Raw genomic sequence first — 89,630 nt, forward strand, 5'->3', positions numbered from 1 at the left:
GATTTTGCCTCTTGACAATGTCCTGCTCATATTAAAAGGAACGTCCCTAAGTGCCGGCCGCAGCTACAGTAGCCAAAGTGCTTGGCGGCGTTGTAAATGCCGTCGTCGTCTACGGCGGTCGTCACGTAGGTCGCTGCGGCCTTCACGGTATCCTGCGCGTTGCCCATGGCCACACTTGTGCCCACGGCCGAGAACATCGACAGGTCGTTCTCGCCGTCGCCAAAGGCGATCGTCTCGCTCGCGTCGACACCCAGGCGCTCCAGCGTCGCTGCCACGCCCAGGTCCTTGCCGCCGTTAGCGGGAATAATGTCGCAGAACAGGTCGCACCAGCGCGTAGTGAGCGAATGCGACACCGCATCGGTCACGATATGCTCGTCGGCAGGATCCACAAAGGCGCAAAACTGGTAGACCGGCGCTTCAAAGGCGTGCTCAAACGGCTCCTCGTGGTAGACGATCCCCGCGTTGTTGCCGGCCGTCACCACGCGTTCGGACAGGCGGTTCACAAACGAGTTCTCGCCCTGCATGCACAGCGAGTCGTAGCGCCCCTCGGCCACCTGGTCCACAATCACCGCAACGTCGTCCGGATCGATCGGGCAGCTACGGTAAACGCCCTCGGCATCAAAACAGTGCTGGCCCGAAAGCGTAATGTACGCATCCCAACCAAGATCGAACAGCCAATCGGGCATCTGGTAGGTCGGGCGACCCGTGGCAATGACGCACGCAATCCCCTGCTCGTGAAAGCTGTCGAGCACCTGCTGCGCCGACGCCGGAATCCGGTGCGTCTCAAAGCTCAGCAGCGTGCCGTCGATATCAAAAAACGCGGCCTTGATCATCCTCGCCTACTCCTCGCCCTCGAGCTTTTCACTCGCCTCGAGCCACGCCATCTCCAGCTCGTCCATGGCGGCGTGGGCCTCGTCGATCTTTGCCTGCTGCTCGCCCAGCGCCGTGTAGTTGGTGGGATCGACCTGGGCCATGGCGGCCTCGGCCTCCTCCACGCGAGCGCGCTGCGTTTCCATCTTGCGCTCGAGCGAGCTCACCTCACGACGGAGCTTTTGGCGCTCGGCATTGGGAAGGCCGTTGGGCTGACCGCTCGACTTGGGCTTTTCGGCCGCAGCCGCCGCGGCACCGGTGTCGAACGTACCGGTCTTGGCGCTCGGTGCACCCACGGGCTCGCCCTCGGCGGTGGCGTTGCACAGGCGCAGGTACTGGTCGACGCCGCCGGGCATATGCGTCAGGTGGCCGTCGAGCAGCGCCCACTGCTGGTCGGTCACGCGCTCCATCAAAAAGCGGTCGTGCGTCACCAGAATCAGCGTGCCGGGCCAGCCGTCCAGCAAGTCCTCGACAATCGCCAGCATGTCGGTATCCAGGTCGTTGCCGGGCTCGTCCAGGATGAGCACGTTGGGCTCGTCCAGGATCGTCAGCAGCAGCGACAGGCGACGGCGCTGGCCGCCCGAAAGATCGCCGATGCGGCTCCAGAGCTGCTGCGTCGTAAAGCCCAGACGCTCGCAGAGCTTCTCGGGTGAAGTCTCCTTGCCGTCAATGACGTAGTACTTCTTATAGTGGCTGAGCACCTCGCGGATCGTGTCGCCCATGTAGGGTTCGAGCTCCTCGAGCTGCTGCGACAGCACGCCAAAGCGCACCGTCTGGCCGATCTTCACGCGGCCGCGCAGGGGCGCGATCTTGCCCTGGATCACGTCGAGCAAAGTCGACTTGCCGGCGCCGTTCTCGCCCAAAAGACCATAGCGGTCGCCCGCACCAATGAGCCAGGTCACGTCGTTGAGCACCTGCTTGGGCGCGCCATCGGTATCCGCATAGCCGGCGTCCACGTCGACCACATCGATAACCTGCTTGCCCAGGCGGCTCACGGCCAGGCGCTTGAGCTCCAGCTCGTCACGCACGGGCGGCACGTCGGCGATCAGCTCGCGAGCGGCATCCACGCGAAACTTGGGCTTGGTGGAGCGCGCCTGGGCACCGCGGCTCAGCCACGCGAGCTCCTTACGTGCCATGTTGCGACGGCGCTCCTCGGTAACCGCGGCCATGCGGTCGCGTTCCACGCGCTGCAGGATATATGCCGAATAGCCGCCCTCGAAGGGATCGACCTGGCCGTCGTGAACCTCCCACATGCTGGTGCAGACCTCGTCCAAGAACCAGCGATCGTGCGTGACCACGAGCATCGCGCCCTGACCGCGCTGCCAGCGGGCCTTTAAGTGACGCGCAAGCCAGTTGATGGTGCGCATGTCCAGATGGTTGGTGGGCTCATCGAGCACGAGCACGTCATAGTCGCCGATCAGCAGGCGCGCGAGGTCCACGCGGCGGCGCTGACCGCCCGAGAGCTCGCCTACCATGCCCTCCCAGGGCACATCGCTAATGAGGCCGGCGAGGATCTGGCGCGTACGGGGGCTCGACGCCCACTCGTACTCGGGGGCGTCACCCACAACGGCATGATGCACGGTATCGGTATCGACAAGCTGGTCCTTTTGGCCGAGTAGACCGATCGTGATGCCGCGACGGTGCGTCACGCGTCCGTCATCGGGCTCCAGCGTGCCGGCGAGCACGCTCAGCAGCGTCGACTTGCCGTCGCCGTTTTTACCGACAATACCAATGCGGTCGCCCTCGCCCACGCCGAGCGTCACGCTATGGAAAATATGCTTGGTGGGAAACTCTAGGCTGACGGAATCGCATCCCAAAAGAATCGCCATATGCCCTGCTCCTTCGTAGAAATTCAACGTTCTCCATGATAGCGAAAACCACCACAAAGGGGACGGGCGCCTTCGTGGTGGTTTTGGGCAAGCGCACCAGCACACGACACAAAAAGGCGGGCCATCTCCCGCAAGAGATGACCCGCCTCTCCAATCAGTCCCGCGGCAACCGTGGCCGCCGCGGGCCTCAAGCATGTCCCGGACTAGGAGAACATGCCGGTGAGGTAATCATTCAGCCGCTTATCCTTGGGCCGTTGGAAAATCTCGTCGGTCTCGTCGTACTCGACCATATCGCCCATGTAGAAAAACGCCGTGCGGTTGGACACGCGCGACGCCTGCTCCATGTTGTGCGTCACGATGACGATGGCGCGGTCGGCCACGATCGACGACATGAGGTCCTCGATCGCCAGCGTCGAGATGGGGTCGAGCGCCGAGCAGGGCTCGTCAAACAGGATTACGTCGGGGTTGAGCGCCAGCGTGCGCGCAATGCACAGACGCTGCTGCTGACCGCCCGAAAGCGCGTAGGCGCTCTTGTCGAGCTTGTCTTTGACCTCGTCCCACAGCGCGGCACCGCGCAGACTTTCCTCGACCATGCGGTCGAGCTCGTCACGGTCGGTGATGCCGTGGCGCTTGGGCGCAAAGGTGATGTTGTCGCGAATGGACTTGCGGAAGGGATTTGGCTGCTGGAACACCATGCCGATGGAGCGACGCAGCTCGTACGTGTTCTCGGTCTTGGTGTTCACGTTGCGCCCGCGGTAGTTGATCTCGCCCTCCACGCGACAGCGGCGAATCTCGCGATTCATCAGGTTGAGGCTACGCAAGAAGGTCGACTTGCCGCAGCCCGAAGGCCCGATGAGCGCCGTGATCTCACCCTTGTGGAAGTCGAGCGACGTATTGTGCAGCGCATGGTGGTCGCCATAGTACACGTTGACGTCCTTGGCGGAGAGCACGACCTCGTCGCTCACGGCCTTGCCGCTCACGCGCACGCGCCTCTCGCTCTCCCCCACGCTCGACAGAAAGTCCTGGGGGGTGTCGGACGTGGCCGCCTCGGTTGCGGGCGTTGCATTCATATCGCTCATTCGGCCGTCATCTTCCTTGCCAGTTGCTTGCCCACGATACGGGCGACAACGTTAAACAGCAGCACGCAAATCATCAGCAGTGCCGCGGTGCCCCAGACGATCTGCTGGGCCTCGGGGCTGCCCTCGCCATAGATCTTGTAGATGTGCACGGCCAGCGACTCGCCGGGACGGAACACGTTCCAGGCGCAGGTGGGGCTCGACAGGTAAAAGCTCAAGAAGTTGAGGCGGACCGGCGAGCTCATGCCCGAGGTAAAGAGCAGCGCCGCGGCCTCGCCAAACACGCGGCCGGCCGAAAGCACGATGCCGGTCACGATGGCGGGCATGGCCTCGGGAATCAGGATGTGCAGTGTGGCCTCCCAGCGAGTGAGGCCCATGGCCAGGCACGCATCGCGCTGGGCCTGCGGCACGTCCTCGAGCGCCTGCTGAATCACGCGCACCAGGATGGGGATGTTGAACATGGTGAGCGCGACGGCGCCGGAGATGATGGAGTACTTCCAGCCCAGCTGCACCGAGAACACCAGAAAGCCGAACATGCCGACGACGATGGAGGGCAGTGAAGACAACGTCTCGATGGCGGTCGAGGCGATGTCGCGAATGGGACCGTCGGGCGCGTATTCAACTAGGAAGACCGCGCCGCCCAGGCTGATGGGCACCGAGATGATCAGGGTAATCAGCAGCAGATAGAACGAGTCGAACAGCTGGTAGAGCACGCCGCCCTGCGTTCCGTTGGCGCGTGCGGGCTGCGTGAGAAAGCCCGGCTGGAACAGCGTCGAGATACCCTCGAACAGGATGTAGGCCACCATGGAGACGACGATAAGCATGACGATGGCGACAATCGCCGTCAGCACGCCCGTGGCGATACGGTCTTGCCTTTGGACACGCCCGAGTCTCGCCTCGTCGATGTGGATGCGCGTGCTAGCCACGAGCCTTCGCCCCCTTGCAGCCGATAAGGTGGATGATCAGGATAAAGATGAGGCTCATGCCCATCAGCAGCAGACCGAGCGCCCACAGAACGTCGTCCTGGGCCGAGCCCTCGGCATAGACCGCCATGGACGTGGTGAGCGTGGTGGTAATGGTCGAGGCAGGCGACAGCAGCGACGTCGGCATGGCCTCGATGCCGCCGATAACCATGCGCACGGCGAGCGTCTCGCCAAAGGCGCGGGTCATACCAAGGATGACCGCGGTCATGAGCGACGGCATGGCGGACTTGAGCACCACGTGCCAGATGGTCTGCCAGCGGGTATAGCCCAGCGCGAGCGAGCCCTGACGGTAGCTATCGGGCACGGCGCGCAGGCCGTCGACCGAAAGCGTAGTCATCGTCGGCAGAATCATGACCGCCAGTACGATGGCGCCGGGCAAGATGCCCAGACCCGTGCTTACGTGGAAAACGCTCTTCATAAGACCGACGACCACGTGAAAGCCAATCAGGCCAAAGACGACCGAGGGAATGCCGGTCAAAAGCTCAATAAGCGGCTGAAAGACCTTGGAGCCAAACTTAGGCTGGATCTCGACCGCAAAGATGGCAGAGCCGATGGCGATGGGCAGCGCGATGAGCGTGGAGAACACCATGACCGCAAACGAGGTGACGATCAGGGGCAGGGCGCCGGTGTAGGGCAGGCCGTTTTCGGCTGTGTTGGCCAGGTCCCACTTGGTGCCGGTGAAGAACTCGACGACCGAGACGCCGTCCTTGAGAAAAGCCGAGAGGCCCTTTTGGGCGACCATAAAGATGAGCGCGGCAACGACAAGCGTCACGAGCGCTACGCACGCGCCCGTGACGCCCAGGCCCACGTTCTCAAGGTCGCGCTTTGGCAGCTGTTTTGCCATTGCAAACCTTTCCGGGGGCGATTGCTTATTTAGCAGAGACCTTGCCGCTGGCGTCCTTGACGACCTTCATGGCAGAGACGGGGATAAAGCCCTGCTCCTCGACGAGCTTACCCTGGACGTCGTCGGAGAGCATGAACTCCAGGAAGGCCTTGGTGGCCTCGTCGGCGTCCTTCGCGCAGTACATGTGCTCGGTAGCCCAGATCTTAAAGGAGTCGTCGGTGACATTTGCGCTCTTGGGCTCGACGCCCTCGACCTTAATGGCGTTGAACTTGGAGTCGTCGAAGTGCGAGAAGTCGAGGTAGGAGATGGCGTTGTCGGTGCTGCCCATCTGAGTCTGGACGTCGCCGGACTTGTCGAGCTCGGCGTCGCCCTTAAAGTCGACGGCCTCGTCACCAAAGACGGCGGCCTCGAAAGTGGCGCGGGTACCGGAGCCGGCCTTGCGGTTGAGGACGACGATGGTGGCGTCGTCGCCGCCGACCTCCTTCCAGTTGGTGATCTGGCCGGAGAAGATGCCCTTGAGCTGCTCGAGGGACAGGTCGTCGACCTTGACGTTCTTGGAGACGACGGGGCCCATGCCCACGACGGCGACCTCATGGTCGACGAGGTTCTTGACCTGGTCGGCCTCGAGCTTGGTCTCGGCGAAGACATCGGAGTTGCCGATGGTGACGGTGCCGGCGGCGACAGCGGTCAGGCCCTTGCCCGAACCGTTGCCCGAACCGGAGACGGAGACGTCGGGGTTGGCGTCCATGAACTTCTCGGCAGCGGCCTCGACGAGAGCCTGGAACGAAGAGGCGCCGTCGTAGGTCACCTCGCCGGAGACGGACTCGGCAGCAGCGGCGCTGCCCTCAGCAGCGGTGTTGGCGGCGTTGGAGCCGCCGCAACCAACGAGACCGAGACCGACGATGCTGGCAAGACCACCAGCGAGGCCGAGGAACTGACGACGAGAATAAGCCTGATCGAGCATGATCTTCCTTTCATACATGCGACTCGCGGGCACCCTGCCCGCTTTGCTGTTTGGAAAGATACGGTCTCGATCGGGCGACAACCGCCTTATCTGCGGTTTCTTACGGACATTTGATAGACCCTTACCGCAAGCTCTGCCCAGCCTTTACAAACGGATAACAATCCAGCGCCAAGCATGGCGCGCCTTTTACACCAATAAAAACAAAGTTGCGGTGAAATAGTTCCTGCTTGGCCATCAAATGGCCCATTCTAGGAACTATTCCACCGCAACTTAAAAAGCCCGGACGAAAGGGGTGCTAAGTTGTTAAAACGCCGCAGCCTTAAAGCTCAAGCTCGTTCAAACGTAAGATCGCCACGATATAAATCTTGAGCGCCTGCTTGAGCTGTTCCTCGTTGGCGCACTCGTTGGGGCCGTGCATCTGGCCGCCCCATGCGGGCAGTTCCAGGCCAGTCTCCTCGGGACCAAACGAGACGGCGCGGGCAAAATTGCGCGCGTACGTGCCGCCGCCCATGGCAAAGGGCTCTGCATGCTTGCCCGTAAACTCGTTGTAGGTATCGATGAGCGCCTTCACGGCCGGGTCGTCGGCAGAGACCGAGAACGGCACCTTTGTACGACCCACGCGGCACGTCACGCCAAAACGGCCCACGAGCGGATCGAGCTGCTCGCGGATGGTATCGGCACTCGTGCTGTCGGGGAAGCGCACGTCGATGACCTGCTCAATATGGCCATCCACCACACGGATGACGCCGGGATTGCAGGTGAGCGGGCCAAACGCGGGGCTCGTCGCATCGATGCCCAAGCCGCGGCCATAGGCGTCCGCATGCACAAAAGCCAAAAACTTGACAAACTCGTGCTCCGCAGGTGTCAACAGGCGCTCGTCACGGGCGCCAAACGCATCCTCGGCCTCGCGCAGATACGCCACGATCAGCCCGACGGCGTTGATCGTTCCCTCTGGCATCGAGGCATGACCGCCAATGCCGTGGGCGAAAATCTGCGCATGCCCGTTATCGAGCGCCGTGATCTCCAGGCGGTCGCCGTTCTCGACCGGCGCCGGCAGCTCATCGGCGGCAATCGCAAGCTCGCAGATAGACTGCGACGGAATGGCGTTGCTCGCCTCGGCACCGCTCCAGGACACAATGCGCCCGCCGTCGATCTTGGAGCTCACAAATGTCGCCCCAAACTGGCCCTTTTCGGCATTACAGACCGGGAACTCGGCATCGGGCGTAAACAGAAAGTCGGGGTTCGCGTGGTTCTCCAGATAATGGTGAACGTCGGACATGCCCACTTCCTCATCGCAGCCCAGCAGCGCGCGGAAGGTATAGCGCGGGGTAATGCCGTGCTTGATAAGATAAGCGCCGGCGTAGAGCGACAGCACTGCCGGGCCCTTGTCGTCAATCACGCCGCGACCGAGCAGCCAGCCCTCGCGGCGCTCCATGGCGAACGGGTCGGTGTTCCAGCCAGGGCCGGCGGGAACCACGTCCACGTGGCAGATAGTCGCGAGCTGCTTGTCGCCGCGGCCCGGGATATCGGCGATTCCCACATAGCCCTCGTCGTCGCTCGTCTGATAGCCGAGCTTCTGCGCAATGCCGAGCGCGCAATCGAGCGCATCACGGACCGGGCGGCCAAACGGCGCGCCGGGCTCCGCATCGGCAGAAACTGCCACGGACGGATAACTCACCAGCTGCTCGATATCGGCGACGACATCATCCCAGACCTCGTCGACATACTCGGCGACGCTCTGCTCCACCTGATTCATGGACGACCTCCTTAGCAATGAGCGACGGGCACGCCCGTCCCTCACATTACGTCATTAGATAGCGAAAAGTTTAGCAAGCTCTGCCACCGAGTGCACCACCGCATCGGCACCCGCTGCCTCGTGCTCGCCCGGCGCCGCCGCGCCCGAATAGATGCCGATGCACGGCACGCCCATCGCGTGCGCGCCCTCCACGTCGTTAAAGCGGTCGCCGATCATCACGGCCTCGTCGGCAGTCGCGCCAAGCGCCGCCAGGGCGTCGCGGACCGAATCGGCCTTGGTCTCGCGTCCCTGCGGCGGATTCATGCCAATCACCGCCTCAAACTGAGAGAGCCCGAGCTCATGCACCATGTCGATGCACTTGGCCTCCATGCGCGACGTCGCCACGGCCATACGTTTGCCTTGGGCGACCAACCCATCCAGCAGCTCGGGGACCCCATTGAACACGGGATACTCCTCCGGTCCCAGTTCATCAAAAAAGGCGCGGTACTCATCGGCCACCACAAGCGACTCCTCGCGGGAAAAGCCGTAAAAGTCGTGAAAGCTCTTCCACAGGGGCGGCCCGATCATGCGGCGCAGATCACCCATCTGCGTCTCCGAAAACCCGCGCGCAGCCAGCGTCTTGCGCGTCGAGGTCATCACTGCCCGACCCGTATCGGCCACCGTGCCGTCAAAATCGAACAGCACAACCGGCCGCTCGCAAAGTTGCAATGCCGCCATCGGCACCCTTCTTCCCCAGTTGATGATTTCCACACCACCGCTTCAAACTGTTGACTATTCAACAATTGAACCTAGCAATGTAGAGCAACTCCACTATACTTGTCGCACTTTGCTTTCAGAAGGCGGCGCTGCCGCGCCCCAACGAAAGGTGCAATTATGTCTTTTGCCATCATAACCGACTCCACGTCGGACATCTCCCCCGCCCGTGCCCAAGAGCTCGGCATTTACGTGATTCCGCTGCATGTGATTATCGAGGGCGAGGACCTGCTCGACCAGGTGCAGATTACCGCCGAGGAATACGTCGCCCGCATGGCCGGCTCCGAGCAGCTGCCGCACACCTCGCAGCCGAGCGCCGGCGAGTTCAAGGCACTCTTTGACCGCGTGCTCGCCGACGGCCACAATAGCGCGATCTTTATCTCGCTGTGCAGCGAGTGGTCCGCCTGCTATGCCAACGCCAGCCTGGTGGCCGAGACCCACGAGCTCGACGTGCGCTGCATCGATTCGCGCACCGGCTCGGGCGCCGAGGGCCTGCTGGTGGAGTACGCGCTGGCCATGCGCGAGGACGGCCGCAGCCTGGACGAGACCGAGGCACAGATTCGCGCGACGCTGCCCGACGCCCACCTGCTACTGATTCCCCGCACGCTCGAGAACCTCGTTAAGAACGGCCGCGCGCCCAAGCTCGCCGGCCAGCTCACGCAGATGCTCAACATTCGCCTGGCCGTTTCGCCGGAGTGGCAGTCGGGCGAGATCAAGGCCGTCAAGAAGGGCCGCGGCGCCAAGCGCATCGTCGCCAACACCATGGCCGACTGCCTCGCGTTTTTGGCTGAACACCCGGGTTCGAGCGTGCGCGTGCTCACGACCGGCGCCGCCGAGGAGCAGGAGCTTGTCAATGAAGCACTCGCAGGCCAGGACTACGTAGACGCCGGCACCGGCCCCATCGGCTGCACCATCGCCACCCACGTAGGCGTCGACGCCATCGCCATCAGCTATTGCCCCCGCTACCAACCTGCCAATTAGGGACAGATTTATTTTGGCAGGTTTTATCTGGGCAAACGTTAAACGCTAACAGACCTGTCCGACAAGATCGGGCCTGTCGGGGCTGTCGAACAGCCATGGTGCAACCAGCCCCAGCAAAGCCGTCACGCCGGCGCGCCCCAACTCAAAGCGCACCGGCGTTGCTTTAAGAGTTGCGGCGGGACGGTGACCGCTTGAGCCGAAAAGCCGCGAACCGCTTCCCATTACGCCGCAACTTCATTGCCGCCCAACCAGCCAATCGAGAAATTGGCGGCGATCGATGCTTTGTCCAACCCCCTTGCGATACCCTCTGGGCAAAAAATGGCAAATATGAGTACTGTTACCAGTTTAGTAACAGCGAAATCTGGCTGAATATGCCGTCTTCCACCAATTCCGAGCGTCATAAAGTCCCGAATCGCCATGTCGAGAGGGTTGGTTATATCAAATTTCGGCCGATTGGTCTTAAATACGTTCAAGATGATATGATACTACCCCAACAACAGTACTCATATTTGCCATTTTTTGCCCACAGGGTCTATTCGAGGGCGACTCCCGGGGTCTCCAGCCCGCCTCATAGCCGCTCAAACCCATTCAGCAACAGCCGCCGCACATTTTGACACCAGTTGAACACCACTCACGGAGTCGCATTCCACTATCACCGAACCTAAATCGGAATCGAGCGCCCAAAAAACCAAAATAACGTACCCTCATCTCAATGGACCATGAGAAGAACGGCATTTACATGAGCACCGTCACGCATCAATACGCCCTCATCGGGGACGCGTTATTCCAATTCAAGGAAGCAGTCTCTCACGTATCGGAGCCGCACAGCCAAATCGTCATCTGCAGCAACGGCCCAGACATCCGCTACGCAACGCTCGAAGAATGGGAGAAAGCCGGAAAATCTTTCGGCAAGCGAGCGCAGGTTAAGGGCCTCGTCACCAGCACGAGTTCAGCGCGCGAAAAACTCGAGCTCTTTCGCAATCTCTTTACTGGCCGCAAAGATGTTTACGCCCATGGGTACCGCAGAAAAGACGGGGGTATCGGCTATACACCCGCCTGCGCAAATGAGTGGAAACCGGGCATTTGTCCCAAGGCAAGCCATCAGAGGGTCAAATGCGCGGAATGCGGTAGCCGCGTCTTCCCCGAGTTGAGCAATGCCGCGATCATTGACCATTTCAAAGGCAGCGACGACAGGCTCCGAGACGTCATAGGTCAGTATGTTCTCGACAGTGACAGCAACACAAAAGTTCTGGTCATTGATTTTGACGGAGCCGATTGGAAAGAAGCGGCAAACGCCATTCGGCTTGTCGCAAAAAGCCATGGAATCGATACTGCAGTTGAGCGATCGAGATCAGGCAACGGCGCACATGTCTGGTTTTTCTTCCTAGAGCTCACCGGCGCAAAGACCGCAAGAGATTTTGGAAGCAGCCTTATCGCCGAGGCGGCGATGCTCAACAAGACAATCACCTTCGAAGCTTTTGACCGAATGATGCCCGCGCAGTCCACCATTCCTGAGGGTGGCTTCGGAAATCTCATAGCGCTGCCCTTTCAAGGAAAAGCGCAGCGAGAAGGAAACAGCGTATTTGTTGACGAGCAATTTGAGCCCTTTCCCGATCAATGGCTTTATCTTTCGCAAATCCAGTTGATCCCGCGTACGATGGTGAAAAGTCTGCTCAAGAGCATCGACAATAGACCGCATGGATTATCAGCTGCAGTGGCGGCAAACACCGCCGCACCGCATTCCCAGAGGCCGCGAAAGCGGCTTCCGCTCACGCAGCGGGACTTCCCGCCATCGCTACCCGTCACGCAAGCTGATATGCTCTACATTACCGAAAAGTCCCTGAGTCCCGCAGCCCAAATGGAAGTCCGCAGGCTTGCAACATTTGCCAACCCGGAATTCTTCCGTGCGCAATCAATGCATCAATCAGTATTCGGCAAACCGCGGTACATAGACCTCAGCGAACTTAGAGATGGCTGCGTCGCGATCCCCAGAGGCTGCAAGGCTCAACTTGAGCGGCTGCTTCAAGAAGCCGGCGTTGCTGCCCACTATTCAGACAAGCGCGTATCGGGCAATCCAATTGGGATGGCATTTAAAGGGACGCTTCGCCCTGAACAGCAAATTGCCGCTGAACAGATGCTCGGCTATGAAGACGGAATCATGTCTGCGCCGACGGGTTTCGGGAAAACCGTCATTGGAGCCTATCTTATTGCTGCCATCGGTCTTCCAACGCTCGTCATCGTTCCCAAGACCGCGCTCATTGCCCAATGGAAATCCCAGCTCGAACGCTTTCTCGACATCACGGACAACCGAGAGCCAGTCCGGACCTCAAAAGGACGAATCAGTAAAAGGCAGCCTCCGCTCATTGGCCAAATCGGAGGAGGCAAAACCGCCATAAGCCGTCTCATCGACATTGCTTCATTCCAGTCTCTGTCCAGCAAGGACCCCCAGACTGGAGAACCAATAGCCAAGGAGCTCGTTCGCGATTACGGTCTCATCATCTGTGACGAATGTCACCATGCGGCCGCGCCACAGCTCGAGCTCGTCCTCAAGTCCGCTCCAGCCAAATATGTATACGGCCTTTCCGCGACGCCCAAGCGTTCGGACGGACTCACGCAGGCGCTCTCAATGCTATGCGGCCCGCTTCGCCATGTCATCGATCCAAAAACGCAGGCGATCCAACAGGGGATTCAGCGCGTTGTTAGACCGCGTTTTACCGGAGTTCGACTACCCGCCTACGAACCGGGAGCATCCTTTAATCAAGTTCTCGATCTCCTGTGTGCGCACACAGCGAGAAACAAAGCAATTGTCGACGATGCCCTCGAGACCGCGTCAAACGGTCGACATCCGCTTGTACTATCCAAAAGGAAAAAACATGCCGAAGAGCTATGTAGACTGCTTCAAAGCCGCGGACACGAACCTATACTCTTAACCGGAGAAATCGACGCCAAAGAAAGAAAGGCAATACTGAACAGCCTTCCCGGCTTCGAGCATGAGCATCGAATTATCATCGCAACCGAAGGCCTTCTGGGCGAGGGTTTCGACCTGTCTTACCTTGACACTCTGCTCATTGCCACACCGATATCTTGGGACGGCAGCATAACGCAGCAGGCAGGCAGACTACATAGAAGTCACGAGGGCAAGCAGCGGGTTGAGATATTCGACTATGTTGATTTGTCGATACCCATGCTCGCGCGCATGTACCAGAAGAGACTCAAGACCTACGCCAAGCTGGGGTATGAAGTCTTTGCAGCAAATGACAACAAACGGGCCGATCAAAACATCCTCGTTAGGCCGGCAAGGGCCATGGAGGCATTAGCGGATGACATCGCGCGCGCAATGAAAAGCATTTTTATTGCCGCGCCCTACGCATCCGCTGCATGCCTCGCAAAGCTCGCTGCCGTACTCACAGGCGCCGCCGCCCGTGGGATTGCCCTTGAGATTTCAATTGCCTCGACTCCGCACAATGACGTGAAAGCGATTTTTACCGAGATGAACGTCGACTATTCCATCAAAGCCGAAGGGCGCCTATGCGCGTCAGTAATTGACGAGGAAACCGTCTGGTACGGAACTATTCCATTACTGGCCTTTCCTAAGAAAGAGGACTGCAGCATCCGTTTCAAAAGCAGCGAAGTTGCAGCCGAGTTTTTAAGCGAAATCCAGCGAAGAGGAGAACCGGAGGTCGCAGCCACGAACGGGATGTCTCCAACAGTTACGGTGGAATAGGGGCCGTTTTTGGCCAATCGGCCGCGAATCAATCCCTATTCCCCCGCGAATCATAAGCGAGCAATCAGCCCTGCGGACCCTGGAACAGCTCCTCATGCGAGCCCATTCTGACCAGCCGGATCACAGGATTAGTCTTATGCGGCAAATAAAGAACGACCACATCGACCAAGCCATCGGATAGGTGGAAATCGATGTGGCCGTTGTAGTTTCCGCCCGGGTTTGAGAGCTCGTGGGCGCCATACTCCGCCGGAAGTGACCCATGAGCCACAAGCTCTGCAACCGCCGCTTTAAACTCACTTTTTAGCTGCGGATGCATGCGCATCGTTCGTTTGTAGTCCACCTTAAATTGAGCCTCGACTTTAATCTCGAACATCGCTATTCCTCATCGAGGAATGACATAAGCTCATCAGCGTTATTGAATGACAGGCTATCGTCCGGCAAAATCCCCAGCTCATGAGCCTCGGCGATCACCATGGCGCGCCTCGTCACCTCGTTGGGCACCTCCGCCCTTCCTACAATCTCAAAAGGAATCTTTCGCTGATTTACCAGCTGCCGAACGGCAAGATTGAGATAGGAATTGAGGCTGAGGCCGACCGAATCCAAGAACTCAGTCGCCTGCTCCTTGAGCCCCTCTTCGATTCGAACCGTCGTAGGCTTAACTGTTGCTGTAGACATTTGCGACCTCCTCGCCCTCGTCTTTTACACCAGTATACCCAATATAAATGGCAATCTGATGTTAGATAACATCAGATTGCCATGCGTATTCATGTCGCGTGGGCACGATTGATCTACATCAGCCCGCTGAGCGCAATGTCAACGGCCTCGTTGAGGTCGTCGGTAATGTGTACCAGATCCGGATCGAGCGGGCTAATCATACCGGTGCTCATCACCGGGCCGTTGAGCCAGTCGAATAGGCCCTGCCAGTACTCGGTGCCCACCAGCACGAGCGGCATGCGCTTGACCTTGTGCGTCTGCACCAGCGTGAGAACCTCGAACATCTCGTCGAGCGTGCCAAAGCCGCCGGGAAATACGATGGCGCCCGAGCTGTACTTAACGAACATGGTTTTGCGCACAAAGAAGTAGCGGAAGTCCATGCCGAGGTTCACGTATTTATTGAGCCCCTGCTCGTGCGGAAGCTCGATACCCAAGCCGACCGACTTGCCGTTGGCGCTCGCCGCTCCCCTGTTGGCCGCCTCCATGACGCCGGGACCACCGCCGGTGATAACCGCCACGCCGCGCTGGGCGATCTTGCGGCCAACGGCGCGTGCCGCCTTGTAGAGCGGATCGGTCTTGGGCGTGCGGGCACTGCCGAAGATGGTCACCGCAGGACCAAGCTCGGCAAGTGCGCCAAAACCATCAACGAACTCTGCCTGAATGCGCAGCACGCGCCAGGGGTCGGTGTGCAACCAGTCGGTCGAGTCCTCGGGCGCCAGCAGGTTGGCGTAGGTGTTGTCCTTGGGAATCATGGGGCCGCGCATGACCACGGGGCCGCGGCGGTACGTCTCGTCGTAGGCAGGCTCGCCCTCGACGTTCTCATTCTTAATCATGGGTACTCCTATCGAGAAAAAGAAAAGCGGGCGGGGTCGACGCCATGCGTCAAACACCCGCCCGAACATCAACTATTCGGTATGGTACCCACGATGCATCAAGTGCTTGCAAGCTATCGGTCATCGGTCGCGCAAGCGGTGTTAGCAAACGTGATGACCGGCCGGCGCTCGCCCCTTGCCGTTGCCCGCGCTCTGCAAGCGCCCGTGCTGCTCTTAGTAATCCACCGCCGCAGGGCTGTTCATCCAGTCGCTCACGAACGCGCCGTAGCGGCCCTCGATAATGGCCTGGCGGGCCCGCTGCATAAGGTTGAGCAGGTAGTAGATGTTGTGCATCGAAAGCAGAATGCCGCCGAGCATCTCCTTCTGCGTGACCATGTGACGGATGAGCGCACGGCTGTAACCGCCCGTGCACACCGGGCAGGTGCAGGTGGGATCGATGGGACCGTCGTCGTGCGCAAAGCGAGCGTTGCGGAAGTTGAGGCGACCCTCGCTGGAGAATGCCGTGCCCATACGGCCGGTGCGCGTCGGCAGCACGCAGTCAAACATGTCGATGCCCACGCCAACGCCGCGCACGAGCGTGGTCGGGTTGCCGACACCCATCAGGTAGCGCGGCTTATGCTTGGGCATGTACTCGCTCACGAGCGGCGCCAGGGTCTCGAACATGGTCTCGTGATCCTCGCCCACCGAATAGCCACCGATACCATAGCCCGGGAAGTCGCCGCACTCCTCCAGATGGCGCAGCGAACGCAGGCGCAGATCCAGGTGCATGCCGCCCTGAACGATGCCAAAGAGCGCCTGGTCATCGCGGGTATGCGCCTTATAGCAGCGCTCGGCCCACATGCTCGACAGCTCAACGGCGCGCTCAACGTAGGCGCGCGTGGCGGGATAGCCCGGGCACTGGTCGAGCTGCATGCAGATATCGGAGCCGAGTTTCATGGCGATTTCCATGTTGTCCTCGGGCGTCCAAAACACGTGGCGGCCGTCGTAATCGTTGACGATAAAGCGCACGCCCTCATCGGTGAGCTTGACGGCATCGTTGTGGCTGAAGACCTGGAAACCGCCCGAGTCGGTGAGGATGGGGCCGTGCCAGTTCATGAACTTGTGCAGGCCGCCCAGCTCGGCGATGGTGTCCTCGCCGGGACGCATGGACAGATGATAGGTATTGGCGAGCACGATCTGGGCGCCGAGCTTCTTGACAGTCTCGGTAGGAATGCCCTTGACGTTTGCCTTGGTGCCCACGGGCATAAAAATCGGCGTCTCGATGTCGCCGTGCGGGGTGTGCAGTACGCCGGCACGCGCGTGCGTCGTCGGGTCCTCGGCGATCAGGTCGAATTTAAAAAGGTTCTGGTCCATAAACTGGAACTCCTTGGTTGCGGTTCATACGCAAACCATTATACGGGCAACCCGCAAGAAGCACCGACTCGACAGAAACTGGTGCGAGGAGGATACGGCAGGGACACGGCAAATGAGCGTGGATTTTTGGACGCTTACCGGATGAGCGTGGACAATCTCCCACTTTTGCCCAAAGCACAGCCCAAAAACGGGAGATTATCCACTTTCATTCTGCGGGCACTCATTTAAGTACGTCCCCGATGAGTGGAGCTATTTACCAGCCACGGCAACGCCGATATTTTGGCAACGTCAGCGAGCGGGTCGCATTTGAGACAAGGTGCCGTGAAATGAAAGGGCGCTGACCTTCTGGTCGCGCCCTTGAAATTGAACGGCAGATTGTCCAAATGCGGCCCGCGCAGCGTCGGCCGGTCCGCCGTTCGGTAGAACGGCGGAACCCCTAAGGGCGCTGGCCCATGCCACCCTCGAGGGTGACGGTCTCGCCGTTCATATACTTAAAGTCGGGACCGCAGAGCTGAACGACAACGCGGCCGATTTCCTTCTCGACGTCGCCGTAGTGGCCAGCCGGCGGCATGTGGACGTTGGCCTTGAACGCCTCGGGATAGGCATCCTGGAAGTTCTCGAGCGCAGCGGTCCAAGCAAGCGGGCAAACGATATTGACGTTGATGCCGTCCTTGCCCCACTCGTTGGCAGCGACGCGGGTCAGTCCGCGGATGCCCTCCTTGGCAGCGGCGTAGCTGCACTGGCCATAGTTGCCAAACAGGCCGGCGCCCGAAGCAAAGTTGACCACGGAGCCCTTGGTCTCCTTCAGGTGCGGGTAGGCCTTCTGCATGTACAGGTAGGTGGCATACAGGCCAGAGTAAATGGCCAGGTTAAACTGATCCATGGTGTGATCGGCAATGGTCACGCCCGAGGCGCTGGCCTGAGCATTGTTGACGACGGCGTCGATGCGGCCGAACTCCTCAATAGCCTTGTCGATGACGTTCTGGACGACGGCCTCGTTGTCCTGACCAGCCGAGACATCGGCCTGAACAGGCAGAACCTTGACGCCGTACTCGGCCTCGAGGGATTCCTTGGCAGCCTCGAGCTTGGCAACGTTGCGGCCGGTAATGACGAGGTTTGCGCCCTCCTTGGCAAAAGCGATATCGATACCGTAGCCGATGGAGCCAGCGGAGCCGTCCTTGAGCGTGGCCTTGCCGCCGCCGGTGACGATCACGGTCTTACCAGTGAAAAGTCCCATATAAAGTCCTTTCAAATCGCGACGGGCCTGCCCGTCGACTGCGCGCATCCAACTTCACGCGCCAAAAGCTGAAATGCAACTTTAGCGGGTTCAAGTGAAAAATAAAGCCCCTGGCAGGCGAACGGCGCAACGTCTTTCGGCGAAGGGAATGTCAAGTACAAACTGGATAAAGTGGCCGAGTTTTTGCTATCGACGCGAGCCATCGAACACGTTTTGAAACTTTGCTGCAGCGCGCGGGATGTCGGCGCGAGACTTTATCATAGGGTGACAAACAACGATGAGGAGCACATGCCTATGACAGACGAGCTGGACCCCCAGACTCAACAGCATATTGATGATTCCGCAGACGTCACTGCAGATGCCGACGCTGTGACCTGCGATGATATTGACCTCGACGGCCCATTCTTGGACGAAAGCGCTACGGCGGAAACCCCTGGCGCCGAAGATGCAGACGAGCAAAACGACGATGCGCCCGCTCAGGACGACCGCCCCGTACAGGATGCTGCTCCGCAAGCTGCGGGCCCTATCGAGGTTTCTTCGGAAGAAGAGCTCGACGCCGTCATGGACTCCATGATGGATGCCGTCAAAGCGATGAAAGACGCCGTGGCCGACGCTGACGTTGACGCCGAGGAAGAGGAGGCCGCCGAGGCAGCCTCGACCTTCGTACCCGGCGAGACTCCGGTTGCCGACCAGGGCAGCACCATGCCCTCGTTTCTGCAGCTCGAGCATCCCACGATTGGCACCGATGCGGTCGACCCGCACGCAGCAGGCTTTTCTGTGATCGAAGGCGGTACCGGCAATATCGCCGTGCCGCAGACTGCCGATGCGGACGCTGCCGACACCGCTCGCCCGACTGCCCCGCACTCCCCCGCCGCGAGCCGCGATCTGGGGACCGCTGTCTCGAACACTGCGAACGCCGTGGGCACCTTTATCGCCCAGGGCGCCTCGGCCATGCGCGAGATGAACGCCGCGAAAAAGGCACTTGCCGATGCCCGCGCCCACCTGGCCGAACTTGAGCAGCGCATTGCCGATCAGGCCGAGGAACTCGAGACGCGCCAGGATATCGCAGGCCGCTACGACCAGATCGTCGCCGACCAGCGCCAGGCGATTGCCACGGCCCAAAAGACTGCAGCGGTCGCCGAGATTGACCGTGATGTCCACGCCTCCAAAGCGACAGAGCTCAAGGGTCAGCTCGAACAAATGAAGACAGAGGATGACGCGACTGAGCTCCGCCTGAAGGCCGCGCTCGACGCCGTGGAGGCCCGCGAGGCGAGCTCACGCGAGACCGGCAACCGCCTCGTTCGACGTCTTGAGGATTCCAAGCGCATCCGCGACAAGGTGAAGGCAGAGCGAGACGCCGGCATTGCCGCCGCACAACAAACCGTCGACGCCACGCGCGCCCAGCTCGAGACGCTGCGTCATGAGTATGCCGAGCTGCAACGCAATCCCTCGGCAAATCCCGCCAACTATACGGTGCGCACCAGCGAGCTCTCGATGCAGATTTCCGACACGGCAGATGCCCTGCGTAAAGCCGAAGAAGATGTCCCGCGCATCACCGCCGACCTTGAGCACTCGCTTGCCGCAGCCGAGCAGGCCGTCGAGCAGGCTCAAGCCCCTATCGCCGACGCAAAACGCGCGCACCAAGCCGTGACGACCGAAGCCGATGCCGCGCGCGACGAGCTGCAGACGGCGAAGACCGCCGCCGCGACTCGTCAGCGCGAACTGCGCGAGAAGATCGCTGCCGAGGACAAGGCGCGCCGCGACCAGGAGCAGACCATCGCCAACGCCCAAGCAGATGCCGCACATGCACAGTCGATCATCGAACAGGCGACCGAGGTGCACGACCACCCAGAGATCACCGAGTCGCTTGCAGGGTCCTTGGCCCGAGACAATGCCGAACACACCGAGACCGAGCGAGAAGTCGCCCAGCTCGAGGCCACCGAGGACGCGGTGCGCGAGCGTACCCGCGACTCACGCATCAAATTCACCGGCGCCATCGTCTGCATCGTCGCCGTAGTTCTAGTGATCATCTTGATCTGGCTGTTCGCGAGCAAGTAACCACTCCCCAACGATTACAAGGACTGTCCCCAGGTGCCGGCAAAAAAGGAACGTCCCCAAGTGCCACCTAATGAGAGTGGATAATCTCCCACTTTTGACGAAGAAACACGCCTAAAACGGGAGATTATCCACTCTCATTCTGCAGGCACTCATTTAAGTACGTCCCCAATGAGTACCTGCCGATGCTTTGGCGAAGTCAGCGAAAACGCCCCTAAGCGAGCAAGGTGACGTGAAAGAGGGGGGCATTGACCTTCTGGTCATGCCCGACGATTGAACGTCAGATTGCCGCTTAGGGGGGTTTGCAGCGTCGGCCGGTTACGGCGTTTGTAAAACGCCGTAACCTACAAAATGAGCATGGCGTCGCCAAAGCTGAAGAAGCGGTAGCGCTCCTCGATGGCGGCGGCATAGGCATCCATGATCTGGTCGCGGGTGGCAAGTGCGCTCACGAGCATCATGAGCGTGGAGCGCGGCACGTGGAAGTTCGTGATCAGCGCGTCGACCACGTGATAGGTCGAGCCGGGCATGAGGTAGAGCTGCGTCGTCGCGTTCTCGCGCACCACGATGTCGCCGCGGCCGAGCGTGTCGGCCCCATCCTCGCGGCCCTCAAAATAGCGCGCCGTCACGGCCGGATCAGACACCGGTGCCTCAGCGTCAAAGGCGCTCTCGAGCGAGCGTACTGCGGTGGTGCCGACGGCGATCACGCGGTGCCCCTCGGCCTTCGCCTTATGCACGGCGTCGACAACCTCCTGTGACACGTGGTAGCGCTCGGTGTGCATGACGTGCTGCGTGGGGTCGTCCTCCTCCACCAGACGGAAGGTATCAATACCCACCTCGAGCTCGACGGCGGCAAACTTCGCGCCCTTGGCCTCGATAGCGGCCATGAGCTCGGGGGTAAAGTGCAGACCCGCCGTAGGAGCGGCAGCCGAGTGCTCCTCCTTCATGGCGTAGACGGTCTGGTACTTCTCGGGATCGCCCTCGTAATCGGTAATGTAGGGCGGCAGCGGCACGTGACCGGCAGCATGAATGGCCTCGTCGAGCGTGCGCGGCTCGCCGGCGGCATTGCAGCCGGCCGGCTCAAAGCGCACCAGACGGCCTCCGCGGCTATCGGTGACAAAGTCGATGACCTCGGCCGTCAGCACCACGGGAGCCCCCTCGGGCGCATGGGCGCCACCGGCGCGATACTCAATCTGAGCACCGGGCTTCAGGCGCTTACCCGGCTTGACCAGGCACTCCCAAACGTGGCCCAGCGGGTCAACATCCTCACGGCGCTTGAGCAGCAGCGTCTCGACCACGCCACCCGAGCCGGCTTTGCGACCGATCAGGCGGGCCGGCATCACACGCGTCTTGTTGATGACGAGCACATCGCCCGGCTCGATATAGTCGATGATGTCGCGGAAGATGCGGTGCTCAACGGTACCGCCGTGCTCCAGCGGCTTCCCCGCCTGGGAGCCTTTGCGATCCACCACCAGCAGGCGGCAGGAGTCGCGCGGCTCGGCAGGAGCCTGGGCAATCAGTTCCTCAGGAAGGTTGTAGTCAAAATCATCGGTACGCATAGACACGTCGGATACTCCTTATATAGCTAAAGTCCGCTCTACATCCTAGCAGGCTGACGTCCCAAACGAACTACTTTTTGGCGGCTTTGCGCTCGTCGCGGATGCGGGCGCGGTCCATGGCCGCCTCGACAGCAGAAAAGCGGCAGCCGCAGTAGTTCTGTCGATACATGCCCAGTTCGCGCGAACGGCGCGTAGCCTCGGGATAATACGGGCGAAAATCGCGAATCACCGGGGTGAGCCCATGGGCGGCCGCCAAACGCTCAAGCACGTCATTGCAGGTGTCGAACAGCTGATACGGCGAGACGGCGAGCGTCGTACCCACATATTCAAACCTGCGCTCCTGGGCAACGCGGCATGCCTCGGCCAAGCGCAAGGCATAGCACGAGCGACAGCGACGGGGCCGATCGGCACCCAGCGGGGCCACGCCGGCCTCCCAGCGCTCGCGGTCCTCCCCCGCCTCGATGAGCTCGATGTCGCCATCGGCACACCACCGGCGCAGCTCGTCCAGACGCCGCCGCCATTCATCGCGCGGTTGAATATTGGGATTGGTCCAGCAAATCGTGGGCTCAAACCCCTCCTCGCGCAGCAGGCGAACCGGCTCAAGCGAGCATGGTGCACAGCACGCATGCAGCAACAACGACTTCATCGACATCCCCGTCCCAGAAAACTCACACCGACATCATGGCAGCTAAAATAGCCCCGTCCCAAAAAGACTACTTTGCGAAAAAGCGCACGCCAAAGGACGTATCCTCGCAGGCGACGATACGGCGGTCGCGCAGAATGGTCCGCACGTAATACCAATCACCCACACAGCCCGACAAGTGCAGACCAGCCGCCAGGTAGCACAGCAGCGGATAGTCCGAGAACGCAAACCCCAGGGCAAATGCTGTCGTCACAACAACCGTCGGCGCCAGGCAAACCGCCATGTACCGCCGGCGCGAATACACAACGCCCTCGGCGCAGGCATAGATCATCGCCGTCTCGCGATTCGCCCCAAAGGTCACCTGCGCGCCCGCAGGCGCCAGCAGCTTAAAAAACACCGCATGCACCAGCTCGTGCACGGCAAACGATGCCATTGAGACCGCAGCCAAGCCGACTATCCAGCCCACGACAGCCATCCAGCCGCCCGCCTCAGCCGCGTCCAAGTCCGCAGGCCCGCCCAACAGCATAAACACCGGCACCAGGCACACGGCAAACACCGCGATCACGGCCATCCCCCACACGAAGCAAGCGTGTAGAAAATCCTCGTCCTCAAACGCATGTATGTTGGAAATCTCATTCATAGCATCTTAGGATAGCGCCCCTGCCACGCACCCGCCCGCATGTGCGATAATGTCGAACGATATGCACGAATTGACCACCGCGCCGCCGAACCCCGTGCCCGGCCGCGCTCTTACCTATATGCGAAGGAGTCCCATGGCATCCAAATACTCCATGAACGACCGTCCCAGCTGGCCGCGCCGCGCCATCGTTACCGCCGGCGAGCCCTACGGCAACAAGGGTCTGCACTTTGGCCACGTCGGCGGCGTCTTTGTCCCGGCCGACTTCTTCGCCCGCTTCCTGCGCGACCGCCTGGGCCGCGAAAACGTCATCTTCACCTCGGGCACCGACTGCTACGGTTCGCCCATCATGGAGAGCTACCGCAAGCTCAAGGAGAACGAGGGCTACGACAAGTCCATCGGCGAGTATGTCGAGTCCAATCACTCCCGCCAGGCCGCGACCCTCAACAACTACAACATCAGCTGCGACATCTACGGCGGCTCGGGCCTTGAGCCGGCGGCCCAGATCCACAACGAGGTGACTGCCGAGATTATCGAGCGCCTGCACGAGCAGGGCACCATCTCCAAGCGCTCCACGCTGCAGTTCTACGATGCCAAGGCCGGCACGTTCCTCAACGGCCGCCAGGTCATCGGCCGCTGCCCCATCCAGGGCTGCAAGTCCGAGAAGGCTTATGCCGACGAGTGCGATCTGGGCCACCAGTTTGAGCCCGAGGAGCTCATCGCGCCCAAGAGCCAGCTCACCGGCGAGGTGCCCGAGCTGCGCCCGGTCGACAATCTCTACTTTGACCTGCCGGCCTACCTCGACTTTATGAAGACCTACACCGCCAAGCTCGCCCAGAACCCGCAGGTTCGCTCCGTGGTCTCCAAGACCATGGAGGAGTGGCTGCTGCCGGCTCAGCTCTACATCCAGAACAAGTTCCGCGAGGCCTTCGATGCCGTCGAGGACCAGCTCCCCGAGCACACCGTGCTGGAGCCCGAGGGCAACAAGAGCAGCTTTACCGTCACCTTCCCCAGCTGGAAGGAGCGCGACGACGCCCACGCGGTGCTCGCCAACGGTGGCGTGCGCTTCCGCAGCGGCAAGGCACTCGTGCCCTTCCGCATCACCGGCAACATCGACTGGGGCGTTCCGGTGCCCGAGGTCGACGGCGTGAACGACGTCACTTGCTGGTGCTGGCCCGAGAGCCTGTGGGCGCCCATCAGCTATACGCGTACCGTGCTCGCACGCGATGCCAAGGCAGCCGGCGTGACCGAGGGCGTCGCCGCCCAGGATGCCGCCCTCATGGGCGAGCCCGCCGCCGATTCCACGCAGGTCCCCGCGCCCACCTACCAGCACAGCTCGCTCGACTGGCGCGACTGGTGGTGCTCGGACGACGCGCAGATCTACCAGTTCATCGGTCAGGACAACATCTATTTCTACTGCATCGCGCAAACCGCCATGTGGGAGGCCCTGGGTTGGGACCTTACGCAGAGCACCGTCAGCGCCTGCTATCACCTGCTCTACATGGGCAAAAAGGCGAGCTCGTCCTCGCAGACCCCTCCCCCGCCGGCAGACGACCTGCTCAACCACTACACCTGCGAGCAGATGCGCGCGCACTGGCTGTCGCTCGGCCTATCCGAGAAGCCGGTGAGCTTTAGCCCCAAGGCATACGACACGCGTGTGACCGGCAAGGACAAGGACGGCAACGAGGTGCGTGCCTGCGACGACAAGCGCGTTATCGATCCGGCCCTTAAGGAGAGCGCCCTTTTGACCGGCGTCTTCAACCGCCTGGCCCGCAGCTGCTTCTACGGCGTCGCCATCAAGGAGGGCGACGAGAGCCCCTACCGCAACGGCTGCATCCCCGCCGGTGCCGCTTCTGACACCGTGGTCGAAGCCGCCGAGCAGGCAGCTCTCGCCTTTGAGCAAGCCATGTACAAGTTCGAGACGCACCGCGCGCTCGCCGTGTGCGACGACTACCTGCGTGCCGCCAACAAGCGCTGGAGCGACGCCTCTAAGGCCGCCAACAAGCTCGAGGGCGAGCCGGCAAACGCCGCAATGACGCAGGCCCTCGTCGACGCCTTTACCGAGCTGCGCGTGGCGACCGTGCTCATGCACGGCATCGTCCCTGCCGGCTGCGAGCTCATCTGCGAGTACTTCGACGTTGACCCGGTCGCCTTCTTTAGCTGGGATAACATCTTCGCCTCCACGGATGAGTTTGTGGAGAGCCTGGGCGAGAAGCCCGGCGAGCACCGCGTGAAGCCGCTACCCCCGCGCTTCGACTTCTTCAGCAAGCACGAGAGCCAGTACTAGGCAACAGCAACGCGCCCGGGAATGATTATTCTGGGACGGGGATTAAAAAATCATTCCCGGGCGACGCAAAGTAGTCTTTTTGGGACGGGGATCATTAAATGATTTTTTAATCCCCGTCCCAGAATAATCATTTAGGTGGAAGGAAAGACGGATGTCCAAGCCGCGTCGTCGTAAGCAGAAAAAGCAGGTCAAGGCCGAGCTCAAGCTCAGGCAGTTTGCCGCCACCGAGCTTTCCGACCAGCTTGCCGCCCTTCCCTGCGCCGCCGACCTGCCGCGCTTTATGGTCGACACGGTCGCCGGCGCCTATGCGCCCGCCGATGCCGAGCTTATGATCGAGGGCTTCGGCGCCGCGGCCACACGCCCGGTCACGCTGCGCGCCAACACGCTCAAGGCAACCGCCGAGGACATCGCCGCGGCGCTCGATGCCGCCGGCATCGCCCACCGCCCCGTCGCATGGTACCCGGACGCTTCCATCCTGCCCGAGGCCCAGGTTTCCGACCTGTGGGACCTCGACATCTACCGCGACGGCAAGATCTACTTGCAAAGTCTGTCGTCCATGATGCCGCCGTTGGTCTTGGGCGCCCAGGCCGGCGAGGACATCCTGGACATGTGCGCGGCCCCCGGCGGCAAGACGACGCAGATCGCCGCCCTCACCCAGGGCCAGGCACACCTCACCGCCTGCGAGATGAGCATTCCCCGCGCCGAGAAGCTCGAAGCCAACCTCCACCGCCAAGGCGCAAAAAACGTGCCCGTCATGCGCATCGACGCACGCGAGCTCGACGAGTTCTTCCGCTTTGACCGTATCCTGCTCGACGCTCCCTGCACCGGCACGGGCACAGTCGTCAGCGGCAACGAGAAGAGCCTGCGCGGCCTCACCGAGCAGTTGCTGAGCAGGTGCGCCCGCTCGCAGCGAGCACTTCTGGACCGCGCCATGGGAGCCCTCAAACCGGGCGGCACGCTCGTCTATTCGACTTGTTCGATCTTGCCGCAGGAAAACGAGGACGCCCTGCAAGAGGCCCTCGACAAGCACATGGACTGCGAGCTTATCCCCCTCGATGGCACGCCGAGCGAAAGTGAGGCACGCCGCGCCCAGGAAGCTGGTGAGGAGCCGCGCATCGAGTCCAACGCCCTGACCGAAGCCATTGCCGCGGGTCAGGTATCGGCCATCGCCAACGGCCTGCCCGGCACGCTCACCATTCCGCCCAGCCGCGACTTTGAGGGCTTCTACATTGCCCTGATCCGAAAACGCAGTTAGCGCACGGATCCAAAACTCAACAAGCTATCTCCGTGCGCGTTTGCCCTGCTGGTCGCGATGCTGTTTAGGCATCGTGCGCTCCTTGCGTTCGGCCCTTTTGCCCTTAATGGCCGTGACCACAAAGTAGATGACCGCGGCGGCAACAATTGCGCCCACACACAGGCCAATCGAGCCAAACATTGCTGTCAATTCCATACCGCGTCACCTCTCTTTTAAACGGGACTTTCAAGATAGCACCTCGATCCCCGCCACCACAGCTCCTTCACGTTCGCCGGCCCTTCGGTCTAACGAATTGCGTGGCGGGGAAAAATCAACTCGTCAAACGATTTAGCATTCGCAATTCCGGCTGCATCGCGCCGGCCGTCATCACATAGAATCGAGCTTCCATGGATACCCTCAACGATCTAAATGAGCGCGTCGACGCCTTCGTCGGCACCAGCTCTTTCGACACGCCTGCCGCGGCAAACGACCAAGCCCCCATCGATGTGCCCGCCGAGGTTCACGAGGACATTGTCGCCTCGGTCGATTTCTCCGAGGTCGAGCTCGCAGACGAGTTCACCGAGCCCCAGGTAGCCGTCACGCCCAACGGCCTGCTCCCTATGGAGCCCCTGCCCATCGACGGACGTCTGCGCAAGGCTGCCCTTCGCATGCCCGACGAGATCGAGGAGGCCAGCGGCTTCACGCTCTTCGGCCGCCGCATCAAGTCGCTCATTTACACCACCGATGTCGCGGTTATCCGCAACTCCAACGCCGATGCCGTCTTTGCCGTTTACCCCTTCACGCCGCAGCCCGCCATTACGCAGGCGCTGCTGACCGTCGCCGAGTGCCCGGTCTTTGTAGGTGTGGGCGGTGGCACCACCACCGGTAAGCGCTCCGTGCAGATGGCAGCCGTCTCCGAGATGCAGGGCGCGGCGGGATGCGTGGTCAACTCCCCCGCCACCGCCGAGATGGTCGAGCACATCACCAACATCGCCGACATCCCCGTCATCGCTACGGTCGTTCGCTGCGACGACGATGCCCACGCCAAGGTGCGCGCTGGAGCCAAGATTCTCAACATCGCCGCCGGCAAGAACACGCCCCAGGTCCTACGCGAGCTGCGCAAGCACTATCCCAACCTGCCGCTCATCGCGCCGGGCGGCAAGACGCCAGAGAGCATCCGTGAAACCATCGCCGCCGGCGCCAACGCCATCATCTGGACGCCGCCTTCGGCCCAGCAGCTACAGACCGACATGATGCAGCGTTATCGCAAGATGAAGGAAGACGCCACACCTGTCATCTCGCACGACGATGTGCCCATTATCGACCAGGTCTCCGCCGCCGAGGTCAGCCAGGTCGAGAACATGAATCCCGACGTGCCGATTCCCGACGAAGTCATCGAGCGCGTCGCTTCGATCCACGAGCGCGTCGAGGAGCATCGCGCCAACCGCGGCCTCAAGCCGTCACTGCACGGCTTCTTCTTCCGCGGAAAGAAACGCTAACCCCAACAGCAAGGCCCGCCCCACAAACGTGAGGCGGGCCGTTTTCGTTTGAGCAATCATGCAGCGATGTGATGGGGCAAACTAATCCACGCGCTTGTCGCCCATAAAGAAGAGCGCCACCGTACCAGGTCCGGTATGCGAGCCAATCAGAGTACCGATGTTATTGATCTCAATCTTGCCTTTAAGCTGCGGAATCTGTTCCTCGATCAGCGCCGCAACTGCCTCGGCATCCTCGCGGCACGCCGAGTGCGACATGACGCACTTACCCGAATAATCCGCACCGTCCTGCACGTGTGCCATCATGGTCTTGGCCATCTCGGAAATCGCGCGCTTCTTAGTGCGAATCTTCTCACGTGGCGACAGCTTGCCGTCGCAATCGACCGTCATAAGCGGGCAAATCTTAAGCGCCGTGCCGATGATCGCACTCGCAGCCGAAATGCGACCGCCGCGCAGGTAGCTCGACAGATCGGTCGAGAAGAACCAGTGGTGCAGGTTGAGCTTGTGCTCCTCGATCCAGGCAGCCGTCTCGTCGAGTGAAGCCCCGCTATCGCGCACATCGGCGGCATATTCCAGCAACAGGCCAAAGCCCGAAGACGCCCCCAGCGAATCGATGACGCGCACCTTGCCGCCCTGGGGATAGCGATCCGCGAGCATCTGCGCCGCAACGCAGGCCGATCCATACGTGCCCGAAATACCCGACGACAACGTCAGGTGCAGCACGTCTTTGCCCTCGGCAACAAGCGGCTCCCAAAACTCTTCGTACTCACCCACGCTCACCTGAGACGTCTTGGGCATGGCGCCCGCGGATATCTGGGCAAAAAACTCGTCCGGCGTAATCGACTGATACAGATCGTCCGTATAGACAACATCGTCGATCTCGTAATGAAAACACACGACAGGGATATTGCGCGATTCAAAGAACTCCCGAGTTCGATCGGCGGCGGATTCACAGGTCAGGACAAAATCACTCATATGAGGCTCCTTACGTATAGTTATAAAAATTATCGCACAGCAAGCATAAATACGGTACAAATGTCCACTATTTACCAAATAGAGCCAAAGGTGGTGAACATCTTTACCGTCATCATCTCTATCGATCCCGGAGGCATACGTCTGCAAAAACGACCCTACGTCTCCACTCAACCGCCATATCTACCTCAACTAAATCGATTTACCAAACCGTTCAGCCGACAATTCAGCCGCTGGCGCAAAATCGAAACAAAAGCGGCGCATACTGATAAACGTTTGACGCTGTTTATCAGTTTTACCAGCTCCATCGGAAGGTGTTTCATGGTCGCATTCGATCGCAATCCGCAAGACTTCAAGTATCTGCGTCTGCTGTCGAAACAATTTCCCACCGAGCAATCCGCGTTTACCGAGATCATCAATCTCTCGGCCATCCTCAACCTGCCCAAAGGCACCGAGCATTTTATGAGCGACGTGCATGGCGAGTACGAGGCCTTTATGCACATCCTCAACAACTGCTCGGGCGTCGTGCGCGAGCATGTCGACGAGATTTTTGGCGACACGCTCACCTTTGACGAAAAGGGCGAGCTGTGCACGCTCATCTACTACCCGCACGAGAAGATCGAGCTGGTCCGCAGCCAGCGCGAGGACTCGCCCACCTGGTACAAAACGATGCTTGACCAGCTCATCATGGTCGCTCGTTCGCTTTCAAGCCGCTACACCCGCTCCAAGGTTCGTAAGGCCATCCCACGCGATTACGCCTACATCATCGACGAGCTGCTACACACGCATCCGGATGAGAACAACTATCGTGTGCGCTATCATGAGCGCATCGTGGAGTCCATCCTGGAGACCGCAAGCGCCGACGACTTTATCGAGTCGCTCGCCTCGCTCATCAAGCGCCTGGCCGTCGACCACCTGCACCTGGTGGGCGACATCTTCGACCGCGGCGGCGGCGCGGCCAAGATTATGGACCGTCTGCTCACCTACCATTCACTCGACATCCAGTGGGGCAACCACGACCTGCTGTGGATGGGCGCTGCGGCCGGTGAGCCCGCCTGCATCGCCACGGTGCTGCGCAACAACCTACGCTACGACAACTACGAGATCCTGGAGAACGACTACGGCATCTCGCTGCGTGAGCTTGTCGCCTTTGCCGATGCCACCTACACCGCCGGTGAGTCCATCACCCCGCTGATCAAGGCCATCAACGTGCTGCTCTTTAAGCTCGAGGGCCAGATTATCCAGCGCCACCCCGAGTTCGATATGACCGACCGCCTGTTACTCGACAAAATCGATCACGACACCGGCACGGTCACGCTCGCCGACGGCAGCGTGTGGCCGCTCACGACCAATGACTTCCCCACCGTCGACCCGGCGGACCCCTATTCGCTCACGCCCCAAGAGCAGCACATCATCGACAAGCTCGTGTCCGAGTTTGTCACCGCCGATCACCTGCATCGCCATATCGATTTCCTCTATTCCCACGGCTCGATGTACAAGGTCGCCAACGGCAACCTGCTGTTCCATGGCTGCGTGCCGCTCAACGAAGACGGCACCTTTAGCAGCATGAACTGCCTGGGCACCTGGCACGCTGGCCGCGATTATCTCGATTTTTGCGACCACATCGCCCGCCGCGCCTGGCGCGTGGGCGACCGCGACGCTCTCGACTGGATGTGGTACCTGTGGATTGGCTTTAACTCACCCGCCAGCGGACGCCTGGTGCGTACCTTTGAGCGCGCCTATATCGCCGATAAGAGCACCTGGGTCGAGCCGATGGACCCGTACTTTACGCTTACCAAGTCGCCCTCGGTCTGCGACGACATCATGCGCGAGTTTGGCGTCGCGCCCATGGCATGCTCACCGACCGGTCACATCATCAACGGCCACACGCCCGTTAAAACCACCAAGGGCGAGCAGCCCATCCGCGCCGAGGGCAAGCTGCTGGTCATCGATGGCGGATTCTGCCGCGCTTACCATCCCAAGACGGGCATCGCCGGCTACACGCTTATCTCGAGCTCGCGAGGGTGCCGCCTCAAGTCGCACCAGGCCTTTACCACCGTTGCCGAGGCGCTCACCCGCAACATCGATATCGAAAGCGAGACCAACCGCTTTGACGAGGCCGACCGCCGCCGCATGGTGAGCGACACCGATACCGGCGCCAAGATCCGCAGCCAGATCCAGGACCTGCGCCAGCTGCTCGATGCATATAGAAACGGTGCTATCGAGGAGCGCGCCTAGCACCACCCGTGGGGATTGGCTAAACTTGCTGAGTTTGTCATCCCCGCGGCGCCCCGGCGCCACCATAAGGCAGGTACCATGCAAAAGCTCCTTGCGCAGATCATGAAGTTTGGCGTCGTCGGCGTCATTGCCACGGTCATCGACTTTGGCATTATGAATCTGCTCCACTACGGTCTGGGCCTCAACATCCTAATCGCCAACACCAGCGGCTTTATCATCTCACTCATCTTTAACTACCTCGCTAGCATGAAGTACGTGTTTGCGCACAAGGAGGGCATGAGCCGCCGCCGCGAGTTCATTATCTTTGTCGTGCTGTCTGTGATCGGTTTGGGACTCAACGACGGCATCGTGCTGGCGCTCAACGCCGGCCTGGGGCTCGAGGCCAATATCGCCAAGATTTGCGCCACCGCGCTTGTCATGGTCTACAACTTTGTGACCCGAAAGATCTTCCTGGAAGGCGACGAGACCAAGTAACTCGCAACCTTACAGCTTTACAATGCCCACAGATGACGCGCGTCGAGCGCTGTGTTGTTCGTGGGCATTGCTCGTTTACGGGCAAATTTTCAACGTTTGCGGATTAGCACTTGATAATTTGGCGAGTTCGTATAGTTCTTGGCAAAGACCTTACGTTTCCCTTGCAAAAGCTCTAAAGTATTCTCTGCTCGATTCATCAACGCATTGGATGTGATTACGTGCGCAAGGCACTGGCACAACCTCATACCAAGCAGTTCCTCAAGTTCGCTGTCGTGGGTCTTATCTCCTTTGGCATCGACTGGGGTATGCTCATTGCGCTCGTCGAGCTGTTTCACCTCGACTTTTTGATGAGCACCACGGTCTCGTTTACCACGTCCGTCGTGGTCAACTACTGGCTCAGCATGAAGTATGTGTTCGACCACCGCGAGGGCATGAGCCGCAAGCGCGAGTTCACGATCTTCACCATCCTGTCGGTGATCGGCCTGGGCCTCAACGACCTATACATGTTTGTGGGCGTCACGTTTTTGAGCATCGGCTACCAGGCCATGAAGGCCATCGCCACATTCCTCGTCACCTGGTACAACTACTTCAGCCGTCGCTTCTTCCTCGAGGGCGCACGGTCGTAGTCGATTCGCTATTTGCTTGAATGTATAACCGGTTGGAATTCCCATTCCAACCGGTTTTTTGTTTGCCGAGAGACCGGGCGGCCCGGTCCCATTCGCATGAAAACGGGCGGCCCGGATGTTTGTCCGAACCGCCCGTCTGGCGCGCTATGTCGAGGCCTCTAGCCTGTAACGTAATACCAGACCACGTTGTCGCCGTTGGAGAGAACGTAGTTGCTGCAGGCCGTCATGGGCGTTGTGCCGTTGACGGAGTACATCCAGCCGCTCGTACCGCCGTACTGTTTCTCCGCCAAACCACCAATCGCGGAGACATACGTGCCGTACGACGAGCCATGTGCGTTGACAGAAAGGCCCAGCGCGCACAGGGCATCGTAGACGGTAGCGCCTTCGTTAAAGGTAAAGGTGCCACCAGAAGACACAGGATTGCCCACAGCGCTCGATGTGACCGAAACCGTCACTGTTATGTAGCTGGACTCCTGCGAGCCGCTCTGGCCGCCCGAGGAGGCGTTTCCACCATTAGAGGATGAGGCTCCATCAGACGACTGGCCACCGCCAGACGCATTGGAAGTATCGCCGACTCCCGTATTTTGGGCAGCGGATTTATCGCCAGACTTCTTGCCGTCCTGACCATCGGACTTCTTGCTATCCGAGCTTTTATCCGATTCCTTGTCCGAAGACTCGGAATCGTCCTTGCCGTCGTTCGAACCCTTGGACTCGTCTTTTGCATCATTCGATGACTTGGAGTCCTCGGAACTGGCCTCGCCCGAAGCCATAGTCGAGCCAGACGCCTTGGTGTCCTTGGTGACGACGCTCTCCCCCGTCACGGCCTGAATGATCCAGTCGATGGACCAGGCGCCGCTCTCGGAAGGATGGACGAAGCCCAGCGAGACGACGATCAGAATGGTGCACGCGGCAGTCAAAACGCCAAGGAGCGCCTTGCGACGAGGGGCGGACGCCGCCGAAGCGGCGCCCTGTTGCTTTGTATCGTCGAACTGAATGAACGAGGAATCTGGTTGCTTGGGGTCAGCGTCCTTGGATTTATTGGACACAGCCCTCACCTACCGACGTTTGGTGAACACGAACACGCCGACGATGGCGAGACCGATGACGCCGGCGGCAACGCCAACAATGGCGAGCGGGTTGGTGCCAGCCTCCTGCTCGGAGGCACTAGAGGACTTCTTAGCAGTGGTCGTGGAAGCAGCACCCGTATCGGACTTGGAATCGGACTTCTTGTCGGACTTGCTGTCCTTCTTGTCAGACTTCTTGTCAGACTTCTTCTCGTCCTTCTTATCGGACTTATCGGAGTCCTTCTTGTCGGACTTGTTGTCCTTGGTCTCGGTCTTGGTCGACACCGTCGTCTTGGTCGCCGGCTTATGACCCGGGGCGACAACGCCGCCAGCCTGCTGGCCCTTCGTGCCAGAGCCGGAACCCGTGCCAGTGCCGGCACCAGCACCAGAACCGTTGCCAGCGCCACCGTTACCACCATTAGTGCCAGAACCGCCATTACCGCCAGGGTTAACAGCATTCTTGGTCCACTTGGCATACAGCGTCAGATCGGCCGTCACCGGCGTACTGAAGTCATACGCCTGCGTGCAAGCCTCATCGGTGAACCAACCGCCGAAAGTGTAGCCATCGCGCGTCGGATCGGCCGGCTTGACCAGCTTGCCGTCGGCCGTAGCAACGAACTTAGTGTCGCAAGCAGACCCGCCGTTGGAATTAAAGGCAACCGTCCAAGACTCGACAGCCCCCAGCTTGAACAGAGTACCCGAATCATTGATGTAGTAGAGGTTGCCAGAAGCATCGGCAATGACCGGAGAGTCACAGTACTGGTAATGGCCAGCCGCATCATAAATCTGCGTCGCCTCTGCGTCGCCAAGCGTATAGCGATACACGCCACCGCCAGCAGAGTAGTTGACGTAATCCTTGCTATCCGCGCTGTTCACGGTGAAGTACACATAGGTCTTGCCGCCCTGAACACTCACCAGCGGAGTAGCAGCAATACCGTTGAGGCCAGCCGGCAGCGCCTTGCCGTCGGCAGCAGCGACCATCGTGGTCTTACCCGTCTTCAGGTTATAGAGAACCAGAGCAGAGCCCGTAGCCGTCTGTCCGCCGACAATCAGATTGTCACCAGACACCGCTGGGGCGCTCAGATTATTCGTAAGGCCCAGATCAACCGTCTTCTGTTCACTCAGCACACCCTTCGCCGAAAGCGAAATCACATGGAGCTTTCCGTCGTGCGTCATCTGATAGAAGGTCGAACCATTGGACGGATCGGCAATGCAATCGGCATTTGCGACAGCGCCGAGCTTCATGGTCGAAACGACATCGCCCGTCGTCTTATCAATGCACTTAAGCGTGCCCGCGCTCGTAGGAACAATGGTGTACTTATCCGTCAGCGCAGCGCCAGTCCAATAATAGCCCTCGGAAAGGTCAATGTTCTGCCAAGAGACTTCGCCCGTGGCAATCTTGATACGCTTCAGGGAGCCGTTGCCGTAGGTCGCGTTGTAGTTCTCGTCATACGAAATATCGACCGTACCAACATAGACATACTCGCCGTCCGAAACGACGGTGCAGGAGCTCTGCGTCAAGTCCGTCAAACCAGGCGTCAGCCACTTGCAGATCAGCTTGTCTGCAGTAATCGCCTGGACCGCACCGCCGTTGAGCGGAACGATGATAAGGCCGTTGGTATAGATCGGACGAGAGGTATAGCTCACCTTGGAGGCAAGCGGCGCAGAGGCAACCTTTTTGCCCGTGGACGAATCGATCTTAATGAGCTCGTTCTCGGTCGCGATGTACACAAAGCCGTTAGCGATGACAGGTTCGCTGCAGTTGGCATACTGCTGACCAGACTCGGCCTTCCAATCGAAGGCCCACTTAAGACCGGCGGCCTGCGCAGGTGTCTTGGCATCCGTTACGGTCGAACCGTTGCCACCGTTGCCGTAGCCGGCCCACTCGGCATCCCAATCAGGAGTCGTTGCACTCGGGTCCACGACAATCTTGTCGGGATCGGGCATGGGCGATTTATCGGTGGTGTAGGCAAACGTAGCCTTGTCGCCGCTCTTGAGCGTGACCTGGTTGGCGCAGAGAGATGAGGGCTCTCCGTTGATAAACAGACGCCAATATTTCTTGGTCGCACCATCCCAGCCATACGGCTTGTGATCGAACGGCGAAGTAATGGAATTCAGGAACCAGTACTCACCACTCTGGGAGCCGTTGTACGTAACGCCCTTCGCCTTCAGAACCGTCTCAATAAGGTCCTGGGCCGTAGAGCCTTCGGGCAGGGAAACATTGCTTGCCGAGCCCCAGCGAGTATTGTTGCCGTTGACATCGGGACCGATAACATCGACGGACCCAAGAACCTGACCGGGGAGGGCATCGGCGTCAGCACCATACATAAAGGTGACGGCGTCACCCTCTTGGAGTTCGTAGTTGCCGGCCCCGACTTGGGCGAACTTGCCATTTACATAGAACTGCCAATAACTTTTGGTCGCAGGATCATACTCATAGGTCTTACCGTCAAGCGGCGAGGTAATGCCGCTGAGGTACCAACCCCAAGACTCTTCTTTAGCATCGAGGGTAAGACCAGTCTGCTCCAGCAAATCCTTAGCAGTGGAACCAGCCTTGAGACTCGTCTGGCCCGTCGAGGCCCAAACCTGCTGCTTGCCGTCCTTGTCCTTACCGAGGACCTGAACGGAGGCACGGACGGAATCAGAGGGCAACTGGTCGCCCCAGCCACCGTAGAACCACGTAACGGTATCGCCAGCATGAATGGTGACATTGTCTGCCGTGTAGTCGCTCGACTTGCCGTTGATGAACAGCTGCCAATAGGTCGAATAATCGAGCGGCGTACCCAGCTCAACGCCGTTGTACTTAAGGCTCAGAATGAAGGAGCCCGCAGCAACGGCGTCGATGTCATTCGCCTCGAGCGCGACCTTCGTAAGGTCAAGTGCGCTCGAGCCGGACGTCACCACATACTGCGCGTTATCGACCCAAGTCTGAGTCTTGCCCTGGGCATCGCGACCAATGACGGTCACATTTGCGGCAACCTGGTCCTTAACGACAGGGGACGCGCTACCAGCCGTATAGGCAAACTCAATCTTCTGCCCCTGGGTGAGCTTGATGCTGCTCGCGCCAACCGAGGAAGACGCGCCATCGACGAACAGCTGCCAGAAGGCATAAGTCGTCGGATCGTAGACAAGCGTGCGGCCATCGCTCGGGGATGTGATGCTTTTGAGGTAGAACCCGTATGCCGTGTTCGGATCGTAGTCCGCCTTGAAGCCCGTCTTCTCCTGCAGCTTAATAAAGGCATCCGCAGCCGTCGCGCCCTCGTCGAGCTTGAGCTGCGTAGGTGCCACCCAGGTCTGAGCCTTGCCGTCGGCATCGGTGCCGATAATCGAGAACGAGACCTCGACTTGCTTCTTGGCGACATCGCCAGTTTCCGTCGGGTTCTCTGCCTGGACGGCAGCCACGGCGGCAGATCCTGCTTGGCCAGCGGATGCCGTCGAAGACTGCTCGCTCGCGGCAGGGTTCTCCCCCGTCGCCGAGCCTTCGTCGCCAGCTGCCGCCCCTGTTGTGGCGGTACTAGCTGCAGGCGCGCTCCCAGAATCTGAAACCTCAACGTTGCCCTGGTCGGCAGCACCATCCGCAGGCGCTGCGTCCTCACTCGGCGTCGCAGCCTGAGCCACAGCCTCGGCAATGCCCTCGGCGCCCTCGGCCCACAGCTGAGCCGGCGTGGTGCCAAAGGCCATCGCGAAGGCCAGGAATGCCACCAGACCGCGCTTAGCTACACCGCGTGCAATCGCGCCACGGCGATGCAACGAGGCGCACTCACGCTCGTCCTCAAACATATCCATTTGTCCCCCATTGTCTGTACTTGGAGCGTTGCCTTGAGGCTGCCCCACGTCATCGCGCATGTTGCGCTCGAGTTCCCCCATCGGGGTCCCCCTTCCCTCCAGAGCCCTATGCACGCCGGCGGCATACGCCGCAGCCGCATGCAAGATGGGAGGCGATCCGACTTAACCTTAACGACTCGGGCACGTCGTCCGATCTGCGACGCGAACATCCCGAGCCAAGAGGAATTACGGTTACTGGTACAGCCGGGGACTTGCACCCCGATTCTCCCAAACGCGCAGGAAAACCGCGCATTCGTGCGTCTCCGCACCACCATCTATGCCATCGATTATTACCGTCAGTATGGTATCACGCAAAAGGGCCTCGCACGCAGGCGAAGCCCAAGGTAAAAGCTATTATTTGCGATAGGAAAATACGGTGACCGCAGCCCCTAGTGCTTGCCGCCGTGACTGTTGAGCCAGATATTGCGGCCCAGCATAAGCGCCAGCACCAACGCGCTCACGTAGCCCAAAAAGCCAATGACCGGAATGCCAAACACAACCGGCTCGATGCGCGCGTAGTACACCACCGACGAACCGATAAACAGACCGGCGATCACAATTGCCATCGACATGCGGTCGATAATTCCACCCAGCTGTCGCAGCGCCTTATCGCTGCTCATGATCTGCGTGTTCACCTTAAGCTGGCCGCGCGTGAGCATGCGCGAAGCCAGGCCCAGATACTCGGCCGCCTCGAGCGAGCCCTTCGCCGCGCGATAGCTGCTCGCGGCAAGATCGCGTCCCATGTCGCGCACGCGCGCATAGGTGCTCTTCTCGTTTTTGATGTGCGTCTGGATGATCTGGATCATGTTGACGTTGGGCATATACTCAGTCAGCAGGCCCTCGAGCGTCACCATGCCGCGGGCGAACATCGTTACCACGCTCGGCAGCTCAACGTCGTTTTTGCGCGCCAGGTTTAACAGCGAGGTCAAAAACTCGCCGATATCCAGATCCTTCAGGTCAAGGCCCGCAAAGTCTGCGACGATAAAGTCCAAATCGGACAAAAAGGCCGAATGATCGAGCTCAGCCGAGTCGCCGCGCGTCACGGCAAAGCGCATGAGCGAATCCTTGAGCTTGGGCACGTCACCCTCGGCCACGGCGAAAATCATGTCCTTGACGATACCGCGATCGTGACTCGACATGCGTCCGACCATGCCCAAGTCGATAAAGTAAACGATGCCGTCCTTGAGAATAATGTTTCCCGCATGCGGGTCGGCATGGAAAAAGCCGTCATCGAGCACCTGCGTCGAGTAATCCTCGACGATTGCGGCACCGATCTTTTCCAAGTCATAGCCCTCGGCCACCAAGCGTTCAGGATCGGCGATCGAAATGCCGTCGACGTAGTCCATAACCACCACGTGCTCGGTGCACAGGTCCAGATAGGATTTAGGGCACGTCACGCCATGAACGCTCTTATGGAACTCGTAGAAGTCGTTGAGGTTTTTGGCCTCGGCCAAAAAGTTGGTCTCCTCGCGAAACGAGGTCCACAGCTCCTCGACTACGCCGTGCAGGTCAACGAATTGATCGGTGTTGACGAACTTGGAAACGATACGCACCACCGAGCGGATGATATCGATGTCCTGTGCCATAACCTGCTGCGCACCGGGGCGCTGCACCTTGACGGCCACGTCCTCGCCCGTCACCAGACGAGCGCGGTGCACCTGCGCGAGCGATGCGCTACCAAGCGGATTGGGGTCGATCGCATCGAACATCTCTCCCAGGCGCAGGCCGTATTCTTCTTCCAGACAACTGAGTACGACCTCGTACGGCACCGGCTCCACGTCGGACCGCAGACGACGCAGCTCGTCGCAAAAGCGTTGCGGCAGAATCTCGGACCGGTTGGCCAGAATCTGCCCCATCTTGACGAACATGGGGCCGAGTTCCTCGAGCAGGCGGCGCAAACGAACCGGCGTGAGGTTATCCCACACGCGGTACTTTTTGACCAGGCGAACAATCTGCCCGATGCGCTCGCGGCGACCCGCCGGCGTGAGCTGGTATTCTTCATCCGGCGCCATCGCGTCGGGCTCCTCGGGGACCATATCGACAGCGCGCGGCTTCTTGCGAGCGCCCGAGACGGCGGCATCGACCTCATCGACAACCGCCGCCTCGTCACCCAAGGGGTCTAGATTGTTGTAATCGGTGGTGGAATCTGCCATCTGCGCTGCTACTCGGCCTCTTCGGTATCCTTCGCATCGTCGGGCTCAACGGACTCGACGGGCACCGAGGTCACGTTGTCCTCGACCGAATCGACGATGTCGCGCACATGGGCCAGGAAGGCCGTGCGCTCGAGGGCTGTCATGACGCGGACGCGAGCCAGAATGAGCTCGTCGAGCACGCGCTGGGCCGCGGTCTCGCCCTGCATGCCCAAGCGCTCGGTCAGATCGGAGATGGTACCGCCGGCCTGTTCGAACATGTCGGACACACTGCGGGCGATACCGGGGGCGCCTGCGTCCTTGCGCACCTGCTCGCCCTTGGTGTTAAGGTCGTCGAGAACCTTCTTGCTGCCCTCGACGGCAACGGCGGCGGCGCCGAAGCCCACGTTGATGGCGCCGTTAACAAGCTGATCGAGTTTCATAACCATGGTTGTCTCCAATCACAAACAACTGCATTGGCGTTCTTGTACCCAAGATTGAGTGAAAGCGACAAAGCGTTTAAGCGCTATTCGATCGACGGGAAATCCCTATCTCACGTTGTCGTTCATCGCGAAAGAGTTCTTCATGGCGCAGCTCGTGGTGTAGAGCACCTTGCCCAACAGGGCATCGGTCTCCACGCGCACGAGCTCGGCAAACTCCTCGTTGGCGCGTGCAAGCTCGGCAGGCACCTCGGCCTCGGGCAGAACGGCTACGGCAGCGTCGACGTCATGAATCTGCTTGTGGCCCATGCCGCCGACCTTCTCCTGATAATCCTCGACTGCGCGGCCGCACTCATGGAAGCGGACGTCGGCCAGCGCGCCGATCAGGCGGTTGGCCCAGTAGAAGTTTTCGGACGTCACGCGAGCCTGCGTGTCGGCAAAGTACTCGGGCATGGTCTCGACGTTGGCGTACAGCGGAACCAGCGCGTTAAACGAGTTGGAGCCAAAGGCCATCCACTGCACGGCGCGGTAGGCCGGATGCGCATAGGGGCGCAGCTGCAGCACAGCGAGCTGGCTGTTGCGGTTGATGCCGATGGGGCGATAGGCGCCACGCGTGGCGGGCGTGCCCTTGCTGCCGTAGCAGTCGTACTCCGTGCCCTGGTAGTGGCTCGAGAGTACGTACTTGATGTCCTCGATGGTCACCTTGCGCTCGGGCACGCGGCTCCAGGGAATATCGTCGCTCTCGGGCGTGTAGTCGGCCTCGGGACCGTCCCACACATCGCTGGGGTTAAGGCAGCGCTGCATATACCAGGCGCGCGGCGTGTTGTAAACGTGGTCGCTGTCGCTGTGCGAGCCAAAGGCCTCGCGCGGGTTAAAGACCGCGGCCGGACCGTCGCCCTCAACGCCCAGCGTCAAGTCCAGATGCCACTCGGCCATCCAAGCGCGCAGGTCGGCGGAGCACATGTGATCGGCCTGGGCGCCCTCGGCGTCATCCAGGTCAAAGCTGTCGATACCCAGCTGGTTGGGCATGGTCACATAGGCGTCATCGGGCACGCGCTTGGCGATCCAGTGGTGACCGCCGATGGTCTCGAGCCACCAGATCTCGTCCACGTCGCTAAAGGCGATGCCGTTGTTCTCGTAGGTGCCATAGCGCTCGAGCAGGTCACCCAGAATGCGTACGCCGTCGCGGGCGGATTTGGCATATGGCAGCACCAGGGTCACCATGTCCTCCTCGCCCAGACCGCCGGGCTGCGCCGGAACATAGCCGTCCTCGTCCTCGTTGCCCTTGGCGGGCACGTAGTCGACGAGCGGGTCGGCGCCGCGAACGCGCTCGTTGGTGGTGAGCGTCTCGGTTGCGGACATGCCCACATTGAGCTCGTTGAAACCGGCCTCGGCCCAGATGCCGTGGCCCGGGACAACATCGGGGACGCTCGTGTAGCGCATGGGGTTATCGGGCAGTTCAACGGTCAGGTGACTCAGGACGCTCGTGTAGACGCGCGGCTGCTCGTCGGGATGCACCACGCGCATACGCTTGGGCTCAAACACCCCATTGGACGAGTCCTCGTTGCGGGCAACCAACGTCGACCCGTCGTAGCTCGCGTTCTTACCAACCAAAATCGTTGTGCACGGCATGCGCATCCTCCTTGAGCGAAGAAATCAAACGATAACAGTGTATCGCTTCGGCGCAAAAAGGGCGAAACCACGGCCTCGGCAGCCCTTGTGGTCAAAAACCTATTTCGATGCGCGCTCGGCCGCCTCGATCACGTGTTTGGCGAGGATCGCCGTCGTCACAGCGCCCACGCCGCCCGGCACGGGCGTGATGGCGTTAACGACCGGCTCCGCAGCATCAGAATCGACGTCACCCACCAACTTGCCAGCGGCCTCGTCCCAATTAATGCCAACATCAATGATCGTCTGGCCCTCTCGAACCGCATCCACGTCAATCGTACGCGCGCGTCCAACGGCGGCAACCACAATGTCGGCAGCACGGCACTCGGCAGCAAGGTCGTGCGTATGCGTATGGCACGTCGTCACTGTGGCATTGCGAGCCGTAAGCATGGCGGCAACGGGACGGCCAATCACCAGCGACCGACCAACGACCGCGACCTTGGCCCCATCCAGCTCAACGCCGTAATGATCCAGCAAAGCAAGCACGGCTTCGGCTGTGCAGGGGGCAAAACCCTCGCCGCGCCCCGAAAGCGTGGTGAGCAGCGAAGCCGGCGTCATGGAGTCAACGTCCTTGGCAGGATCGAGTGCCGCGGCAACCGCGTCCTCGTCAAGGCCGGCGGGCAGCGGGCGGAACATCAGGCAGCCATGAACAGACGAATCGGTATTGATGTCCTCGATGGCCGCCAACAGCTCGTCCTGCGAAACATCGGCGGGAAGCAAAACGCGGCGAGCCTCAATGCCAACCTTTTCGCAGCGCTTGAGCGCACCGCGCTCGTAGGATAGGTCGTCCTCGCGTTCACCCACGCGCACGATAGCCAGCGTCGGCACAACGCCGCGCTCGCGCAAAGCCACGCAGCGAGCAGCAAGTTCCTCAGTCAAAGCGCGAGCAACGGGGGCACCCTTCAGCAGTTCAGCCATGGCTATCCCCTCTTCCTTGCGGCGTCGGCGGCGCGGCGCGCCAGCGCATCGGCGCGCGGCAACCACATGTCGAGCAACTCATCACACGCCGTCTCGAGCTCCTCAGCACGAGCGCGATCCTTCATAGACGTGGTGTTCGCAAAGAGCGTCAAGCTCGCGCCCTGCATAGCGGAACGGCAGAACACGGCGCCGCACGCCACATCGGACAGCAGCTGACGCGAACCCTTGTCGGCCATGTCCTCGAGCAGCGCCAGTGCACGCCCGCAGGCATCCATAATGCGATACGGCGGCATAGCGGCCACATGCAGCGCATCCTGAATCGCGGTCGCTCGAGCCGGATCGCCACGCGGAATACCGTACGCCGCGGACACCTGCCCATATGCACGAACGTCCTCGGCAACCAACTCGACAAGCTCCTGGGCCAACTCATCTGCCTGGGCAAATGCGCGCGTCAGGTCATCCGCGCGATCGGCAAGCGCAGGATTGGTCGCACCATAACGAGCGACCATTCCACAAAGCGAGGCGCCCAGCGCGCCCACAAAGGCGCTCGCGCTGCCACCGCCGGGAACCGGCTCGCGTGCGGCAAGTGCCTCGGCAAACTCTCGACAGGTTTTATCCATCATCTCTTGGCTCATACGCACGCACCTTCAAGTCATATACATCGGTCAGGCGGCAACCGCCGACCAACCGCATCGAACACGTAATGGTGCTAAGTCTAGCCCATAAGCACATGGGCGTCAGCGCACCTGGCCATCGCGGATTTCTATGACGAACGATAGGCCATGCCAACGCAAACATGGGACACATGGCCCACGTTTCGAGACTCCCGGGCAGCGGCAACTGGGGCATACATATAGGTAAGGAGCCCCATGTTGGGGCAACGCTCATCACGGCACCGGACGACGAATGGAGGAATCACCGCACAGCAAACAAAGTCATCATGTGCACGCGCAACCGCCGCCCCAGCGATCCGCGGCACACGATGTCCCTGGCAGACAAGGAGGACGCCACCATGAAGAAAAAGACCCTATCAATCCTTTCCCTTTGCATCGCCCTCTTTGCCGCATTTGCCCTTGTCGGCTGCGGCGAGAACGCATCGGGCGGGGGCAGCAGCGCATCCAAGAGCGAGGGCAAGGAAAAGGCCCCCGTCGCCAAGAAGACCGACTTTATCTGGTTTAAGGTCGAGATGCCCGAGGGCGTCGGCGTAAGCGACTCCGCCGGCAAGAATGCCGACAGGGTCCAGCTCACCTTCCCCGAAGACGAGAACGCCTCGGCCGATCGCTTTATCCCCGTTTGGAAAAAAGCGATGACAGCCGAGGAATCCCACGCCGACCAGGCAGAAAAGAAGGGGGATACGTTCCAGTGGAAGGATGGCGGGTCCGTCGAGTATAACGGCAGGACGTGGCTCGTCGGAACATACGAGGACAACAGCGGCATCTCAACCATGCTTTTTACCGACGTTGAGCCGGGAAGCGTCTACGTCCTCATCTCGAACTTCGACCAGCACAAGAAAGAAGCCGAGACGCTCCTCAACTCCATCGAGTTCCCCGATGACATGGCAGAGGCAGTTTCCGAGGCGCGCGAAGTCGAGATTTCGAGCATCGAGCTCAAGTAACGGGACACCCGCACGCGCCTACGCGCACCTGCGCACATGCGCCCCATTAAAGCAACGGGCACCCAACCCCGGGGAGGGCCGACAGGCATCGGCCCTCCCCTCTTTTGGACCCGCGCATATTGCCACTTGTCGGCGCAAATCCGGCCCTCAGAATGGGACACATGGCCCACCCTAGCGAGCCGTCCACGCGTACAGTAAAGGCAGGTAATCCATGGGCGGTTACAGATCGAGGAGGACACGACCATGAAAAAGAAGGCCTTTGCGATTCTCACACTCTGCATCAGTCTCCTTGCCGCGGTTGCCCTGGTGGGTTGCGGCGGAAGCGGCGGCGCTACCGGCAGTGGCGGTGGCGGCGGCGCAGAAAAGCCAGCCGTGGATATGAGGACCGACTTCATTTGGTTTAAGGTCGAGGTGCCCGAGGGCGTCGAGATCACCGACGTTGCCGGCGACACCGCCGACAGGGCCCAGTTTAAGTTCACCGAGAGCGAGCACGCCAGCGATCGCTTCATCCCTGTCTTCGACTCTGACAAGAACGCTGACGAGCTGTTCGGCTACGAGGCCAAATGGAAGGCCAACTTTGAGTGGACCGAGAATGATCCCGTCAAGTACAACGGCAAGACTTGGCGCAACGCTTCCTATACACACTCGGGCGGCGTAACGACTGAGTACTTCACCGAAGCAGGCGGCGGCAGCGTTTACGTGAGCATCGACAATGTCGAGGAGCACAAGGACGCCGTCGAGACCATGATGAAGTCTCTGGAGTTTGCCGATGACATTGCCAAGGCCAAGACCGAGGCCATGGACGTCAAGCTCGACGATATCGAGATCAAGCGCTAAGCGACTGGCGAGCGCAACGGGAAACACGGTCGCAGAGCAAACAAGCGACGGTACCCCAGCGCTTCGTACCCAGGGAGGGCCGGTAAACCGACCCTCCTTTTCTTATGCCGATAGCCGGCGAACGCGAGGGTGCCGGGCGGCAAAACCACCCCCAGCGCGGTAGCAGCACAAATAGACAAGCGCCCCAACGCGTCCGCCCGCCGATTTATGGCGCCACGCAGACAATTAAGCCAACACGTTTAGACATCCGGGCAGTATAGTGAACAAAATGAGTGCATAACCGCACCCTGCGAACGGAGGAGTTATGACCGAACACCACGCCATCAGCCGTCGAGCATTCACGTTGGGCCTAGGACTCGCAGCATTGTCGCCATTTGTAAGCCTGCCCGAAACCGCGGGATTGGGCCTTCCCGTGCGCGCGGCATTTGCAGAAGACGCTGCCACAGCGTCAGTCAGCCTCGACAATTTCGTCATTCGCCTTCGCCCCGCGGGCTATTTTCGCACCGCGAGCGTCAACCAAGACGGCAACGTTCGCGGCAACGTCTGCCACCTGTTTAACGACGGCACGTCCAGCAAGCTCATCCTTGAGAACGTAACGACCAAGAATGACGATACAAACTGGTATGCTATCCGCACCTTGCTCAATTTCGAAGAGCATAAAAAGACGGGCTACAGCATTTGGTCGGTCGACGACGACTCTGACAAAGATGGAAAGGTCATCCACGTATGGGGCGGCGAGTATGACAACAAGCCCAGCCGCGCTTTTGCGTTCGAGCGTCAATCAAACGGAACCTATATCATCCGAGACCGCACGGTCGAGAAAGAAACCGAGAAAAAAGACATTAAGTACCTGGCAATAGAATCGAACGGCGAAGACCAGGACAACAATAAGATCTGCCATAAGAGTAAGAGCATTCCGTGGGAGCTCGAACTTATCGGTTACGACATGAAAAAGAACGATGCCACGGTTAGCAGCCTCGACTGGATCACGTACAGCAGCTACGTCGATGGGCCATGTTGGATGAAATACGTCGACGACAACAAGTTCCTCGACGAGCTGAGCATCCCGGGTACGCACGATTCGGGCACCTGCAGCGTGGACAACGACACTGAGCCCCAATCCTCGCAAGTAAAATGCCAGCAGGATTACATTCCCACGCAGTTGCTCGAAGGCATTCGCTATTTTGATATCCGGCTCGGAAAGGGCGACGACCCCGGTATCGACCACGGGGATTACTACCTGCTCAAAAAAGACGCGTACTTTATGCATCTTTCCGATGTCATAGGCTACTTCAAAACGTTTTTGAACGAAAACCCGACAGAAGCGCTCATCATGCTTGTATCACGAGGCAACGACGAGGCTACCGACGAAAGTGTTACGACGGCTTTCGCCAAGGTTTTGGACGACAACCCCAAACTGTTCTATACGTCGAGCCGAATCCCCGCGCTACACGAGGTGCGCGGAAAGATCGTTCTGCTGCGTCGATTTAGGCTCGCCGGCAACAGTGTAAGCGGCCACACGTGGGGCCTCGACCTTACCGAATGGGATGACAAGATCAAGGCTCACTCCGACAGCGCCACTATGTGTCTCGTCCAAGACGCGCGGGGCTTTGAAGCCGCGGGGGAAACAGGCGACAAAGAGCCCTATTGCACCAAGGTATACGCCCAGGACAAGTACAAACTCACGGGAACCGACAAGCTCAGCTGGGTCGATAATGCGCTGAAGGAAACGACCGGGCGCACGCGCAACGAGGTAGATGTCGAGGACGATAACGGGGCCAAGGAGCAAGTCCTGGAGCGCTGCTGGTCTATCAACTACACCAGCTGCACGGGCTTGTCGCACGGAGGCAATCCTTTTACCTCGGCACGAGTAGTCAACGAGCATCCGTATAAGAGCCCGTACATCAACCCCAGCGGCACCGAGGATACAAAGTCAGATTACCTCAAGCACATTGGCATCATCGCATCCGACTTTGTTGATGCGGCGCTGGCCCGGAGCATCTACCAGCGCAATTACGATACGGAGCACAAGCAGACGGCTTCGTACTATCTCCCGTACTATCTCCCGACCCGCATGCGCATGACGTACGGCGACTCGCTGAGCGATGCCTCATTCCAGGATGGCAAGACCGTTGGCGAGGGTCATTTCCGCCTTGCTGACAGCAGCAACGCGCTCAACGCGACAGCTTCGGGCCATGCGTTTGCCATTGAATACGTGGATGTCGACGCCCTGGGCAACGAGACCGTTACGGGGCTGCAGGGCTCTGTGCCCATCGATATCGATCCACGCGCGCTGACGCCCCATTTTGAGGGACTCGAAGGCCTTAAGGCCGGCGAAGACGTGCGCGCCAAGATTGCGGCATCACTCGAGGGCAAGCTCGAAACCGATGCCTGCACGGCCCAGCTCGAGTTTGTGCACGACGCGGACGGCGCTCCGGGCACGGCAATGGCCGAGGGCGAAACATTTGCCGCAGGAACGTACTGGGTGCGCGTGAACGGTCTCTTGGGCGACGCGGCGCAGAACTACACGCTCGCCAGCGACGGAGCCGCAAGCTTTACCGTAGCGGCCTCGGGCAGTGCGGGCGGCACCGGCAGCGACACGGGTTCCAACGCAGGCGGCGCCGACAAGAACGGCAAGAGCAACAAGAGAGGCCAGGGCAAGGGCTCGGGCGGAAAGCTCGCCGACACGGGCGACAGCTCTGGCGTTGCCGCCGGGCTCGCTGCCGCCGCCGTGGCGACAACGGTCGCAGGTGCAGCAATGCTTGCCAGTGACCGCGACAACGCTGGGGACGACAGCGAGTAGGCAAGCCCGCCTTTTAGACACATCGACTCAATCGGGGGCGCAGGACACCGTTCTGTGCCCCCGATTTTTACCTTGGCCCGAACGCCGCCATGGGCTACATCACCATGTTCAGCGCGTTAACAAACTCCTGGGCCTTCGCACGACTGCTCAGACTAAAGACGCAAGCGGTTAACAGTCGATTGCGCAGGAAAACGTCGCGACCCTTGATCCTGTTGACCCCAGTGATGTCCTTAAGGTAAACAATCTCGGTGTGCTTGCCACCAAACGTGCCCTTCTTGAGCACCTCAATACGGTTAGGGTAGATCTTGACGTCTTTAAACCTACCCGAACCTTTATCCTGGAATAGCAGCGTGTTCTTGTCCATGCATGTCACTCCCGTGGGGTTCGCTAAAACTGCCTTTATGGTCACATTTTAGTCACCGCAAGGCTCCCATGCGAAGGTGCCAGACAGCACAGCAATTCGTGTCCGCGCGAGGCTTTAAACTAGATGCGATAAAGATGCATTCCACAAGAGGAAAGTGGGGCGACAGTGATGGGCGAACTGGTAAACCGTGGAGAATCGGCAATCGTGCCCGAAGGTTTTTACAAGCAGGTTTCCTCGATTCTCAACGCCGCTCGCGACAAGGCCTATACCGCCGTTAACTTTGCGATGGTTGAGGCGTATTGGGAGATCGGCAAGAGCATAGTTGATGAGCAGGGCGGAGAGGAGCGCGCCAAGTATGGAGAGGCGCTGCTCAAGGCCCTCGCAATCAGACTTACCAAGGATTTTGGTAAAGGTTTTGGAGCAAGAGAGCTGCGCAAAATGCGTCAGTTCTATCTTGCATTTCCAATTCGGGACTCACTGCGTCCCGAATTGAGCTGGACACATTACCGCAGGTTAATACGCATTCCTGACCCCGAAGCTCGCACCTGGTACATGAACGAATGCGCCGACTCTCGCTGGAGCACGCGCCAGCTCGAACGCCAGATCAACACCATGTTCCGCGAGCGCCTACTTGCCAGCAAAGACAAGGAGGCTGTCACCCAAGAAATCCAAAAGAGCGCCCCAGCTCGTCGCCCCGAGGATATCATCCGCGATCCATATGTACTGGAGTTTTTAGGTTTCTCGGACGATACTGCGTTTCGCGAGAGCGATCTAGAGCAGGCGCTCATCACACATCTTCAGAAGTTCCTGCTGGAGCTTGGCCGTGGCTTCGCTTTCGAGGCGCGCCAAAAGCGCATCACCTTTGATGGGCGCCATTTCTATATTGACCTTGTTTTTTACAACTATCTGATGCGCTGCTTCGTGCTCATCGACCTTAAGACCGATGACCTTACGCATCAGGACCTGGGCCAGATGCAAATGTATGTGAACTACTACACGCGTGAGCTCATGAACGAAGGCGACAATCCGCCCATAGGCATCGTGCTCTGCGCGGACAAAAGCGATTCGATCGTCGAGTACACGCTGCCCGAAGACAACGACCAAGTGTTTGCCGCCAAATACCTGCCGTATCTTCCAAGCAAGGAAGAGCTGGCGCGCGAGCTGAGTGCCGAGTACCGCGCCATCAACGAAGCGACCAATGGCGAAACGCAAGGGTAGCAGCACGTTGCGACCGAAACGCCCGCACGCCTGTGAGCCGTCCCGCGCTGCGCTTCCCTACTTCCCAAAGATCGCAGCGAGCAAGCCCTTGCGTTTGGGCTTTTCTTCTCGGTAGGAACCCTCGACGGCGGCTGCAACCTGGCGCGGTTGCTCGCCGCCTCCACGGCGCACGATCTGGTACAGAAACGGCGACTTAACGTATTTGACCTCGATGGGCGTGGCGTGCACGGTGCTCTCGCCGGACAGATGAAGGCTCAGGTTGAGCGGCGCCACGATATGCGTCTCGCGCTTGTCGCTAAACACCACCGCGGCCGCGCGGCCCGTCTGGCCGTTCACGGCGATGCGCACCTGCTCGCCGTCGCGGCTATCCGTCGCCGGACGATCGACAAAGTAGACCGGCACCATCACCAGACCGTCCTTTTGCTTGCGGGCCTTGCGCGCCCACATGCGAATGCTCTTTTTATTGAGCCCCAGTACCGCCTCGGCATCGTTGCCGGCAATGTCGAGCGCCAGCTTATCAATGACCACCTGGTCCTTGGTAGATGCATCGACGGAGACAACGCGAAAGTCGCCCTCCTGCATGGCAGGATCGAACGGCCCCACCTTGCCAAAGTCCCACGGCTCCAAAATGCCCATAAGACGAACGTCCAGGTAGTTTGCCCGCGGATACGCCCAATCGAGTACCTCGTAGTACACCAAGGTCTCCTTGCTCAGGCCCTTGCCCGGGAAGCTCGCCATCATACGCAGGTCCGCCAGCGCCATGGGGAAATAGAAGAGCATCATGTCGTTTTGGATCGCGTCTTCCACGTCGTGCCCGGCAAAGGCATCCGGGTACTGGCGCACCAGCTGCAGCGCGTTGGCACGTGCCTGCTGCGGTGAGATTTCGCAGGGAATACCCTGCTCCGGCACATACTCCGCACCCACGCCCATGGTCAGACGTTTGCTAAACGTACCGGGCTTGAGCAGGTCGGCAATGCCGATCTTGTTGCCGCAGGACGGGCACTCAAACACACGCTGCGTTGACTCGCCCTCAAAGGACGCGCCGCAGAAGGGGCAGGGAATGCTCACGTGCGTGGCTTCTTGGAACTCCTGCGCCGTGCCGCGGTCTTCCCACAGCAGATGCTCCAGAACCGACTGATTGCGCCAGTGCTCATTAAAGAAATACCAGTCGGGGTCCACCGGGCGCTCGAGCTGCGACACATGCGTGAGCTTAAGCAGCCCATCGACAACCGTCAGTGGCGTATGGCGAATGCCCAGGGCGCTCTTGGGCTCCCCCGCATCGGCCTGCCACGGAACGACCGTGCCGCAATAGGCGCACTCAAAGCTGCGTTTAGCCTGGTGTGAGTACATAGGGCCGCCGCAGTTTTGGCATTTAATGGCAAACATCTCGTCCATGAATACGTCCTCCTTTGCACTGGGGCTGTCGACATTAAGTATGTTGGGCAGGTAAGCACGTGCCCATACCCATGTGGCCCAAAATGGACCACCCAGGCAGACGAGAAGGCTCGCTCGTTAGCACCGGCAGACTATTGCTGCATTTTCTGAGTATCGGTGCACGGCGCCCCCGCGCGAGCTACACTATCCCCTTAAACATGATTGTGAGGACGACCGCTATGCTATTTGTAAATCGGCTGGTACATACGCTTGTTCCCGGCAGCGAGGGCGAGCCGGTCGATACCTCCCGCCGCACCAACGCGGGCTTCGCCGCAAGCCTCATCTGCATTGGCCTCAACATCACCTTGTGCCTGGCCAAGGGCATCGCGGGCCTGCTCGCTGGCTCCGTCTCCCTCATCGCCGACGCTTTCAACAACCTCTCCGATGCCTCGAGCAACATCGTGAGCCTGCTCGGGTTCCGCCTCGCCAGCCGCCCGGCAGACGAAGGCCACCCCTATGGCCACGGCCGCTACGAGTACCTCGCCGGCTTGTTTGTCGCCGTCCTGGTTTGCGCCGTCGGCATCAACCTGATCCTCGAGTCGGTCACCAAGATCATCAAGCCTTCCCCCACCGCTTACACGCTCGTTTCCCTTGCGGCACTGGCTACATCCATGCTCGTTAAGCTCTGGATGGCCGCATTCAACCGCGCGCTGGGCAACCGTATCGATTCCGAAACACTCATTGCCACAGCACAGGACTCCAAAAACGACGTCATCACCTCGGGCTCGGTCTTGGTGGCGGCGCTTATTTCGCAGACGACCGGCTTTGACCTCGATGGCTGGGCAGGCCTGGGTGTGGGCATCTTCATCTGCATCAGCGGCATGGGCCTAGTGCGCGACGCCATCAGCCCGTTGCTGGGGCAAGCGCCCGACCCCAAGCTCGTCCAGGCAATCCGCGACAAGATCATGTCCTATCCGCAGGTCTTGGGCACACACGACCTGATGGTGCACGACTACGGCCCCGGTCGTCAGTTTGCCAGCGCTCACGTGGAGATGCCCGGCGAGGGCGACGCATTTGAGCACCACGAGATCCTGGACACCATCGAGCACGACATCAAGCGCCAGATGGGCATTGGCATCACGCTGCACTGCGACCCCATCGCGACAACCGGCGATGATTTGCGCGGCTGGGTCAAGCGCGGCGTTATGCAGATCGACCCCGCGCTCTCCATCCACGACCTGCACGAGCACGACGGGTTCGTTTCGTTTGACCTGGTGCGCCCCGACGGCTTTGACATATCCGACGAGGAGCTGCTGGAGCTCGTCACGCGCATCGTGCACGAGCGCCGACCCAATGCCTCATGCGTCGTTACGTTTGACTCGGGCTTTAGCTCGCCCGACCGTCGGCTGAACAGCTGTAGCCCGCTTAACAGCTAGTTTCCCTGCGCGCCCGAGATGCCGTTTTGCAGTGCATTCCAGGCACCCGTCGCCATGTCGCCCAAGTTCTGCGCGGTGTCGCCCAGGTTTTGTGCCGTATCGCCCAGCTCTTGCGCCTTGTCTCCCAACTCCTGTGCCTTGTTGCTCAAGTCCTCCAGCGTATTGGAACTCGAGCTGTCGGTACCGCTTTGGCCGTCGGGCGAGTTGCCCGAGCTATTCTTGTGCGTGAGTTGAATTTCGAGGTTGCCGCTGTCGTTATAGTAAGCAGAAGTAACGACCCAGTTGGCATCGATGACGGGCGTTGAGCCATCATCAGTCAGGACCACGGCATTCGAAAGATTGGCGCCGCGCGACTTGAGAAGTTTCTTGGCGTTGGACCAGTACTGCCCCGGGATATCGCTCAGATCGACGGTGCTAGACGAGGCGGACTCGGTTTGCTCGGCAGCGGTATCGGCCGTTGAACTCCCTCGCTTGTTGAGCATGCCCGACACAATGGCAAACACAACCGACAGCGCAAAGAAGATCGCCAGCACGATGAGGATCTTCTTGATCACGCTCGACGAACGCGACGGCTTCTTCTCCTCGTCCTCGCCATATTGCGGAATCGACTTGGGGTACTCGCGATACGGCTCGCGCGACTCGTAGCGAGACTGCGCCGTGCGAGGCATATACGTCGTCTGCTGAGGCTGCGGAATGGGATTTTGCGGCAGGTCATCATAGGGATTCGGCGTCGAGGCGGCATAAGAATCCTGCGGCGCGTAATCAAACGGGTCCGGAGCTGCGTTGCCATAGGGGCCTTGCGAAGATACAGCATAAGAATCCCGCGCTGTGTCGCCATAGCCCATAACCCGGGTTGGCTCGGCAGAAGGCTGCGTCGCGGCGGGGTCGGTATAACCGGGGTTGGGAACAACGCGGGTCGCATCGGCGCTATCGCCAGCCTGCGCAGAACCGTAGCCGCCCATCACGGTTGTCTTGTCCTGATCCATGCAACGATTCCTTTCCGTCGCGCGTGAGCCTCAAGTTATCCATGCATTCTACCCGCGCAAAAGCCTATGATGGGCAGAGCCCGTCGGTATCTACAAGACATGCGCGGGCCTAAGGATAAAAAAGCCACGCCGGGCCTTGCGGGCACGGCGGGGCGGGCTAGCAGCTATGGACAGCAGACTTAGAACAGGCCGGTAATGTTGCCGTCGTTGTCGACGTCGATGTTCTCGGCCGCGGGGACCTTGGGCAGGCCCGGCATGGTCAGAACACTGCCAGTCAGCGCGACCACAAAGTGGGCACCGGCGGAAACCTTGAGCTCACGCACCGTGATGCGGAAGTTCTCGGGAGCGCCCAGGGCCTTGGCGTTGTCGCTAAAGCTGTACTGCGTCTTGGCCACGCACACCGGCAGGTTGCCAAAGCCGTTCTCGCGCAGCTCGGCGAGCTGGCGCTTGGCGGCCGGCGTAAAGTCAACGCCGTCGGCGCGGTAGACCTTGGTGGCAATGGCCTCAAGAGCGTCGGCCACATCGGCGCCGTCCTCATAGGCAAACTTGAGCTCGCTCGGCTGCTCAATCAGACGCATGACCTCATCGGCAAGCTCGAGTGCGCCCTCGCCGCCCTTGGCCCAGACCTCGGAAAGCTTAACGTTGACACCGAGCTTCTGACACTCGGACTCGATGAGCGCAAGCTCGGCCTCGGTGTCCGTCGGGAAGCGGTTGATGGCGACTACGCAGGGCAGACCATAAACGTTCTGGATGTTGTCGACGTGACGCAGCAGGTTGGGCATGCCGGCCTTGAGTGCCTCGAGGTTCTCCTCGTTGAGGTCGGCCTTGGCGACGCCACCGTTGTACTTCAGCGCACGAGCGGTGGCGACGACCACGACGGCGCTGGGGCGAACGCCCGTCATGCGGCACTTGATGTCGAGGAACTTCTCGGCACCCAGATCGGCACCGAAGCCGGCCTCGGTAATGGCGACATCGCCAAAGCGCATCGCCATACGCGTGGCCATGATGGAGTTGCAGCCGTGGGCAATATTGGCGAAGGGACCGCCGTGGACAAACGCGGGCGTGCCCTCGAGCGTCTGCACCAGATTGGGCTTGAGCGCATCCTTGAGCAGGGCCGCCATGGCACCCTGAGCCTTAAGGTCACGGGCGCGAACGGGCTCGCCGGCATAGCTGTAGCCGACAACAATCTCGCCCAGGCGCTCCTTGAGGTCATTGATGCTCGTGGACAGGCACAGGATTGCCATGACCTCGGAGGCAACGGTGATATCGAAGCCGTCCTCGCGCGGCACGCCCTGGGCCTTGCCGCCAATACCGTCGATGACATGGCGCAGCTGACGGTCGTTCATGTCGACGACGCGCTTCCAGGTGATGCGCTTAACATCGATACCGAGCTGGTTGCCCTGCTGAATATGGTTGTCGAGCATGGCGGCCAGCAGGTTGTTGGCAGCACCGATGGCATGGAAGTCGCCGGTAAAGTGCAGGTTGATATCCTCCATGGGGATCACCTGAGCCCAGCCGCCGCCGGCAGCACCGCCCTTAACACCAAAGACGGGGCCGAGCGAAGGCTCGCGCAGGGCCACGGCGCTCTTGACGCCGCGACGACGCAGGCCATCGGCCAGACCGATGGTCGTGGTGGTCTTGCCCTCGCCCGCAGGCGTTGGGTTGATAGCGGTCACGAGGACGAGCTTGGCCTGGTGATCGGTCGGCTCGTTGAGCAGCGAATAGTCGACCTTAGCCTTGTCGAAGCCGTACGGAATAAGGTGCTTAACGTCGACGCCGGCGTTCTTGGCCACCTCGGTAATAGGCAGCGGCGTGACAGAACGTGCGATTTCGATGTCAGTAGGCATGGGCGGTCCTTTCGTTACCGAATGAGAAAAAGACCAATTCAGCATAGCACGGGCGCGCAATAGTAAAACACCCATAACCGATGAACGGCGATATGTTTACCCGATGCCCAGCGATAGCCCAACAGCCCGCCAAAACAAAGCGCCCTAAACGGTAGGTTCAATCCCCAGGTGCTCAAAGGTGCGAAGGGTTGCCTGACGGCCCTGCGGCGTACGAATCATCAACCCGCACTGCAGCAGATACGGCTCATAGACATCCTCGAGCGTGCCCGGGTCCTCGCCCACCGCGCTGGCAAGGGTCGTAAGTCCCACGGCACGACCGGAGAACGTCTTAGCGAGCGTCTCCAAAATGCGAATATCCATCCAGTCCAGACCGAGCTCATCGATCTCGAAGAACTCGAGCGCCTGGCGACAGATATCGAGCTCGATGGGGCCGTTGCCGCGCACCTGTGCGTAATCGCGCACGCGCTTGAGCAGGCGGTTGGCAAGACGTGGCGTGCCGCGCGAACGCGAGCCGATCTCGAGTGCACTGGGATGGTCGATCGTCACGCCCAGGATAGTCGCCGAGCGCGTAACAATCTGCGCGAGTTCCTCGACCGTGTAGTAATCCAGGCGATATGAAATGCCAAAGCGGTCGCGCAACGGGCCGGTCAACATGCCTGAGCGGGTCGTTGCCGCCACCAGCGTAAACTTGGGAATATCCAGGCGAATCGAGCGCGCCGCCGGACCCTTGCCAATCACGATATCGAGGGCAAAGTCCTCCATCGCGGGGTACAGGACCTCCTCGACCGAACGGTTGAGGCGGTGGATCTCGTCGATAAACAGCACATCACCCGGCTGCAAGTTAGTAAGGATGGCTGCCAGGTCGCCGGTGCGCGCGATGGCAGGGCCACTCGTGGTCTTGATCTGAGCGCCCAGCTCGTTGGCGATAACCGTAGCCAGCGTGGTCTTGCCCAGACCCGGAGGGCCCGAGAAGATCACGTGGTCGAGCGTCTCGCCACGGCTCTGCGCCGCTTCGATCAACACGCGCAGGCTCTGCTTGATATGCTCCTGGCCGCAGTAATCGTCCAGGCGCTGGGGGCGCAAAGTGCGATCGACATCGAGGTCCTCGGCCGTCAGCTCCGAGCCCACCATGCGCTCGCCGTGCGCCATGGATGCCGCCGGCGAGTTGCCGGGCGTCGCCCACAGGTCCTGAGAGTCATCGGCTTCCCACATCACGCATCCATTCCGAGTCGCTTAAGCGCCGCGCCGAGCAAATCCTCGACACGCATATCCTGCCCATCATACCCGCTCAGAGCGACATCGGTCTCCTGCGGGCTAAAGCCCATGGAAAGGAGTGCCGCACGGGCGTCATCGATCGCCGAAGGAGCGGCGGCGGGCACGGGCATCGCAACCTGACCGGGGATCGCATCGACCGGCACAAAGCCCTTGTCCTTGGCAAAGGTGCTCTTGAGCTCCAAGATGAGGCGCTGGGCGGTCTTTTTGCCCACGCCGGGCACCTTGGCCATGCCCTTGTCGTCCTCGGCCATCACCAGGGAATACAGCTGTCCCACGGTATAGGTGGAAAGTACGGCGAGCGCCAAGCGCGGGCCAACGCCCGAGACGGACACGAGCCGGTCGAACATCGTGCGCTCATCCTTTGAAGAAAAACCGAAAAGTGTCATGGCGTCCTCGCGCACCTGCATACGCGTGTAGAGGCGGACCTCGCCGCCGGGCGTCGGCAACGTGGCCGCAGTGCTGCCCGAGATGCCGAGTTCAAAGCCAACGCCCGACACGTCGACGACGGCCGAGCTCATCGTGGCCTCGACAAGCGTTCCATGGAGCTGGGAAATCATCAGTATCCGGTTCCTCTCTGTTGATAGAACTCGCCACCGGTAAGGGCACGGGTGCGGCTGAGGTTTACGTGGCAGATGGCGCAAGCCAGGGCATCGGCGGCATGGTCGGGATGCGGGTCGTGGTCGAGCTGCGTGAGCGTACGAACCATATACGCGACCTGCCGTTTGTCCGCGGCTCCGGTGCCCACAACAGCCTGCTTAATCTGCATAGGCGTGTACTCGCCGATCTCGAGCGCGCACTCCGAAAGCGCCACAAGCGCAGCGCCGCGGGCATGTGCCGTGGGGATGGCCGAACGAACGTTGGCGCCAAAGTAGATGCTCTCGACAGCAGCCGTGTCGGGTCGATAACGCTCGACGACATCCTTAAGGTCATGGGCGATATGCGACAGGCGCACCGCGAGCGGGCTGCCCGCGCTGGTCTCGATACAACCGTAGGCACGGCAGCGAACCTCGCCACGTCGCTCCTCGATAATCCCCCAGCCCGTATGGGCCAAACCGGGGTCGATACCCAAAATGACCAAGCCAACCTCCCCTCGTCACAAATACAGCACAAGGCAAGGCCCCGAGCATCATTCACGAACGTCTGTTCTAGAATAACACAACAGAGACCGTATCTAGCAAGCAAGGTTGAACCATAGGTTGAGCATAAGTCAGCGAGCGAGTCCCTGCCGTGGCAAGGTGTCGCGAAAGAGGAGCGCCGCGTACTTCTGTACGCAAGCGACGGTTTGAGCGGCAGATTGACCGGCAGGGGCTCGCGCAGCGTCGACTCGTTACGCGGTTTGGCAAAACCGCGTAACCTTGCCCCTATCCCATAGTTAATTTTGAGAGAAAAAGGGGAACTGTCGGGGATCAACCGGCGGATGCGGCATCGGGCCACCCTGCGGGCCACCCTGGCCGCCCATCATCTTATCGATGGCGTCCTGGACCTCGCCCTCAAACTTCTTCATACCCTCGTGCAGGCGGCGCTGGCCGTCCTCGGAGCGCAGCTCCTCCATCTGCTCGGGCGAAATACCCAGTAGCTCGCCCAGCACGCCCATCATCTCGTTTCGCACGCGCTCGCTCGTATCCTCGTCAGCAAAACGGCGCACCTCGGCGCGCGCCAGCGAATCGACCGTCATACGCTCCTTGCCGTTAAGCCCCAGGTCGGACCACGCGAGCATGTACGGCCAGGCGCGCTCGACAAACGAACGGGCTGAGACGATCGACGCCGTCGGCAGCATGCGGCGGGCGGCCTCGCCCTGACGCACGAGCATCAGCAGCAGCGAGCAGGCCTCAGGCTTGCCAGCGGCCATCGGGATGTCGTCGAAAGATCGATTGCGGTCCACGTGCGCCTCGAGCGCGCCATCGACCTCACCCGGCTCAAGCCCGCCGAGCAGCTGTGCCGCGCGGTCGAGCATATCGACCGGACCGTCGAGCGTCGAGAGCGCCTGCGCCAGCACTCGCTCCATACAATCTTCCACCGCGTTGAGCGTCACGAGCTCTTGGGGCACCACGGCAGACGTGCGGTTGCGCACACGCGCCACAAACTCAAGCGTCGACAGGTACACATCGCCAAAGGGCGCGTAATCGCCCTGGTAGCCGCCGCAAAGCGCCGGCGCCGCCAGCGCGTACTCGGTTTTGGACAGCGGGCTCAGCGCCATCGCACCCAGCTCGAGCGCCGTGTCCTCCAGCATGAGGCCCAGCGTGCGCGAGCGCAGACGCTCGGCATCGCCCGCCGACACGTCGCGATCGAGCACACGCGCCGCATCCGGTGCATCGCGCTCGACGGTGCGAATGTGCAGACGCTCGGCGATGGCGCGGACGGCGGCACAGCGGGCAGCCTCGGCCTCTTCCTGCGCCGGCGTAAAGATACGGTTGCGCCCCAGCACCAGGCCAATCACATTACGCGGGCCCAGAGCGTCGACGGTCAGCGCCGCCAGCAGGGACGACGGCAAGTCGCCCTCGAGTGCCACCACAGCACGCGACGCACCGTGGGCTCGGGCGTTGTCGCGCACGGCGAGCACCAGCGCCTGCCACAGCCACTCCTCGGAACGGAACTCGGGCAGTTCGTGATCTTCCAGGGCATCGAGCATCACGCCGCGCTGAATCTCCTGAACCAGCAGGCTCTCCTCAAAACACGGCGCCTGGGCCACCACGCGACCACAGTCGTCGAGCACAAACGAACCGCCGGTATACACCGACTCGTCATAGGCACCGACCGGCGCCATGCAGGCAAACCACACGCTGCGCTTGGATGCGATCTTGCGGTAGGCGCCGCTGCGTACGGCGGCAATGGCGGCAGTCTCGCGGTCGGTCATGTCAAACGCGTTGAATTGGAAATACGCAATGAGGTCAACACCGGTCGGCAACATCTCGAGTTCGCGGTCCAAGTCAAAAATCACGGCGATGCGCACGCCGTCCACGTCGAACACCGGCGGCGCCCAACGCGTGTCGTTGTTCTCACCACGCTGCAGGGCAATGCTCGAACGCGCCGGCACCACATGACCGTCCTTGAGCATCATGTAGTCGAGCAGCGGCTGGCCCTCAAACGAAACCGCCGCGGGCACGATGCAAATCATGTCAAGCTCCTGGATACGCTCGGCGACACCAGTCAAGCCGGCAAGCATGTCGTGCTCAAAGTCGGCAGTGCCCACCAGGCCCCCGGGCATGGCGCCCATAAAGAGCGGAGCCGGAACGCACAGCACGCGCGCCCCGCGCTCGTGGGCCAGACGAGCCTGGTCCTCGATGCGGCCGCAAATGCCCTCAATATCACCCAGGCGCATATCGATCTGTGCAAGCGCGAGCTTCATGGCTCAGCCCTTTCCGTCGTAAACCATCGAAATCGTAGTAAAAGCGCCGGCCGCATGATGCAGTCGGCGCTCGCATGTGCATATGCTAGCTATGATACCCCGAGCGGGGGCGCGCTCCTAGAATGTCGCGGACCACAGCCCGTGCAGGTTGCAGTAGGCATAGACGGTACCGGTCTTGGAACCGCCGGCAAAAAACGTCGCGGGCTTCATGCCGGGCTCAAGGTAATGGACCTCTAAGCGGCCCTCGGCCTCAAGGGCGATCCACTCAATATAGTGCTCGGGCAGGCTGGGGTGCTCGACCGAGCCAACGCGTGCGCGAATCACGTGACCGTCGCGCTCGGTCTCGACAACAGGCACGTGCTTCTCGTGCGCCGCGTCCTCAGTGTTTGCGGTCAGTTCCGTGCAACCGGCAGGGGTTGCAACGTCGTTGCCAAGGGCGGCAATGAGCTTACCGTCGGGGTCCTTAAAGAATTTCGCCATGATGTTCTCCTTTGCTGACGTGCCAATGTTCTTGATGGTTCTTATGCCCAAAGGCAGACAAACCATCCACGGCATTGCAAATGAACACATAACGGGCGGGGACGATGGGGCAGCGTGCGCTATCCGCCCTGGCGGCCCCACCCGAGCGGGTTAGCGCCCGTCGCCGCCCAGCAGCGCCAGAACATCTTCGCGGGTAAACAGCGCCGAGGAGATGCCGTCGCCGCCGAGCACGCTGTTGACCAGGTCGCGTTTGGACTCCTGCATCTGCATGATGCGCTCCTCGATCGTGTCCTTGGCGATGAGCTTGTACACGGTCACGGTATGTTGCTGGCCAATACGATGCGCGCGGTCGGTCGCTTGGTCCTGCGCCGCCACGTTCCACCACGGGTCGTAGTGGATGACCACGTCGGCCGCCGTCAGGTTAAGGCCCACGCCGCCCGCCTTGAGCGAAATCAAAAAGACCGGAACCTCGCCCGCTTGGAACTGCGCGACCATCTTGGCGCGGCTCTCCTTAGACGAAGCGCCCGTGAGCTTAAGGAAGGCGATGTCCTCCTTGGCCAAGCGCTTACCGATGATATCGAGCATACCTGTAAACTGGCTGAACAACAGGATGCGATGCCCGCCGTCGAGTGCGCCGTGCACGAGCTCCATACACGTATCGAGCTTGGCGCTCCCCGCCTTGTAATCCTCGTAGTGTAGACGCGGGTCGCAGCAGATCTGGCGCAGCTTGGTGAGCTCGGCGAGCACCTTGAGCTTGTCCTTCTTAAACTCCCCAGCCTCGCGGTGCTGCACCTGCTGGGCGATGCGGTCCTGGTTGGCCAGGTAGAGCTTGCGTTGCTCGCCGGTAAGCTGTGCCATGACGGTGTCCTCGATCTTCTCGGGCAGGTCGGCCACCACGTCTTCCTTAACACGGCGCAGCACAAACGGCGACACGAGCGCCTGCAGGCGAGCGGCGCTATCGCCCTCGGCATGCTCGACGGGGCTCTCAAAGCGCTTGGCAAACGACTCGCGCGTCCCCAAAAGGCCCGGCATCAAAAAGTCGAAGATGCTCCAAAGCTCGGACAAGCGGTTTTCGATGGGCGTGCCCGTCAGGGCAAAGCGCACGCCGGCAGGCAGGCGCTTTGCGGCGCGCGCCACCTGCGTGAGCGGGTTTTTAATGTACTGGGCCTCATCGAGCACCACGCGGGCAAAATCCTGCTCGACGTACTCGTCGATATCGCGCCGCATAAGATCATACGACGTCACAACCACGCTATGCTCGGCCACGCCGGCAATCTGTACACGACGTTGAGCTTTGGCGCCCACGATGGCGCACACATCGAGCGACGGGGCAAAGCGCTCCAGCTCGGCGGTCCAGTTGTACACGAGTGAGGCCGGGCATACCACGAGCGTGGGCTTGGTGTCCCCCGCCTCCACGCGCGCCAGAATATGCGCAATCATCTGGAGCGTTTTGCCCAGGCCCATGTCGTCGGCCAAGATGCCGCCAAGGCCCAGGTGTTCGAGCGAGCCGAGCCACTGGTATCCGTCGACCTGGTAGCCGCGCATCGTTGCCTTGAGCGAGGCGGGTACCGTAAAGTCCATCTTGCCGAGCGTGTCCAGGCGCTCGACGGTGCGGCGGAACGCGGCGTCGCGATCGGCCTCGAGCGCCGGCGTGCGCGCGAGCATGCTATCGACAAAAAGGGTGCTCGACGCGGGAAGCGACACGCCGTCGAGCAGGTCGACGGCATCGACACCCAGATCTTCGGCAAGGCCAAACGCGGCGCGCGCTCCCTCATCCAGGCGCACGATGTCGCCGGACGTCAGGCGCGCAAACGTCTGGTGGCGCTTGTACGAATCGAGATAGACGGCAAGGTCCGCGGCCGAAAGCCCGCTCGCGCCCAGCTCGACGTCGAGCAGGTTACTCTTGACGGTCGCACGCACCGAAAGCTTGGGCGCAGGGCGGACCGAGACCTGGCGCAGACGGTCACTGAGCATGACCTCACCCAGCTCGGACAGGGCGGACAGACCCTCGGTCAGCAGACAGAACAGGCTCTCATCATCGCGCTCCTCAAACGCCAGACCGCCCTTGTAGAAATCGAAGTACAGGGCCGCTGTATCCATAACGCGAAACTCCGCCACCTCGTCGCGAGGTGGCACACCGGGGCGCTGCTCTTCGAAGGGGCTGCCCGGAGCGCCCAGGCTAAAGAGATCCGCCGACCAATCGCCGTAGGTAACCGTAATTATGCAGGTCACGAGCCCATCGTCGACACCGATCGCCATAGCAAAGCTCGGCTCGGGTGCCACGGTATCGAGCGCGGCGGGCGCGGTGAGGTCGGTGTAGTCGCGCAAAATGGGCAGCGCCATACGGCAGAACTCACCCACCTGCTCGGCGGCAATATGGGCGGGCGTGCGGCACGGCAGCAAGCGCGACAAAAAAGGTGCGGCATGCTGAGCAAATGCAGCGTCGGTACGGCGCGCGCGGCGCGTGTCAACCAAGTAGGCGGCATCGCCCGACGCAAAGCAGTACATATCGGCGGGCAGGCGCAGGTCATAGCTACCACCAGCCGCCGGCGCGATTTTGGCGGCAAGCAGCGGTGGGCGCTTAGAGGACGCCTCGTCCTCCCCTTGCGGAGACAGCTCAACCGCCACGTCGTAGGTGCGATGCGTCGTCGTCCCCCGCGACCAGGCGGGCTCAAAGGAGATGGTCTGGCCGCGCAGCAGGTCCAGCACATATACGATGCTATGCTCGGACAGCGGCAACTGACGCTCGGCAACAAAACCGCTGCGGGCAAAGTCGTACGACGCCGAACGCGAGCTTGTGATGTCATCGAGATAGGCAACTGTCGTCACAACAAGGTTGAGCAGCTTTGTCGATGTTTCGTCAAAGGCCTCAGGTGAATGAACAAACGTGAGCTTCTTGCCATAGGAGAACGTGCCGCCGCGCACGTAGGCATCGGCCATGCCGTCGATGTCCTTGACCACGTAGGAGACCGATCCACAGCGAATGCGAAGCTCAAGCGCCCAGCTAAAGCGGTCGGCAAACAGTGGATTGTAGTACGGCACCAGCGAGGGCTCCAACACCGCCTTGGGGGCATCGGAATCCACACTGCTGGCGAGCTTGCGGCGCATGCTCGCCAGCTCATCCATGCGCGCGTCCGAAAGATCGGAGAGCGCCGCCATGAGGCTGGGACTCGTGGGGACGGGCGCCGGAAAGGGAAAGTTGGGATTGACGGCCGGCGCTTTGGGCGCGGTGCGCGCGGGCTGTTTCGGCTGCGCCGTAAACGTGCGGACCGGCGTGCGCAAACCTTCGACGGGCTCGGCGCCGCTGGCATCCAGATACGCCAGAGCCGTGGCAATAGCGTGCTTGCACATACCGGGGTAACGATAGGCGGCGGGGCAATCGCAGTCGTAGTCGATCACCTCGTGCTCGTCCATGTCGAGCGCCACGTGCGTCTTGTACAGGTCGCCACGCGAACCGCGCACCGAGCCCTCGACCGTCACGTTTTTGGAGAAGCGCGAGCCGCTGTCCTCGATCGACAGCACGGCGCCGTTGAGCATGAGCGAACGCCCCTTCATAAAGGTGCCGCTCAACGCCGCCTCTTTGCGAAGCGCCTGCACAAACGTCCCCTGCGCCATCACTTCCTCCAATCTCACCCGGGGTAGCTTAGATCACCGTCACGCGGCCCTGGTTACCCACAATGGCCTTGGCCTCGGCCAGCAGCGGAATCGAACGCGCGTTGACCTTGGCAGGTACCTCGGCACGCAGCACGCGCCCGTCCACCTGCTCGATAAAGATCTCCACGCGGTCGCCGCCCGGGTTGGCGGTGAGCACCGTGGCGAGACGCGCCATATTGCCCTGGCTAAAGCGGCTGTTGGGCACCATGACCTCAAACACCTTGGGCTTGTTGCTCTCCTCGTTGAGCTCAAGCGGCACGATCTCCTGCGCGATGATCTGATCGCCGCGGTCCGAGCGCTCGAGCTTGCCCTTAATGCGCACAAACGCGTCGGACAGCTGCGCGCCGGTCTCGGGATCGACCTCGCCGTACAGGTACCCCTCGGCCTCCTTGTAGGTCTTGGGGAACACCACGACCGTGGCCTCGCCTTCCATGTCCTCGAGCTGCACAATACCCATGGGGTCGCCGTTTTTGGTCACGCGCTTGGACACGCTCGAGACCATGCCGGCCCACCACAGCGCCTTGCCCTCGGGAATCTCCTGGTTGATGGTACCGCCCGTGGGGTTTTGTACCTCGTAGCCGGTATCGATCTGCGAGAACGAGAAGTCGCGTGCCTTGGCTAGTGCATACTCAAACGGGCGCAGCGGGTGGTCCGAGACATAGATGCCCAGAACCTCCTTCTCCTGGCTCAGCTTAAGATGGCGGTCCCACTCCTGGCCATCCGGATCGGGCACGCTCACCTCAAAGCCCGAGCCCTCAACATCGCCGAACATGTCGAAGAACGACGTCTGGCCGCTCGCACGATCCTTCTGGCGCTTCACAGCGGCATCGATGATGTTCTCGGGGTTGTTCTTATCCACAAAGTGCATCATCTGGCGACGCGGATACCCCGTGGAGTCGAAGGCACCTGCCTTGATGAGCGATTCGATCACGCGACGGTTAGCCTGGCTCGAGTCCACGCGCTCGACAAAGTCGTGCAGCGTCTTAAACGGGCCGCCCGCCTCGCGCTCGGCGATAATCGCCTGCGCCACGCCGGTGCCCACGCCGCGGATGCCGGCCAGACCAAAGCGCACGCCCTCCTTGGTAGCCGTGAACTCGGTACCGGACTCGTTGACATCTGGCGACAGCACGGGGATGCCGTCGTGACGGCACGCCGAGACGTAGTGAACGATCTTGTCGGTCTTACCCGTGTAGGACGTCAGAACGGCCGCCATGTACTCGTGCGGATAGTGCGCCTTGAGCCACGCCGTCTGCATAACCAGGATGGCGTAGCCGGCGGAGTGCGACTTGTTGAAGGCGTAAGATGCGAACTCGAGAACATCGTCCCAAATCTTCTGGGCGACCTCGCGCGTGTAGTTGTTCTTGATAGCGCCGTTCATCCAGTGGTCGTAGGTGGTCTCGTCCGAGCCATCCTCCCAGTGCAGCACCGTCGACGTGAGCAGCTTGATCTTTTTCTTAGCCACGGGTTTACGGATACGCGAGTCCGATTCGCCCTTGGAGAAGCCGCACATCTCGACGGAGATGAGCATAACCTGCTCCTGGTAGACCATGGTGCCGTAGGTTTCGCCCAGGATGTCGTCCAGGCGGTCGTCGTAGGAAACCGCCGGTTCCTTGCCGTTCATACGGTTGATGTAGGACGAGACCATGCCGGCGCCCAGCGGGCCCGGGCGGTACAGAGCGATCAATGCCACGACGTGCTTGTACTCGGTGGGCTTCATGTTCTTGATCGTGGCCGTCATGCCGGCGGACTCGACCTGAAAGACGCCGGCGGTGTGGCCGGAACCCATGAGCTTAAAGATCTCGGGGTCGTCAAAGGGAATCTCTTCCTCTTTGATGTCGATGCCGAAGTTCTTCTTGATGTTTGCCTTTGCCTTGGAGATAACAGTCAGCGTGCGCAGGCCCAAGAAGTCCATCTTGAGCAGGCCCATGTCGGCAACGGTATGGCCCTCGTACTGGGTAATCTCGACGCCGCCCTTGGTGTCGAGCTTGGTGGGCACGTGCTCGTTGACGGGGTCGCGGCAGATCAGAACGGCGCACGCGTGCACGCCCTCGCCACGGGTGAGGCCCTCGATTGAGAGCGCCGTGTCGATGATGCGGCGGGCGTCGTCGTCCTTTTTATATGCCTCGGCAAAATCGGGGTTAAACAGGTCCTCTTTGCCGGGTTGCTTTTCGAGCACCTGCTTGAGCTTGACCTTGGGGTCGCTCGAGACCATCTTGGACAGACGCTGGCCCATGTAGACCGGGTAGTCCAGGACGCGCGCGGCGTCGTTGATGGCCTGCTTGGCCTTAATGGTCGAGTAGGTGATGACGTGGGTGACCTTCTCGGGGCCGTAGAGCTGGCGAACGTGCTCCACGACCTCGAGGCGCCGCTCATCGTCGAAGTCCATATCGATATCGGGCATCTCGGTACGCTGCGGGGACAGGAACCTCTCGAACATCAGGCCGTTCTCGAGCGGATCGAACGCGGTGATGTTCATGGCGTAGGCGACGATAGCGCCGGCAGCCGAGCCACGGCCGGGGCCGACGCCAATGCCGTTGTCCTTGGCCCATTGCACGTACTCGGCAACAATCAAAAAGTAGGCGGCAAAGCCCTTGTCGCAGATGACTTTGTATTCGTACTCAAAGCGCTCTTTGATGTTGACGCCACCGATCTCGCGCGTGGCCCAGTCGTCACCGTAGTGCTGGCGCAGGCCCTTCTCGCACTCGCGGCGGAACTGACTCTCGTGCGTCTCGCCGGGGTCGAGCAACGGGAAGCGCGGCAGGATGATGGAGTCCCAGTCCAGCTCGACGTAGCACTTGTCGGCGATCTCGAGCGTGTTGTCGCAGGCCTCGGGGCAATACGGGAACATCGCCCGCATCTCCTCCTCGGTCTTCATGTAAAACTCCGAGCCAGTCATGCGCATGCGGTTGGGGTCGTCGACCTTGGCGTTCATGCCGATGCACATGATGACGTCCTGCACGGGAGCGTCCTCGCGGCGCAGGTAGTGGAAGTCGTTGGTGGCGATGACCTTGACGCCTACCTGCTTGGCGATGTCGATGAGCGTGCGGTCCATCTGCTCATCGGTCAGGCCGTTGTCGGTGGTGATGCCGTGTTCCTGGATCTCGATATAAAAGTCGCCAGGTTCGAAGGTATCACGGAAGGTCTCGGCCCACTTGATGGCGCCCTCCATGTCACCGCGGTCGATGTATTTGGGAATGATGCCCGCGATGCAGGCGCTGGTGCAGATCATGCCCTTGGCGTGGCGGCGCAGGTTGTCGAGCGTCACGCGGGGCTTGTAGTAAAAGCCCTGCACGGCTGCCTCGGAGACCGTCTGCATCAGGTTGACGTAGCCCTCCTGGTCCTTGGCCAGAAGGATCATGTGGTAGAGCTCGGGCTTATGGTCGCGGGCAAGGGTCTCGTCCGGCGTAAAGTAGACCTCGCAGCCAAAGATGGGCTTGATGACCAGGGGCGGCTTGAGCTCGTCGATGTTGCCCTTCTCGTCCCACATGGCCATGTCCTTCACATACTGGGTATGCTCGCGCGGGTTTTCCTCGGGATCGGGCTCCACCAGCTCGTCGCGGCGATCCTTTTCCAAAAAGGCCTTGTCGTGACTCCAGGTTTTGTACTCAGGCGTGTTGTGGTTGACGGCGTCGCAGGCCAGCGCCAGGTCGGGCACGCCATACATGTAGCCGTGGTCGGTAATGGCGACGGCGGGCATGCCCAGCTCTACGGCGCGATTGACCATATCCTGGATACGGGTTGCGCCGTCGAGCATGGAGAAAACGGTGTGGTTGTGCAGATGGACGAATGCCATGTGATGAGCTCCGATGCGGGTTCGTGTTCTGACTGAACGATTTTACCGCACGGCGCGGATAGCACCCGAACCTAGCCAAACCAACACGGGCAGTCTTTTTGGGACCTTCAAAAAGGGGAATGAGGGCATCCAGATATATCGAGTATTACTGGAACCCCGGCGATGCGCGGAATGATTTGTGACGAATAGTCATGTCCATCAAGAAGGCTCGACGCTTCGGATAGCTCGTCAATCGATATATCAATTCTTGGAGACCTGTATTCCAACCATTTTTAATGAAACAACGGCGGTAATTGCTATCGCGATTGCACCAATAATACCGAGCGCTATCTGAATGGGATATAACCCCAACACATGTCCAAATATGGAGAAAAACACTGCAGAAAAGAGAGCCCTTACCAGAGACGCGACGGAAAGGATCGTCGCGCGGAGATCGTCCGCTATCGCGTCTTGGATTAAGTTTTCCGAAGTGATGTACACCACTTCTGGGAGAAAACAAAGCACCATGCTAAGGCCAAACAAACACAGCGGATTTGAAGCGAACCACGGAAGAATCATGAAAAGGCCAGCCTCGATTAGCATCGAGCCGAGCATGGTATTTCTTTTCCCGAAACGCAATGAGAATAAATCTGCTGCAATGTAGGCCGTCGCATTTACTGCATAGGATGCACCGAAAAAGATTCCTATTATGGAGACGGGAGCATCAAATGCGTCGAATACCAACTGATTCAAGTTGTAATAACTCCCATAGAATCCATCGAGCATGCTTGTGCCGATTAGAAGAAGCAATACCGCAAAAGCGGATTCTCCAACACGCCAGGTTTCGCGTCTGAACATCTTGGCCGCGTCAAACCTTCCCTTTTCAGAGCTTTCAGAACAGGTCGCTTCCGTCCTCTCAATGGGATACAGAAGGAAAAGCTGCAGGAGATAGAAAACGGAAACGCATACGTAGAGGGCACTCCAAGATACTTGGGCAATGAATGATCCAAGTACGATTGCCACTCCCGTCGCGATTGATTGCGCGGCAAGCAGCCGAGCGTTGATGGTGAGGAAGCGCTCTCCTTGACCGGCATTTCGGGCAATTTCATATAAAAGTGCTTGTTCGGATCCCGATTGAAGGGAGTAGGCGAGTGCCTCAACAAGGGAAAGCGCGACGAGAAAGGGGCCTGAGAGTAACAGTATGCCAGCCGTATGGAAGAAAAGAAGCAGAACGCCCACTTGAATCGAGAACTTCTTTCCAAAGAAATCGCCTACCAGCCCTGTTGGCAGCTCGAGGACGACCGTTGCAATGTTGTACAGGGCTTGATAAAGCGCGATTTCCGTGACAGACATTCCTTTATCCGCAAGGAAAAGTAGAAACACTCCCCGATTTAAAACAAATCCCGCGAGAACGAAAAAGGCGGAATAGATGTGCAGTTGCGTAGCGGCATTCTTATTCATTTGGCACTTCCATCAACTAATTTTGCCGGGCCGCTCGCTACTGACTCGAAGCCTGAAGTGTTCACAGTTGATGTGAAGAGCGGTAAAGCTTTTGCACAGGGTATCAATGGAATACATCCGAAGCGTTTTCGGCAGTATCATCGGCGAAGGCGGGATTAGCCTTTACGCGGCGCTCACCCTCGATGTATTTGACGATTTGATCAATCGTCTGGTTGGCGTGGCTCTTGAGCTTGCGCTCGTAGAAGAAGAGGCCGAGCTTGCCGCGCATGCCAGACGTGTTGCCACCCGCACCCTGAAAATCCTCGGTATAGGTGAGCTCGCAAGCACCATCGCCAGCAGGTGCAGCCTCATAGCGCATGGTATTGATGCCCGCCGCATACTGAAAACGGACCTCATAGAGGCACGGGTAGTCAAAGTGCTTGATCTTAACCTTGATCGCCGTGCCCTTGGTCTTGCCTTTTGCGGACTGAGCGCGCTTCTCGTACTTATAGCCGTTGAGCTTATTGCGGCTAGGACGTTTGCCCGTGGCGTTCTCGATATCCTGCATGATGGACCCCGCCAGAGCGGCAAAAAGCTCCTCCGGCGTCACCTCAAGCGTTTTGGTGAGCTGCATGATAGCTCCTTATTCGTTTGAACCGTTCGAGCTATTGTACCGTCCCAGACTCTCCCATGCGTTGCGGTGCCATTTGGACGATTGAGGGCCTTACGGCCGCAAAACCAACCAAATAGCACCATAAAGCCTGAGGTGGCTAGAGGCTGTAGGTGACCACCTGAGGCTCGCACGAGTTGGCGGGGTCGACTTGCTCCACGCGGACGAACTTGACGGTCACGGCCTCAAAGCCCGCCTTGTGCAACACGTCGGCGTAGACGCGCGCCTGCAGGGTGTGCTTCTCCTGCAGCTGGTCCGGCGTCTCATCCGGCGTGCCACCCGTCTTGTAATCGATGACCAGTGCGCGCGACGGATCGGCCGGGTCGGTTGCCAAGGCATCGATAGCGCCCTCGGCATAGGCGCCGTAGCGGGCGATGTCCTCGTCCTCGCAGCCCAGCGAAAAGAACGGCACCTCGGCACGGATACACGGCCACGCGAGCAGCTCGGCACGAACAGCCGACTTGAGCCAGCGGTCCAGGGCAACGTCGAAGCGTTCGCGCTGCTCCGGCGTCAGGCACCACAGGCGCGCCAGCGCATCGGCACGCTCAGCGGGCAGCGCATCGGCACCCATCTCGATGAGCCACTGGCAGGCGGCGTGGAAGGCCGAGCCCAGCGCCATGGGATTGCCGGCGGGCTCAACGGCGGCCACGTCCGCATCCGTCATCTCGGAACCATCCGACTCTGCATCATCGCCTGCCTCGTCCATGGGAACACGAGTCTCGGCGGCACGGTCTTCCGTCTCGGCATGGAGTACCGCGGCGATTGACGAGTAGCTATACGAGTCACGCATCGGATACGGACAGATGCCCATGCACACGCCCACCGCCTGGGGATACACGAGCTCAAACGCATCGGGCTCGGGGTCGGCAGGACCGGGGACGATTGTACTGGCCGAATCGTCGGCAGTATCTGTATCGACATCGCCGCGAACAAGCCTGCCCTCGGCATCCAGTGAAGCGTTAGCCTCAAACGCCTGCTCGCCAAACGTAAAGTCCGCCAGCGAGATGAGCTCGTAGTCGCCCGGCTTGGAGTTGTCGAACACCAAACGGTCGCTATCGAGCTGCGGCATGTCCAGACTGTCGGTCGGCAAAATACGGCGCAGCACGTCATAGGTCAGATCGGTCTCGACGTCGAAGGTCGGCGCGCACAGCTTGCCACGGCTCACGCCGGCATCCATCGCCAAGATCACCAGCTCGCGCGCACGCGTCATGGCAACATAGAGCAAGCGGGCCCGCTCCTCGAGCGAAAGCTGCAGGTCATCGTTGCGCAGGCGAGCAAATGCCTCGGCGGGAGAACCCGTCGCACAGACGTCCTCCATGAGCTCCGGCGGCAGCCACAGCGACGTGCCCTTGCCCTTAAACGCATGCTCAAACTGCTTTTTAACGTCGTCGCCCTTCACAAAGGTTCCGTCGGCGAGCTTAACGCCGTCGAAGCGTGCCGGCAGTGCCACGACCTGCGCTCCGCCCTCGACGCGACCCATCTGTACCGCACCCGAGGACTTGCGCACGCCAAAGCACTCGGCGACCGCCACGACCGGATATTCCAGGCCCTTGGAGGCGTGCACCGTCATGATGCGTACCGCGCCGTCACCCTCCTCGTTGAGCGCGCCCGGGGCTTCCTTGCCCGCCAGGAAGCGGTCAAAGGCCAGCGCAATGGAGCGCGGCGAGTTACCGAACTCGGCCTCGGCCTCAACCACAGCATCAAGCGCCTTGAGCACGTTGGCGGCGATGGCCTTGCCCTCGGGGCCACGCTGTGCCAGACGCACAAACCAACCGGAGGCGTTGACCACGTCGCGCGCGATGGCAGCGAACGAATCGCGGCCCACGCGACGAAGCGCATACCGCAGCACCTCGCGGGCGCGCGTCACGAGCGGCAAGTCTTGCAAACCCGGCACGTCGAAATCGCTCATGATGCCCGCGTCGATGTTGCGGCGCGAGGTCTCCCCCGTCTCGCTATCGAGCTTGGTCGCCAGCGCCAGGAACTCCTGGGCGCCGAGCGCAAACATCGGCGAGGCGAGCAGCGGCATAAGGCCCTGCGCCGTATCGGCCGGGTTGGCGAGCGCGCAGACTAGGGCGCGCACCGTCTGCACCTCGGCTGCCTGGGCAAAGACCGAGCCACCCGCGATCACGCAGTCGAGCCCCTGGTCGCGGAAAGCCTGGGCATAAACGTCGGCGTTTGTCATGCGGCCCAGCAGCAGCACCATGCCGCCCTGGGGCTGGCCGGCATCGGCAAGCGCGCGGAACCGCTCCGCGATCGCGCGGGCCTTGGCCTGTGTGCGCTCCTGCGTACTGTCGCCGGCAACAAAGAGCGCCTGGCGACGCGAGGCGTCCGCTACCAGCGTGTCCTTGCGGCCGTCGCTCGCCTCAAGATCCAAAAAGCCCTGCATGAGGCCGCCGTCATCGCCGTCGAAGACGCGTGCCACGTAACGCAGCACCTCGTCATGGCTGCGGAAGTTGCGCACGAGCTTGACGAGCTCGCCGGCGGGGACATCGGCAGCAGCGCCAGCGACGGCCGCCGCCTCGGCCGTCCCCGAGGCGTCCACTTTGCGCTCCTGGCGGCGGAAGACCTCGACCTCGGCGCCGCGGAAACGATAGATCGACTGCTGTGCATCGCCCACGGTACACAGCGCACGCTCGCCCGCGCCGGTCAGGTAACGGATCAGGTCGACCTGCATCTGGTCGGTATCCTGAAACTCATCGATCATGACCATCTTAAAGCGGCCCTCGTATGCCTCTCGGATGGCCGGGTAATCGCGCAGGGCCTCGTAGGCCATGCGCAGCAGGTCGTTGTTGTCGAGGGCAGACTGGGCAGCCTTGAGCGCGCGGTACTCAGCCTCTACAGAGCGGGCCAAGCCCACCAGCGCATCGAGCGCCGGACCGCCGCAGGCAAGCACGATATTGATAAACGCATCGGCAGCCTCGGCCTTGAGCAGCTCGACCTGCTCCTTGGGGAACGCCTTGCTCGCGCGCGGCATGGTGCACGACATCATGAGTCGTGCCGCATCGTCCATGGTCTTGCCGCTCGCCTCGAACGCGTCGATGGCATCGAGCGCCATCTGCGCTTTCTCGGTCGCGGCCTTGCTCGCACCCAACGCCGCGCGATAGGCGTCGGCAAGCGCAGAGGTGTCGGCCTGGCCGCGCGCCACGCACACATCGTCCATGCCGCCCGGCAGCTGGCTCGATAGCTCCAGCAGGTCGCGCACCAGACCTTTGATGGTGGTACCGGCGCCAAACGGCCCGCCCTCGCCCGCCATGGGATACCAAGCGTAGAGGGCCTTAAGCGAGGCGGCGAGCTCAGGCGCGGCATCGGGCGCCGTCGCGCGCCCCAGCACATGCTCGACAGCCTGATCCATAAGCTCATCGGTATCGGTGAGCACCGTGAATTCGGGATCGATGCCCAGCTCCAGCGCGTGCGTGCGCAGGATACGCGAGCACATACCGTGAATGGTCGAAATCCAAGCGTCGTCGACGGTCAGGGCCTCTTCGTCCATACCCTCTTCGATAAGCGCGCGGCGCACACGGTCGCGAATCTCGGCCGCGGCGTCTTTGGTAAAGGTAATGGCGAGCACCTGGTCCAGGTGCTCGACAAACGGACCGGATTCGGGCGAGAGCGCGTAGACGATGCGGCGCGTGAGGGTAAAGGTCTTGCCCGAGCCGGCGCCCGCCGAGACAAACAGCGGACGGTCGAGCGTTTTGACGATCTGCAGCTGTTGCGGCATCAAAGTCGAAAGATCCATGGTCTACACGTCCCTCCTTACAAACGTTCCTTCGTGGTTATACGAGCAGCGCGCATGCGCGGCCTGAGCCGACGTCGGGTCGACGGCGGCAACGTTGCCCGCCTCGAGCTCGCGCAGACGCTCGGCAATGCCGGTCTCCACGCGATCGAGCAGCGCATCGAAGTCCATGTTGCCGCCCTCGCCGGGAAAGCCCTTCTTAAGGCCTGGGATGCGGCCGTCGCCGCGCTCTTCCTCAAGCAACTCGGCGCTCGCCGCACCGCGCAGCGCGGGCTTGCCGCCCTTGGTCGAAAAATAGAGTGCGGCGCGGGTATCCAGATCCAGAGCCCGGCGCATGGCCTGCGCGTAGATGAGTGTCTGAGTATGGGGCGGCAACCAGCGCGGGTCGTCGATGGGGGCCTCGCCCGACTCCTCGTCGCGCACCGTGGGATCGGCGAGCTTAAACTCCTCGACACCCGAACGATGCTTGTAGTCGATTACCACGGCGCGATTCTCGGCATCCACATCCACGCGGTCGATGCGCCCGCCGAGCGGCCAGCCGGCATACTCGACCTGGAGCTCGTTGAACGCAAACTCCAGGTAGCGCGGCGCGAAGGGCGCGAGCGCCTCGGACTCGTAGGCAAGCACACCCTCCAGCTGCGGCAAAATCTCGGCCACCTGGCGCTCCTCCACTGGAGAGAGCGGCACCAGCGGGCCCTCGGTACCGCGCTTGCCGGCGTGCTCGGCCAGGGTCTCGGCAAAGACCTCGTGCAGCAGTTCCTTCGCGCGCGGCAGGTTCATGGGCGTCACGCGCTCCATGCCCTCCTGGGGCAGACGGGCATGCAAGTGCTCCAGCATGTCATGGACAAAGTTGCCCTTCTCCATGTTGCCAAAGCCCGCATCGATGGACTGAGGTTTGACGCGATACGAGACGAACCAGCATAACGGGCAGGCGGAATAGGCCTCGATCTGCGAGGCGGACGTCAGGCGCGGCACGAGTGGCGCGTCCTCGCCCTCGCCATCGCGACGACGCAGGACCAAATACGGCACGGCCTCGGCACTCAGATGCTGAGGGGCTTCACAGGCCACGCGCTCGCGCTTGAGACCTTCGCCCGCCGCGGGATCGAAGTCCCTTACGATATCACCCTCACCCACGCACTTCGCCTTGTCGGCGCCAGCGGTCTTAGCGTCGTCAGCTGCTTTAGCAGCTTCAGCGGCCTCGGCAGCGCCAGCGGCCTCGGCATGCGCCCGCAACTCAGTCCACACGGCAGCCGGGTAGCACTCGCGCGCCTGGCGATCGTGCGTCACGCGGGCAAGCGTAACCGGACCGCGCGCGGCCTGCATCGCGCGACCAAAGCGTACGCGCAACAAGGCGGCAGGCTCAAGCGTCACACCGCTGCGATCTAACTCTGCCGTCAGCGTGGCCAGCGGGCCCTCCTCATGTGAGAGCGGATAACTGTCCAGGTCGACGTCGGCAAACAGCACGGCATCGTAGCTATCGGGGCGCAGGCCTGCCGCATCGGCAAGCGATGCAAAGCGCACTTGGGCGCGCGGCGCGCGGTCGACCTCGTAGGTCTCGCAATCGTAGGCGGCGCTACGCTTGTCCACCTTGGTTCGAATGTCATCGAGCACGGGCACGGTCGCGGCCTGCGACACGTCGAGCGCACGGGCGCCATTCATAAGGATGTCGATGACGTGGCGCAGCAGGGCCACCTCCGCCTGGCGACGAGCCTGACCGTCGAGACCGCCAAGTGCGCGATCGGGCAGCGCCTCGGCAACGGCAAGCATGGCCTTGAGCGCCGTCACGGGTTTGTCGCGCCACAGCGCCTGGAACACGTCCGAGATCACGCACGGCACGTTCTTAAACCAGTTCTCGTCGCTCGCCGCTTTACGCGCGCCCTTCACCTGGCCCTGCACGCTCTGCAGCAGGCTCTTGACGCCCGCAGTGGTCTTGCTGCGCGACAGTCGCATATTCTTGTCGAACGTGCGCGCGCTGGCGGCGTCGGCACCCGAAAGCGGGCTGTAAATCCAGTCGGTAAGCTCCGGAGCGGGCCACCACTCAGTCTTAGAAGCTGCCCCTTCGTCGGCGGCCTTCATACGCTCGATCAGGTTGGCGAGCGCCGTGAACTGCCTGCCCGCAATGGATTGGGAAAACGCCGTGAACTCGGCCGTCTCGGCAGCAACGTGGCGCGCCGCCAAACGAGCGGCAAGCTCGCCGAACAGCTGGGGTGCCCGGGCAGAAACAACGAGCACGCGTACGGGGTCGACGGGTGCGGAGGCGGCATCGTTGACCTTGGACTCCTTGCGCGCTTTCACCATCTTATCGATGACGTCCGCATAGACACGGGCACGGGCATGGGGCCCGGCGACTTCCACAAAGGCAGGACGTACGACGGACTTTGGAGCAATCGCGGGAGCGCCGGCATCCTCGTCCAGCGGCGCGATCTCAAACAGCACACCGCGGACATCAAATGCCGCGGCAAGCTCCTCACGCATCGCCGCTTGCTCGCGGGCGAGCAGCACGACAACCTCTCCCCCGTTGTTTGCCACGGCGGACAGCAGCTCGAGCAGGCTATACGTAAATGACGTGACGCCGCGCACGCAAACGGCACGGGTGCACCCCGGCAGGTTATCGGCCAGGGCACCGGCCATCATGTCAGCCGCCTCGCAAGGCTCGACCATGTCTCGGCGGTCCAAACCGCTCGCATAGGCGCACAGAAGCTCGAACACACGGGCCTCGGCGTCGCTCTTGGGCTTTGGCTGGCAAACGTCGCCGCGGCAGCGTTCGTCGCCCGCCCCCGCCACGCCCGGCAACACATCGCGGGCCATACGCGCAAGCATGCGCACCGTGCCCTGACTGCGCGAGAGCGGCTGCAGGTCGGCGTCGTCGAGGCGCGCTACCATGTCCGAAAACAGCATCTGGCGCTGCAGGTTGTCGACGAAACCGCGCCCGTCGCCCAAAAGCTCCCAAAGCGAGCGAAGCCACGATGTAGGCGTCTTGTAGTCAATACCCAGCGAAACGCCGGCTTCCGCCGCATCATGACGGCACAGGTCGAGCTCAGCAAACGTTGGCGCCAGCAGCACGGCACGCCCGTGGCGGGCAATAAGGTCGGCAAGCAGCGCCGCCTCGGCATCGCTCAAATCCGCGCCGGCGTTGGTGGTATAGATTCGAACAGGCATGGTCCTCCACTCAAACCGTTCGCAATATTCAATGTTTCCATCCTACCCGCCCGCGCGGACAGATTTGCCCCACGCCAACAGATTTGACCCCTTGGAGACGGAGGAAAATGGATCACCGAGGAGGTCAGTCTAACCCAGCGATCCGTTTTCCTCCGTCCCCAAAGGATCAAAAAACCGCCCCCGAAGGGACGGTTCTGCGCAATTCGTTTGTTGCCGCTGGCCTACTCGCCATCCTCCAGTTTGATGAGGATCTTGCGATAGCCGCCGTACTCGCCGTTGAGTGCCTTTGAAACGCGGCTCACCGTAGTGGACGAAGCGCCGGTGCGGGCCTGAACCTCAACATAAGGCTCGCCCTCATCCAGATAACGCGCAACCTGCAGACGCTGCGAAAGATCGCAGATCTCGCGCGGCGTGCAGATATCGGTCAAAAACGCTTGGATATCCTTCTCGTCATCCAAAAGACTAAATGCGTGGACCAGCTGCTTGACATCAGGCTTGTCAAACATGTTCTCGATATTCATCGATCACCGCCAAACCCGCCAAAAGGCATCGAAGTTGATACTGACATCGGGCATCGTTCGCCCGTTCTATGCAATAGGGCAACGCCTGTGGCTTTTGCCCGTAGCAGTGTAGCACACCACCAAACTAAAGCGACAAGACTCTCTGCCAGCGGCGCGTTTTTCAGGACGAACGCCGTTTTGAAACCGAATGCGCACGTAAGCTCCACGAATATCTGAGACAATGGGCGGCCGAACAAGGCGGCACACCCGAGCGGCCGTCCAAGCTGCCGCAGCAAACCGCTTCACGCGACACCGACGCACCCTGCGCAAGAAAGGATTCACACCATGCGCTTTATGCTTAACTGGCTCTTTACCTCGATCGCCATCGCGATTGCCACGTTCCTCGTCCCCGGCATCCAGCCCTTCGGTTTTGCCGAGGCCTGGGTCTGTTTCGCCTTCGTGGGACTGTTCCTGAACATCGTCGATTCGCTCGTCAAGCCGTTCCTGACGGTTATCTCGCTGCCGCTCACGATCATTACGCTGGGTATTTTTCAGCTCGTAGTCAACAGCTTTATGCTCGAGCTGGCCAGCTATCTGTCGGTCAATCTGCTGGGCGCGGGTATCTCCATCGCCAGCTTTGGATCGGCCTTTATGGGCAGCATCCTGGTGTCCATCATGCGCAGCATCCTCGACAGCATCGCCGAGGGCTAAAACGGCCATTCCGGCCGCGCCCGTCTCAACAGCCCAAAACGAAGGCCGCCCATCGCAAAAATGGGCGGCCTTCTTATTTGCCAAGTCTCAAAGGGCGAGAGAATCTGCCATTTCCACCCCGTCCCCAAATGGCAGGTGGGCTAGATCACGTAGTCGTAGCCTTCGTTGGGAGCGACAAGTTGATCAAGCGTCACACCGTCGAGGTAGTCGTTGATGAGCTTGTCCAGGTTCTTCCACACGTCGAGCGTGGGGCACTCGTCAGAGCGCGAACAACCCTTGCAGTCGCCATCCAGGCAGGCGACCGGCGCCAGGCTGCCCTCGGTCAGGCGCAAGATCTCGCCCACCGTGTACTGCTCGGGCGGGCGCGTGAGCACATAGCCGCCGCCCTTGCCGCGCATGCCCGAGAGCATGTTGGCGCGCACGAGCGTAGCCAGAATATTCTCGAGGTACTTCTCCGAAATCCCCTGGCGCGCCGCGATCTCTTTGAGCGGGATGCGACCGGCCGCCTGATGCTCGGCCAGGTCGACCATAACGCGCAGGGCATATCTGCCCTTTGTGGAAACCAACATATATATAGCTGCCTTTCGGTCTTTTAATTCGTAGAAATTCTAGCCGAAAAATTGGTTTTGAAAATACCTATTCCCGTCAAGATGGTTAATCGACTCGTAATAATCTTCTATTTCCTATTGCGTTACTAGGCTTTACTGTCTACTATGCTTGCCAACAGCAAAACGAACAACCTATAAGGTTTGTGGGTTTCGCTGCTACACACCGTAAAACCACACGGTATCCAGTCATTTGAACACTTTGGAGGTTCACCATGAGCAATGTTTACACGTCCATCGATCAGCTTATCGGCCACACCCCGCTTCTGGAGCTCACCCACTTTGAGGCCGACGAGGACCTCAAGGCCCGCGTGCTCGTCAAACTGGAATACTTCAACCCCGCCGGATCCGTTAAAGACCGCGTCGCCAAAAACATGATTGACGAGGCCGAGAAGGCCGGCAAGCTCGTGCGTGGCGGCGACTACACCATCATCGAGCCCACGAGCGGCAACACCGGCGTCGGCATCGCTTCGGTGGCGGCGGCCCGCGGCTACAAGGTGATCATCACCATGCCCGAGACCATGTCCGTCGAGCGCCGCAAGCTTATGCAGGCATACGGCGCACAGCTCGTGCTCACCGACGGCTCCAAAGGCATGAAGGGCGCCATCGCCAAGGCCGAGGAGCTGCAGAAGGAGACCCCCAACAGCATCATCGCCGGCCAGTTTGTGAACCCCGCGAACCCGGCCATTCACAAAGCCACGACCGGCCCCGAGATCTGGGACGACACCGACGGCAAGGTCGACATCTTCGTCGCCGGCGTCGGCACCGGCGGCACCGTGACCGGCGTGGGCGAGTTCCTCAAGGAGCAAAACCCCGAGATTCAGGTCGTCGCCGTCGAGCCCGCCACCTCCCCGGTGCTCTCTAAGGGCCAGGCCGGCCCGCACAAGATCCAGGGTATCGGTGCCGGCTTTGTGCCCGACGTCCTCGACACCCAGGTCTACGACGAGATCATCCCCGTCGAGAACGACGACGCCTTTGCCACCGGCCGCGCCGTGGGCCACAAGGAGGGCGTGCTCGTGGGCATTTCGTCCGGCGCCGCCGTGTGGGCCGCGCTGCAGCTGGCCAAGCGCCCCGAGAACGAGGGCAAGACCATCGTGGCGCTGCTCGCCGACACCGGCGAGCGCTACCTGTCCACGGCACTCTTCCAGGACTAGAGCTTCTCGTTCTTAGAACGAGTCCAAGGCACGCCGGTCTCCCCTCTCTTCTGGCAGTCTGAGCTCATCCCAACAGGGTGTCCCACATGACGCCCGAACTTGCTACAATGTCTGCGGCGCGGAACCAGCCTCCCGCGCCGCTTTTCTTTTTTGGCCATATGCCACCAAGGAGAACCTTCCCATGCACAACAAGCGCGTGCTCGTCGCCATGAGCGGCGGCGTCGATTCCAGCGTGACCGCGTATCTGCTCAAAAGCCAGGGCTACGAATGCGTCGGCGCTACCATGCGCCTCACCTGCCCCGCGCCCGACCCCGCAACAGGCATGAGTAAGGTCGACCGCGATATCGCCGATGCAAAGGCCGTCGCCGAGCGCCTGGGGATACCCCACCATGTGCTCGACCTGCAGCAGACCTTCGACCGCAATGTTATCGAGCGCTTCGTGACCGCCTATCAGGAGGGGCTGACACCCAATCCGTGCATTATCTGCAACCGCCACATTAAGTTTGGCGCGCTGCTCGATGCAGCGCTAGATATGGGCTGCGACTACATCGCAACGGGACATTACGCCAAAACAAGCCAGGCGGCAGACGGCACCTGGCAGCTACATCGCGGCGAAGATCCCAAAAAGGACCAGAGTTACTTTTTGTATTCGCTTACGCAGGAACGCCTGGCACACACGATCTTTCCGCTGGCAGGCCTAGACAAAGAGCGCGACGTGCGCCGCATAGCCGCCGAGCAGGGCTTTACCAACGCCAAGAAGGCCGAAAGCGAGGATATCTGTTTTATCCCGGACGGCGACTACGCGGGCTATATCGAGCGCCGCTGCGGACATGCCGTCGAGCCGGGCGACATCGTATGGCGCGACGGCAGCGTGGTCGGACGCCATAACGGCGCGCTGCGCTACACCATCGGTCAGCGCAAGGGTCTGGGCGTCGCGATGGCGCATCCCGTGTACGTAACGGGTGTCGATACCACCGACAACACCGTACATCTGGGTGAGGCAGAGGACCTGACGGCCACCGCGCTCACGGCCAACGACTGGATCTGGAGCGCCCCGGCCGAACGCATGGAGGCCGAGCTCGACGCCGGCGGCATTCGCGTGGGCGCCAAGTACCGCTACCGCCAAAAGGATCAGACGGCCACCCTCACGCGTGGCACCGATGGGCAAATGTTGCTGACCTTTGACGAGCCGCAGCGCGCCATCGCCCCCGGACAGGCCGTCGTCGTCTATCGGGGCGACATCGTCCTGGGCGGCGGCACCGTGACCGGCGCGCTTAAGTAGCCGCGGGTTTATCGCTGCACGTGTCGAAGTACCTCAACAGCGGCACCAACCTCGATTACGCGACGCTCAAGGCCGCGGTGAATGGCCTCGAGTCGACCCTCCGCCGTCGCCCGTTCGCTCTGCGAAAGAATCTCGATCGCCTCATCAACAAATCCGTTGAGCCGCGATGAATCGAACCAATCGAGTGAGTCCGCAAGCGCCAGCTGGACGGAAGGGTCGGGCCCAAACGGCTTAGCAGAAAACCCAAACTCCCCAGCTGCGAGCACGGCAGTTGGTACGTTGTACCACAGGCAGTTACCGCTATCGAACAGCGGAGCAGGTTTTATCTCCAGGGTGTCGACATTGCGGATGATGCCGAAGTTTCGCCAATGGCGGTCGCTGTTGGCCAAAAGGGCATCGCAGACAATCATCTGCGACATAGACCTTCTCACGGCGGCCTCGCCTGCTCCATGCTTACCAAGGAAGCGGCAGTACCGGTCGTATGTCGAGTTTCCCCGCTGGCTACCAAGTGCGCCCTTAACGTAAACAGCCGGAACATATTCCTCGCGGCCGTCAAGAAAATCCTCGCACAGGCACACGGGGCCATCGAACATCCGCTCAACCGCATAAGGAACAAACTCTCCCTCCGACAGCAAGCGACGATGTAGAGCCGTTGCAACCGCCTCGTTAAAGGGACGCTGATCGTCCATCCCACACCCTTTAGCCAAAACGCGGATGCCGTTTCGGATCATCCATGATTTAGGGAGCTCGCCCTCGGACGTGTTATCCGGATTTTTAAGACCGATGCCCTCCAGCCAACCCGAACGCTCTTCGGGCGCCGATCGCTCAAATTCGTTCTCAAAGTAATTGAGGTTTCGCCATTCGAGCCCGTCGCATTCTGCTGGCCGCAGCCAATAGCAATCCGAAAGCGAGAGGCCCAGGCACCGAACCGGCACCTCAACGCCGATGACAATCCCCAGCTCGCGGTAGCGCGAGATAAGCCCAGGGCGAACATCGGGCACCAACCGATGCCCCCACCACGCGTTGAGCTCCCGCTTATTCACCGTTAGAGAAGAGCTCGAGCATGTGCCAAACGGCATTCGTTGTGCATCGAGGACCTCGGCGATTTCGAAGGGAAACTCGCGCGTCGGATCAAACGAAACGCGCGCAACCTCGTAATCGGCGGACATCAGCGTAAACTTGCGTCCCACATCGGCCGCAGGACGGCGTCCACGTTTGCGGACCTTTTGATAAGCGAGCGCAGAATTGTACTCGACCATCTTCCGGCCGCCCACAATATCGCACACAAGCGTCCCCGATGCGGCAAGTTGCGATATGCGGGCTTTCGTAACGCCCAACAGGCGGGCGGCATCACCCATAGATAAGTACTCAGACGTGTCCATACACCGCATCACCTCGTTAAGTAATTTGCACGTTTAGTTAATAGATTACTTACATCATAATACTAAACGACCCAAAGCGAAAAAAGACCCGAGAAATCGGGCCTTAGCGATTGGTCAGCCGAATCGCAAGCTGCTCCCCTAGCGCTGTACCAAGCTGCTCCCCTAGCGCTGCACGTAGGCGCGGACCAGCTCGTAGGTATTGCGCACACCGTCGATGTGGCTGCGTTCGTAGTTGTGGCTCGCGTACACGCCGGGGCCGATCAGGCCATGGCGAATGTCGTAACCGGCCGAAAGCGTGGCCTCGACGTCCGAGCCGTAATGCGGGTACACATCGATGGCGTAATCGAGTTCAAGCTCGCGCGCGATGTTGGACAGCGTGGTTACCAGGTCGTAGTTGTACGGACCACCCGAATCCTTGGCGCAAATCGAAACCATGCGCTCGGTGCAGCCAAGGTCGTCGCCCACGCAGCCCATGTCCACGCTGATCATCTCGCGCGTGTCGGCCGGCACGAAGGCACCGCCGTGGCCGACCTCCTCGTACACCGTAAAGAGCAGCGATACCTTGCGCGAAAGCGTCACCTCGCCGCCAGCAACGGCGCGGGCCAAACCCAGCAGAATCGACGCGGACAGCTTGTCGTCCAAGAAGCGGCTCTTGATGTAGCCGCTCTCCGTCACCGTGGTACGCGGATCCATGGCGATGATGTCGCCGGTCTGAATACCCAGCTCGAGCACATCGTCCTTGCTGTCAACGTTCTCGTCGAGCAGGATTTCCATGTTCTTCTCGATGGTCTTGACCGGCTCATCGGCCACATGCGCCGAAGGCTCGGTATTGAGGACCACACCCGTGTACACATTGCCATCGCGCGTATAAACGGTGCAGTTCTCGCCATCGGCCGTAGACCACTGATGCCCGCCGAGCGTCGTGGGGCGCAGGCGACCATTGTCCTTAATGGAGCGCACCATAGCGCCCAGAGTATCGACATGGCTCGCCAACACGAGCGGCTCGCCCTCGCCGCCAAGTTCAACCAGCACGTTACCCTTATTAGAACGCTCAGGCCCAAAGCCCATATCGCGCAGGGTCTCCATTAGATAATCAGTCGCCGCACGGGTATAGCCCGTAGGCGAAGCAATCGAGGTAAGCGCCTTCAACTGCTCAGCAATATAGGAGAGCGTAGAATCCATCTGGGACACCAAAGTCACCCTTTCATATCGAATTAAACCCACAGCAACAATACCACCACGCACATTTATTTACCCAGAGAGACAACCCATCGAGCTCCCCAGAGCTGCGCCCGTCACGATAACGAGCCGGCAGGCCCCTGCCCGTTAGCCCCACAATCTTTCCGCAGGACGGAGGAAGCCCCCGCCGCACGAAGTGCGCAGCGGGGGCTTCCGACATGTCCGAGGACGATTCTGGGGCTAACGGGCGGGGCCCGCCGAACCAGGTTAAGCAGCCGGGCAGATCTTCTTGAAGAGCTCGATAACGTCGTCGAGCGTCGCCTCGCGCGGGTTACCCGGGAAGCAGGCGTCGGCCATGGCGTCCTTGGCCAGGACCTCGATCTCGTCGGCCTTCATGGCCTCGCAGACGTGCGGGATGTTCACGTCGGCAGAGAGCTGCTTAACGGCGGCGATGGCGGCGTCGGCGGCCTCGTCGGTGCTCATGCCCGTGGTGTCAACGCCCATGGCGACGGCGACCTTGGCCAGGCGCTCGGCGCAAACCGGCTTGTTGAACTCCATGGCGATCGGCAGCAGCATGGCGCAAGCGACGCCGTGCGGAGTGTCGTAGTGAGCGGACAGGGTGTGAGCCATGGCGTGGTCGATGCCCAGGCCAACGTTGGAGAAGCCCATGCCGGCGACATACTGACCAAGAGCCATGCCCTCGCGGCCGGAGCCGGGCTGGCCGGACTTGGCCTCGGCAACGGAGTCGCGCAGGTTCTCGCTGATCAGCTTAATAGCCTCAAAGTGGAACATGTCGGAGAGCTCCCAAGCGCCCTTGGTGGTGTAGCCCTCGATGGCGTGGGTCAGAGCGTCCATGCCAGTGGAAGCGGTCAGGCCGGCGGGCATGGAAGCCATCATGTCGGGGTCGACGACGGCGACCTCAGGGGCGTCGTTGGTGTCGACGCACACGAACTTGCGGACCTTCTCGGGGTCGGTGATGACGTAGTTGATGGTTACCTCGGCAGCGGTACCGGCGGTCGTCGGCACGGCGATGGTGAACACAGCGTGGTTCTTAGTCGGAGCAACGCCCTCGAGGCTGCGGACATCGGCGAACTCGGGGTTGTTGATGATGATGCCGATAGCCTTGGCGGTGTCCATGGAGGAGCCACCACCGATGGTCACGATAGCGTCAGCCTCGGCGGCCTTAAAGGCCTCGACGCCGTCCTTGACGTTCTGGATGGTGGGGTTGGGCTTAATCTCGGAGTAGAGGCTCCAAGCAATACCGGCGGCGTCGAGCTCGTCGGTTACCTTGGCGGTAACGCCAAACTTGACCAGGTCGGGGTCGGAGCAGACGAAGATCTTCTTGTAGCCACGACGCTGGAGCTCGCCGGGGATCTCCTTGATGGCGCCAGAACCATGATAAGAAATGGTGTTGAGAACGAAACGATTAGCCATTGATAGCCTCCCATCGTGTGCGGGGCGCCCATTACGCCCCACGCTATGTGTCCCATCCTAACGCTTTTGAAACAAAAAATGCATGAGAACGTCAAAAGTGTTAAAGCGTTTCAACATAATAACGGAGCCCCAGTCCTTCCCTCCCGACTGCAGCGAAGGCTAGATTATAGGAGCAATTGCCCAAAGAATACGACCAACTCAGTCTATAAATTGTTTCTGTTTTAGCAATATATGTTTGACAATACGTTTATAAAAGGATACTTTATAGTAATTAATATGCATGCAGCAAATAGTGTCATTCATTTTGTTAGAAATTGCCCATGCGGTTATTGCAGCTGCATGTACTGCAACATACAGCGTAATTCTCCGCACGAAGCAGAAGACGGTTCCAATTCGATCGAGGCGATGACGCGTGATGGCTACTGGTCCTAAATCGAGCAAGACGGCTACAAACGAATATCGAATCTCAATTGAAGGTAACCCTTATCCGCATGCTCTGGCTCTCGTCAACCCAGCGGGAGACAACCTCAACATCAAAAGACATGGGTTCACGGGTCCACTAGGACAGCTATTGAGTCTTAAATACACCGTTTATGACGATGCAAATGAAAAGCTCTTTACTGTCGTCGACGGTGGTTTTAGTAACATGCCCAGGGTTGCGCTCATCATCGAACACAAGGAAGTTGCGGTGTTCGATTATGGCCTAAACAGACTTGAGATGAAGTGCGTAACGAACATACCGAATTACACAATAAAAGGTAACTTCCTATTTGGAGATTACGATATATTCAGTCAACGGGAAGTGAAGCTATCTTCAGTTAACGTCCTTCAATGTGATAAACAATCGTGCTTTAACATACAGGTTTTGGATAAAGCCGAATTAGCCGCCGCAATTGGAATACCCACAGCCATTGCCCTTCTGAGGGCTCGGATTGAAGAGCATCTCGAATAAATTGCAAAAAGCAGTTCGTAACAACATTCAGGAGCTAGATAGTTTTTTCTGGCTCCTGAAGCTGTACTACATAGAGATGAAAAATAATGCGGCAAAGGGGCTGTCCCTTTGCCGCATTCGGTTACTTTCGGCAGCCCTCTTTCCAAGCCTCGGCCGCAACCTTCCAGCGAAAACGCAAGTCGCGCTCGCGGTCGATAAACATGATGGCAAACGCGACAAACAGCAGCACGCTCGCCACGACGATGGCGTGCAGGCCCATGCGCTCAATACACCAGTTGCCCAACACAGCGCCAAACACAAAGGTAAAGATCACGCCAAAGTACAGCAGGCCGTTTTCCAAAAAGCCACGCTTATGGGTAATGATGTAGTCGTCCACGTTTTGCAAGGCATTACGGAGGTTGCCGATACACATGGTCGTGGCGATGCCGTGACCGTGAATCTTGCGGAAGCTCTCGACCTGCATACCGCAGGCAAACGAGGTGAGGCAGTTGGCGAGCAGGTTGAAATCGCCACCGGGAATAAAACTCACGCCCAGCAAGATGACGGCTTCAAAGAACACCGTCACCTGACGCCAGTGGATCACGCTGCCAAACCGCTCGTGTACCAGGTCGGCAAGCATAATGCCCACAGCAAACGAAACCACAGGGAAGAAGTAACGCCCCGCAAGTGCCCAATTGCCCTCCGAGATGCTCACGCCAACGAGTAGGATGTTGCCTGTCTGCGCGTTGGCGAAAACATGATCGCGCCCAATGTACGAATACACGTCCATAAAGCCACCGGCGAGCGCCAGAATGATGCCCAGCTCGATGGACTCCGATATCTGCTTGGCACGCTGCATCGTCGTGCGGCCTCCTTGTTGACGACCCTCTCGTGCGTTGGCGGAGACATGGCCGCCGTTCATACTGTAACCCATTGACAACATGGCGTGCGCGCGAGACGGGCTCCCCAACGCGCAGATACACAGTCTGGAAACAAACGGCGGGCGCGGCGCCACACCCGCATCGACACGCCGATCCGCCAGCCCATGTACTCCACCAGTCTTTTTAGCCCCGTCCCAAAAAGACTGGTTACAATTACGTGCAGCATACAAACACCGGGAGGGATCGTGGCAAATAAGCCTCAGCACGCTCAGAACAACCAGCGCAGTCAGCAGGGCAAACAGGGCCAGCAGCAAAAGCGCGGCAGCAAGGCGCAGGGTGGGCACACCACTCATGCTCCAGCAGCGCCCTCACGCCCCTGGCGACCGGGCCGCGACAAGTTCCTCCCCGTCAGCCGCGCCGACATGGATGCGCGTGGCTGGGACCAGTGCGACTTCGTCTATATCTGCGGCGACGCCTATGTGGATCACCCCAGCTTTGGCATGGCCATCATCAGCCGCGTGCTCGATGCGCATGGCTACAAGGTGGGTATCATCTGCCAGCCCGACTGGACCGACCCCGCCAGCATCACGGTGCTCGGCGAGCCGCGCCTGGGCTTTCTCGTCAGCGCCGGCAACATGGACTCCATGGTCAACCACTATTCGGTGACCAAGCACCGCCGCCACACCGACGCCTATACCCCCGGCGGCGAGGAGGGGCGCCGTCCCAATCGTGCCGTCACGGTCTACGGCAACCTCATCCGTCAGACGTTTAAGGATACCCCCATCATCATCGGCGGCATCGAGGCAAGCCTGCGCCGCCTGGCCCACTACGACTACTGGCAGGACAAGCTCAAGCGCTCGGTACTGCTCGACTCGGGCGCCGACATCCTCATCTACGGCATGGGCGAGCACGCGATCGTCGAGATCGCCGACGCGCTCGATGCCGGGCTGCCCGTCGACCAGATTTCTTATATCAACGGCACCGTCTACCGCACCAACTCGCTCGACGAGGTCTACGACTACGACCTGCTGCCCAGCTGGGACGACCTTGCCGCCGACAAGCTCAACTACGCACGCAGCTTTAACGTGCAGCAGCAGAACATGGACCCCATCACCGGTCATCGCCTGGTAGAGCCCTACCCCAACAGCGTCTATGTGGTGCAAAACCCGCCGTCGGCGACGCTCACCACAGACGAGATGGACGAGGTGGCCGAGCTCCCCTACGCACGCGATTGGCATCCCGACTACGACGCAGCGGGCGGCGTGCCGGCCTTTGCCGAGATCAAGTTTTCCATTAGTTCCAACCGCGGCTGTTTTGGCGAGTGCTCGTTTTGCGCCCTCACCTTCCACCAGGGCCGCGTGTTGCAGATGCGCAGCCACGACTCGATCATGCGCGAGGCCGAGCTGCTCACGCGCGATCCCGAGTTTAAGGGCTATATCAACGACGTGGGCGGACCGACGGCAAACTTTAGCCGTCCCGCCTGCGACAAGCAGATCAAGCACGGCGTGTGCAAGAACAAGCGCTGCCTATGGCCGAGCGTGTGCAAGAACATGGTGGTCGACGAAAGCGGCTACACGCAGCTGTTGCGCGATCTGCGCCAGTTGCCGGGCGTCAAAAAGGTCTTCGTCCGCAGCGGCATCCGCTTTGACTACACCATGGCCGACGCCTCGGACGAGTTTTTGCGCGAGCTGTTGGAGCACCATGTCTCGGGCCAGCTACGCGTGGCACCCGAGCACGTGAGCGATGCGGTGCTCTCCGTAATGGGCAAACCGAGCCGCGCCGTCTACGATGCGTTCTGTCGTAAATTTGAACGCTTGAACCGCGAATACGGACTCAAGCAGTACGTGGTGCCGTATCTGATCTCGAGCCACCCCGGCTCGACGATGAAGGAAGCTGTGGACCTTGCCGAGGCCGTGCGCGACATGGGCTACATGCCCGAGCAGGTGCAGGACTTCTACCCCACCCCGTCCACCATGTCGACCTGCATGTACTACACCGGCGTGGACCCACGCACCATGCAGCCGATCTACGTGGCACGCGACCCGCACGAGAAGGCCATGCAGCGTGCGCTCATCCAATACCGCAAGCCCGAGAACTACAAGCTCGTACGCGAGGCACTGGAAAAGGCCGGCCGCCGCGATCTGATTGGCTACACCAAGCATTGCCTGATTCGCCCCGTGCCCCCGCGCCCGGGCGAGACGTCTGCTGGCGGGGGGCATGGCACCGGCAAGAAGGGCGGCAAGGCCCACGGTGGCGTTGGCGGCGCTGGCAAGGGACCCAAAGGCAGCAAGGGTCACGGCGGCATGTCGCGTGCGCAGAACACCGCAGGCCGCAACCGTGCAGCCCAGGGGCGCCAGGGCGCTAACGGAGGCGGACGCCGCAATTAGGGCAGCGATGCGCTCGCTGCGTCCATCCCACACGCTTGGCGCAGCGAGCGCATTGCCTCAACGAGGATGACGCCGGCGATAGCGACCGTGATTGCCACGTCGAGCGGCGTGTTCACAAACCACAACAGGCCCATGAGGTACGACCCGGCGTTAAAGGCAAAATGCAGCAGAATCGTATAGCGAAGCTTTCCGGTCGTAACGAGCACCCAGCCAAAGATGAGGCCGGCGGCGCCCGCGTAGCAACCCTGCACCCAATTCATGTGCATAAAACCGAAGATCGCCGCCTGCAGCACAATCGCCGCGGCGATGCCCCAGGTACTCGGGGCCGCCCAGGGCACTATGGCGCTGTCTTGCGCGTTCGCGCGACGCCGGCGCTTCCAAAGTGGGCGGCACTGCGGATTAAACGCTCGGAGCGAAAACTCAAAAATAATGCCGCGTACCAGCAGCTCTTCGCAAAATGGGGCGCCGAGCACCGTAGTCAGTACGGCGAGATAGCTGGTGTCGCCCATGCCCGTCTCCTCGACAAGCTCGCTGTAGTCGGCCGCAGCATCGGGCAACAGCGACAGCACGGCATCGGTCACGTAGCCAACGACCACCTGCAGGGCCAGGCCAATCACGATAACGCAGGCGATGCGCTTCCATGCCCCACGCGCTCCCCCGCCGAGCGGATGCTCGCTTTGCCGGCGTGCCATAAATGAACGCGGCCAAAGATAACGCCACCACAGCAGCGCCATCAAAAACGATGCCGTCTGCGCGACGGCCTGAAGCAATTGAATGTCGAGGTCATCGATCGAAAAACCCATGAACACCGATGCGACGCCAAGGGCGGAGAACAAAACGACGCTCAGGGCAATATCGGCAGCGACGACGCCAAAACAGGCAAGCGCCCAAATCATCGCATTGAGCATGCCAACCTCCTCAAAACCCGGCACTTAGGGACGTTCCTTAACTGCCGGCAGAGACGATATGAGCAGGACATAAAAACATTGAGAGCCC

Annotated in this window: 67 protein-coding genes; 19 read left to right on the forward strand and 48 right to left on the reverse strand. The window is 60.6% G+C overall.

Going from position 1 to position 89,630, the window contains the following annotated elements; all coding sequences use genetic code 11:
* Positions 1–26: 26 nt before the first annotated feature.
* The 8 genes from DXD24_RS07740 to DXD24_RS07775 form a co-directional block, all read right to left on the reverse strand.
* A complete protein-coding gene (locus tag DXD24_RS07740) occupies positions 27–833 on the reverse strand; it encodes a Cof-type HAD-IIB family hydrolase (RefSeq protein ID WP_117646496.1) in 807 nt (268 codons plus the stop codon).
* Between the two features lie 6 nt (positions 834–839).
* Positions 840–2,699: an ABC-F family ATP-binding cassette domain-containing protein gene (locus tag DXD24_RS07745; protein WP_117646497.1), complete on the reverse strand. Its 1,860-nt coding sequence runs from the start codon at positions 2,697–2,699 to the stop codon at positions 840–842.
* 203 nt (positions 2,700–2,902) lie between these two features.
* Positions 2,903–3,778, reverse strand: a complete 876-nt coding sequence (pstB, locus tag DXD24_RS07750; protein ID WP_117564461.1) for a phosphate ABC transporter ATP-binding protein PstB — start codon at positions 3,776–3,778, stop codon at positions 2,903–2,905.
* Positions 3,775–4,701, reverse strand: a complete 927-nt coding sequence (gene pstA, locus DXD24_RS07755; RefSeq protein WP_117646498.1) for a phosphate ABC transporter permease PstA — start codon at positions 4,699–4,701, stop codon at positions 3,775–3,777. The genes pstB and pstA overlap by 4 nt, the downstream gene beginning before the upstream one ends.
* Positions 4,694–5,602 carry a phosphate ABC transporter permease subunit PstC gene (gene pstC, locus DXD24_RS07760; RefSeq protein ID WP_117564463.1) on the reverse strand — a complete coding sequence of 303 codons (909 nt, stop codon included), beginning with the start codon at positions 5,600–5,602 and terminating at the stop codon, positions 4,694–4,696. The genes pstA and pstC overlap by 8 nt, the downstream gene beginning before the upstream one ends.
* A 25-nt stretch (positions 5,603–5,627) precedes the next feature.
* Positions 5,628–6,566 (reverse strand): phosphate ABC transporter substrate-binding protein, encoded by a 939-nt coding sequence (locus DXD24_RS07765; protein WP_117564464.1) that lies wholly within the window; start codon positions 6,564–6,566, stop codon positions 5,628–5,630.
* Between the two features lie 319 nt (positions 6,567–6,885).
* Entirely contained in the window at positions 6,886–8,322 is a 1,437-nt protein-coding gene (locus tag DXD24_RS07770) for a M20 family metallopeptidase (protein ID WP_117564465.1), read from the reverse strand.
* 54 nt (positions 8,323–8,376) lie between these two features.
* Positions 8,377–9,039, reverse strand: a complete 663-nt coding sequence (locus DXD24_RS07775) for an HAD hydrolase-like protein (protein WP_117564466.1) — start codon at positions 9,037–9,039, stop codon at positions 8,377–8,379.
* 156 nt (positions 9,040–9,195) lie between these two features.
* On the opposite strand from DXD24_RS07775, the gene DXD24_RS07780 reads away from it, so the two are divergent.
* Positions 9,196–10,056 carry a DegV family protein gene (locus tag DXD24_RS07780; protein WP_117646499.1) on the forward strand — a complete coding sequence of 287 codons (861 nt, stop codon included), beginning with the start codon at positions 9,196–9,198 and terminating at the stop codon, positions 10,054–10,056.
* Positions 10,057–10,277: 221 nt separating this feature from the next.
* Here DXD24_RS07780 and DXD24_RS10030 read toward each other — a convergent pair whose 3' ends face one another.
* Positions 10,278–10,529, reverse strand: a complete 252-nt coding sequence (locus tag DXD24_RS10030; RefSeq protein ID WP_147324151.1) for a hypothetical protein — start codon at positions 10,527–10,529, stop codon at positions 10,278–10,280.
* A 266-nt stretch (positions 10,530–10,795) separates the two neighbouring features.
* On the opposite strand from DXD24_RS10030, the gene DXD24_RS07785 reads away from it, so the two are divergent.
* A complete protein-coding gene (locus DXD24_RS07785; protein ID WP_158550173.1) occupies positions 10,796–13,780 on the forward strand; it encodes a DEAD/DEAH box helicase family protein in 2,985 nt (994 codons plus the stop codon).
* A gap of 64 nt (positions 13,781–13,844) precedes the next feature.
* Here DXD24_RS07785 and DXD24_RS07790 read toward each other — a convergent pair whose 3' ends face one another.
* The 5 genes from DXD24_RS07790 to DXD24_RS07810 all read right to left on the reverse strand — a co-directional run bounded on the left by DXD24_RS07790 (position 13,845) and on the right by DXD24_RS07810 (position 17,917).
* Positions 13,845–14,153 (reverse strand): type II toxin-antitoxin system YafQ family toxin, encoded by a 309-nt coding sequence (locus DXD24_RS07790; protein WP_117564469.1) that lies wholly within the window; start codon positions 14,151–14,153, stop codon positions 13,845–13,847.
* A gap of 2 nt (positions 14,154–14,155) precedes the next feature.
* Positions 14,156–14,455 (reverse strand): type II toxin-antitoxin system RelB/DinJ family antitoxin, encoded by a 300-nt coding sequence (locus tag DXD24_RS07795; RefSeq protein WP_055250873.1) that lies wholly within the window; start codon positions 14,453–14,455, stop codon positions 14,156–14,158.
* 113 nt (positions 14,456–14,568) lie between these two features.
* Positions 14,569–15,327: a TIGR00730 family Rossman fold protein gene (locus DXD24_RS07800; protein ID WP_117564470.1), complete on the reverse strand. Its 759-nt coding sequence runs from the start codon at positions 15,325–15,327 to the stop codon at positions 14,569–14,571.
* A gap of 213 nt (positions 15,328–15,540) precedes the next feature.
* Complete coding sequence (tgt, locus tag DXD24_RS07805) at positions 15,541–16,680, reverse strand: tRNA guanosine(34) transglycosylase Tgt (protein ID WP_055250876.1); 1,140 nt, start codon at positions 16,678–16,680, stop codon at positions 15,541–15,543.
* A gap of 436 nt (positions 16,681–17,116) precedes the next feature.
* Entirely contained in the window at positions 17,117–17,917 is an 801-nt protein-coding gene (locus DXD24_RS07810) for an SDR family NAD(P)-dependent oxidoreductase (protein WP_006235414.1), read from the reverse strand.
* A gap of 294 nt (positions 17,918–18,211) precedes the next feature.
* Between DXD24_RS07810 and DXD24_RS07815 the strand changes: the two genes are divergently transcribed.
* Positions 18,212–19,975: a hypothetical protein gene (locus tag DXD24_RS07815; RefSeq protein ID WP_055250877.1), complete on the forward strand. Its 1,764-nt coding sequence runs from the start codon at positions 18,212–18,214 to the stop codon at positions 19,973–19,975.
* 341 nt (positions 19,976–20,316) lie between these two features.
* Here DXD24_RS07815 and queA read toward each other — a convergent pair whose 3' ends face one another.
* From queA to DXD24_RS07830, 3 genes are all read right to left on the reverse strand, one after another.
* Positions 20,317–21,528, reverse strand: coding sequence for a tRNA preQ1(34) S-adenosylmethionine ribosyltransferase-isomerase QueA (gene queA, locus DXD24_RS07820; protein WP_117629596.1), 1,212 nt, complete (start codon positions 21,526–21,528; stop codon positions 20,317–20,319).
* Between the two features lie 70 nt (positions 21,529–21,598).
* Entirely contained in the window at positions 21,599–22,174 is a 576-nt protein-coding gene (locus tag DXD24_RS07825) for an epoxyqueuosine reductase QueH (protein ID WP_117564473.1), read from the reverse strand.
* Between the two features lie 67 nt (positions 22,175–22,241).
* Positions 22,242–22,811: a DUF3267 domain-containing protein gene (locus tag DXD24_RS07830; protein WP_117564474.1), complete on the reverse strand. Its 570-nt coding sequence runs from the start codon at positions 22,809–22,811 to the stop codon at positions 22,242–22,244.
* A 133-nt stretch (positions 22,812–22,944) separates the two neighbouring features.
* On the opposite strand from DXD24_RS07830, the gene DXD24_RS07835 reads away from it, so the two are divergent.
* Both DXD24_RS07835 and DXD24_RS07840 read left to right on the forward strand, forming a co-directional pair.
* On the forward strand, positions 22,945–25,095 hold the full coding sequence (locus DXD24_RS07835) for a methionine--tRNA ligase (RefSeq protein ID WP_117564475.1): 2,151 nt from the start codon (positions 22,945–22,947) through the stop codon (positions 25,093–25,095).
* 151 nt (positions 25,096–25,246) lie between these two features.
* A complete protein-coding gene (locus DXD24_RS07840) occupies positions 25,247–26,350 on the forward strand; it encodes an RsmB/NOP family class I SAM-dependent RNA methyltransferase (protein ID WP_117564476.1) in 1,104 nt (367 codons plus the stop codon).
* Between the two features lie 24 nt (positions 26,351–26,374).
* Here the strand turns inward: DXD24_RS07840 and DXD24_RS10125 are convergent, their stop codons facing one another.
* Positions 26,375–26,545, reverse strand: coding sequence for a hypothetical protein (locus tag DXD24_RS10125; RefSeq protein WP_158548946.1), 171 nt, complete (start codon positions 26,543–26,545; stop codon positions 26,375–26,377).
* 191 nt (positions 26,546–26,736) lie between these two features.
* Between DXD24_RS10125 and DXD24_RS07845 the strand changes: the two genes are divergently transcribed.
* Complete coding sequence (locus DXD24_RS07845; RefSeq protein WP_099431937.1) at positions 26,737–27,828, forward strand: hypothetical protein; 1,092 nt, start codon at positions 26,737–26,739, stop codon at positions 27,826–27,828.
* 81 nt (positions 27,829–27,909) lie between these two features.
* Here the strand turns inward: DXD24_RS07845 and DXD24_RS07850 are convergent, their stop codons facing one another.
* Positions 27,910–28,800, reverse strand: coding sequence for a DegV family protein (locus tag DXD24_RS07850; protein ID WP_117564477.1), 891 nt, complete (start codon positions 28,798–28,800; stop codon positions 27,910–27,912).
* 318 nt (positions 28,801–29,118) lie between these two features.
* On the opposite strand from DXD24_RS07850, the gene DXD24_RS07855 reads away from it, so the two are divergent.
* From DXD24_RS07855 to DXD24_RS07865, 3 genes are all read left to right on the forward strand, one after another.
* On the forward strand, positions 29,119–31,035 hold the full coding sequence (locus tag DXD24_RS07855) for a fructose-1,6-bisphosphatase (RefSeq protein WP_117646501.1): 1,917 nt from the start codon (positions 29,119–29,121) through the stop codon (positions 31,033–31,035).
* Between the two features lie 78 nt (positions 31,036–31,113).
* A complete protein-coding gene (locus DXD24_RS07860; RefSeq protein ID WP_117564479.1) occupies positions 31,114–31,509 on the forward strand; it encodes a GtrA family protein in 396 nt (131 codons plus the stop codon).
* Between the two features lie 218 nt (positions 31,510–31,727).
* Positions 31,728–32,135: a GtrA family protein gene (locus tag DXD24_RS07865; RefSeq protein WP_055250894.1), complete on the forward strand. Its 408-nt coding sequence runs from the start codon at positions 31,728–31,730 to the stop codon at positions 32,133–32,135.
* A 158-nt stretch (positions 32,136–32,293) separates the two neighbouring features.
* Here DXD24_RS07865 and DXD24_RS07870 read toward each other — a convergent pair whose 3' ends face one another.
* The 7 genes from DXD24_RS07870 to DXD24_RS07900 form a co-directional block, all read right to left on the reverse strand.
* A complete protein-coding gene (locus DXD24_RS07870) occupies positions 32,294–33,181 on the reverse strand; it encodes a DUF4430 domain-containing protein (RefSeq protein ID WP_233502362.1) in 888 nt (295 codons plus the stop codon).
* A gap of 9 nt (positions 33,182–33,190) precedes the next feature.
* Positions 33,191–36,985 carry a DUF4430 domain-containing protein gene (locus DXD24_RS07875; RefSeq protein WP_158550174.1) on the reverse strand — a complete coding sequence of 1,265 codons (3,795 nt, stop codon included), beginning with the start codon at positions 36,983–36,985 and terminating at the stop codon, positions 33,191–33,193.
* A gap of 428 nt (positions 36,986–37,413) precedes the next feature.
* Positions 37,414–39,177 carry an AarF/ABC1/UbiB kinase family protein gene (locus DXD24_RS07880; RefSeq protein ID WP_117564481.1) on the reverse strand — a complete coding sequence of 588 codons (1,764 nt, stop codon included), beginning with the start codon at positions 39,175–39,177 and terminating at the stop codon, positions 37,414–37,416.
* Between the two features lie 8 nt (positions 39,178–39,185).
* Positions 39,186–39,602: a hypothetical protein gene (locus DXD24_RS07885; protein WP_117564482.1), complete on the reverse strand. Its 417-nt coding sequence runs from the start codon at positions 39,600–39,602 to the stop codon at positions 39,186–39,188.
* Between the two features lie 99 nt (positions 39,603–39,701).
* Positions 39,702–41,225, reverse strand: a complete 1,524-nt coding sequence (locus tag DXD24_RS07890; protein WP_117564483.1) for a C69 family dipeptidase — start codon at positions 41,223–41,225, stop codon at positions 39,702–39,704.
* A 99-nt stretch (positions 41,226–41,324) separates the two neighbouring features.
* Positions 41,325–42,179: a bifunctional 5,10-methylenetetrahydrofolate dehydrogenase/5,10-methenyltetrahydrofolate cyclohydrolase gene (locus DXD24_RS07895; protein WP_117564484.1), complete on the reverse strand. Its 855-nt coding sequence runs from the start codon at positions 42,177–42,179 to the stop codon at positions 41,325–41,327.
* Positions 42,180–42,181: 2 nt separating this feature from the next.
* The gene (locus tag DXD24_RS07900) at positions 42,182–42,814 is read right to left on the reverse strand and encodes a cyclodeaminase/cyclohydrolase family protein (RefSeq protein ID WP_055250908.1); all 633 of its coding nucleotides are present in this window, start codon (positions 42,812–42,814) and stop codon (positions 42,182–42,184) included.
* Positions 42,815–43,191: 377 nt separating this feature from the next.
* Between DXD24_RS07900 and DXD24_RS07905 the strand changes: the two genes are divergently transcribed.
* From DXD24_RS07905 to DXD24_RS07915, 3 genes are all read left to right on the forward strand, one after another.
* A complete protein-coding gene (locus DXD24_RS07905; protein ID WP_147326359.1) occupies positions 43,192–43,794 on the forward strand; it encodes a hypothetical protein in 603 nt (200 codons plus the stop codon).
* A gap of 243 nt (positions 43,795–44,037) precedes the next feature.
* Complete coding sequence (locus tag DXD24_RS07910; RefSeq protein WP_117564486.1) at positions 44,038–44,631, forward strand: hypothetical protein; 594 nt, start codon at positions 44,038–44,040, stop codon at positions 44,629–44,631.
* A 304-nt stretch (positions 44,632–44,935) separates the two neighbouring features.
* Positions 44,936–47,434 (forward strand): phosphatidylinositol-specific phospholipase C, encoded by a 2,499-nt coding sequence (locus DXD24_RS07915; RefSeq protein ID WP_117564487.1) that lies wholly within the window; start codon positions 44,936–44,938, stop codon positions 47,432–47,434.
* A gap of 94 nt (positions 47,435–47,528) precedes the next feature.
* Here the strand turns inward: DXD24_RS07915 and DXD24_RS07920 are convergent, their stop codons facing one another.
* Positions 47,529–47,798 carry a hypothetical protein gene (locus tag DXD24_RS07920; protein WP_117564488.1) on the reverse strand — a complete coding sequence of 90 codons (270 nt, stop codon included), beginning with the start codon at positions 47,796–47,798 and terminating at the stop codon, positions 47,529–47,531.
* 168 nt (positions 47,799–47,966) lie between these two features.
* On the opposite strand from DXD24_RS07920, the gene DXD24_RS07925 reads away from it, so the two are divergent.
* On the forward strand, positions 47,967–49,016 hold the full coding sequence (locus DXD24_RS07925) for a YhcG family protein (protein WP_117564489.1): 1,050 nt from the start codon (positions 47,967–47,969) through the stop codon (positions 49,014–49,016).
* A 57-nt stretch (positions 49,017–49,073) separates the two neighbouring features.
* On the opposite strand, the gene DXD24_RS07930 is transcribed toward DXD24_RS07925, so the two are convergent.
* On the reverse strand, positions 49,074–50,411 hold the full coding sequence (locus tag DXD24_RS07930) for a hypothetical protein (RefSeq protein WP_117564490.1): 1,338 nt from the start codon (positions 50,409–50,411) through the stop codon (positions 49,074–49,076).
* A 218-nt stretch (positions 50,412–50,629) separates the two neighbouring features.
* Between DXD24_RS07930 and DXD24_RS07935 the strand changes: the two genes are divergently transcribed.
* Positions 50,630–51,826, forward strand: coding sequence for a cation diffusion facilitator family transporter (locus DXD24_RS07935; RefSeq protein ID WP_117564491.1), 1,197 nt, complete (start codon positions 50,630–50,632; stop codon positions 51,824–51,826).
* On the opposite strand, the gene DXD24_RS07940 is transcribed toward DXD24_RS07935, so the two are convergent.
* The 14 genes from DXD24_RS07940 to DXD24_RS08005 form a co-directional block, all read right to left on the reverse strand.
* Positions 51,823–52,812, reverse strand: coding sequence for a hypothetical protein (locus DXD24_RS07940; RefSeq protein ID WP_089572154.1), 990 nt, complete (start codon positions 52,810–52,812; stop codon positions 51,823–51,825). The two genes, DXD24_RS07935 and DXD24_RS07940, sit on opposite strands and share 4 nt — an antisense overlap.
* Positions 52,813–52,991: 179 nt before the next feature.
* On the reverse strand, positions 52,992–54,659 hold the full coding sequence (locus DXD24_RS07945; RefSeq protein WP_117564492.1) for a formate--tetrahydrofolate ligase: 1,668 nt from the start codon (positions 54,657–54,659) through the stop codon (positions 52,992–52,994).
* 144 nt (positions 54,660–54,803) lie between these two features.
* Positions 54,804–55,871 carry a Holliday junction branch migration DNA helicase RuvB gene (gene ruvB, locus DXD24_RS07950; protein WP_022095140.1) on the reverse strand — a complete coding sequence of 356 codons (1,068 nt, stop codon included), beginning with the start codon at positions 55,869–55,871 and terminating at the stop codon, positions 54,804–54,806.
* A complete protein-coding gene (gene ruvA, locus DXD24_RS07955; protein WP_117564493.1) occupies positions 55,871–56,491 on the reverse strand; it encodes a Holliday junction branch migration protein RuvA in 621 nt (206 codons plus the stop codon). Before ruvA ends, ruvB begins: the two co-directional genes overlap by 1 nt.
* Entirely contained in the window at positions 56,491–57,012 is a 522-nt protein-coding gene (gene ruvC, locus DXD24_RS07960) for a crossover junction endodeoxyribonuclease RuvC (protein ID WP_022095142.1), read from the reverse strand. The genes ruvA and ruvC overlap by 1 nt, the downstream gene beginning before the upstream one ends.
* Before the next feature lie 294 nt (positions 57,013–57,306).
* Positions 57,307–59,280: a hypothetical protein gene (locus DXD24_RS07965; RefSeq protein ID WP_117564494.1), complete on the reverse strand. Its 1,974-nt coding sequence runs from the start codon at positions 59,278–59,280 to the stop codon at positions 57,307–57,309.
* 117 nt (positions 59,281–59,397) lie between these two features.
* A complete protein-coding gene (locus tag DXD24_RS07970) occupies positions 59,398–59,760 on the reverse strand; it encodes a desulfoferrodoxin family protein (protein ID WP_089572163.1) in 363 nt (120 codons plus the stop codon).
* 150 nt (positions 59,761–59,910) lie between these two features.
* Positions 59,911–63,375, reverse strand: a complete 3,465-nt coding sequence (locus DXD24_RS07975) for an SNF2-related protein (RefSeq protein WP_117646504.1) — start codon at positions 63,373–63,375, stop codon at positions 59,911–59,913.
* Positions 63,376–63,403: 28 nt separating this feature from the next.
* Entirely contained in the window at positions 63,404–67,207 is a 3,804-nt protein-coding gene (dnaE, locus tag DXD24_RS07980) for a DNA polymerase III subunit alpha (protein ID WP_117646505.1), read from the reverse strand.
* 240 nt (positions 67,208–67,447) lie between these two features.
* A complete protein-coding gene (locus DXD24_RS07985; RefSeq protein ID WP_117646506.1) occupies positions 67,448–68,647 on the reverse strand; it encodes an MFS transporter in 1,200 nt (399 codons plus the stop codon).
* A 103-nt stretch (positions 68,648–68,750) separates the two neighbouring features.
* Entirely contained in the window at positions 68,751–69,260 is a 510-nt protein-coding gene (locus DXD24_RS07990) for a DUF3284 domain-containing protein (RefSeq protein WP_117646507.1), read from the reverse strand.
* 136 nt (positions 69,261–69,396) lie between these two features.
* Positions 69,397–73,032 (reverse strand): UvrD-helicase domain-containing protein, encoded by a 3,636-nt coding sequence (locus tag DXD24_RS07995; protein ID WP_117646508.1) that lies wholly within the window; start codon positions 73,030–73,032, stop codon positions 69,397–69,399.
* 3 nt (positions 73,033–73,035) lie between these two features.
* A complete protein-coding gene (locus tag DXD24_RS08000) occupies positions 73,036–76,188 on the reverse strand; it encodes a PD-(D/E)XK nuclease family protein (RefSeq protein ID WP_117646509.1) in 3,153 nt (1,050 codons plus the stop codon).
* Between the two features lie 221 nt (positions 76,189–76,409).
* Positions 76,410–76,709, reverse strand: coding sequence for a YerC/YecD family TrpR-related protein (locus tag DXD24_RS08005; RefSeq protein WP_022094855.1), 300 nt, complete (start codon positions 76,707–76,709; stop codon positions 76,410–76,412).
* A 324-nt stretch (positions 76,710–77,033) separates the two neighbouring features.
* Here DXD24_RS08005 and DXD24_RS08010 point away from each other — a divergent pair, with 324 nt between their 5' ends.
* A complete protein-coding gene (locus tag DXD24_RS08010) occupies positions 77,034–77,399 on the forward strand; it encodes a phage holin family protein (protein WP_055250947.1) in 366 nt (121 codons plus the stop codon).
* 140 nt (positions 77,400–77,539) lie between these two features.
* On the opposite strand, the gene DXD24_RS08015 is transcribed toward DXD24_RS08010, so the two are convergent.
* The gene (locus DXD24_RS08015; protein WP_089572175.1) at positions 77,540–77,968 is read right to left on the reverse strand and encodes an Rrf2 family transcriptional regulator; all 429 of its coding nucleotides are present in this window, start codon (positions 77,966–77,968) and stop codon (positions 77,540–77,542) included.
* Positions 77,969–78,219: 251 nt separating this feature from the next.
* Here DXD24_RS08015 and cysK point away from each other — a divergent pair, with 251 nt between their 5' ends.
* Complete coding sequence (gene cysK / locus DXD24_RS08020) at positions 78,220–79,158, forward strand: cysteine synthase A (RefSeq protein WP_055250951.1); 939 nt, start codon at positions 78,220–78,222, stop codon at positions 79,156–79,158.
* A gap of 181 nt (positions 79,159–79,339) precedes the next feature.
* On the forward strand, positions 79,340–80,440 hold the full coding sequence (gene mnmA / locus DXD24_RS08025) for a tRNA 2-thiouridine(34) synthase MnmA (RefSeq protein ID WP_199407994.1): 1,101 nt from the start codon (positions 79,340–79,342) through the stop codon (positions 80,438–80,440).
* A gap of 8 nt (positions 80,441–80,448) precedes the next feature.
* Here the strand turns inward: mnmA and DXD24_RS08030 are convergent, their stop codons facing one another.
* The 3 genes from DXD24_RS08030 to fucO all read right to left on the reverse strand — a co-directional run bounded on the left by DXD24_RS08030 (position 80,449) and on the right by fucO (position 84,435).
* Entirely contained in the window at positions 80,449–81,822 is a 1,374-nt protein-coding gene (locus DXD24_RS08030) for a DNA-binding protein (RefSeq protein WP_117646510.1), read from the reverse strand.
* Positions 81,823–81,984: 162 nt separating this feature from the next.
* Positions 81,985–83,004, reverse strand: a complete 1,020-nt coding sequence (locus DXD24_RS08035; RefSeq protein ID WP_117646512.1) for a M42 family metallopeptidase — start codon at positions 83,002–83,004, stop codon at positions 81,985–81,987.
* Between the two features lie 264 nt (positions 83,005–83,268).
* Positions 83,269–84,435 (reverse strand): lactaldehyde reductase, encoded by a 1,167-nt coding sequence (gene fucO, locus DXD24_RS08040; protein ID WP_022094861.1) that lies wholly within the window; start codon positions 84,433–84,435, stop codon positions 83,269–83,271.
* Positions 84,436–84,850: 415 nt separating this feature from the next.
* On the opposite strand from fucO, the gene DXD24_RS08045 reads away from it, so the two are divergent.
* On the forward strand, positions 84,851–85,387 hold the full coding sequence (locus DXD24_RS08045) for a hypothetical protein (RefSeq protein ID WP_117639794.1): 537 nt from the start codon (positions 84,851–84,853) through the stop codon (positions 85,385–85,387).
* 121 nt (positions 85,388–85,508) lie between these two features.
* Here the strand turns inward: DXD24_RS08045 and DXD24_RS08050 are convergent, their stop codons facing one another.
* A complete protein-coding gene (locus DXD24_RS08050; RefSeq protein ID WP_089572184.1) occupies positions 85,509–86,225 on the reverse strand; it encodes a YoaK family protein in 717 nt (238 codons plus the stop codon).
* Positions 86,226–86,492: 267 nt separating this feature from the next.
* Here DXD24_RS08050 and DXD24_RS08055 point away from each other — a divergent pair, with 267 nt between their 5' ends.
* Entirely contained in the window at positions 86,493–88,634 is a 2,142-nt protein-coding gene (locus tag DXD24_RS08055; protein WP_233502363.1) for a YgiQ family radical SAM protein, read from the forward strand.
* Here the strand turns inward: DXD24_RS08055 and DXD24_RS08060 are convergent.
* On the reverse strand, positions 88,631–89,542 hold the full coding sequence (locus DXD24_RS08060; RefSeq protein WP_118449910.1) for a CPBP family intramembrane glutamic endopeptidase: 912 nt from the start codon (positions 89,540–89,542) through the stop codon (positions 88,631–88,633). The two genes, DXD24_RS08055 and DXD24_RS08060, sit on opposite strands and share 4 nt — an antisense overlap.
* Positions 89,543–89,630: the final 88 nt, after the last annotated feature.

It is taken from the genome of Collinsella sp. TF12-2AT, assembly GCF_003436735.1.
Lineage (GTDB): Bacteria > Actinomycetota > Coriobacteriia > Coriobacteriales > Coriobacteriaceae > Collinsella.

Bases quoted from the DNA above. Each gene is read 5' to 3' on its own strand.
- DXD24_RS07740 (WP_117646496.1), bottom strand. From the start codon at position 833: ATGATCAAGGCCGCGTTTTTTGATATCGACGGCACGCTGCTGAGCTTT.
- DXD24_RS07745 (WP_117646497.1), bottom strand. From the start codon at position 2,699: ATGGCGATTCTTTTGGGATGCGATTCCGTCAGCCTAGAGTTTCCCACC.
- pstB (WP_117564461.1), bottom strand. From the start codon at position 3,778: ATGAGCGATATGAATGCAACGCCCGCAACCGAGGCGGCCACGTCCGAC.
- pstC (WP_117564463.1), bottom strand. From the start codon at position 5,602: ATGGCAAAACAGCTGCCAAAGCGCGACCTTGAGAACGTGGGCCTGGGC.
- DXD24_RS07765 (WP_117564464.1), bottom strand. From the start codon at position 6,566: ATGCTCGATCAGGCTTATTCTCGTCGTCAGTTCCTCGGCCTCGCTGGT.
- DXD24_RS07770 (WP_117564465.1), bottom strand. From the start codon at position 8,322: ATGAATCAGGTGGAGCAGAGCGTCGCCGAGTATGTCGACGAGGTCTGG.
- DXD24_RS07775 (WP_117564466.1), bottom strand. From the start codon at position 9,039: ATGGCGGCATTGCAACTTTGCGAGCGGCCGGTTGTGCTGTTCGATTTT.
- DXD24_RS07780 (WP_117646499.1), top strand. From the start codon at position 9,196: ATGTCTTTTGCCATCATAACCGACTCCACGTCGGACATCTCCCCCGCC.
- DXD24_RS07785 (WP_158550173.1), top strand. From the start codon at position 10,796: ATGAGCACCGTCACGCATCAATACGCCCTCATCGGGGACGCGTTATTC.
- DXD24_RS07790 (WP_117564469.1), bottom strand. From the start codon at position 14,153: ATGTTCGAGATTAAAGTCGAGGCTCAATTTAAGGTGGACTACAAACGA.
- DXD24_RS07795 (WP_055250873.1), bottom strand. From the start codon at position 14,455: ATGTCTACAGCAACAGTTAAGCCTACGACGGTTCGAATCGAAGAGGGG.
- DXD24_RS07800 (WP_117564470.1), bottom strand. From the start codon at position 15,327: ATGATTAAGAATGAGAACGTCGAGGGCGAGCCTGCCTACGACGAGACG.
- tgt (WP_055250876.1), bottom strand. From the start codon at position 16,680: ATGGACCAGAACCTTTTTAAATTCGACCTGATCGCCGAGGACCCGACG.
- DXD24_RS07810 (WP_006235414.1), bottom strand. From the start codon at position 17,917: ATGGGACTTTTCACTGGTAAGACCGTGATCGTCACCGGCGGCGGCAAG.
- DXD24_RS07815 (WP_055250877.1), top strand. From the start codon at position 18,212: ATGACAGACGAGCTGGACCCCCAGACTCAACAGCATATTGATGATTCC.
- queA (WP_117629596.1), bottom strand. From the start codon at position 21,528: ATGCGTACCGATGATTTTGACTACAACCTTCCTGAGGAACTGATTGCC.
- DXD24_RS07825 (WP_117564473.1), bottom strand. From the start codon at position 22,174: ATGAAGTCGTTGTTGCTGCATGCGTGCTGTGCACCATGCTCGCTTGAG.
- DXD24_RS07830 (WP_117564474.1), bottom strand. From the start codon at position 22,811: ATGAATGAGATTTCCAACATACATGCGTTTGAGGACGAGGATTTTCTA.
- DXD24_RS07835 (WP_117564475.1), top strand. From the start codon at position 22,945: ATGGCATCCAAATACTCCATGAACGACCGTCCCAGCTGGCCGCGCCGC.
- DXD24_RS07840 (WP_117564476.1), top strand. From the start codon at position 25,247: ATGTCCAAGCCGCGTCGTCGTAAGCAGAAAAAGCAGGTCAAGGCCGAG.
- DXD24_RS10125 (WP_158548946.1), bottom strand. From the start codon at position 26,545: ATGGAATTGACAGCAATGTTTGGCTCGATTGGCCTGTGTGTGGGCGCA.
- DXD24_RS07845 (WP_099431937.1), top strand. From the start codon at position 26,737: ATGGATACCCTCAACGATCTAAATGAGCGCGTCGACGCCTTCGTCGGC.
- DXD24_RS07850 (WP_117564477.1), bottom strand. From the start codon at position 28,800: ATGAGTGATTTTGTCCTGACCTGTGAATCCGCCGCCGATCGAACTCGG.
- DXD24_RS07855 (WP_117646501.1), top strand. From the start codon at position 29,119: ATGGTCGCATTCGATCGCAATCCGCAAGACTTCAAGTATCTGCGTCTG.
- DXD24_RS07860 (WP_117564479.1), top strand. From the start codon at position 31,114: ATGCAAAAGCTCCTTGCGCAGATCATGAAGTTTGGCGTCGTCGGCGTC.
- DXD24_RS07875 (WP_158550174.1), bottom strand. From the start codon at position 36,985: ATGGATATGTTTGAGGACGAGCGTGAGTGCGCCTCGTTGCATCGCCGT.
- DXD24_RS07880 (WP_117564481.1), bottom strand. From the start codon at position 39,177: ATGGCAGATTCCACCACCGATTACAACAATCTAGACCCCTTGGGTGAC.
- DXD24_RS07885 (WP_117564482.1), bottom strand. From the start codon at position 39,602: ATGGTTATGAAACTCGATCAGCTTGTTAACGGCGCCATCAACGTGGGC.
- DXD24_RS07890 (WP_117564483.1), bottom strand. From the start codon at position 41,225: ATGCCGTGCACAACGATTTTGGTTGGTAAGAACGCGAGCTACGACGGG.
- DXD24_RS07895 (WP_117564484.1), bottom strand. From the start codon at position 42,179: ATGGCTGAACTGCTGAAGGGTGCCCCCGTTGCTCGCGCTTTGACTGAG.
- DXD24_RS07900 (WP_055250908.1), bottom strand. From the start codon at position 42,814: ATGAGCCAAGAGATGATGGATAAAACCTGTCGAGAGTTTGCCGAGGCA.
- DXD24_RS07905 (WP_147326359.1), top strand. From the start codon at position 43,192: ATGAAGAAAAAGACCCTATCAATCCTTTCCCTTTGCATCGCCCTCTTT.
- DXD24_RS07910 (WP_117564486.1), top strand. From the start codon at position 44,038: ATGAAAAAGAAGGCCTTTGCGATTCTCACACTCTGCATCAGTCTCCTT.
- DXD24_RS07915 (WP_117564487.1), top strand. From the start codon at position 44,936: ATGACCGAACACCACGCCATCAGCCGTCGAGCATTCACGTTGGGCCTA.
- DXD24_RS07920 (WP_117564488.1), bottom strand. From the start codon at position 47,798: ATGGACAAGAACACGCTGCTATTCCAGGATAAAGGTTCGGGTAGGTTT.
- DXD24_RS07925 (WP_117564489.1), top strand. From the start codon at position 47,967: ATGGGCGAACTGGTAAACCGTGGAGAATCGGCAATCGTGCCCGAAGGT.
- DXD24_RS07930 (WP_117564490.1), bottom strand. From the start codon at position 50,411: ATGGACGAGATGTTTGCCATTAAATGCCAAAACTGCGGCGGCCCTATG.
- DXD24_RS07935 (WP_117564491.1), top strand. From the start codon at position 50,630: ATGCTATTTGTAAATCGGCTGGTACATACGCTTGTTCCCGGCAGCGAG.
- DXD24_RS07940 (WP_089572154.1), bottom strand. From the start codon at position 52,812: ATGGATCAGGACAAGACAACCGTGATGGGCGGCTACGGTTCTGCGCAG.
- DXD24_RS07945 (WP_117564492.1), bottom strand. From the start codon at position 54,659: ATGCCTACTGACATCGAAATCGCACGTTCTGTCACGCCGCTGCCTATT.
- ruvB (WP_022095140.1), bottom strand. From the start codon at position 55,871: ATGTGGGAAGCCGATGACTCTCAGGACCTGTGGGCGACGCCCGGCAAC.
- ruvA (WP_117564493.1), bottom strand. From the start codon at position 56,491: ATGATTTCCCAGCTCCATGGAACGCTTGTCGAGGCCACGATGAGCTCG.
- DXD24_RS07965 (WP_117564494.1), bottom strand. From the start codon at position 59,280: ATGAAGCTCGCGCTTGCACAGATCGATATGCGCCTGGGTGATATTGAG.
- DXD24_RS07970 (WP_089572163.1), bottom strand. From the start codon at position 59,760: ATGGCGAAATTCTTTAAGGACCCCGACGGTAAGCTCATTGCCGCCCTT.
- DXD24_RS07975 (WP_117646504.1), bottom strand. From the start codon at position 63,375: ATGGCGCAGGGGACGTTTGTGCAGGCGCTTCGCAAAGAGGCGGCGTTG.
- dnaE (WP_117646505.1), bottom strand. From the start codon at position 67,207: ATGGCATTCGTCCATCTGCACAACCACACCGTTTTCTCCATGCTCGAC.
- DXD24_RS07985 (WP_117646506.1), bottom strand. From the start codon at position 68,647: ATGAATAAGAATGCCGCTACGCAACTGCACATCTATTCCGCCTTTTTC.
- DXD24_RS07990 (WP_117646507.1), bottom strand. From the start codon at position 69,260: ATGCAGCTCACCAAAACGCTTGAGGTGACGCCGGAGGAGCTTTTTGCC.
- DXD24_RS07995 (WP_117646508.1), bottom strand. From the start codon at position 73,032: ATGGATCTTTCGACTTTGATGCCGCAACAGCTGCAGATCGTCAAAACG.
- DXD24_RS08000 (WP_117646509.1), bottom strand. From the start codon at position 76,188: ATGCCTGTTCGAATCTATACCACCAACGCCGGCGCGGATTTGAGCGAT.
- DXD24_RS08005 (WP_022094855.1), bottom strand. From the start codon at position 76,709: ATGAATATCGAGAACATGTTTGACAAGCCTGATGTCAAGCAGCTGGTC.
- DXD24_RS08010 (WP_055250947.1), top strand. From the start codon at position 77,034: ATGCGCTTTATGCTTAACTGGCTCTTTACCTCGATCGCCATCGCGATT.
- DXD24_RS08015 (WP_089572175.1), bottom strand. From the start codon at position 77,968: ATGTTGGTTTCCACAAAGGGCAGATATGCCCTGCGCGTTATGGTCGAC.
- cysK (WP_055250951.1), top strand. From the start codon at position 78,220: ATGAGCAATGTTTACACGTCCATCGATCAGCTTATCGGCCACACCCCG.
- mnmA (WP_199407994.1), top strand. From the start codon at position 79,340: ATGCACAACAAGCGCGTGCTCGTCGCCATGAGCGGCGGCGTCGATTCC.
- DXD24_RS08030 (WP_117646510.1), bottom strand. From the start codon at position 81,822: ATGGACACGTCTGAGTACTTATCTATGGGTGATGCCGCCCGCCTGTTG.
- DXD24_RS08035 (WP_117646512.1), bottom strand. From the start codon at position 83,004: ATGGATTCTACGCTCTCCTATATTGCTGAGCAGTTGAAGGCGCTTACC.
- fucO (WP_022094861.1), bottom strand. From the start codon at position 84,435: ATGGCTAATCGTTTCGTTCTCAACACCATTTCTTATCATGGTTCTGGC.
- DXD24_RS08045 (WP_117639794.1), top strand. From the start codon at position 84,851: ATGGCTACTGGTCCTAAATCGAGCAAGACGGCTACAAACGAATATCGA.
- DXD24_RS08050 (WP_089572184.1), bottom strand. From the start codon at position 86,225: ATGCAGCGTGCCAAGCAGATATCGGAGTCCATCGAGCTGGGCATCATT.
- DXD24_RS08060 (WP_118449910.1), bottom strand. From the start codon at position 89,542: ATGCTCAATGCGATGATTTGGGCGCTTGCCTGTTTTGGCGTCGTCGCT.